Annotated in this window: 114 protein-coding genes and 1 riboswitch (2 of these 115 running past the window's edge); of the genes, 61 read left to right on the top strand and 53 right to left on the bottom strand. The window is 60.0% G+C overall.

All coding sequences use genetic code 11. The features are described from left to right. Positions 1–84: the 5' end (the start) of a sarcosine oxidase subunit delta gene (locus BM074_RS11820; protein WP_027231813.1), read on the bottom strand. Its footprint begins 192 nt before the window's first position; 84 of the gene's 276 nt are visible here — the first part of the coding sequence; the start codon lies at positions 82–84; its stop codon lies beyond the left edge, outside the window. Here BM074_RS11820 and BM074_RS22715 point away from each other — a divergent pair. The 5 genes from BM074_RS22715 (at position 77) to BM074_RS11800 (ending at position 6,977) form a co-directional block, all read left to right on the top strand. Further along, positions 77–409 (top strand): hypothetical protein, encoded by a 333-nt coding sequence (locus tag BM074_RS22715; RefSeq protein ID WP_139217655.1) that lies wholly within the window; start codon positions 77–79, stop codon positions 407–409. The two genes, BM074_RS11820 and BM074_RS22715, sit on opposite strands and share 8 nt — an antisense overlap. 44 nt (positions 410–453) lie before the next feature. Continuing rightward, entirely contained in the window at positions 454–2,856 is a 2,403-nt protein-coding gene (locus tag BM074_RS11815; protein WP_228019400.1) for a mechanosensitive ion channel family protein, read from the top strand. Positions 2,857–2,975: 119 nt separating this feature from the next. Then, entirely contained in the window at positions 2,976–3,239 is a 264-nt protein-coding gene (locus BM074_RS11810; protein ID WP_091922180.1) for a hypothetical protein, read from the top strand. A gap of 228 nt (positions 3,240–3,467) precedes the next feature. Continuing rightward, on the top strand, positions 3,468–5,984 hold the full coding sequence (locus BM074_RS11805; protein WP_091922178.1) for a GcvT family protein: 2,517 nt from the start codon (positions 3,468–3,470) through the stop codon (positions 5,982–5,984). Between the two features lie 141 nt (positions 5,985–6,125). Beyond that, on the top strand, positions 6,126–6,977 hold the full coding sequence (locus BM074_RS11800) for a DUF1194 domain-containing protein (RefSeq protein WP_091922176.1): 852 nt from the start codon (positions 6,126–6,128) through the stop codon (positions 6,975–6,977). Between the two features lies 1 nt (position 6,978). On the opposite strand, the gene BM074_RS11795 is transcribed toward BM074_RS11800, so the two are convergent. Together BM074_RS11795 and BM074_RS11790 are read right to left on the bottom strand one after the other, a co-directional pair. Continuing rightward, a complete protein-coding gene (locus BM074_RS11795) occupies positions 6,979–7,977 on the bottom strand; it encodes a GlxA family transcriptional regulator (RefSeq protein WP_027231808.1) in 999 nt (332 codons plus the stop codon). Between the two features lie 221 nt (positions 7,978–8,198). Further along, positions 8,199–8,456 (bottom strand): hypothetical protein, encoded by a 258-nt coding sequence (locus tag BM074_RS11790; protein WP_091922174.1) that lies wholly within the window; start codon positions 8,454–8,456, stop codon positions 8,199–8,201. A gap of 141 nt (positions 8,457–8,597) precedes the next feature. Here BM074_RS11790 and BM074_RS11785 point away from each other — a divergent pair, with 141 nt between their 5' ends. After that, positions 8,598–9,500, top strand: a complete 903-nt coding sequence (locus BM074_RS11785; RefSeq protein WP_091922172.1) for a LysR family transcriptional regulator — start codon at positions 8,598–8,600, stop codon at positions 9,498–9,500. A 10-nt stretch (positions 9,501–9,510) separates the two neighbouring features. Here BM074_RS11785 and BM074_RS11780 read toward each other — a convergent pair whose 3' ends face one another. The 9 genes from BM074_RS11780 to BM074_RS11740 all read right to left on the bottom strand — a co-directional run bounded on the left by BM074_RS11780 (position 9,511) and on the right by BM074_RS11740 (position 17,663). Beyond that, complete coding sequence (locus BM074_RS11780) at positions 9,511–10,233, bottom strand: copper homeostasis protein CutC (RefSeq protein ID WP_091922171.1); 723 nt, start codon at positions 10,231–10,233, stop codon at positions 9,511–9,513. After that, a complete protein-coding gene (locus BM074_RS11775; protein ID WP_091922169.1) occupies positions 10,230–11,144 on the bottom strand; it encodes an ROK family protein in 915 nt (304 codons plus the stop codon). The genes BM074_RS11780 and BM074_RS11775 overlap by 4 nt, the downstream gene beginning before the upstream one ends. A gap of 76 nt (positions 11,145–11,220) precedes the next feature. Beyond that, positions 11,221–13,248, bottom strand: a complete 2,028-nt coding sequence (locus BM074_RS11770) for an ASKHA domain-containing protein (RefSeq protein ID WP_091922448.1) — start codon at positions 13,246–13,248, stop codon at positions 11,221–11,223. Between the two features lie 144 nt (positions 13,249–13,392). Continuing rightward, positions 13,393–14,361, bottom strand: a complete 969-nt coding sequence (locus BM074_RS11765) for a methyltetrahydrofolate cobalamin methyltransferase (protein ID WP_091922168.1) — start codon at positions 14,359–14,361, stop codon at positions 13,393–13,395. A 10-nt stretch (positions 14,362–14,371) separates the two neighbouring features. Next, entirely contained in the window at positions 14,372–15,244 is an 873-nt protein-coding gene (locus tag BM074_RS11760; protein ID WP_091922167.1) for a methylenetetrahydrofolate reductase, read from the bottom strand. Positions 15,245–15,260: 16 nt separating this feature from the next. Next, entirely contained in the window at positions 15,261–15,563 is a 303-nt protein-coding gene (locus BM074_RS11755) for a virulence factor (protein ID WP_091922166.1), read from the bottom strand. A 118-nt stretch (positions 15,564–15,681) separates the two neighbouring features. Then, positions 15,682–16,350 carry an exopolysaccharide biosynthesis protein gene (locus BM074_RS11750; RefSeq protein WP_091922164.1) on the bottom strand — a complete coding sequence of 223 codons (669 nt, stop codon included), beginning with the start codon at positions 16,348–16,350 and terminating at the stop codon, positions 15,682–15,684. 70 nt (positions 16,351–16,420) lie between these two features. Next, positions 16,421–17,002: a DUF4893 domain-containing protein gene (locus tag BM074_RS11745; protein WP_091922162.1), complete on the bottom strand. Its 582-nt coding sequence runs from the start codon at positions 17,000–17,002 to the stop codon at positions 16,421–16,423. Between the two features lie 37 nt (positions 17,003–17,039). After that, complete coding sequence (locus BM074_RS11740; RefSeq protein ID WP_091922160.1) at positions 17,040–17,663, bottom strand: DUF1638 domain-containing protein; 624 nt, start codon at positions 17,661–17,663, stop codon at positions 17,040–17,042. 70 nt (positions 17,664–17,733) lie between these two features. On the opposite strand from BM074_RS11740, the gene BM074_RS11735 reads away from it, so the two are divergent. Then, entirely contained in the window at positions 17,734–17,889 is a 156-nt protein-coding gene (locus tag BM074_RS11735; protein WP_091922446.1) for an entericidin domain-containing protein, read from the top strand. Between the two features lie 93 nt (positions 17,890–17,982). Here the strand turns inward: BM074_RS11735 and BM074_RS11730 are convergent, their stop codons facing one another. Beyond that, complete coding sequence (locus BM074_RS11730) at positions 17,983–18,678, bottom strand: corrinoid protein (protein ID WP_027231796.1); 696 nt, start codon at positions 18,676–18,678, stop codon at positions 17,983–17,985. A 277-nt stretch (positions 18,679–18,955) separates the two neighbouring features. On the opposite strand from BM074_RS11730, the gene BM074_RS11725 reads away from it, so the two are divergent. From BM074_RS11725 to BM074_RS11715, 3 genes are all read left to right on the top strand, one after another. Next, positions 18,956–20,542 carry a trimethylamine methyltransferase family protein gene (locus BM074_RS11725; protein WP_091922158.1) on the top strand — a complete coding sequence of 529 codons (1,587 nt, stop codon included), beginning with the start codon at positions 18,956–18,958 and terminating at the stop codon, positions 20,540–20,542. Positions 20,543–20,665: 123 nt separating this feature from the next. Then, positions 20,666–21,334, top strand: a complete 669-nt coding sequence (locus tag BM074_RS11720) for a 4Fe-4S dicluster domain-containing protein (RefSeq protein ID WP_091922444.1) — start codon at positions 20,666–20,668, stop codon at positions 21,332–21,334. A 139-nt stretch (positions 21,335–21,473) separates the two neighbouring features. Continuing rightward, complete coding sequence (locus tag BM074_RS11715; RefSeq protein WP_244532820.1) at positions 21,474–22,079, top strand: PadR family transcriptional regulator; 606 nt, start codon at positions 21,474–21,476, stop codon at positions 22,077–22,079. A gap of 66 nt (positions 22,080–22,145) precedes the next feature. On the opposite strand, the gene bmt is transcribed toward BM074_RS11715, so the two are convergent. Further along, the gene (bmt, locus tag BM074_RS11710; protein ID WP_091922156.1) at positions 22,146–23,159 is read right to left on the bottom strand and encodes a betaine--homocysteine S-methyltransferase; all 1,014 of its coding nucleotides are present in this window, start codon (positions 23,157–23,159) and stop codon (positions 22,146–22,148) included. Between the two features lie 108 nt (positions 23,160–23,267). Next, positions 23,268–24,098, bottom strand: a complete 831-nt coding sequence (locus BM074_RS11705) for a helix-turn-helix domain-containing protein (RefSeq protein ID WP_091922154.1) — start codon at positions 24,096–24,098, stop codon at positions 23,268–23,270. A 115-nt stretch (positions 24,099–24,213) separates the two neighbouring features. Here BM074_RS11705 and BM074_RS11700 point away from each other — a divergent pair, with 115 nt between their 5' ends. Both BM074_RS11700 and BM074_RS11695 read left to right on the top strand, forming a co-directional pair. Next, positions 24,214–25,251, top strand: a complete 1,038-nt coding sequence (locus BM074_RS11700) for a fatty acid desaturase (protein WP_091922152.1) — start codon at positions 24,214–24,216, stop codon at positions 25,249–25,251. Between the two features lie 6 nt (positions 25,252–25,257). After that, positions 25,258–26,028, top strand: a complete 771-nt coding sequence (locus BM074_RS11695) for a PhnD/SsuA/transferrin family substrate-binding protein (RefSeq protein WP_091922150.1) — start codon at positions 25,258–25,260, stop codon at positions 26,026–26,028. On the opposite strand, the gene BM074_RS11690 is transcribed toward BM074_RS11695, so the two are convergent. From BM074_RS11690 to BM074_RS11670, 5 genes are all read right to left on the bottom strand, one after another. Next, a complete protein-coding gene (locus BM074_RS11690) occupies positions 26,005–28,581 on the bottom strand; it encodes a GcvT family protein (protein ID WP_091922148.1) in 2,577 nt (858 codons plus the stop codon). The two genes, BM074_RS11695 and BM074_RS11690, sit on opposite strands and share 24 nt — an antisense overlap. Positions 28,582–28,640: 59 nt before the next feature. Next, on the bottom strand, positions 28,641–30,221 hold the full coding sequence (locus BM074_RS11685; protein WP_091922146.1) for a trimethylamine methyltransferase family protein: 1,581 nt from the start codon (positions 30,219–30,221) through the stop codon (positions 28,641–28,643). 236 nt (positions 30,222–30,457) lie between these two features. Further along, the gene (locus BM074_RS11680; protein ID WP_091922145.1) at positions 30,458–31,531 is read right to left on the bottom strand and encodes a quaternary amine ABC transporter ATP-binding protein; all 1,074 of its coding nucleotides are present in this window, start codon (positions 31,529–31,531) and stop codon (positions 30,458–30,460) included. Beyond that, positions 31,524–32,411 (bottom strand): ABC transporter permease, encoded by an 888-nt coding sequence (locus tag BM074_RS11675; RefSeq protein WP_027231785.1) that lies wholly within the window; start codon positions 32,409–32,411, stop codon positions 31,524–31,526. Before BM074_RS11675 ends, BM074_RS11680 begins: the two co-directional genes overlap by 8 nt. 132 nt (positions 32,412–32,543) lie before the next feature. Continuing rightward, a complete protein-coding gene (locus BM074_RS11670; RefSeq protein ID WP_027231784.1) occupies positions 32,544–33,548 on the bottom strand; it encodes an ABC transporter substrate-binding protein in 1,005 nt (334 codons plus the stop codon). 383 nt (positions 33,549–33,931) lie between these two features. On the opposite strand from BM074_RS11670, the gene BM074_RS11665 reads away from it, so the two are divergent. Both BM074_RS11665 and BM074_RS23020 read left to right on the top strand, forming a co-directional pair. Next, a complete protein-coding gene (locus tag BM074_RS11665) occupies positions 33,932–34,279 on the top strand; it encodes a hypothetical protein (RefSeq protein ID WP_027231783.1) in 348 nt (115 codons plus the stop codon). Positions 34,280–34,497: 218 nt separating this feature from the next. After that, positions 34,498–34,635: a hypothetical protein gene (locus BM074_RS23020; RefSeq protein WP_155810881.1), complete on the top strand. Its 138-nt coding sequence runs from the start codon at positions 34,498–34,500 to the stop codon at positions 34,633–34,635. Positions 34,636–34,945: 310 nt separating this feature from the next. Here the strand turns inward: BM074_RS23020 and mmsB are convergent, their stop codons facing one another. Further along, positions 34,946–35,836, bottom strand: a complete 891-nt coding sequence (gene mmsB, locus BM074_RS11660; protein WP_091922143.1) for a 3-hydroxyisobutyrate dehydrogenase — start codon at positions 35,834–35,836, stop codon at positions 34,946–34,948. 25 nt (positions 35,837–35,861) lie between these two features. Then, positions 35,862–37,028, bottom strand: coding sequence for an isobutyryl-CoA dehydrogenase (locus BM074_RS11655; RefSeq protein ID WP_091922142.1), 1,167 nt, complete (start codon positions 37,026–37,028; stop codon positions 35,862–35,864). A gap of 109 nt (positions 37,029–37,137) precedes the next feature. On the opposite strand from BM074_RS11655, the gene BM074_RS11650 reads away from it, so the two are divergent. The 7 genes from BM074_RS11650 (at position 37,138) to cobO (ending at position 46,043) form a co-directional block, all read left to right on the top strand. Then, positions 37,138–38,586 carry a cobyric acid synthase gene (locus tag BM074_RS11650; RefSeq protein WP_091922140.1) on the top strand — a complete coding sequence of 483 codons (1,449 nt, stop codon included), beginning with the start codon at positions 37,138–37,140 and terminating at the stop codon, positions 38,584–38,586. Positions 38,587–38,734: 148 nt separating this feature from the next. Continuing rightward, positions 38,735–38,969: riboswitch (cobalamin riboswitch) on the top strand. 48 nt (positions 38,970–39,017) lie between these two features. Further along, on the top strand, positions 39,018–39,194 hold the full coding sequence (locus tag BM074_RS11645) for a CbtB domain-containing protein (protein ID WP_027231779.1): 177 nt from the start codon (positions 39,018–39,020) through the stop codon (positions 39,192–39,194). Positions 39,195–39,321: 127 nt separating this feature from the next. Next, positions 39,322–40,053: a CbtA family protein gene (locus BM074_RS11640; protein WP_091922138.1), complete on the top strand. Its 732-nt coding sequence runs from the start codon at positions 39,322–39,324 to the stop codon at positions 40,051–40,053. Further along, entirely contained in the window at positions 40,053–40,577 is a 525-nt protein-coding gene (gene cobU, locus BM074_RS11635) for a bifunctional adenosylcobinamide kinase/adenosylcobinamide-phosphate guanylyltransferase (RefSeq protein ID WP_091922136.1), read from the top strand. The genes BM074_RS11640 and cobU overlap by 1 nt, the downstream gene beginning before the upstream one ends. Positions 40,578–40,581: 4 nt before the next feature. Beyond that, positions 40,582–41,634 carry a cobalamin biosynthesis protein CobW gene (gene cobW, locus BM074_RS11630; RefSeq protein WP_091922135.1) on the top strand — a complete coding sequence of 351 codons (1,053 nt, stop codon included), beginning with the start codon at positions 40,582–40,584 and terminating at the stop codon, positions 41,632–41,634. 12 nt (positions 41,635–41,646) lie between these two features. Beyond that, positions 41,647–45,378: a cobaltochelatase subunit CobN gene (gene cobN, locus BM074_RS11625; protein WP_091922133.1), complete on the top strand. Its 3,732-nt coding sequence runs from the start codon at positions 41,647–41,649 to the stop codon at positions 45,376–45,378. Positions 45,379–45,404: 26 nt separating this feature from the next. Then, positions 45,405–46,043: a cob(I)yrinic acid a,c-diamide adenosyltransferase gene (gene cobO, locus BM074_RS11620; protein WP_027231774.1), complete on the top strand. Its 639-nt coding sequence runs from the start codon at positions 45,405–45,407 to the stop codon at positions 46,041–46,043. A 36-nt stretch (positions 46,044–46,079) separates the two neighbouring features. On the opposite strand, the gene BM074_RS11615 is transcribed toward cobO, so the two are convergent. Together BM074_RS11615 and BM074_RS11610 are read right to left on the bottom strand one after the other, a co-directional pair. After that, on the bottom strand, positions 46,080–46,724 hold the full coding sequence (locus BM074_RS11615; RefSeq protein ID WP_091922131.1) for a glutathione S-transferase family protein: 645 nt from the start codon (positions 46,722–46,724) through the stop codon (positions 46,080–46,082). 138 nt (positions 46,725–46,862) lie between these two features. Then, positions 46,863–47,651 (bottom strand): TSUP family transporter, encoded by a 789-nt coding sequence (locus BM074_RS11610; RefSeq protein ID WP_091922130.1) that lies wholly within the window; start codon positions 47,649–47,651, stop codon positions 46,863–46,865. A 170-nt stretch (positions 47,652–47,821) separates the two neighbouring features. On the opposite strand from BM074_RS11610, the gene BM074_RS11605 reads away from it, so the two are divergent. From BM074_RS11605 to cobM, 3 genes are read left to right on the top strand one after another with little or no spacing between them, the layout of a single operon-like run. Next, positions 47,822–48,253, top strand: a complete 432-nt coding sequence (locus BM074_RS11605) for a tellurite resistance TerB family protein (protein WP_027231771.1) — start codon at positions 47,822–47,824, stop codon at positions 48,251–48,253. Continuing rightward, positions 48,250–48,657 carry a cobalamin biosynthesis protein gene (locus tag BM074_RS11600; protein ID WP_091922128.1) on the top strand — a complete coding sequence of 136 codons (408 nt, stop codon included), beginning with the start codon at positions 48,250–48,252 and terminating at the stop codon, positions 48,655–48,657. Before BM074_RS11605 ends, BM074_RS11600 begins: the two co-directional genes overlap by 4 nt. Continuing rightward, positions 48,654–49,415: a precorrin-4 C(11)-methyltransferase gene (gene cobM, locus BM074_RS11595; protein ID WP_091922126.1), complete on the top strand. Its 762-nt coding sequence runs from the start codon at positions 48,654–48,656 to the stop codon at positions 49,413–49,415. Before BM074_RS11600 ends, cobM begins: the two co-directional genes overlap by 4 nt. Here the strand turns inward: cobM and BM074_RS11590 are convergent. Both BM074_RS11590 and BM074_RS11585 read right to left on the bottom strand, forming a co-directional pair. Further along, positions 49,407–50,156 carry a cobalt-precorrin-6A reductase gene (locus BM074_RS11590; RefSeq protein ID WP_091922124.1) on the bottom strand — a complete coding sequence of 250 codons (750 nt, stop codon included), beginning with the start codon at positions 50,154–50,156 and terminating at the stop codon, positions 49,407–49,409. The genes cobM and BM074_RS11590 overlap by 9 nt on opposite strands. Beyond that, positions 50,143–51,258, bottom strand: coding sequence for a cobalt-precorrin-5B (C(1))-methyltransferase (locus tag BM074_RS11585; RefSeq protein ID WP_091922122.1), 1,116 nt, complete (start codon positions 51,256–51,258; stop codon positions 50,143–50,145). The genes BM074_RS11590 and BM074_RS11585 overlap by 14 nt, the downstream gene beginning before the upstream one ends. Positions 51,259–51,361: 103 nt before the next feature. On the opposite strand from BM074_RS11585, the gene cobA reads away from it, so the two are divergent. From cobA to cbiB, 4 genes are read left to right on the top strand one after another with little or no spacing between them, the layout of a single operon-like run. Then, positions 51,362–52,201, top strand: coding sequence for a uroporphyrinogen-III C-methyltransferase (cobA, locus tag BM074_RS11580; RefSeq protein ID WP_091922120.1), 840 nt, complete (start codon positions 51,362–51,364; stop codon positions 52,199–52,201). Continuing rightward, positions 52,198–53,496: a cobyrinate a,c-diamide synthase gene (locus BM074_RS11575; RefSeq protein ID WP_091922119.1), complete on the top strand. Its 1,299-nt coding sequence runs from the start codon at positions 52,198–52,200 to the stop codon at positions 53,494–53,496. Before cobA ends, BM074_RS11575 begins: the two co-directional genes overlap by 4 nt. Positions 53,497–53,500: 4 nt before the next feature. Continuing rightward, positions 53,501–54,511, top strand: a complete 1,011-nt coding sequence (cobD, locus tag BM074_RS11570; RefSeq protein ID WP_091922117.1) for a threonine-phosphate decarboxylase CobD — start codon at positions 53,501–53,503, stop codon at positions 54,509–54,511. A 29-nt stretch (positions 54,512–54,540) separates the two neighbouring features. After that, entirely contained in the window at positions 54,541–55,521 is a 981-nt protein-coding gene (gene cbiB / locus BM074_RS11565; protein WP_091922115.1) for an adenosylcobinamide-phosphate synthase CbiB, read from the top strand. A 37-nt stretch (positions 55,522–55,558) separates the two neighbouring features. Here the strand turns inward: cbiB and BM074_RS11560 are convergent, their stop codons facing one another. From BM074_RS11560 to BM074_RS11540, 5 genes are read right to left on the bottom strand one after another with little or no spacing between them, the layout of a single operon-like run. Continuing rightward, positions 55,559–57,184, bottom strand: coding sequence for an ABC transporter ATP-binding protein (locus tag BM074_RS11560; RefSeq protein WP_091922113.1), 1,626 nt, complete (start codon positions 57,182–57,184; stop codon positions 55,559–55,561). After that, positions 57,184–58,035: an ABC transporter permease gene (locus BM074_RS11555; RefSeq protein ID WP_210186480.1), complete on the bottom strand. Its 852-nt coding sequence runs from the start codon at positions 58,033–58,035 to the stop codon at positions 57,184–57,186. The genes BM074_RS11560 and BM074_RS11555 overlap by 1 nt, the downstream gene beginning before the upstream one ends. Further along, entirely contained in the window at positions 58,032–58,979 is a 948-nt protein-coding gene (locus BM074_RS11550) for an ABC transporter permease (RefSeq protein ID WP_091922111.1), read from the bottom strand. The genes BM074_RS11555 and BM074_RS11550 overlap by 4 nt, the downstream gene beginning before the upstream one ends. 49 nt (positions 58,980–59,028) lie before the next feature. Next, positions 59,029–60,510 carry an ABC transporter substrate-binding protein gene (locus BM074_RS11545; RefSeq protein ID WP_091922108.1) on the bottom strand — a complete coding sequence of 494 codons (1,482 nt, stop codon included), beginning with the start codon at positions 60,508–60,510 and terminating at the stop codon, positions 59,029–59,031. Positions 60,511–60,528: 18 nt separating this feature from the next. Beyond that, positions 60,529–61,800: an acetylornithine deacetylase/succinyl-diaminopimelate desuccinylase family protein gene (locus tag BM074_RS11540; protein WP_091922106.1), complete on the bottom strand. Its 1,272-nt coding sequence runs from the start codon at positions 61,798–61,800 to the stop codon at positions 60,529–60,531. Between the two features lie 318 nt (positions 61,801–62,118). Between BM074_RS11540 and BM074_RS23015 the strand changes: the two genes are divergently transcribed. The 6 genes from BM074_RS23015 (at position 62,119) to BM074_RS11505 (ending at position 68,067) form a co-directional block, all read left to right on the top strand. Further along, positions 62,119–62,274 carry a hypothetical protein gene (locus tag BM074_RS23015; RefSeq protein WP_155810880.1) on the top strand — a complete coding sequence of 52 codons (156 nt, stop codon included), beginning with the start codon at positions 62,119–62,121 and terminating at the stop codon, positions 62,272–62,274. Then, complete coding sequence (locus BM074_RS11530) at positions 62,271–62,636, top strand: hypothetical protein (protein WP_091922104.1); 366 nt, start codon at positions 62,271–62,273, stop codon at positions 62,634–62,636. The genes BM074_RS23015 and BM074_RS11530 overlap by 4 nt, the downstream gene beginning before the upstream one ends. After that, entirely contained in the window at positions 62,633–62,812 is a 180-nt protein-coding gene (locus BM074_RS11525; protein WP_027231756.1) for a hypothetical protein, read from the top strand. The genes BM074_RS11530 and BM074_RS11525 overlap by 4 nt, the downstream gene beginning before the upstream one ends. Positions 62,813–63,031: 219 nt before the next feature. Next, positions 63,032–65,887, top strand: coding sequence for a molybdopterin oxidoreductase family protein (locus BM074_RS11520; RefSeq protein ID WP_091922102.1), 2,856 nt, complete (start codon positions 63,032–63,034; stop codon positions 65,885–65,887). Further along, on the top strand, positions 65,884–66,651 hold the full coding sequence (locus BM074_RS11515; RefSeq protein WP_091922100.1) for a 4Fe-4S dicluster domain-containing protein: 768 nt from the start codon (positions 65,884–65,886) through the stop codon (positions 66,649–66,651). The genes BM074_RS11520 and BM074_RS11515 overlap by 4 nt, the downstream gene beginning before the upstream one ends. A gap of 513 nt (positions 66,652–67,164) precedes the next feature. After that, positions 67,165–68,067: a dimethyl sulfoxide reductase anchor subunit family protein gene (locus BM074_RS11505; RefSeq protein ID WP_091922097.1), complete on the top strand. Its 903-nt coding sequence runs from the start codon at positions 67,165–67,167 to the stop codon at positions 68,065–68,067. A 4-nt stretch (positions 68,068–68,071) separates the two neighbouring features. On the opposite strand, the gene BM074_RS11500 is transcribed toward BM074_RS11505, so the two are convergent. The 6 genes from BM074_RS11500 to BM074_RS11475 all read right to left on the bottom strand — a co-directional run bounded on the left by BM074_RS11500 (position 68,072) and on the right by BM074_RS11475 (position 73,588). Beyond that, positions 68,072–69,001: a lipid A biosynthesis lauroyl acyltransferase gene (locus BM074_RS11500; protein WP_091922095.1), complete on the bottom strand. Its 930-nt coding sequence runs from the start codon at positions 68,999–69,001 to the stop codon at positions 68,072–68,074. Between the two features lie 6 nt (positions 69,002–69,007). After that, entirely contained in the window at positions 69,008–70,036 is a 1,029-nt protein-coding gene (locus tag BM074_RS11495) for a zinc-binding dehydrogenase (RefSeq protein WP_027231751.1), read from the bottom strand. 26 nt (positions 70,037–70,062) lie between these two features. Next, the gene (locus BM074_RS11490; protein WP_091922085.1) at positions 70,063–71,340 is read right to left on the bottom strand and encodes a beta-ketoacyl-ACP synthase; all 1,278 of its coding nucleotides are present in this window, start codon (positions 71,338–71,340) and stop codon (positions 70,063–70,065) included. An 11-nt stretch (positions 71,341–71,351) separates the two neighbouring features. Further along, positions 71,352–72,536: a beta-ketoacyl-ACP synthase gene (locus tag BM074_RS11485; RefSeq protein ID WP_027231749.1), complete on the bottom strand. Its 1,185-nt coding sequence runs from the start codon at positions 72,534–72,536 to the stop codon at positions 71,352–71,354. A gap of 73 nt (positions 72,537–72,609) precedes the next feature. After that, positions 72,610–72,891, bottom strand: coding sequence for an acyl carrier protein (locus tag BM074_RS11480; RefSeq protein WP_027231748.1), 282 nt, complete (start codon positions 72,889–72,891; stop codon positions 72,610–72,612). 106 nt (positions 72,892–72,997) lie between these two features. Then, on the bottom strand, positions 72,998–73,588 hold the full coding sequence (locus BM074_RS11475) for a histidine phosphatase family protein (RefSeq protein WP_091922083.1): 591 nt from the start codon (positions 73,586–73,588) through the stop codon (positions 72,998–73,000). 99 nt (positions 73,589–73,687) lie between these two features. Between BM074_RS11475 and BM074_RS11470 the strand changes: the two genes are divergently transcribed. From BM074_RS11470 to BM074_RS11460, 3 genes are all read left to right on the top strand, one after another. Beyond that, entirely contained in the window at positions 73,688–74,647 is a 960-nt protein-coding gene (locus tag BM074_RS11470; RefSeq protein ID WP_175498997.1) for an AEC family transporter, read from the top strand. Positions 74,648–74,789: 142 nt separating this feature from the next. After that, a complete protein-coding gene (locus tag BM074_RS11465; RefSeq protein ID WP_091922079.1) occupies positions 74,790–76,247 on the top strand; it encodes an NAD-dependent succinate-semialdehyde dehydrogenase in 1,458 nt (485 codons plus the stop codon). After that, positions 76,248–77,276, top strand: coding sequence for an aldose epimerase family protein (locus tag BM074_RS11460; protein WP_091922077.1), 1,029 nt, complete (start codon positions 76,248–76,250; stop codon positions 77,274–77,276). It begins immediately after the preceding gene. Here the strand turns inward: BM074_RS11460 and BM074_RS11455 are convergent. Then, complete coding sequence (locus BM074_RS11455; RefSeq protein ID WP_091922074.1) at positions 77,273–78,190, bottom strand: sugar kinase; 918 nt, start codon at positions 78,188–78,190, stop codon at positions 77,273–77,275. The genes BM074_RS11460 and BM074_RS11455 overlap by 4 nt on opposite strands. 139 nt (positions 78,191–78,329) lie before the next feature. Here BM074_RS11455 and BM074_RS11450 point away from each other — a divergent pair, with 139 nt between their 5' ends. Continuing rightward, positions 78,330–78,941: a pyridoxamine 5'-phosphate oxidase family protein gene (locus BM074_RS11450; RefSeq protein WP_091922072.1), complete on the top strand. Its 612-nt coding sequence runs from the start codon at positions 78,330–78,332 to the stop codon at positions 78,939–78,941. 1 nt (position 78,942) lies between these two features. On the opposite strand, the gene phnF is transcribed toward BM074_RS11450, so the two are convergent. Beyond that, positions 78,943–79,686, bottom strand: coding sequence for a phosphonate metabolism transcriptional regulator PhnF (phnF, locus tag BM074_RS11445; protein ID WP_091922070.1), 744 nt, complete (start codon positions 79,684–79,686; stop codon positions 78,943–78,945). Between the two features lie 90 nt (positions 79,687–79,776). Between phnF and phnG the strand changes: the two genes are divergently transcribed. From phnG to phnN, 14 genes are all read left to right on the top strand, one after another. After that, the gene (phnG, locus tag BM074_RS11440) at positions 79,777–80,250 is read left to right on the top strand and encodes a phosphonate C-P lyase system protein PhnG (protein ID WP_091922068.1); all 474 of its coding nucleotides are present in this window, start codon (positions 79,777–79,779) and stop codon (positions 80,248–80,250) included. Then, a complete protein-coding gene (phnH, locus tag BM074_RS11435) occupies positions 80,250–80,861 on the top strand; it encodes a phosphonate C-P lyase system protein PhnH (protein ID WP_091922066.1) in 612 nt (203 codons plus the stop codon). The genes phnG and phnH overlap by 1 nt, the downstream gene beginning before the upstream one ends. Positions 80,862–80,865: 4 nt before the next feature. Beyond that, entirely contained in the window at positions 80,866–81,960 is a 1,095-nt protein-coding gene (locus BM074_RS11430) for a carbon-phosphorus lyase complex subunit (RefSeq protein WP_091922064.1), read from the top strand. Beyond that, on the top strand, positions 81,957–82,838 hold the full coding sequence (locus BM074_RS11425; RefSeq protein ID WP_091922062.1) for an alpha-D-ribose 1-methylphosphonate 5-phosphate C-P-lyase PhnJ: 882 nt from the start codon (positions 81,957–81,959) through the stop codon (positions 82,836–82,838). Before BM074_RS11430 ends, BM074_RS11425 begins: the two co-directional genes overlap by 4 nt. Continuing rightward, positions 82,835–83,611, top strand: a complete 777-nt coding sequence (phnK, locus tag BM074_RS11420) for a phosphonate C-P lyase system protein PhnK (RefSeq protein WP_091922060.1) — start codon at positions 82,835–82,837, stop codon at positions 83,609–83,611. Before BM074_RS11425 ends, phnK begins: the two co-directional genes overlap by 4 nt. Positions 83,612–83,620: 9 nt before the next feature. After that, a complete protein-coding gene (phnL, locus tag BM074_RS11415) occupies positions 83,621–84,331 on the top strand; it encodes a phosphonate C-P lyase system protein PhnL (protein ID WP_091922058.1) in 711 nt (236 codons plus the stop codon). Beyond that, positions 84,328–84,942: a DapH/DapD/GlmU-related protein gene (locus BM074_RS11410; RefSeq protein ID WP_091922056.1), complete on the top strand. Its 615-nt coding sequence runs from the start codon at positions 84,328–84,330 to the stop codon at positions 84,940–84,942. Before phnL ends, BM074_RS11410 begins: the two co-directional genes overlap by 4 nt. Positions 84,943–85,061: 119 nt before the next feature. Beyond that, positions 85,062–85,895: a phosphonate ABC transporter ATP-binding protein gene (phnC, locus tag BM074_RS11405; protein ID WP_091922054.1), complete on the top strand. Its 834-nt coding sequence runs from the start codon at positions 85,062–85,064 to the stop codon at positions 85,893–85,895. An 84-nt stretch (positions 85,896–85,979) separates the two neighbouring features. After that, positions 85,980–86,897, top strand: a complete 918-nt coding sequence (gene phnD / locus BM074_RS11400) for a phosphonate ABC transporter substrate-binding protein (protein ID WP_027231732.1) — start codon at positions 85,980–85,982, stop codon at positions 86,895–86,897. 74 nt (positions 86,898–86,971) lie between these two features. Next, positions 86,972–87,940, top strand: a complete 969-nt coding sequence (gene phnE, locus BM074_RS11395; RefSeq protein ID WP_091922052.1) for a phosphonate ABC transporter, permease protein PhnE — start codon at positions 86,972–86,974, stop codon at positions 87,938–87,940. After that, positions 87,937–89,268, top strand: coding sequence for a phosphonate ABC transporter, permease protein PhnE (phnE, locus tag BM074_RS11390; protein ID WP_027231730.1), 1,332 nt, complete (start codon positions 87,937–87,939; stop codon positions 89,266–89,268). The genes phnE (BM074_RS11395) and phnE (BM074_RS11390) overlap by 4 nt, the downstream gene beginning before the upstream one ends. Positions 89,269–89,353: 85 nt before the next feature. Further along, on the top strand, positions 89,354–90,061 hold the full coding sequence (locus BM074_RS11385; protein ID WP_091922051.1) for a DUF1045 domain-containing protein: 708 nt from the start codon (positions 89,354–89,356) through the stop codon (positions 90,059–90,061). Between the two features lies 1 nt (position 90,062). Further along, positions 90,063–91,202, top strand: a complete 1,140-nt coding sequence (locus BM074_RS11380) for an alpha-D-ribose 1-methylphosphonate 5-triphosphate diphosphatase (RefSeq protein WP_091922049.1) — start codon at positions 90,063–90,065, stop codon at positions 91,200–91,202. An 11-nt stretch (positions 91,203–91,213) separates the two neighbouring features. Beyond that, complete coding sequence (phnN, locus tag BM074_RS11375) at positions 91,214–91,828, top strand: phosphonate metabolism protein/1,5-bisphosphokinase (PRPP-forming) PhnN (protein WP_348271658.1); 615 nt, start codon at positions 91,214–91,216, stop codon at positions 91,826–91,828. 61 nt (positions 91,829–91,889) lie between these two features. Here the strand turns inward: phnN and BM074_RS11370 are convergent, their stop codons facing one another. After that, on the bottom strand, positions 91,890–92,951 hold the full coding sequence (locus BM074_RS11370) for a porin (protein ID WP_027231726.1): 1,062 nt from the start codon (positions 92,949–92,951) through the stop codon (positions 91,890–91,892). Between the two features lie 355 nt (positions 92,952–93,306). On the opposite strand from BM074_RS11370, the gene BM074_RS11365 reads away from it, so the two are divergent. From BM074_RS11365 to BM074_RS11355, 3 genes are all read left to right on the top strand, one after another. Then, the gene (locus tag BM074_RS11365) at positions 93,307–94,197 is read left to right on the top strand and encodes a dihydrodipicolinate synthase family protein (protein WP_091922046.1); all 891 of its coding nucleotides are present in this window, start codon (positions 93,307–93,309) and stop codon (positions 94,195–94,197) included. Between the two features lie 129 nt (positions 94,198–94,326). Then, positions 94,327–95,325 carry a tRNA dihydrouridine(20/20a) synthase DusA gene (gene dusA / locus BM074_RS11360; RefSeq protein ID WP_244532819.1) on the top strand — a complete coding sequence of 333 codons (999 nt, stop codon included), beginning with the start codon at positions 94,327–94,329 and terminating at the stop codon, positions 95,323–95,325. A gap of 317 nt (positions 95,326–95,642) precedes the next feature. Beyond that, positions 95,643–96,467 carry a glycosyltransferase domain-containing protein gene (locus BM074_RS11355; protein WP_091922042.1) on the top strand — a complete coding sequence of 275 codons (825 nt, stop codon included), beginning with the start codon at positions 95,643–95,645 and terminating at the stop codon, positions 96,465–96,467. Between the two features lie 3 nt (positions 96,468–96,470). Here the strand turns inward: BM074_RS11355 and BM074_RS11350 are convergent, their stop codons facing one another. The 4 genes from BM074_RS11350 to BM074_RS11335 all read right to left on the bottom strand — a co-directional run bounded on the left by BM074_RS11350 (position 96,471) and on the right by BM074_RS11335 (position 99,248). Further along, positions 96,471–97,238: an FkbM family methyltransferase gene (locus tag BM074_RS11350; RefSeq protein WP_175498995.1), complete on the bottom strand. Its 768-nt coding sequence runs from the start codon at positions 97,236–97,238 to the stop codon at positions 96,471–96,473. Positions 97,239–97,517: 279 nt separating this feature from the next. Next, complete coding sequence (locus BM074_RS11345) at positions 97,518–98,222, bottom strand: TIGR02281 family clan AA aspartic protease (RefSeq protein WP_027231723.1); 705 nt, start codon at positions 98,220–98,222, stop codon at positions 97,518–97,520. A 5-nt stretch (positions 98,223–98,227) separates the two neighbouring features. Further along, positions 98,228–98,461, bottom strand: coding sequence for a DUF1289 domain-containing protein (locus tag BM074_RS11340; protein ID WP_091922038.1), 234 nt, complete (start codon positions 98,459–98,461; stop codon positions 98,228–98,230). A gap of 19 nt (positions 98,462–98,480) precedes the next feature. Next, positions 98,481–99,248, bottom strand: a complete 768-nt coding sequence (locus tag BM074_RS11335; RefSeq protein ID WP_091922036.1) for an adenosylcobinamide-GDP ribazoletransferase — start codon at positions 99,246–99,248, stop codon at positions 98,481–98,483. Between the two features lie 125 nt (positions 99,249–99,373). On the opposite strand from BM074_RS11335, the gene cobT reads away from it, so the two are divergent. Next, positions 99,374–100,393, top strand: coding sequence for a nicotinate-nucleotide--dimethylbenzimidazole phosphoribosyltransferase (gene cobT / locus BM074_RS11330; RefSeq protein WP_091922034.1), 1,020 nt, complete (start codon positions 99,374–99,376; stop codon positions 100,391–100,393). Between the two features lie 30 nt (positions 100,394–100,423). Here the strand turns inward: cobT and BM074_RS11325 are convergent, their stop codons facing one another. Then, positions 100,424–100,870: a DoxX family protein gene (locus tag BM074_RS11325; protein WP_027231719.1), complete on the bottom strand. Its 447-nt coding sequence runs from the start codon at positions 100,868–100,870 to the stop codon at positions 100,424–100,426. Between the two features lie 87 nt (positions 100,871–100,957). Then, entirely contained in the window at positions 100,958–102,478 is a 1,521-nt protein-coding gene (locus BM074_RS11320; protein WP_091922032.1) for a sensor histidine kinase, read from the bottom strand. A gap of 157 nt (positions 102,479–102,635) precedes the next feature. Between BM074_RS11320 and BM074_RS11315 the strand changes: the two genes are divergently transcribed. The 4 genes from BM074_RS11315 (at position 102,636) to BM074_RS11300 (ending at position 105,179) form a co-directional block, all read left to right on the top strand. Then, positions 102,636–103,277, top strand: coding sequence for a thermonuclease family protein (locus tag BM074_RS11315; protein WP_091922030.1), 642 nt, complete (start codon positions 102,636–102,638; stop codon positions 103,275–103,277). Next, positions 103,274–103,885, top strand: a complete 612-nt coding sequence (locus tag BM074_RS11310; protein WP_091922028.1) for a glutathione S-transferase — start codon at positions 103,274–103,276, stop codon at positions 103,883–103,885. Before BM074_RS11315 ends, BM074_RS11310 begins: the two co-directional genes overlap by 4 nt. Before the next feature lie 2 nt (positions 103,886–103,887). Next, positions 103,888–104,508: a uracil-DNA glycosylase family protein gene (locus BM074_RS11305; protein ID WP_091922026.1), complete on the top strand. Its 621-nt coding sequence runs from the start codon at positions 103,888–103,890 to the stop codon at positions 104,506–104,508. 191 nt (positions 104,509–104,699) lie between these two features. Then, on the top strand, positions 104,700–105,179 hold the full coding sequence (locus BM074_RS11300) for an Lrp/AsnC family transcriptional regulator (RefSeq protein ID WP_027231714.1): 480 nt from the start codon (positions 104,700–104,702) through the stop codon (positions 105,177–105,179). Positions 105,180–105,198: 19 nt separating this feature from the next. On the opposite strand, the gene BM074_RS11295 is transcribed toward BM074_RS11300, so the two are convergent. Beyond that, complete coding sequence (locus tag BM074_RS11295; protein WP_027231713.1) at positions 105,199–106,068, bottom strand: NAD(P)-dependent oxidoreductase; 870 nt, start codon at positions 106,066–106,068, stop codon at positions 105,199–105,201. A gap of 61 nt (positions 106,069–106,129) precedes the next feature. Here BM074_RS11295 and BM074_RS11290 point away from each other — a divergent pair, with 61 nt between their 5' ends. After that, the gene (locus BM074_RS11290; protein WP_091922024.1) at positions 106,130–108,589 is read left to right on the top strand and encodes a penicillin acylase family protein; all 2,460 of its coding nucleotides are present in this window, start codon (positions 106,130–106,132) and stop codon (positions 108,587–108,589) included. 7 nt (positions 108,590–108,596) lie between these two features. On the opposite strand, the gene BM074_RS11285 is transcribed toward BM074_RS11290, so the two are convergent. The 6 genes from BM074_RS11285 to mobA form a co-directional block, all read right to left on the bottom strand. Then, on the bottom strand, positions 108,597–109,217 hold the full coding sequence (locus BM074_RS11285) for a glutathione S-transferase family protein (RefSeq protein ID WP_027231712.1): 621 nt from the start codon (positions 109,215–109,217) through the stop codon (positions 108,597–108,599). 27 nt (positions 109,218–109,244) lie between these two features. After that, positions 109,245–110,042 (bottom strand): ABC transporter permease, encoded by a 798-nt coding sequence (locus BM074_RS11280; protein ID WP_091922440.1) that lies wholly within the window; start codon positions 110,040–110,042, stop codon positions 109,245–109,247. Positions 110,043–110,083: 41 nt separating this feature from the next. Further along, positions 110,084–110,797, bottom strand: coding sequence for an ABC transporter permease (locus tag BM074_RS11275; protein WP_027231710.1), 714 nt, complete (start codon positions 110,795–110,797; stop codon positions 110,084–110,086). 122 nt (positions 110,798–110,919) lie between these two features. Then, positions 110,920–111,711 carry a transporter substrate-binding domain-containing protein gene (locus BM074_RS11270; RefSeq protein WP_027231709.1) on the bottom strand — a complete coding sequence of 264 codons (792 nt, stop codon included), beginning with the start codon at positions 111,709–111,711 and terminating at the stop codon, positions 110,920–110,922. A 223-nt stretch (positions 111,712–111,934) separates the two neighbouring features. Further along, a complete protein-coding gene (gene mobB / locus BM074_RS11265) occupies positions 111,935–112,462 on the bottom strand; it encodes a molybdopterin-guanine dinucleotide biosynthesis protein B (RefSeq protein ID WP_091922022.1) in 528 nt (175 codons plus the stop codon). Then, positions 112,459–112,907 carry the 3' portion of a molybdenum cofactor guanylyltransferase MobA gene (gene mobA, locus BM074_RS11260; protein WP_244532818.1) on the bottom strand. 181 nt of this gene lie beyond the right edge of the window, so the window shows 449 of its 630 coding nt (coding positions 182–630); the start codon falls outside the window, past its right edge; it ends in the stop codon at positions 112,459–112,461. The genes mobB and mobA overlap by 4 nt, the downstream gene beginning before the upstream one ends.

Here is a 112,907-nt window from a genome sequence, read left to right as displayed (position 1 = left end):
CTCCGGGCGCTTTCGCGTCGCATCGCCCTGATAGGTAAATTCGATGACGTCGCGCGGTCCGCAATAGGGGCATTTGATGATCATGATCTCATTGTCTCGAAGGCGAATCGTTTGGACGTTGATGGCGGCGTTGGTATCGGGAAGCCCAATCCAGCAGAAACTCAAGGGACGGGTCAAGACGAGCCCGGTTGTATTCGGGCAAAATGCACGATCGAATTGTGCTCCGGCTCTTCATGGTATTCCCCAGATTATGCTACTGTCCGAAGCAAAGCTCGATCACCACGATTGCGGCGGGCACTGTCGCTGCGCCGACCATTCAGGCAATGAAATCAACAACAGCCTTGATTGTGCCGAGATCCGTATGCTTATGCGCAACGAAGACAGTTCACAGGTGGATATGAAATCGTGATTTTCCGCATGATCCGGCAGTTCGTATCGATGATTGTCGCGGTAATGCTTCTGGCAGCCGTGGTTCCATATGCAAGCGCGCAGCAGGCGCCGGATGCCGTACCGGACGTCGAGTCGGCAGTTGTCGCCGAACAGCGCCCTGCAATCGATGCCGTGAAGAAGCAAATCTCGAACTACGACCAGCAGAAGCTGAAGGCCGATACGGACGCCACGCTCGCCGACCTTCGCCTCAACCTTGAAGGCACATCGAAGAAACTCCTCGACATCGGCGTGTCGTTTCGCCCGCGTATCACCGAAATCAACGCTCGTCTCGATCAGCTCGGACCGCCTCCGCCACAGGGCCAGCCGCCGGAGGCCCAGATCGTCACCGACGAGCGCATACGGCTGACGACTGAGAAGGCGGAAATCAATGCGGTTCTTGGCGAGACCGAAGACCTGCTGATCCAGGTCAACCGGATGATCGATGCCATTGGCGAGGCGCGGCGCGAGCTCTTCACCAACACATTATCGCAGCGGGTCGATATCAACTATTCGCTCGGCAGCGAGATCGTCACCGCCTATGGCCAGGAACTGCAGACGATGAACAGGCTCGTCTCGTCCTGGTGGCGCTTTGTGGTCACGTTCAAATGGCAATCGATGCTGGCTGCCACCTTCTTTGCCGGTATTGCCGCATTGGTACTGCTGATCGGCGGCCGGCGTACGATCGGCCACCTCTACTTCCGCGATCCGGGCATCGAGGCGCCATCATATCTCAGCCGCCTCGCGGTGGCATTCTGGTCGACGCTGATGCGCTCGCTCACCGTGATCGTGTTCCTGGCGACGACTTACCTTTTCCTGGGCTATTTCAATGTGATGCGGCCGGACATTGCATCGCTGATCTACATGCTCTTCTGCGTGATCGGCATCGTCTTCTTCGTGCATGCCCTGGCGCAGGCGGTAATCTGTCCCGGGGCGCCAAACTGGCGGCTGGTGCGGGTCGCTCCGCGGCCGGGCCGTATTCTCATGGTGCTGATCACGGCGACGGCGACGATCACCGGACTTGATTACATTGCCGATACGATCAACCAGATCGCCGCATCGGCGCTGTCGCTGACTGTTGCCAAGAGCCTCTTCGCCACAGTCCTTGTCGGCCTGCTGATCATTGCAATGGCCTTCCTGAAGCCGCTCGAGGACGCCGAGAGCGGGGCGACCAAACCTTGGCCGCGCGCCATGCGGATATTCCTTTTTACGATTGGCCTCGTTCCTATCATCGCGGCGTTCTTCGGCTATATCGGGCTTGCCCGCTTCGTTTCGCAGCAGATCATCATCAACGGCGCCGTGCTTGTGACGATGTATCTCGGCTTCCTGACGGCGAGGGCGGTGTCGGACGAAAATGCGCTGGCCGGCACCAAGCTCGGCCAGGCAATACAGAAACGGTTCGGGCTTGACGAGACGACTATGGACCAGCTCGGTCTCGTTGCCAGCATCGTCATCAACGTCTTTGTCGTCATCCTCGGCATCCCGGTCATCCTGCTGCTATGGGGCTTCCAGTGGAGCGAGATGTCGGCATGGTTCCTGACGATCGCCACCGGCTTCCAGATTGGCTCTTTCAACATTTCCCTAATCGCGATCGCCACCGGCGTCCTTCTATTCGCGCTGTTCTATTTCTTCACGCGCTGGTTCCAGGGCTGGCTCGACACGCGCGTCATGGCGCGTGGCAAGCTAGATTCCGGCGTGCGCAACTCGATCAGGACCGCAGTCGGTTATCTCGGCCTGGGCGTTGCTGCCGTCATCGGCGTCTCCGCGGCGGGCATAAACCTCTCCAGCCTTGCGCTCGTTGCCGGTGGTCTCTCGCTCGGTATCGGTTTCGGCATGCAGGCAATCGTATCAAACTTCGTCTCTGGCCTCATTCTTCTTGCCGAGCGGCCGTTCAAGGTCGGCGACTGGATCGAGACCGGCGGCGTCGGCGGCATCGTCAAGAAGATCAGCGTGCGCGCAACGGAGGTCGAAACCTTCCAGCGCCAGTCGCTCATCATTCCGAACTCGTCGTTCATAAATGGCAGCGTCGGCAATTGGACGCATCGCAACAAGCTTGGGCGCGTTGATATTGCCATCGGCGTTTCTCACAAGGTCGATCCTCGTCGCGTTCATGACCTGTTGATGGAGATCGCCCGCAGCCATCCTCTGGTGCTCAAGAACCCCGAACCCTTCGTGGCGTTCTCGGCAATTCTCGATTCGACCATGCAATTCGAAATAAGGGTTCACCTTGCCGATCTGTCCAATTCCGGCTCGGTCCAGAACGATGTCCGATTTGCCATCATCGATCGCTTCTCAGAAGAAGGAATTGAAATTCCCTATCCGCAGCGCGACGTGAACCTGCATTTGGAGGATGCGGATTCGATCGTCGAACTCCTGACCAAACGCGTGCGCGACGAACTTGCGGCAGATGGCAAGAAGTTCAAACAATAGTCGCTTGCGCCCGGGGTCCAGTGTTCAGTTGCCGTTCACGTTGATGCCGTTATAAATGTGGGTGACAAAGGGCCTGGCGGGGCCCTGCAACAGGGGCGGTGGCTGCCACCGGGTATGGAATGAAGAAGTTTGTGATTGCCGTTGCGGCGAGTGCGATTTCGATCGGATCGGCTTATGCGGCGAGCGTAAAGAACAATGACACCAATGCGCAGACGCTTGTCGTGACCGAAGGTTCGACCAAGACCCAATTGCAGGTTGGCGCCGGTGAGACGGTGGAGTTCTGCAGCGGCGGTTGCTTCGTCACCTTTCCGAACGGCGACCGCGAGGCACTGACTGGTGGCGAGACCGTCGAAATGACCGGCGGCAAGATCTCGATCAAATAGCCTGACGAAAAGCTTGAAGGAACGGTGGCTGGCTGGATTGATTTCCAGCCGGCCATTGGTTTTTCAGGCACCGGATGGCCTAGCAAGTCCTTGACTGTTTGCCACGCGTCGCGGCGTGTTTTCGCCATGTCGCAAACAGGCCTTAGCGATGGACATGCTGGGCGGCATAGTGCAAAAAAACCGGCGCAAGCTTTTCGCCCATCGATCGATATCAAAGGATAAAGTGCAATGAAGACTGAGGCGCGTGTTGTCGTTATCGGCGGTGGTGTGGTGGGCGTCTCGACGCTCTATCACCTTGCCAAGAAAGGCTGGAGCGACGTTGTCCTGATCGAGCGCAAGGAACTCACCTCGGGCTCAACCTGGCATGCGGCCGGATTGCTGCCGCTGTTCAACATGAGCTACTCGGTCGGCCAGATCCATAAGTACTCGGTGAAGTTCTATCAAGAACTGCAGAAGGAAACCGGCATGAATGTCGGCTTCACCAACTGCTCCAATATTCGTCTCGCCCGCACCAAGGACCGCTGGGACGAGTACATGTATTACGCAGGCGTCGCCGAGACGATCGGCGTCCCGGTCAAGGTTCTGACACCCCAGCAGGTCAAGGAAATTTGGCCGCTCGCCGAAATCGACGGCATTCTCGGCGCGATCCAGCATCCGGACGATGGCTATATCCAGCCCGCGGACCTCACGCAGGCGCTCGCCAAGGGCGCGCGCGATCACGGCGCAACCATCTATCGCTACACGACCGTGCTCGGCATCGAGCAACTGCCCTCCGGCCAGTGGCTGGTGAAGACGGACAAGGGTGACGTCACCGCCGAACACGTCGTATCGGCAACCGGCAACTTCGCCCGCAAGACCGGCAAGATGGTCGGGCTCGATGTTCCGGTCATTCCGGTGGAACACCAGTACATCGTCACCGAGCCGCATCCGGCGATCCTGGAGCGCAAGGCCAAGGGCCTGCCGGAAATGGGCGTGCTGCGCGAGAGCGATTCGTCCTGGTATATGCGCGAGGAAAATGGCGGCCTGCTGCTCGGACCTTACGAGAAAGGCGCGCCGATCTGTTATGTCGATGGCCCGTCGGACGAGAGCGAGTACGAACTCTTCCAGGAGGATCTCGACCGGCTCGAACCGCACATCGAAACCGCGATTGCTCGCGTTCCTGCCTTTGCCGAGGTCGGCATCAAGAAGGTCTATAACGGCGCAATCGCCTATACGCCTGACGGCTCGCCGATCATTGGACCTGCGCCGCGCCTGAAGAATTTCTGGCTCAACGAAGGCCACTCCTTCGGCGTGACAGCCGCAGGCGGCGCCGGCTGGCAGTTGGCCGAATGGATCGTCGAGGGCGAACCCTCAATCGACATGATGGGCGTCGATCCGCGCCGCTTCGGTCCCTATGCGACCGAAGGCTATCTCAAGGAGAAGAACGAGGAAGCCTACGCCGAGGTCTTTTCGGTCCACTACCCGGACGAAGAACGCGGCGCAGCGCGGCCGCTCAAGCGTTCGCCGTCCTACGACCGCCAGAAGAAGCTCGGCGCCGTATTCGGAACCGTCTATGGCTGGGAACGGGCCAACTGGTTTGCGCCTGAAGGTTATGGGCTCGACGTCGCCAAGCTGGAAAAGCCCGATGTTCTCATGAACCAGAATCATCCCAAGCCGGATGCCGAAGGTAAGGTGAAGGAACTCTGGTCGTTCCGCCGCTCCAACTATTTCGAGCATATCGGCAACGAGATCAAGAATGTCACCAACAATGTCGGCCTGCTCGACATGTCGGCCTTCGCCAAGATGGAAGTTACCGGACCCGGTGCGCGCGCCTGGCTCGACTCAATCCTTGCCAATCGCATCCCCAAGAAGCAGGGCCGAATTGCCCTTTGCCATCTTCTGACAACGCGCGGCGGCGTGCGTTCGGAGTTCACCGTTTATGAATGGGCGCCCGGCAAGTTCTACCTTGTCTCGGCCGGCGCCTATGAAAACCACGACCACGATTATCTGCACAAGCTGCTGCCCGACGATGACTCGGTGACGCTGCGCCCGATTACCCAGATGTACGGGGTCCTCGTGCTTGCGGGTCCGAAGAGCCGGCAGGTTCTGGAAAAGCTCACCCGCGCCGATCTTTCCAACGAAGCTTTCCCCTGGCTTTCGGGCAAGGAGATCAGCGTCGGAACGGCAACAGCACATGCGCTGCGCGTCAACTTCGTTGGCGAGCTTGGCTGGGAACTGCACCATCCGATCGAGCAACAGAATACGCTCTACGATCTCCTGCTCGAGGCCGGCGCCGAATTCGGTATCAAGCCGTTCGGCATCCGTGCGATGACGGCTATGGCCGTCGAGAAGTCGTACCGTCTGATCCCGCGCGAATTGTCGATCGAATACAATGCCTTCGAAAGCGGTCTTGATCGTTTCGTGCACCCGAACAAGGGCGAGTTCATTGGCCGCGACGCGGTGGTGAAGGCTCGCGAAGTCGGCTTGAAATGGAATTTTGTCACGCTTGAAGTGCATGTGCCGGGCGTCTCTGACGTTGATGCCCGCGGCAGCGAACCGATCTATGTGAAAGGCGAACTCGTCGGCCGCGCCACCCATGGCGGCTATGGCTGGCGCCTCGGCAAGAGCATTGCGCTTGCCATGGTCAAGCCGGAATATTCGGCGCTTGGCACACAGCTCGAGATCAAGATCCTCGACAAGATGCACAAGGTCACCGTCATTCCAGAATCGCCGTTCGACACCGAGAACGAACGGCTAAAGGCGTAGCGTCTTCGCAATAGCCAAACTGAAATGCTGGACGGCGCCGTGGAGGCGCCGTTTCTGCGTTTGAACCTGTGGTTGTTCAACAGAATGTGAACGCACTGGAAGTTGCTTTGCGTTGCAACGTTTTGCGCTACACTTTGCTTCATGTCATCGCGAAGGAAAGCTCTCTGCAGTTTTCTGTCACTGGCGGCACTGATCGCCAGCTTTGAAACGCGCGCGCTTGCCGCCGATCTCGATGTGGACGTCGAACTTGTTCTTGCCGTCGATGCTTCGCGCTCAATGGAGCCTTTCGAGCAGAAGATTCAGCGCGAGGGCTATATCGCTGCGTTTCGGCGCAAGGAAGTTATTGATGCCATTCGCGAAGGGGTGAACGGACGCGTCGCGATCACCTATGTCGAATGGGCCGGCTCGACCGTCCAGCGGATCATCATTCCCTGGACACTGGTCGACAGTGCGGAAGCATCGCAGAAACTGGCGGATGCGCTGGATCAGCCGATACCTTCGACCCAAAGCCGCACATCGATTTCCGGCGCCATCGATTTCGGCAGTTCGCTGTTCGACAATAACGGCTTCAAGGGCATGCGCAAGGTCATCGATATTTCCGGCGACGGCGCCAACAATAATGGCCGTCCGGTAGCCGATGCACGCAATGAGGCGGTGGCCAAGGGCATCGTCGTCAATGGGTTGCCGCTGATGACGCGGGGCGATTTCTATTCAGACTGGGCCGTTGCCGATCTTGATATCTATTACAGCAACTGCGTGATCGGCGGTCCCGGCGCCTTCATGATCCCCGTCAATTCATGGGATCAGTTCCCGGAGGCGGTCCGCCGCAAGCTGGTGCTGGAACTCGCTGGCAAGACGCCGGCAGTTCAGAAGGCCGATTGGCGGGATGCGGGGAAACTGCCCGTCATACTCGCTGAGGACAAGCCCATGTATGATTGCCTTTCCGGCGAGCGCATATGGCAGCGCCGCATGCAGGACTGGGAATCCCGGTAACTTAAGCCGCCATCAATTGCTTGCGGTCCGCGCGCTCCTGTTGCGGCGAGCGGCCGTAGAGTTCGCGGTAGCATTTGGAGAAATGCGAAGCGGAGACGAAACCGCAGGCAACGGCGACCTCGACAATCGGCATTGACGACTGGATCAGCAGGTGGCGCGCGCGGTCGAGGCGGATTTCAAGATAGTAGCGGGCAGGGGATCGACCCATTTCCTGGCGGAAGAGGCGCTCGATCTGCCGGCGCGACAGGCCGACATGATCGGCGATCTCGATCAGCGACAGGGGTTCGGAGAGGCGCGCTTCCATGAGTTCAATAATCGTCAGAACTTTTGAGTTCTGAACGCCGAGACGCGCCCGCAGCGGCAGGCGCTGGCGGTCGTGCGGGCTGCGAACACGGTCGGTGAGGGCCTGCTCGCAGACGCGGTTGACGATATTGTCGCCGAAATCATCACCGATGAGCTTGAGCATCATGTCGAGCGCCGCGGTGCCGCCGGCGCAGGTATAGATGTTGCCGTCAACCTCAAAGAGATCGGCGTAGACATCTGCCTTGGGGAATGCTTCGGCAAAGCCCGGGAGGTTTTCCCAGTGGATGGCGCAGCGCTTGCCCGAAAGCAGACCGGCCGCCGCCAGGATGTGCGCGCCGGTGCAAAGGCCGCCTACGGCGACGCCGCGGTTGAACTCTTCGCGGAGCCACGCGAACACGGATTTGTTCTGGAATTTCTCGACGTGGACGCCCGAGCAGACAAAGACCATGGACGGTCGATCTCCGCCCGTGAGGTAGCGACGTTCGTCTTCCAGTGATGAGGATGCGGCGCATTCGACGCCGTTGGATGCCGTCACCGGCTTCCCATCCACGGAAGCAAGGCGCCAGCGATAGGCTTCGTATCCAAGCATTCTATTGGCAATGCGCAGCGGCTCGATCGCTGTCGCAAATGCGATCATCGAAAAGTTCGGTACGAGGAAAAATACGAAAGACCGCTTGGTCAGACCAACATGATCCATTTGATTCTGTGTTCCCGCTATTGGCTTCAAGGCCATGTCGCAACTGAAGCAGTGGCTTCAGATTACTGCTGTGGTCTTTTGAGCTTTTTTGCAGATAGAAACATAGAATTATTCTAAATGGAAGGGTCTTGCCCTGTGTCGCAAAAGCGCAGGCATCACATATGATAAAAGGGAGCGGATACGCCGTTATCCGCTCCCTTTACAAGGCTAGTCTCATGATCTTAGCGCCGGCTAGGCTTGATTTCGTTGTAGTCCCTGATCTGTCGTTCATAGAGGTCCGGCCAGCCAATGTCGCAACGGATGCTGTCCGGGAGCGAATCAAGCGCCAATTCCGTTTCGCGCAGCCGGCGACGGCGAGCAATGAGCTGGCGAGCATAGTTCATGCCTTCAGCCCAGCGGTGCAGCTGATCGGTTGCGAATGAGGCGAGACGCTCGGCCACGCTTGCATTGCGATGATAGAGTTCGTCACAGGTAGACATTGTCTTCTCCTCTCTAGGGATACGGTGGCAATTTCAACGCCGTCCGTTTCTATGATCTTGACTATCTGCCCAAGTTGATGTTCAATCAAACGAAATTACGGAACACTATGCTTAAGAAAAATTGATGGAGGATTTGGCGATATGTCAGCACCAATGCATCATCCCATCCCGATCCTGGATCTCGACGTCTTGCGCACGTTCGCGATGATTGCGGAGACGGGTAGTTTTTCGAGTGCGGCGAATGCGGTGTTCCGCACGCCCTCAGCCGTTTCGATGCAGATCAAGAAGCTTGAGGAAACGCTTGGTCACGTATTGCTCGAACGCGATGCGCGTTCAGTAAAATTGACGCCGAGCGGCGAGGTCCTGCTCGGCTATGCGCGGCGTATGCTGGCGCTCAATCGCGAGACGGTGGCAAAGTTCATTGCGCCCACCGTGTCGGGCGTGGTGCGCCTTGGCGCGCCAGACGATATCGGCGAGCGGGTTCTTCCCTTCGTGTTGAAGCGATTCGCCGAAACCCATCCCGATGTCACGGTGGATGTTGTCATCGATCAGAGCAACGGCCTGCGCAAGCGGCTCGATGAGCAGCGCCTCGACGTAACGTTGGTCAATGTCAACGAAACGCTGGCCAAGGTCGATGAGATCGAAATCCTCATGACCGAGGAGATCATCTGGGCCGGTGCCAAGTGCGGCACCGCGCATGAGCGTAATCCGTTGCCGCTTTCCATGTGGGAAGAGGGGTGCATATGGCGCGCCAATGCGATCAGCGCGCTCGAAAGCGCGGGCCGCGACTATCGTGTGGCCTATATGAGTGCGCACACGATGGGCCAGCGCGCCGCCATTCTCGCCGATCTCGCCGTTGCCCCGTTCTCGAAGTTCCTGTTGGACGATAATATGGTGCAACTCGGATCCGAGCATGGCCTGCCGCGGCTCGGCGAATCGAAGCTTGGAATGCTGGTCGCCAAGAATGCAGGCGCCCATGTGAAGGCGGTCGCCCAGCATCTCAGGGTTTATTTCGAAGGGTACGAGCGGACCGGCAGGCTCTGAGTCAAGGCTCTTACGCCCGCAGGCAGAATTCCTTCAAGGCGCGCACGCTCTCGACGCTCGTCATTTTCTGCGTCGGCGTCTCGAAACCGAGGCGCCGCGCGCCTTCGCTCAATGGCGGCGCATCGACAGACCCGGACGAGTGAATCTCAGTGAACGGTATACGCTTGAGCAACGTCTCGACATTGCCGATGTTGACACCCGAGCCGGGCATGACCTTGATCCGGCCGTCGGCGCGAGCAAACGTTCGTTCCAGATCGTCGATGCCCTCAATCCCGGTCAGGGCGCGGCCGGACGTCAATATGCGCTCGAAACCGAGTTCGACCGCTGTTTCCACCGCTTCATCGAGATCGGGGACAAGGTCGAAGGCGCGGTGCAAGGTGACGCCGAACCCATCGCATTGACGGATGAGGCGTTCGAGCGTCGCATGGTCCAGTGTCCCATCCGCATGGTTGGCGCCGAAGACGACGCCTGCCAGACCAGCGCTGCGCATGGCATCGATCTCGCGCAACATGGCGTCGATGTCGGCTTCCCCATAGACGAAGTGCCCGGGCCGCGGGCGGATCATCGCATAGATCGGTATCAGTGCCACCGCGGCCTGTCCGATCAACCCGGGGGTTGGCGTAAGGCCGCCGACTTCGAGCGCCGAACAAAGCTCGATACGGTCCGCGCCTCCGGCAATAGCCGCCGCAAGTCCCTCGGGGCTGTCGACGCAAATTTCGAGAAGAACACTCATTTGACAGCTTCCATCAATCCCAGGACCCCAGCACCAATAAGGCCGGGCTCAATTTTCAGTTCGCCAGGGATGACCAGCGGCTTGTCGGTCTTCCGCAGGATTCGAGCGCGCACCGCTTCATCGAGCCGGCGGATCAGGTTTACCGAATTGGCAAGTCCGCCGCCGACCGGGACGATCGAAGCGCCGACGACATTGAGGGTCATCGCCAGAGGACCGCTGACGATATCGATATAGCAATCGATTGTGCGCTCCGCTGCCGCGTCGCCCCTATCCCAGGCCGCGATGATATCGGTGCTCGGCAGGTTCACGCCATGAAGATGCGCATGGAGCTTTTCCATGCCGCGCGCCGCGCCGATGGCATCGACGCAGCCGATCTGGCCGCAGCCGCAGGGAAAACGCGGTATGGCGACCGGCGGATTGCCGGCAAGGGTCGCCGCGACGGGGCCATGGCCCCATTCCCCGGCAAAACCGCCCGCGCCCTCATGGATCTTGCCGTCGATGACGATGCCGCCGCCGACGCCGGTGCCGAGGATGATGCCGAAGACGACGCGGTGACCGCGCCCGGCGCCGACGACAGCCTCCGACAGCGCGAAACAGTCGGCATCATTGGCAATGAGCACGCGCCGCTGCAGTTTCTCGCTCAGGTCGGCTTCGAGCCTGCGCTGGTGAACGCAAGGAATATTGGCGCAGGTGATCCTGCCCGTATCCGCATCGACTACCCCGGCAATGGAAATGGCGATGAGGCTTTGCGGATCCGCGCCGCCATCCGCGGCAATCTTTTGGATTACGCCCGCAAACGCGTCGAAATCATGGAGCGGCGTCGCCACCTTGGGCACCGGTCTTATATCCTCGGGCGAATAGGCGATCGCACCCTTGATCGCAGATCCGCCAATATCGAAGCAGGCTATCATGGAAAATCGTATCCGGAATCAAACATCATTGATGCTTGATAGCGGAAAACCGCGACAAGGACAAAGCGGCCGAAGCCTATTCGCGGTTGCGCCTTGCCGCGCGATCCTCGCGCGAGCGGCGGCGCGGCGTGGCATCTCCGGCAACCCCGTCCTCGCTGACATTCTTGCGCGCGGGCAAGGTCACGGCGTGGGAGAGTTTCGGGAAGGGATCAATCTTGTTCGGCATCGCCATGGCGTGGACGAAATGCTCCTGGAACTTCGGCTCGAGGGCGGTCTCGATCTTTTCGATCCGAGTCACTGTATCCTCGATCTCGCGCCGATAATTGCGGTTGAGGAGCGCCATGCGCGCGCCGGTGCCTGCGGCATTGCCGACCGCCTTGACCTTGTCGAGATCGCAATCGGGGATAAGGCCGAGCACCATTGCATATTTCGGATCGATGAACGAGCCGAAGGCGCCGGCAAAGCTGATCTGGTCGACATGGTCGATGCCAAGCTTGTCCATCAGGAGCTTGACGCCGGCATAGAGCGCGGCCTTGGCAAGCTGGATGGCGCGCACATCGTTCTGCGTGATCGTAATCGTCGGCGAGCCTTCGTGCAGGAGATATGAGAATGTCCGGCCATTGGCCCTGACACGCGGCGAACGGGCGGCGAGGCTGCCGTCAACGACGCCATCCTCGGAAATGATGCCCGAGAGGTACATTTCGGCAATGACCTCAATGATTGCCGAGCCGCAAATTCCGGTAATGCCGCTTGTCTGCACCGCTTCGTCGAAGCCCGGTTCGTCGGACCATTGTTCGGTGCCGATGACGCGGAAGCGCGGCTCGAGTGTCAACGGATCGATGCGCACGCGTTCGATAGCGCCCGGGGCTGCACGCTGGCCACCGGAAATTTCCGCGCCTTCGAAGGCCGGCCCGGTGGGCGAAGAGGCCGCGACCGTGCGATGCTTGTTGCCGAGCACGATTTCGGCGTTGGTGCCGACATCGACGAGCAGCATCATTTCGTCCTGGCGGTGCGGACCTTCAGCAAGCGTTGCGGCCGCAGCGTCGGCGCCGACATGGCCGGCAATGCAAGGCAGCATATAGACGCGGGTTCCGGCATTCATCGGCAGGCCGATATCCGACGCCTTCAGATGCACGGCGCCGGATACAGCGAGCGCGAACGGCGCGCCGCCAAGTTCCGTCGGGTCGATCCCGAGAAAGAGGTGGTGCATGATCGGATTTCCGACGAACACCGCATCGAGAATATCCTCGCGCGCGACCTCGCCTTCGGCGCAAACCTTGTCGATCAGCCCGTTGATCGCCTCGCGCACGGCCGCTGTCATTGCTTCACGACCGTCGGGGTTCATCATGACGTAGGATACGCGGCTCATCAGATCTTCGCCGAATCTGATCTGCGGATTGGACGCGCCTGCCGAAGCAATGGTGCGCACCGAAAGCAGCGACGAAAGATGCATGGCGATCGTCGTCGAGCCTATATCGCAGGCGATACCGTAGGCCTCGTTCTTGAGACCCGGCCAGAGACCGACCATGGCGGGACGAGAGTTTTCCTCGTCGTGGTAGATGGCGGCGGTGACGCCCCAATTGCCCTTGCGCAGGATCTTCTGCACGTTCGGCAGGATGTGCGTATCAACCTCGAGGTTGCGAAGGCCCCATTCCTTTTCCAGCGCAGCCTTCAGGCGATCGAGATCGCCAAGCGGCTTGTGCATGTCCGGCTCTTCGACCTCGACATAGCACATGTGGATTGCAGGGTTGCGCTCGATGATGCGCGTATCGGCGGCCTTGCGCACGACCTGCGCATTGACCTGCACGTCCTGGGGAACATCGACGACGAGATCGCCGAGGATCGTGGCGGAGCAGGAAAGGCGGCGGCCTTCCTTGAGGTCGCGCTTTTCGGCATAGCGCTGCTCCTTGGGGCCGAATTCCGAGATGTGGTCATTGGATGACGTAATGCCATGCTTGGCGAAACGGCCTTCCTGAACCTCGACCTGGCAGCGTCCGCAAATGCCACGGCCGCCGCAGACGCTCTCGACATACACGCCGAGCGTGCGCGCCGCTTCGAGTATTGGCGTTCCAACGGCAAATCGTCCGCGCTTCCCCGACGGCATGAAGAGAACCAGCGCTTCCTTTGCCGATGTCTCAGGTGCTTTGACGGGTGCGTTCAAGATCGATGCTCCAAAACTTGCGGGGCGAGGGGCAGCATTTGCCACCCACCGCCTTGTTAGACCGGGCTGTCCGGCTGAGGCAAATGCTCAGCCTGCGGCGCCGCGCCGCGCCTCGCGGCCGCCACGGCGGCGACCGCCACCGGCGCCATCGGCTGGAACCGAGGGCGTGGCTGCGGGCGCAGCTCCAGCCGCTGCCGGCTGATGGTCGCGATACTTCTTGATCCAGTAGGTACAGTTCGGGTCGGTGCCGTTGAGAACGTTGGCGGCGTGCACTGCCTCCATTTCCTGCGGGCGGCATGGGTTCATGATCGCCGAGGTCATGCCTGCACCGATCACCATCGGGATAAAGCCCGCATTGATGCCATGGCGATGCGGCAGGCCGAAGGAAATGTTGGAAAGGCCGCAGGTCGTGTTGACCTTGAGTTCCTCGCGCAGGCGGCGCAGCAGCGCAAATACCTGGCGTCCCGCATCGCCCAGCGCACCAATCGGCATCACCAGCGGATCAACAACAATATCATGCGCCGGAATGCCGAAATCGGCAGCGCGTTCGACAATCTTCTTGGCGACGGCGAAGCGCACGTCCGGATCCATCGAAATGCCGGTCTCGTCGTTTGAGATGGCGACAACAGGCACGTTGTACTTCTTGATGAGGGGGAGGATCGCCTCAAGCTTTTCTTCTTCGCCTGTCACCGAATTGACGAGCGGACGCCCCTTGGCGACCTTCAGAGCCGCCTCGATGGCGGCGGTTACGGAGCTGTCGATGGAGAGCGGCACGTCGACGAGGCCCTGGACGATCTCCAGCGTCTGCACGAGCAAGCCAGGCTCCGTGGCGTTAGGATCGACGGCAGTTACGCCGGCATTGACGTCGAGCATCGTGGCGCCAGCCGCTACCTGCTCCAGTGCGTCCTTGATCACCGTGTCGAAGTTGCCTGCGACCATTTCGGCAGCGAGTTTCTTGCGGCCGGTCGGATTGATCCGCTCGCCGATCACGCAGAAAGGCTGGTCAAATCCGATGATGATTTCTTTGGTCGCCGAGGCAACGATCGTGCGGGTCATGCAGGGAACCTCAGTTTGCGGCTGCGTTTGCGGAAGAGTACTGCGCGTTGTTTACGTTCCAGGAGCCACGCTCGACAAGCCACTCGGAGGTCTTTTTCAGGCCGCCAAACGGGAAGAGGTGGATCTGCTTGATCGCCGACATCGGATTGGCAATGACATGCTGCTCGATCGGGCCGACAACGCCTTCCGGCGAATGGCTCGTGGCGAGAGCGGTCAAGGAGAGCGCGTTCTTCTTCAGGAAGCTGATCGAATTGCCGACGCCGCACATGGCCGCGTATTTAATGAGCGTGGTGATCTTGGCGGGACCGGCAACACCGAGATGGACCGGTAGGTCGATGCCATGCTCGCGCAGCGATTCGGCGTAGCGGATGAAGCGCTCGGCATCGAATCCGAACTGGGTGACGACGCGCAGCTTAGCACCGGTGCGCTCGCCGAAGTTTTTCTTGAGACGAAGCGCCTGGAGGGCGACCGCTTCGGAAAACTCAGGGCTGCCCTCAGGATGGCCGGCAACGCCCATTTCGTTGATGCCGTATCTGTCGAAGAAGCCGGTTTCGAGCACCTGCATGGTCGAGGAGAATTCGCCCGCCTGGCGCTCCAGCCCGCCGCCGATAACCAATATGTCGGTCACGCCTGCTTCTTCGGCAGCGCGGCGGATGCGCGTTTCAAGCGCAGCCTTCGTTGACAAGCGCCGCGAGGCGAAGTGCGGTACCGGCTTGTAGCCGAGATCATGAACGCGCTTGGCCGCGGCCGTCAGCGTATCGACGCTGTCGGTGCCCATGTCGGTAATGTAGACGCGGGTACCGGCTGGAAACAGACCAGGCAGGTCCTGCGATTCGATAGCCTGGCGTGCCGCCACTTCGATGGATGCTGCGATCTTTGTCATTGGCTTCGCTTTCAATTCATGAATTGTCATGTCCACCTGCCTTTACAAGCGCCACAAGGCGTTCCCGATCATATTCATTTTCAATGCGGGCAAGGGCTGCGTCAGCCTCGCCGTCAAGATCATCACTCACCGGCACCGGGGTGCCGCGACGCCACTCCGCGAGATAGGCGTCGGAATCCCTGGCGCCTATGCGCATCGCGCACATGTCGATAGCCTCGGTAAATCGAAGGGAAAGCTCGCGCTTGGCTGCCTGGCGGCCTTTCTTGACGGTCACTTGAGCGGGAATGTCCCGCCAATAAACGACAATAAGATCAGCCATGCAATTCAACCTCCGATAACGACCCTTTTGCCGGAATATCAGGGGTTAAGCTTGCTATCTCACGACGCGCGACCACTCAAATGCGACGTCATTCATTTGCGCTTTTGCGACAGGCAAATCAGAAGGGCCAGAACGTCGCGGCGTAGCTGACTGCGCTTGCCGCAGCAAAGGCGACGCCGAACACAATGCTCATCGAGATGAGGCCAAGGGCGAGGCCGGCAACCATCAGCCTGCCGTCGCGCTCACACAGCGCAATGCCGATGATGACGGTGGCCAGCGCCGGCAGCCAGTTCGACAACGGCATGGGAATAACGACCGACATGCCGAGAATGGTGGTGAATACGCCAAGCCAGCGATCGCCCTGACGACGGCCGAACGGCCAGTTGCGTGGCCGGATAAAGCGCTCCAGCCACTGCAGCCAGGGAACGACCTTGTCGGAAACAAGCCGGAAACGCTCGGGCGAAATGGTCTTGTCGCGCATGAATGAAGGTAGCCACACGGATTCGCGGCCCATGACCATCTGCACGGAAAGAAGAACCAGCGGGATACCAGTGATGACGCCGGTTCCAGGGGGCAGCGGCAGCAGGTTCAAGATGGCGAAGAAGGTGAGGAGCGCGGCGAAGCTGCGATCGGTGAAGGCGTCTTCCAGTTCGGCGAACGAAACCGGCTCCGTTGCCGACCGCGCCAGGTCCTCGAAGACCTGGGACAGGGAGCGGGGATCGTTATCGGCCGCATGCAAATCAGGCTTGTGCGGCTTTATTTCGTTGTTAGCGTCGATGGCTGCCATCTTATTGTCGTAGGTTCAAGTTTCGACGCATATGGCGCGGCAATGGTGACATTGCAATGACGAAAGTGTCTCAGCGCCTGAGTTCGATGATGTCCATGAGGGATTCGAGGGCGGGGGCTGGAAACTCGATTCGGAACTCGTTTTTGCCCGTGCGATAGGCGTAGCCGACCTGATCGGTATCGGGCCCGGCGCCATAGCGTTTTGGCTTTTCGCCTGCAACATAGCCGGCGCCGAGATAGGTCAGGCGCTTGTCGCTCTCTGTGTAGAAGCGGCCCTTGGTGCGCTGCGAACCGCTGGTTTTCTCGAGCATCCAGCCGGATCCGTCATCAGTAACGCGGCATTTGAACCAACCATAGATGGTCAGCGGCGGTTGCTTGCCAAGCTTGATGGTGCGGCATTGCCAATTGCCCACCATATCGAAGCCTTCATTGAAGGCGAGCGTCGGCTTGGCGAGAACCCCATCGAGCTGCGCCACATCGCCTGAAGTGCCGCCCTTCCTCGCCGCATCGACAGCGGCGGTTCGCGTCGCTTCATATTTATCGAGCCGCGCCTGGTCCGATTTGGTGATCAGCCGTGTGATCTCGCCATCTGCAAGCGCACTGGCAGGCAACAACAGGCAGAAGATTGCGGCGAGGGCGGCGCGGCAGGTCATGAGGGCTCCTTGGAGGCGTGGGGTTTGCGGTGCGTGTCTAAAGGGTTGCGGCTGCGGTCAGGGCCGGGATGAGATCGCCATAGCCGGTGAGGCGGCGCTCATAGTCAAGACCCAGAAAAGCTGCGGCGGCCTCGGCCTTGCGGCTGAGCGCCGGATCATCGGTTTGCGCCATGTAGATCATCTTGGTGTAATTGCTGAAATACATGTCGCGCAGTTCGGGGTGACGGTCGAGGCCGAGCGGCTTCACCATGAAGGCCTCGAAATGTCTTGCGAGGAAATCGGTCATGAAGAACGATGTCATGTCATCTTCCCACTGCGCTCCGAAGGCTGCATTGCCGGCGTAGAAGGAAAAACAGTGCGGACCTTCGATCCGCTCGACGCCATGCTTCTCACACACACGGTCGAGCAGGCCTCCGGTGCCGCAATCCGCATAGCCAACGAAAATACGGGAAATGCCCGCCGCCTTGGCCTTGACTATGGCGCGATCCACAGCAGGAGCAATCTTGTCCGGGTAATGGTGATAGATCGCCGGCAGGCATTTCAAGTCGATATGGTGGAGGCCGAATTGCTCCTGGATGGCAAGAATTTCACGCGCAATCATGCCGCAGGCGATGACGCGCACGGTCTGTGTTGATTTCGTTGACTTTTGTTGAAGAGTCATGGAACCGATGATGCTCTATCGCGTTATCCGACCGTTGAATTTCATTTTAGCAGAACGGGAGACACAATCCATGAAACTATCACATATCGTTCCGATTGCCGCTGTACTTGCAGTTGTTGCACTTGCAGGTTGCGCAAATACCATACGCGGCGTGGGCGCCGATGCGGCCAACACCGTTAATGCTACGCAGAACGCCGGCCATCGCGTCGCCAAGGCTGCCAACTAATCTGTTGATTCGGATTAATGTTATTACTTAGTAGTCTATTCTTTATAGATGTTCTGAAAACGGCCGCGTCTGACGCGGCCGTTTTCATATGCGTCAGGCCGAAAGCTGGTTGTGCTTGCGCTTCATGTAGGATTTGGCTGTTTCAACCGCGACGGCCGCATCGCGGCAATAGGCGTCAGCGCCGACAGCCTTGCCGAATTCCTCATTGAGCGGCGCGCCGCCGACGAGAACGACATAGTCGTCGCGAATACCCTTTTCCTTCATCGTGTCAATGACGACCTTCATATAGGGCATGGTGGTCGTCAGCAGCGCCGACATGCCGAGAATGTCTGGCTGATGCTCTTCGATGGCGGCGAGGTAGTTCTCGACAGGATTGTTGATCCCAAGGTCGATCACGTCAAAGCCGGCGCCTTCCATCATCATGCCGACGAGGTTCTTGCCGATGTCGTGAATGTCGCCCTTGACGGTACCGATGACGAGCTTGCCCTGTTTTGGCGCTCCGGTCGCTGCCAGGAGCGGGCGCAGAATGAACATGCCGGCTTTCATCGCATTGGCCGAGAGCAGGACTTCGGGGACGAACAGGATGCCGTCGCGGAAATCCTCACCGACGATGCGCATGCCTTCGACGAGCGCCTCGGTGAGGACCCTGTAAGGTGCCCAGCCGCGCTCGAGCAGAATATTCGTGCCTTCCTCGATCTCTTCCTTCAACCCGTCATACAGATCGTCATGCATTTGCTCGACGAGTTCATCGTCCGAAAGCTCCGAAAGAATGATTTCATCATCGGCCATGGGTCTGCTTCCTTTCAAGCGTTATGCACAGGTCCGTAGCACAGAGCGACACTGGATAATATGGGTGCTTTGTCGCCCGCTGGCATTCGTTTAACATATCGGGCAAGTTGCTGAAAACGCATTGCTTAAAAGCGACCTTGTAAATGACGAAAACGACCGGATGTTTGTCTCCGATGCGCCATCACGTGCCGCACACGGAAACGCCCCCGCAGGCATGACGGTTAGGATTTGGTCTGATTGATTGGAAGTCTGCGCTTCGTGCGCCTGGAGAAAGACAATGATTGAGGAAACACCCGTCGATGCACCCGCGGAAACCGACACCGGCGGCGGACGCCGCAGTCGTGGCGCCAGTGGTGGCGCCGCCGCCCGTCGTGCGGCACGTTCCGGCGGTGGTCCCGGCAAGTCGCTGACCTATATCACGCGCAAGATTCGCACCTACGAAGTGCTCGATGAAGAAGGACTGGCGCTGATCGAGGCCAATGCCGATACGGTGCTTGAAGAGACCGGCATCGAATTTCGCGACGACGCGGAAGCTCTGGCGCTGTGGAAGGAAGCTGGCGCCGACATCAAGGGCGAGCGCGTCCATTTTCCCAAAGGGCTGCCGCGGTCGCTTTTAAAGACTGCGCCCTCGATCTACACGCAGCACGCGCGCAATCCCGAGCGTTCGGTCCAGATCGGCGGCGACGCGACGGTATTTGCACCCGTCTACGGTCCGCCTTTCGTGCGCGACCTCGACGGCAATCGCCGCTATGCGACGATCGAGGATTTCAATAATTTCGTGAAACTCGCCTATATGGCGCCGTCGATCCATCATTCGGGCGGCACGGTGTGCGAACCGGTCGACGTGCCGGTCAACAAGCGCCATCTCGATATGATCTATGCCCATATCAAATATTCCGACAAGCCGTTCATGGGCTCGGTGACTGCGCCCGAGCGCGCCGAAGATACGATCGCCATGTGCAAGCTCGTATTCGGCGAGAACTATCTCGACGAAAACACGGTTCTGACCAGCCTGATCAATGCGAACTCGCCGATGGTGTTCGACGAGACGATGCTCGGTGCCCTGAAGGTCTATGCTCGCAACAACCAGGCGTGCATCGTTACGCCGTTCATTCTTGCCGGTGCGATGAGCCCGGTGACTGTTGCCGGCACGCTTACCCAGATCCTGGCCGAAGTGCTGGCCGGCGCGGCCCTGACGCAGCTCATCCGGCCGGGCGCGCCGGTCATTTTCGGCACGTTCGCTTCGTCGATTTCCATGCAGTCGGGCGCGCCGACCTTCGGCACTCCGGAGCCGTCGCTGGTCTCCTACGGCGCCGCACAGCTTGCACGCCGCCTTGGCCTGCCATTCCGTACAGGCGGCTCGCTTTGCGCTTCCAAGGTTTCGGACGCGCAGGCCGCCTATGAAAGCGCCAATACGCTGAATTCGACGTTGCTTGCCGGCACGAACTTCGTCCTCCACTCGGCCGGCTGGCTCGAAGGCGGTCTGGTATCGTCCTATGAGAAGTTCATGATGGATATCGACCAGCTGGGCATGGCGCAGAAGTTTGCGGCCGGCGTCGATCTTTCGGAGAACGGCCAGGCGATGGACGCCATCCGTCAGGTTGGACCCGGAAGCCACTATCTCGGCTGCGACCATACGCAGGCGAATTTCCAGACGGCCTTCTACCGCTCGAACATCGCCGACAACAACTCTTACGAGCAGTGGCTGGCCGAGGGCGAAAAGCGCGCCGATCAGCGCGCCAACGAACTCGCCCGGCGCTGGCTCGATACCTATGAGGCCCCGTATCTCGATCCGGCAATCGATGAATCGCTGAACGAGTACATCGCCAAGAAGAAGGCATCGATGCCCGACGCTTTCACTTGAAAGAAGCCCGAGGACGGCCGGGCTAAAGTGGCCAATCTGATCCATAAGGAAGTCTGGGCCTCCGCAATCAAGGGTTCTGGCGAGGGATGAGCTTTACATTTTTGGCAAGGGGCGGTGACGCCGATGCTTGACACGATCACCGCCGCGCTGGAACCTCACGGGCTTGTTCCACGCGGCGGCTTCGTATTCGGCGCAGCAGATGACATCCCGGTCCTGCCTGATGGCACGCGAGCCCGAAGCGTCGTTCTTATCGGTCATTTCGGCTCGTCGATCTGGCAAGCTTTCACCGCCTGGCGTCGGGACAATCCGGGGGTAGCCAATCCCCTCGATACGTGGTCAAAGCAGGTCCTCAACGCGATTGCCAGCGAATTTGGCGCGTACTCCGTCTTCCCCTCGGACCGACCTTATTTGCCGTTCCAGCAATGGGCGATGCGCGCGGAAGGGTTGCGGCCGTCACCGCTCGGCCTGTTGATCCACCCGCAATATGGTCTCTGGCAGGCATTTCGCGGTGCACTCCTGTTTCGGCAATCCATCGCTTTTGCGCCGCTCCAAGAAAACGGCCATCCATGCGACGTCTGTGCGTTAAAACCGTGTCTCAGCGCATGCCCTGTCGATGCCTTTGACGGCGAAACTTATGCCGTGGCGCGCTGCCGCGATTATCTCGCAACGGAGCCAGGCCAGACCTGCATGGAAGGCGGCTGTCTTGCCCGGCTCGCGTGCCCGGTCGGACTGCAATACGCCTACCTTGGCGATCAGCAGCGCTTCCATATGACCGCCTTCGCGCGTTCGTAAGCATTATCTGAAGCAGAAATTTCATCTTATTTTCAATATGTTGACTAAACTTACTGTAAAAAGATATATCTTTGGCTTGAATAAAGATATATCGTTTGTTAGATGTGACGTATTGAAGTACTAACTAGGAGAAATTCCCATGCATAATCATTGCAGACACAATCACGGCCATGACGGCGATCACTGGTCGCGGATGGATCGGATGGCAGGCTCGCACGAAGGCGGCGGACGTCTCGGCGGTCGTGGTCGCGGCGGGCCTTTCGGCCGGCATCGTGGCGGCCCCTTTGGCGGACGCGGTCCGCGCATGTTCGATCCGGGCGCACTGCGTCTCGTCGTTCTTGGCCTGATCGCAGAAGAGCCGCGTCACGGCTACGACGTCATCAAGGCGCTCGAGGCGCGGTTCCAGGGCGCTTATAGCCCAAGCCCGGGTGCGATCTATCCGATGCTGCAGATGATGGAGGAGGCGGATCTCGTTACCTCCAGCACCAACGGCAACAAGCGACTCTATACGATTACCGAGCAGGGCCTGGCTTATCTCGAAGAGAACCGCCCCGAACTCGACAAGATCAACGCGCAGCTCGACGACGCTTCCGGCGAAATACGCGGAGCGGCACTCGGCGAGGAGATGCACGCCTTGCGCTTTGCGCTCCATTCAAAGCTGCGCAGTGGTTCGCTTAACGCGGAAAAGGCCGAGCGGCTGCGCGAAATCCTCAAGAGGGTCCGTCGCGAGATCGAAGATCTCTGACACCTGTAAAAGCCAACAAAAAAACCGGCAGCGGAGGCTGCCGGTTTTTTCTTCAAAGTCCGTTGATTACCCGCGGCGCCCGCGACGTTCGCGCTTCGGCGTATCGTCCGCATGGGCAGCGAGCTTGTTGCGCATCGGTCCAATGGTCTCGATGATCGTCTCGACAGTCGGGCGCGGACCGCTGGTGTGGCTGTCGAGCGCCTTGCGCATGGCGGCGAGATGCTCGAACGAGGTTCCGCAGCAGCCGCCGACGATCTTGGCGCCGCCGTCAATTGCGAGGCGAGCATAGTTTGCCATCAGATCGGGCGTGCCCGAATAGAAGATTTCCGAGCCGCGGAATTCGGGGATGCCGCAATTGCCCTTGATGACGATCGTCGCTTCAGGATTTGCTTCGCTCATATCGAGAAGCGAGGCAAGGATATCGGATGCGCCGACGCCGCAATTGGCGCCAACCGCGACGGGCTTTGCTTCCAGGCCTTCGGCAACGCCGTGGATTTCCTTGGGCGGCAGGCCCATCATCGTCTTGCCGGCCGTATCGAACGAGCCGGTATAGACATAAGGCAATCCGACCTTGACCGCAGCTTCGGCAGCGGCGCGAATTTCGCCCGGCGCCGACATTGTTTCGATCCAGGCGACATCGACGCCGCCGGCCTTGAGGCCTTCCAGTTGCTCGGTAAAGGCTGCAACGGCATCTTCCTCGGTGAGCGCGCCAAGCGGGACGAGCAGTTCGCCGGTCGGACCGACCGAGCCCGCGACAATGACCTTGCGGCCGGCATTGTCTGCGACTTCGCGCGCGAGTTCGGCCGCCTTCTTGTTGAGTTCGAAGACGCGGTCCTGGGCATGATGCAGTTTCAGGCGATGCCGTGTCCCGCCGAAGGAATTGGTAAGGATGATATCGGCGCCTGCATCGACAAAGCCCTGGTGCAGGGCAGTGATCTTTTCAGGCTTGGCTTCGTTCCAGAGCTCCGGAGCCTCACCTGCTTCCAGGCCAGATGCAAACAGGTTCGTGCCTGTCGCGCCATCGGCAAGGAGAACACCCTTTTCGGCAATAAGGTCGGCAAGCGGATTGTGAATGGTCATGGGAACGTCCCTTAAAACAAGTTAGATAACCATATAAGGAAGTCTTTATATGTGGTCAATGCTTCTTTGCGACATCGGCGCTCGCGAGCGGTCGCAAACCGCAAAGCGCTAGGTGACCTTGAGCGATGAAATATAGGTCGCAACCTCGTGAGCGTTGACCTTGGCGACGCGGATCAGCCCGTCAAAGTGTCGCTGCATGGTGAGCACCGCCTCGGTCGTATAGAGCACGAGGTACATCTCGCCGACGAAGATGGCGGCGCGGTAGGGTCCGAATACCGTATAGGGCACCGAATAGCGCTCGCGCCCATCGTAGAGATAGAGGCGAAACGAGGGATAGAGTTCGTCCACCAGCGACGCCATATGTTCGAGCTGCTCGACGCGGACCTTGCGCGGCAAGTCACCCCAAAGGCTGCAGCCCGCGGCGAAATCGTGCAAGGTCTGGAACGGAATGCATACTTCCATGTCCGTACCGGGTTGGCGGTTATAGTCGAGGCGGAACGCCGTTTCGCTCATCTGTATGGCTGGATCGCGATGGACCATCAAGGTTTCATAGGCGATCACCGCTTGCGTGCGCAGAAGATCGGGGATACGGGCTGGCACATAACGTATCTTCGTGCCTGTGGCCTCCGCATGCCATTTGACCAGCAAGGTCTGGTTGTCGAACCCTTCTTCGATTTCAAGACTAGGACGCAGTTCGCCGGTAATACCCTCGTCCTGGCTGAGGCCAAGCAGCCAGTCAAGCGATACGGAATGCCGTTCGGCGATGTTGAGCAGCGTTTCCACGCGGGGCAGGCGGGTCGATTGCCCGGAGAGCAACTGGGAGAGCGCAGAGCGGTCTATACCAACGGAAGCCGCGAATGCGGATTGGTTTTCACCGCTGCGGGTGAGCAGGCTCTTGATCCGCTCCTGAAAAAGCCGTGCAAGGTCGCGCTTGTCCATGAAAACACCCGATTGTTTATTATATACAACAAGTGCGCCATTTGGTGACCAAAATCAACACTTTCTCACAATAATCGCATTGCTGACAGTTCCTGACAATGAGACCATGAAAATCATGGAATCAGAAAGACATACCGAAATACCCGCCTCCCGATCTCAACACCCGCGAAAACACCCCGGCATTGAGTGGCCAACCATTGCGCTTCTCACAGCATGCTATGGAATGTGGTTCGTAGGGGGATATTATCTCTATCCGGGCCTGCCGATCGTCGCGCTGGCCCTCATGGGGCTTGCTGTCGCGTTCCATTCATCTTTGCAGCATGAAGCCCTTCACGGTCATCCGACGCGCAGTGGCATGATCAACGAACTCCTCGTTTCGCTGCCGCTCGGCCTTGTCTTTCCCTATCGCCGCTACAAGCATCTGCATCTCAAGCACCATGCGGACGAGCGCTTGACCGATCCCTACGATGATCCCGAAAGCTATTACCGTGCGCTCGGTGACTGGGAAAAACTGCCGGGCTTTGTCAAAGCATTGCTCAACTTCAACAATTCGCTGGTCGGCCGCGTTGTCATCGGGCCGTTTCTCATGGTGGTCGGTTTCGTCATCACCGAGATCAAGCTCATAAGGGGCGGCGACAAGAAAACGCAAACGGCATGGGTGCTACATGGCCTTGGCCTCGTCCCGATGCTCGCGATCGTTTGGATTATCTTCGGAATTCCCGTTTGGCTCTACGCGTTGACGTCCGTCTATCTGGGCTTGGCGATCATCTCGATCCGCAGCTATTGCGAACACCAGTGGTCGGAACGCCCGGACGGGCGGACGGTTATCGTCGAAAAATCGCCCTTGGCGTTGATCTTCCTTAACAACAATCTTCACTTCGTCCATCATAAGCGTCCGACTGTACCGTGGTACGATCTGCCGGGGCTTTACAGCGAACAGCGTGATGAATGGCTAAGGATGAATGGCGGCTATGTCTTCCGCAATTACTTCGAGATTCTGCATGCCTATGCATTCAGACAGAAGCAGGATGTTGTTCACCCGGTGCTGCGCCGCGAACTGGCTCCCGGCCGCGCTTTCCGGCCTCGGGCACATGGCATCAGTCTGCAGGGCGGTTCGACCGTTCCCATTCCAGCCGAGCCTCCCAAAGAGTAGCTGCGCATGACGTTGATTGCGGCGTTGCCGATGTATGATTGGCCGGAAATGCAATCGGAGCTTCGTGCGCAATGGCAAAGAATGCGCGGCGTGCTGCTTGACAATGGCTATGACGCGCCGGAAAGGCTCGTTTCCCGCAATGGCGACCTTCCGGCGGTTCCAGGCGGCATCAGAGACCGGGCAGGCAATTTGATTGCGCCTGACCCAGCTACGCTGCCTCCCGACGAACTCGACCTGCCGACCTTGTGGCTCCATCCGGCATTGCTGATCACACAGACATGCTGGGGGCCGATGGAACTCGGCATTCAATCCCATGTTCATCTTGCAGGTCAGGATGACTATTCGGGCATTGAGGGTGGGGACGGCGCGCTTTACTCGAGTGCGCTCGTCATGCGGCGCGGCGAGGGGCGGGCGGCAGTCGCTGCGCCGGAAGACGGCAAGCCCGTACTGCCGCTGGAACTGCTTCGCGGCAAACGCTTGGCCTTCAACAGCCACGATTCGATGTCGGGCTACCTGGCGCTGCAACGCGACCTGGTGGCGTCCGGTGAATCACTTGCGATATTTGCCGGCGAACTCCAGACCGGCGGACACCGCGCCTCGGTGGCTGCTGTGGCGTCCGGCAAAGCGGACGTAGCCGCCATCGACTGCAAATCCTGGGCAAGAAGCCAGCGCTTCGACGCGGCAGCAGCGACACTTGCCGTTGTCGGCTGGACCGGCAGGCGCAAAGGCCTGCCGTTTATTTCCGCACTTCCGCTACCCGCGCATCTTTTCGCCTGAGGGATCGAACGGCGGCTCGAGATTGATGCGGGCGGGGCGCCGAACACCGAGAATCTCTACCTCGAACAGGCCATTGGATTCGTTTGATGCGAGTTCCGCCGGCACGTAACCCTGCGCCATCGAATGCTGCACAAAGTGGGCGTAGCCACCGGACGTGACCCAGCCGACAACGCGCCAGTCACCCTGCACGGCGCCCTTGTCACTGGCATCCGAGACGACAGCACCGGACGCGTCGAAGCGGGGAGCGCCGACGCCATGGCCTGCCTGGACCGTACCGTAGTCCTTGGAGACCTTGGCCCAGATCGGCTCGTCGCCCATCACGTCGGCGGCGCCTTCGCCGTGCGGAACATCAATGAGGAAGGAAACCCGGCGTAGCTTCGTGCTGGTGCCCGCGTCGAACTCAGCCTTTTCCCTGGCGGCATGTTCGCGGCCGATGAAATCGTTCTTCGACAGCTTGATGAAGCGATCCATCGATCCCTCATAGCCGCCATAGATGGGGCGAAGCTCGCGGAACCACGTGGGGAAGTTCTTTTCGAGCCGCATGGAGAGCAGGGCGCGCATGCCGAAATCGACAATGCCGAAGGCCGCGCCCTCGTCCTTGATCGCCTTGTAGACGAGGCGCTGATAGGCGGGTTGCATCCAGATCTCGTAGCCAAGGTCACCCGTATAGGAAATGCGGTTAACCTTGCACGGCGCGCCGCCAACGGCCACTTCGCGGAAATCCATGAACCGGAAGGCGGCATTCGACACGTCTTCGTCGACGAGCTGGGCAAGGAGGTCGCGCGACTTCGGCCCGGCAATCGCAAGACCGACCAGTGTCTGGTCGAAGCGATGGATATGCACTGAGCCATCCTTCGGCTGCTGCTTCTGGAACCAGCGCATGTGATAGCGCTGGGCGGCAGACGAACCCCAGATCAGGAAGCGGTCATCGGCCGCCTTGGCGATGGTGAAGTCGCCGATGAGCTTGCCCTCTTCGTTGAGCATGGGCGTCAGGACGAGCCGTCCAACTTTCGGCATCGTATTCGTCATCAGGCGCGACAAAAATGCTTCGGCGCCGCTGCCGGTTACTTCATACTTGGCGAAGTTGGCAATCTCGGTGACGCCGACGCCGGCGCGTGTCGCCCTTACCTCGTTACCGATATGCTCGAAATCGTTGGAACGATGATAGGAGACGATGTCGCGCGCTTCAGTGCCCTTCGGCGCGAACCAGAGCGGCGTCTCAAGGCCCCAGGAATCGCCCATGACGGCATTCTGCGCCAGCATCGTATCGTAGAGCGGCGTGGTTTGTTGCGGCCGCGCTGCGGGCAACTCCTCGTTGGGGAAGCGGATCGAGAAGCGCCGCGAATAGTTCTCGCGCACCTTGGCGTTGGTGTAGCGCAGCGTCGCCCATTCGCCGAAACGCGCCACGTCCATGCCCCAGACGTCGAAGCCGGGTTCGCCATGAACCATCCAGTTGGAGAGCGCGAGCCCGACGCCGCCGCCCTGGCTGAAACCGGCCATGACGGCGCACGCTGTCCAGTAATTGGTAAGGCCGGGTACTGGGCCGACCAGAGGATTGCCATCCGGCGCAAAGGTGAAGGGGCCGTTGATGATCTGCTTGATACCCGCCTTCTCGATGCCGGGGAAATGCTTGAAGCCGACTTCGAGGGAAGGGGCGATGCGGTCGAGATCGGGCGCCAGAAGCTCGTGGCCGAAATCCCATGGCGTGTTGACCGGAGACCAGGGCTTTGCGGCCTTCTCATAGGTGCCGAGCAGGATGCCGTTCCGCTCCTGGCGGGTATAGATCTCGCCCTTGAAATCCATGACGCCGATGAGTTCGCGGCCCGTGGACTTATTGAATTCCATAACCTCCGGAACATCCTCGGTGAGAAGGTACATGTGCTCCATCGCAAGGACCGGCAGTTCGAGCCCGACCATGCGCCCAACTTCGCGAGCCCAGAGACCGCCGCAGTTGACGACATGTTCGGCCTTCACGGTGCCCTGTTCGGTGACGACGTTCCATGTGCCGTCGCTATCCTGCGTAAGTTCGACGACGCGGTTACGCAGGGTAATTTCAGCACCGAGCTTGCGCGCGGCCTTGGCATAGGCATGGGTGGTCCCGGAAGGGTCGAGATGGCCCTCGACCGGGTCCCACATGGCGCCGACGAAATTCGTCTCGTCCATGAGCGGGAACATGGCCTTGGCCTCCGATGGCGTGATCAGCTCCGTATCCATGCCGAGATAGCGACCGCGCGCGTGGGCGAGCCGCAGGAAATCCATGCGCTCCGGCGAATCCGCCATCATGACGCCGCCCGTCAAATGCAGGCCGCAGGACTGTCCGGAAAGCTCCTCGATTTCCTTGTAAAGACTGACCGTATAGGCCTGGAGCTTGGCAACGTTGGGATCGCCGTTGAGCGTATGGAAACCGCCGGCGGCGTGCCAGGAAGAGCCGGACGTCAGTTCCGAGCGTTCGATCAGCATCACATCGGTCCAGCCGGCGCGCGCAAGGTGGTAAAGCACCGAACACCCAACGACGCCACCGCCGATGACAACTGCTTTAACGTGCGATTTCATACTCTTATGCCTCGTATGTGGAAAAGTGATTCAATGCGTTGAGACTTCGATTCAAGCGATCAGAAATCCGTGGGCGCGCCGCCTTCGGATTTGCGGCGGGCCACGAAGGCGTTGATGGCCTCTTCGACCGCGGGGTCGATTTCGGGTTTCTGGTAGGTTGCAAGGCGCTCCTTCCAGATGCGGTTGGCCTTCTCAATCGCAATCGGCGAGCCAGCCTCCTGCCAGGTTTCATAATTGCGCCAGTCGGAGATGATCGGTGCGTAGAAGGCGGTCTTGTAGCGCGACTGTGTATGAGCGGTGCCGAAGAAATGACCGCCGGGGCCGACGTCGCGCATGGCATCGATGCCGAGCGCGTCTTCGGAAAGATCGAGCGGGGTCAAGAACTCGGCCACCATCTGCAGGAGGTCGAAATCGAGGATCATCTTCTCATAGGAGCAGCAAAGGCCGCCTTCGAGCCAGCCGGCGGAATGCAGCATGAAGTTGCCACCGCCCTGGATGGCGCCCCAGAGTGAGAAGACCGATTCGTAGGCGGCTTGCGCGTCCACGGTGTTGGCGGCGCAGACATTGGAGGTGCGATAGGGAATTCCGTAGCGGCGGGCAAGCTGGCCGCCGACCAATTGCGCCTTCATGTATTCGGGCGTGCCGAAGGCCGGTGCACCCGACTTCATGTCGACATTGGACGTAAAGCCGCCATAGCCGACGGGCGCGCCTTTCCTGACCATCTGCGTGAACGAGATGCCGGCAAGCGCTTCCGCGTTCTGCTGCACGAGGGCGCCGGCAATCGTCACCGGAGCCATGGCGCCGGCGAGGGTAAAGGGCGTTACGATGACGATCTGGCCATTGCCCGACATCTGGATGATGCCTTCCATCATCGGTATGTCGAGCTTGAGCGGGGAATTGGTGTTGATGATCGTATAGCAGGACGGCTCCTGCTGAAGCTGTTCGTGGCTGACACCGCGCGCGAGGCGGGCAATCTCGATACCGTCCTGATTGCGCTCCTTGCCGAGCGAATAGATGTGGAACGCCTTGTCGCTGAGCGTCGTAAGGTCGCGGATGCATTCGAGATGCCGAACGGACGGGTGAATATCGATCGGTTCGACCGGATAACCGCCGGTCGTGTTGATGATATTGTGCATCTGGGCGAGCTTGATGAAATTGCGGAAGTCGGCCTGGTTGCCGGAGCGCCGGCCATTGTCGGTATCCGAGCAGTTCGGCGCCGAACCCATCTGCGCGAAGATGAGATTATTGCCGCCGAAGCGGACATTGTGGGCCGGGTTGCGGGCATGCAGCGTAAATTCGGATGGCGCATGGCCGACATATTCAAGAATCATGTCCTTGTCGAAGCGAACCCGCATCGAGCCGGGGCGAACGTCAGCGCCGGCGCTCTTCATGATTTCGCGCGCGCCGTCATGCAGAACCTCGACGCCGATTTCCTGCAGGACCCGCAGCGACGCGTCGTGGATCGATTCGAGTTCGTCGTCCGAGACGATCTTGGTCGGCGTGAACGGAATTTTCAGCTGGCGAAACGGCGGCTGGTCGAAGGCTCCGCTTTCGGTGCTGCGCGGCCGCGCTCGTCCACCCCGTCGTCCGTGATCCCGCGCTGACGTGTTGGTTTCGATCTCGATTGCCGGTTCGCTCATTGCCCATGCCCTTCGCTTGCACGTCTTGCGTGCGCTGTTGCCACTATCGCCAGAGCGGCATTGTGCGTGCGCGGCGTGAGCGACGCTGAGCGCAAAGGAAGCGACATGGTGTGGGGTGGGTCGCTGGGGCCAGAGTTGGGCCAATCAAGGGCGGTTCTTGGAGTTCGTCCACACCCCCTCTGTCCTGCCGGGCAAAGGGGGGTGAAACGACCCCACATATAGGAACTACAGTATGCCTACTCCGCAGCCGCCTTCGACGTCAGGTGGCTGATTGGCGTAACCATCGCCTGGATCAGGTTGTTCATGCTGATGACGCCGGTCGGCTTGCCATTGTCATCGATGATCGTTGCATATTGCTGGTTGGCGTCGGTCATCGTCTTGGCGGCTTCCTCGAGGATCGTGCCGGTGCGCACGGTGACGCCGCCGCTCGTGGCCGGAGCGCCCGCTGGCGTTGCGATCGTATCGACCATGATGACGCGGCCGCGGTTCACTTCCTTGACGAAGTTGGAAATGTATTCGTCGGCGGGCTGCAACACGATATCCTGGCCGGTTCCCTGCTGCACCACCTCGCCGTCGCGCAGGATGGCGATGCGATCGCCGAGGCGCAGCGCCTCGTCGAGATCGTGGGTGATGAAGACGATGGTCTTGCGGATTTCCTTCTGGAGGTCGAGAAGCACCGACTGCATGTCCATGCGAATGAGCGGATCGAGCGCCGAGAAGGCTTCGTCCATCAGGAGGATCGGTGCGTCGTTGGTCAGCGCACGGGCAAGACCCACACGCTGCTGCATGCCGCCCGACAACTGGTTGGGGTAGTGGCCCTCAAATCCCTTGAGGCCGACACGCTCGATCCAGCGACGCGCCTGTGCTTCCTGCTTGTCGCGGGGAAGTCCCTGGATTTCGAGGCCGTAGACCGTATTGTCGAGGACGGTGCGGTGGGGAAGCAGCGCAAACTTCTGGAACACCATCGCGGTCTTGTGGCGACGAAATTCGCGCAGATCGTTCTGGTTCATCTTGCAGACATCGGCGCCGTCGATGATCACCTCGCCGGAAGTCGGGTCGATAAGCCGGTTGATGTGGCGGATAAGGGTCGATTTACCCGACCCTGAAAGCCCCATGACAACCTGTATGCAGCCCGCCGGCATGTCGATGTTGATGTCCCTGAGGCCGAGCACGTGCCCATGCTGTTCGTTAAGCTCGGTCTTGGACATGCCCTTCTTGACGGCTTCGACGTAACTGACGGGTCTCTGTCCAAAAATCTTGTAGAGATTCTTGATCTTGATGCCTGCACCCTGGACCGAACGATCAGCCATGGACCACCTCCTGATGCTTCTGAAGACGCTTGCCATAGGCCTGACTAACGCGGTCGAAAATGATGGCGATGCCGACAATGGCAAGGCCGTTGAAAAGCCCGAGTGAGAAGAACTGCCCGTTGACGGAGCGCAGCACCGGCTGCCCAAGGCCCTGGACGCCGATCATCGAAGCAATAACCACCATTGCCAGAGCCATCATGATCGTCTGGTTGATACCGGCCATGATTGTCGGGAGGGCAAGGGGAATCTGCACGTTCTTGAGGCGTTGCCAACTCGATGAACCGAACGCATCCGCGGCTTCGAGGACGTCCTTGTCGACGAGCCGGATACCGAGATTGGTGAGGCGGATCATTGGCGGGATGGCGTAGATCACCACCGCTATGAGGCCCGGCACCTTGCCGATGCCGAGAAGCATGACCACGGGGATAAGGTAGACGAAGCTCGGCATCGTCTGCATCACGTCGAGAATGGGATTGACCACGCGCTGGAAACTGTCTGACCGGGCCATGATGATGCCGATCGGAATGCCGACGAAGATCGAAACGACGGTGCCGACGAAGATCATGGCGATGGTCTTCATCGCATCGCTCCACATGTCGAAATAGCCGATGAGGAGGAGCGTGATGATGGTGCCGGCAACGATCTTCCAGTTGCGGCTGGCGATCCAGGCGATGCCGCCGATCAACAGCAGCATGATCGGCCACGGCGTCGTCGTCATGAAGCGCTCGGCTTCGATGAGGAAATACTGCAGCGGCTGAAAGAACGATTCGATGATGTCGCCATATTCGCGGGTGAAGGCCTTGAAGCCTTCGTCCATGGCCTTCTTGAGGTTGCGCAGCGTGTCATCATTCATGTTCGGGAATGAATAGAACCAATCCATGTTGGTATCCCCTTCATTGGGCCATCGAGGCTCGTTCTCTCTAATGACCGAAGCGCTGGACGATTATACGTTCAGCCTGTTCCAGCGAGGTAATGGATTGCGGCAGGACCGGTGCCCTGCCGCAAAACATTATTATTGTACGGCAGCCTTGATCTTCTCGGCGGCTTCCGGAGAGACCCACTTGGACCAGGTCGCCTCGTTGTTTTTCAGATAGTACTTGGCGCCATCTTCGCCTGTCGCCTGGTTGTCGACCATCCATGCAAGAAGCTTGTTGGCTTCCTCGGTCGAGATCTGGCGCTTCTTCAGATATTCGAAGGCATCGCCGGCGCTGTCGGCAAACTTCTTGGTGACGATGGTGTAGATATCAGCCTTCGGCCAGCCATTCGGCTTTGGATCCGGGCAATCCGCGATGGCGTTGCAACGGTTCCATTCCTTTTCATCCCATGCCACGCCATTGTCGAGCTTGACCATCGGGTACTTGCCGAGAATGGCGGTCGGACCCCAATAATAGCCGAGCCAGGGTTCCTTGCGCTCATAGGCCTTGGCGATCGAGCCATCGAGGCCCGCAGCCGAACCCGTATCGACAAGGGTGAAGCCGTGCTTGTCGCCCTCAAAAGCCTTGTAGAAGTTCGTCGTCGTGATCTGGCAAGCCCAGCCTGACGGGCAATTGAAGACGGCGCCCTTCTTCGGATCTTCCGGAGCAGGGAACAGTTCCGGATGCTTCATGGCATCAGCAATGGTCTTGATATCGGGGTGGGCATCCGCGAAATATTTGGGGATCCACCAGCTTTCCGTGCCGCCTTCGGTGATCGCCGGTGCAGCGTAGACGAGTTTGTTTTCCTTGACTGCCTTTTCAAGCGGCTCGCGGACGGCGTTGAGCCAGCCCTCGGGGGCGATGTCCGGCTGCCCCTTTTCGATCATGGACGTGAAGGTTGGAACAGTATCGCCGGCTACGAGCTCGGCGTCGCATCCATAGCCTTCGCTCAGGATGATCTTATCGAGATTGGCAAGTGCCTCGGCCGATTGCCAGTTCATGTTGGCAATAGTAACGGTGCCGCATTCCGCAGCCGAAGCCGACGCGGAGTAGCCGAAAAACCCAGCGGCAATCAGAAAAGTTGAAGCAAGCAGCTTCTTCATGTTCTTTATCTCCCACTCTTTGACAGTTCACCCGGTAACGAATTCTAACTTGGTACTGCCTTACCTAGTCGTTCGCTTATGTGCCATTTGGCATTCTTATCCTGTCAGAATGCAATGGAATCATCGAATTAATGCGGTGTATCGCGACAAGCCCTGTCGATATAGCGACGCCGGGATAAAGGATGCGACACCAAACGGCACATGGCTCCATCAGGTATCGTAACAAGGGTTTAGACGAAAGATCAACGCTTTAGACGATCTGCCTGCACGATCTGCGGATTTGACTGCCCGGATCCGGCACCCACCGATATTTTCCGCACGGCATGAAACCATTTTGCCCGCCGAAGGTTCGCAATGGGCCTGCCAAAGAAAAGGAACTCCCCATGAAATCTGCGCTGAAGACCGGACGCCAAACCCGTGACCTGCAACTGGCATCCATGGTAATTGCCATGCGCGTGCCAATGATGATGTTGGAGGCGATGAGCGAGAAGGGTGGCGGCGCAGAAACGCACCGCGCCGTTTCAGAAAAAGTCGCAGCGTCCGTGGATGGTGTCGTTTCCGCGCAGATTTCGCTCATGAACTCCGCAGCGACGTTCTGGTTTGACGTCATGCGCGGCAGGTCGCCCGCAAGCCTCGTTTCCGAAGCCGCCAATAAGGCTGCCGCAGCGGCATTGCGGCCGGGCCGAAAGACGTTGCAGGCGAACTACAAACGACTTGTTCCGGGAAGCTAAACAGCTTTTCCGTTAGCGTCACGCTTAATTTTCGAGGGTGATTTTATAAAACTTACCTTTCTGTAAGGGCGAGGTATGCGCTTCCGGCATGGTGACCATGCAAAAATGCAAGGGTTCCTGCTGTAAATGCGACATGCCATGGCGAAATTTCGTGATCAAACTTTGAGCAAAAAGCGCATTTGAGCGGCAATAACTCATTTCCTTTCGAGGTCGCCAAAATGCTCTACATTTTCAATCGCAATAACCGCGTGCACATTTCGTGGAATGCAACCGAAAAGCGCAACGCTCCGTCCAGCAATGCAAAGAGCGGTATCGGCTCCGCATTGTCCTTCATCTGGACCCGTTCGGCCGGCTAATCGATCAACGAGACGGCATGTGAACCGCTGCCTTTGAGGTGGCGGTTTTTCTTTGCTCTGAATTTTCTAAGGATGCAAAAAAACCGCCCCGTTCACGAGGGAACAGCGCGGTTTTTGCCAAGTTACGCATGGCAGTTCTGCCGAACTCAACGCGGGCAGAAAATTACAGCTCCGGTACGCGGTACCTGATCCGGAGCGGGGAACAGGTTTGACCCTGCTCGCCCGTAAAGTTTTAGCCGGACATCGTTACCGCGAGGTTATCGAGAACTTAAGCAAATCTAAATTTGCGACTTTTCCGCCAGGATTGTGGTCAGCCTTCGCGCTTGGCGTCGCGCAGATAATTGATAATGCCGGAGAAATCCGATCCTTCATTGCCCGCTTCCCCAAACTCGGCATAAAGCGCCTCGGCATGGGCGCCGAGCGGCGTTGCTGCACCAACACTTGTCGCCGCCTCCTGCGACAATTTAAGGTCCTTGAGCATGAGCGCGGCAGCAAAGCCCGGCTTATAGCCATTGTTAGCCGGAGAGGTCGGCACCGGTCCCGGTACCGGGCAATAGGTCGTCAGCGACCAGCATTGGCCGGAAGATGTGGAGGCGACGTCGAACAGCGCCTTGTGTGATAGCCCAAGCTTCTCGGCCAGCGTGAAAGCTTCGCTGACACCGATCATCGAAATGCCGAGGATCATGTTGTTGCAGATCTTGGCCGCCTGGCCGTTGCCCGCTTCGCCGCAATGAACGATCCGTCCGGCCATCGGTTTTAGGATCGGTTCGGCTTTGACGAAGGCTTCATCGGAACCGCCCACCATGAAGGTGAGGGTGCCCGCCGCCGCGCCGCCAATGCCGCCTGAGACCGGTGCATCGACGGACAGCAGTCCGTTCTCCGCGGCGATTGCATGCGCCTTGCGGGCGGAGTCGACGTCGATCGTCGATGAATCGATGAACAGCGCGCCCCTTCGTGCTCCCTTGGCAACCGCCTCGTAGACCGAAAGCACGTGCTTGCCGGCCGGGAGCATCGTAATGACAACATCGGCCTCGGCGACGGCGGCCTCGGCATTGTCTGCAATCGTTACGCCGTTGCCCCGCGCGGTATCGAGGTTTTCGGGCACGAGATCGAACCCAAGTACCTTATGGCCCGCCTTGACGAGATTGGCGGCCATCGGATTGCCCATATGTCCAAGGCCGATAAAAGCGACAGTCGTCATCGCACTTCTCCCTCAATTTGAAATTTCAACGGCCCATCATGTGCCGCGCGATGATTACCCGCATGATTTCATTCGTGCCTTCCAGGATCTGGTGCACCCGCAAGTCACGTACCAGTTTCTCCACGCCATAGTCGTGCAGGTAGCCATAGCCGCCATGGATCTGCAGAGCGTCGTTGGCGATATCGAACCCCTTGTCGGTGACGAAGCGCTTGGCCATGGCGGACCATTTGGAAGCGTCGTGCGCTTTGCGGTCAAGCTTTGATGCCGCTGTGTAGAGCAGCATGCGGGCAGCTGAAAGCTCCGTCTCCATATCGGCAAGCTTGAACTGAAGCGCCTGGAACTGATTGATCGCCTTGCCGAACGCCTTGCGCTCACTGGCATAGACCAGCGCCTTGTCGAGGGCCGATTGCGCGCCGCCAAGCGAGCATGCCGCAATGTTGAGCCGCCCGCCGTCGAGCCCGCCCATGGCAATGCGGAAGCCGTCACCTTCCTCGCCGAGCCGGTTGGCAACTGGGATACGGCAGTTCTCGAAGATGACCTGGCGGGTGGATTGGGCGTTCCAGCCCATCTTGTATTCATTGGCGCCAAAAGAAAGGCCGGGCGCATCTTTCGGGACGACCAGCGCAGAGATGCCCTTCGGTCCATCCTCGCCGGTGCGCACCATCGTCACGTAAAGGTCGGAATCGCCGGCGCCCGAGATAAACTGCTTGGCGCCGTTGAGAATGTATTGATCGCCCTCACGCACCGCGCGGGTCTTCAGGGCGGCGGCATCGGAACCGGAGTTCGGCTCGGTCAGGCAATAGCTCGCAAGCCACTCCATCGATGTCAGGCGCGGCACAAAGCGTTGACGTTGCTCCTCGCTGCCGAACGTATCGATCATCCACGCGCCCATGTTGTGTATGGAGATGAATGCCGAGAACGCTGGACAGGCGGCGGCGAGCGCCTCGAAGATCAGCACGGCATCGAGCCGTTTCAGGCCTGAACCGCCGACATCCTCGCGCACATAGATGCCGCCCATGCCGAGCGGTCCAGTCTCGCGGATGACATCGGCGGGAAAGTGCTTGTCGCGATCCCACGCCAATGCGTTCGGCGCGACGCGGTCGGCGGCGAAGGCGCGCGCCATGTCCTGGATCGCCAGTTGATCCTCATCGAGTTCGAACTGGCCAGCGGTCGAATCAACGCTACTGTCCATGGCACCCTCCCTGCATTTCTTATTGCTTGCCACTCTATCCCAAGCTTCCCGGGGCGCAACGTCCAAGGCAGGACTAGGAAGAGAAAGACATATCCGCTACTCAAAGCCCATGACACGCGCAATCATGTTGCAGGGAACCGGTTCAGATGTTGGGAAATCCGTCCTGGTGGCGGGTCTGTGCCGGCTTGCACACAAGCGCGGGCTGGTTGTCCGGCCGTTCAAACCGCAGAACATGTCGAACAATGCGGCGGTCAGCGATGACGGCGGCGAGATAGGCCGGGCGCAATGGTTGCAGGCGCTGGCCTGCGGTGTGCCGTCCTCCATCCACATGAATCCCGTGCTCCTGAAGCCGCAGTCGGAAACCGGCAGCCAGATCATCGTGCAAGGCAAGGTCTGGGGCCAGGCGAAGGGCCGGGACTACCAGAAGCTCAAGGGGCAACTGCTCGATGCCGTGATGCAGTCCTTTGACATCGTTTGCGATGGTGCCGATCTCGTCATCGTCGAGGGCGCGGGCTCGCCTGCCGAAATCAATCTGCGGGCTGGCGATATCGCCAATATGGGCTTTGCAACCCGCGCCAATGTGCCGGTCGTTCTCGTCGGCGATATCGACCGCGGCGGCGTCATCGCATCGATTGTCGGCACCCATGCGATCCTGCCGCCGGAGGATCGCGCCGCGATCATCGGCTATATCATCAATAAGTTTCGCGGCGACGTCTCGCTCTTCGACGAGGGGTTGGAAGCAATCACCCGGTTCACCGGTTGGCCTTCATTTGGCGTCGTGCCATGGCTGAAGGATGCTACCCGGCTTCCCGCGGAAGATTCCGTCGTGCTGGAGCGATTGGTAAAGGGGAACGGCCGCGCGCTGAAAGTCGCGGTGCCAGTGCTTGACCGCATTGCCAATTTCGACGACCTCGATCCGCTGATGGCCGAGGCTGATGTCGATGTCGTGTTTGTCCGAAGCGGGGAGCAACTGCCCGTCGATGCCGGTCTCGTCATCATCCCCGGGTCGAAATCGACGATCGGTGATCTTATACGCTTCCGGGAAAACGGCTGGGACAAGGACCTCAACCTTCACCGGCGTCGCGGCGGCTCGATCATGGGCATATGCGGTGGATATCAGATGCTCGGGCGCACGGTGCGCGACCCTGAGGGCATCGAAGGTGCAGCGACGGAAAGCGAGGGCCTCGGGCATCTCGATATCGAAACGGTGATGGAGCCGGAAAAGACCGTTCGCAATGTTGCGGCTCATTCGCTGCAATACGACGTGCCGCTGAGCGGCTATGAAATCCATCTTGGCAAGACGACCGGCCCGGATTGCAGCCGCCCGACGGCGATGATCAACGGCGTCGAGGATGGCGCGATTTCTGCCGACGGTAAGGTCTTTGGGACCTATATGCACGGGCTGTTCGGCACCGATGCCTATCGCTCCGCCTTGCTGCGTTCGCTGGGAATCAATGCAAATGCCTTCGACTACAGGGCGGGCGTCGATGCCGCGCTCGATTCGATAGCCGACCAACTGGCTGAAGTCCTCGATCTCCATGCATTGATCGCACGTTGAGTATGTAGACCTGTGCGAAATATTATCGGTTGCCCATCCTGGCGACGGATGACGAATACAGGAACACCGATCTCGAAGTGGTCCCTTGACTTTAGTAAAGCGAAAAACGTCGCGCGGTTTCGTTTGACATTCTCGGTGCTTGGTGAATAACGTTCAACCCATGATTGGTTCCCGTTCGGCCAAAGGCCATGGGATCAAAAGGGAATGCGACGGCCGTACCCATCAGGGCGGCCCTACCGCAGCCGACCCCGCGACTGTAGAGCGGCGAGGATTCATGCCAAGGCCTGAGGCGCAAGCCGAGGGCAGCCACTGGGAAACCGGGAAGGCGGCATTGATCCTGCGACCCGCGAGCCAGGAGACCTGCCAGTCATAGGGCAATGGTGCCCAAGACCGAAGGGGAATGTCCCTTCTGGCCCTGCACGGAGGTTGTTATGGCTGCACGTACTTCGACTACGATATCTCTCCCGCTCGCATCGCGTCTGACGACGGCGGTGGTTTCAATGCTGCTCGGCGTGTTCATCGTTTATGGCGTGGGTCTTTCCCATTCCGAAACGCTGCACGATACGGCGCACGATACCCGCCATTCCTACGGATTCCCCTGCCACTGAGGTTGGAGCCCGGCTGGATGTAATGATTCGGCCGCCACCGCTTAAGCATTGAAAACTGAGGGTTTATCTGGTCCGGGTGTCGTTTCGACAGCCCGGTGTCTTGATATGGGAATTCGGAGAGATATCGATGTTGGTTAAATATCTTCTGGCTACGATCGTGGCCGGTCTGTTTGCTGGTATTCTGTTGACGCCAGCCATGTATGTGCGCAGCGTGCCACTTATCCTGCACGCGGAAGAATATGAGAACGCCGCAGGCGGCCACGAGCACGAGCATGCCGCAGCGCCTGCCGCCGCCGGCGAGACAGCACCTGCCGTGGCGCCGCACACTCACGAAGAGGAAGAGGTAAGCCCGGCCCTGCCGTTCGGCCGCTTTGGTAACACCTTGCTGATCAATCTTGTCGCCGGAGCGGGTTTCGCTCTGATCACGGGCGCGGCCGCCCTGTTTCTTGGACGTAAGATCACCGTGCAGAACGGCATTTATTGGGGCCTCGCCGGGTTCTTCATCTTCAACCTTGCGCCATCGTTCAGCCTTGCGCCGGAACTGCCGGCTATGCCCGCCGCCGATCTCGCGACACGGCAAGCCTGGTGGCTCATCACGGTGCTGCTGACGGCGGGCGGCGTTTACTTTATCGTTCTGCGTGAGGAAATCTGGGCGAGGGTACTCGGCCTCGTGCTGATTGTTGCGCCGCATATCTATGGCGCTCCGGAAGCGGACGATCTTACTTCCGCCGTGCCGCCGACATTGGCATCCGAGTTCGCGGTATCGACGCTCGCGACCAACCTCTTCTTCTGGGTGGTGCTCGGCACTGCGCTCGGCTTTGCCATCCAGAGCTACGCGGCTTCGGAGCTTGAAGCCTGATGGCCGTGCTGGAGCGCGGGGTCACGTTTGTGCTCGGTGGCGCGCGCTCCGGCAAATCCTCCTTTGCCGAGGGACTGATCGAGTCATCCGGCAACGAAGCAATCTATCTTGCGACGGGCAGGGCGTGGGACGATGAGATGTCCGCTCGCATCGACCAGCACAAGGCGCGGCGCGGCGTCTTATGGACGACGGTCGAAGAACCGCTCGATTTGGTTTCCGCGTTGGAAGTGCATGCGGCCGAGGGCACAGCGGTTCTTGTCGACTGCCTGACACTTTGGGTCACCAACCTCATGATGGCCGAGCGCGATGTCATGGCGGAAACGGCAAGGCTTGCCGCAGCGCTGCCGCATCTTAAAGGTGCGGTCGTTTGCGTCTCCAACGAGGTTGGCCTCGGCATCGTTCCGGAGAACCGCATGGCCCGCGACTTTCGCGATCATGCCGGACGTCTTCATCAGGCCGTGGCTGGCGCCGCGGAAACAGTCTATTTCGTAGCAGCAGGTCTGCCGCTCAAAATGAAGGGATAACAACATGCAGGGTCAGAAGATTCCAGCAACGGTCATCACCGGCTTCCTTGGTTCGGGCAAGACGACGATGATCCGCAATCTGCTCGAGAATGCCGATGGCAAGCGCATCGCGCTGATCATCAATGAATTCGGCGATCTCGGTGTCGATGGCGGGTTGCTCAAGGGCTGCGGTATTGAGGCTTGTCGCGACGAGGATGTGATCGAACTCAACAATGGCTGCATCTGCTGCACCGTGGCTGATGATTTCATCCCGACCATGACAAAACTGCTCGATCGGCCCGATCGTCCTGACCATATCGTCATCGAAACCTCTGGCCTTGCGCTGCCGCAGCCGCTGGTGGCGGCCTTCAACTGGCCGGAGATCAAGACGCAGGTGACTGTCGACGGCGTCGTGACCGTTATCGATGCCGCCGCAGTTTCGGAAGGTCGCTTCGCCGACGATCACGACAAGGTCGACGCGCAGCGGTCGCAGGACGAATCGCTCGACCATGAGAGCCCGCTCGAAGAACTCTTCGAGGACCAAATCCGCGCGGCGGACCTCATCATTCTCAACAAGACCGATCTCATCAGCGGCGATGAACTCGACGGGGTGAAGGGCGACGTACAAAGCCGTTCGGTGCGTGCCCTCAACATGATCCCCGCAAGCTTCGGCAGGATCAGCAACCAACTGCTGCTTGGCCTTGGCGTCGGTACCGAGCAGGATATTGCCAACCGCAAGTCGCATCACGAGATGGAGCATGAAGCCGGCGAGGAACACAGCCATGACGAATTCGAGAGCTTCGTCGTTGGCCTCGGGCCGGTTTCCGAGCCGAAGTCTTTTGTCGAGAAGCTGAAAGGCGTGATCGCCGATCATGACGTTCTGCGCCTCAAGGGCTTCGTCGATGTTCCGGGCAAGCCGATGCGCCTCGTTGTCCAGGCGGTAGGCTCGCGCATCGAGCATTATTTCGATCGCAGCTGGCATCCGGGCGAGGAGCGGCAGACACGGCTCGTCGTCATCGGCCTTCACGATATCGACGCGGTAGCCATCGAATCGGCGATGAACGCGGCGGCTGCCTGATAGGGAAGACTGATGCATCTCCTGCTTGCCCAGAAAGGCACGATAGCCGAAGGCACCGAGGCAATCGATCTCGGCCAGACGCCGGGAGACGTGCTTTTTCTTTCGGCGGCCGATACGGAGCTGGCCAGCCTTGCCTCGGCCCAGCGCCACAATGGCGAAGGGCTCTCCTTGCGCCTCGCCAACATGATGGCGCTGGCGCATCCGATGTCGGTCGATGCCTATGTCGAACGCACCGCGCGTCACGCCAAACTGATTGTCGTGCGCATCATCGGCGGCGAGAGCTACTGGCCTTATGGTCTCGAAGCGCTCCACGCCTGCGCGATCAATCACAAGGTGCAGCTGGCGGTTCTTCCGGGCGACGACAAACCCGATCCCGGCCTTGATCGCTTTTCGACGGTGCTGCGGCAAGATCGAGACGCGCTCTGGCACTATCTGCTTGAGGGCGGTGCGCAAAACGCGAGCCGTTTTCTCGACTATTGCGGCGCGATTGTCGATGGAGCCGAGAAACCGCAGGAGGCGGCGCCACTGCTGAAGGCAGGCCTGTGGTGGCCCGGCGAGCCGTCGCCATCGCTCGACCTGTTGCGGTCGCATTGGCAGGCGGACGCGTCGATCGTTGCCATCTGCTTCTACCGCGCACTGGTGCAGAGCGGACAGACCCAACCGGTCGAGGCGCTGGTCGATGCCTTGAGGCTCAAGGGTCTCAATCCCTTGCCCGTGTTTGTATCGAGCCTGAAAGACCCGGTTTCCGTGGCGACGCTTGAAAGCATATTCGGCGAGGCGGCACCCATCGTCGTCCTCAACGCCACGGGATTTGCGGTTTCGGCGCCCGGCGCTGCGCGCAAGCCCACCGTGCTCGAACATGATGGCGCGGTCGTTCTACAGGTAATTTTTTCAGGATCGAGCGCCGAGCAGTGGCGCGCTTCGGATCAAGGTTTGTCTGCCCGCGATCTCGCCATGAATGTCGCGTTGCCGGAAGTGGACGGGCGGGTTCTCACCCGCGCCGTCTCGTTCAAGTCGGCACGGACGTTCGATGAGGCTGTCGAAGCCAATATCGTCACGCACGAGCCCATGCCGGACCGCATCGGATTCGTGGCTGAACTTACGGCGAACTGGTCGGCGCTTAGGCGCGCGGCGGCGGGGGAGAGGCGTGTGGCGCTGGTGATGGCCAACTATCCCAATCGCGATGGACGGCTCGGCAATGGCGTCGGCCTCGATACGCCAGCCGGGACCTGGGGTGTACTTACCGAGATGATGAAGCAAGGCTATGCGGTCGCGGACATTCCGGCGGATGGCGATGCACTTATAAAACACCTGATGGCCGGGCCGACCAATGCGGCGAGCGACGGCCGCGAGATTCGCGAAACCATTTCTCTGAATCATTACAATCGTTTCCTGGCATCCCTTCCGATCCCGATTCAGCGAGCCGCTACCGAACGCTGGGGCAAGCCTGAAGCCGATCCGTTTTTCCTTGAGGGAAGACAAGCATTCGCGCTGCCGCTTGCCCGCTTTGGCGAAACCCTCGTCGGGATCCAGCCGGCGCGCGGCTACAATATCGATCCGAAGGATAGTTATCACTCTCCTGATCTCGTTCCGCCGCACGGCTATCTCGCTTTTTACGCCTATCTGCGCGAAGTCTATGGAGCGCATGCGATCGTCCATGTCGGCAAGCACGGCAACCTTGAATGGCTGCCCGGCAAATCGCTGGCACTTTCCGAAACCTGTTACCCGGAAGCGGTGCTTGGGCCGATCCCGCACATCTACCCGTTCATCGTCAACGACCCGGGCGAGGGCACGCAGGCGAAGCGCCGGTCCTCGGCCGTCATCATCGACCATCTGACGCCGCCGCTGACGCGCGCCGAGAGTTATGGGCCGCTCAAGGATCTAGAAGCGCTTGTCGATGAATATTATGAAGCGTCCGGCGTCGATCCGCGCCGGTTGGTGCGGCTCAAGGTGCAGATCCTCGATCTGGTGCGCGATATCGGGCTCGACCACGATGCCGGTATCCATGACCACGATGCCGACGACCTCGCGCTGCAGAAGCTCGATGCCTATCTCTGCGATCTCAAGGAAATGCAGATTCGCGACGGCCTCCATATATTCGGGCAATCGCCGCAGGGGCGGCTTTTGACGGATCTCGTAGTCGCGCTCGCCCGCGTGCCGCGCGGCTCCGGCATCGGCGCAGACCAAAGCCTGCAGCGCGCGATCGCCCGCGATCTCGGGCTCGACGGCTTTGACCCGCTGGATTGCGATATGGCTGCAGTCTGGAATGGACCGCGACCGGAATGTCTGGCGCTGCAATCGGACGCCAATTGGCGTATCGCCGGTGATACGGTGGAACGCATCGAGTTGCTCGCCGCACGGCTTGTTGCCGAGGAGGCGCCGTGTCCAGCCGATTGGGCTGCGACTAACGCCGTGCTTGAGGGCATACGGGCGACACTCGGGCCGGCCGTGGCGGACTGCGGCGAGGCCGAAATGGACGGCCTGTTCCGGGCACTTGATGGCCGGTTTGTCGCGCCGGGACCCTCCGGCGCGCCGACGCGGGGCCGGCCGGACGTATTGCCCACGGGCCGCAATTTCTTTTCGATCGACAGCCGCGCCGTGCCGACACCGGCCGCGTGGGAACTTGGGCAGAAGTCGGCCGATCTCCTTATCCGCCGTTATACGCAGGACCATGGCGAGTGGCCGACATCGTTTGGTCTGACGGCCTGGGGCACCTCCAACATGCGCACCGGCGGCGACGATATTGCGCAGGCCCTGGCCCTGATCGGCGTCAAGCCAGTTTGGGACATGGCATCGCGCCGGGTCACCGGCTACGAAATAGTGCCTGTTGCAACGCTCGGCCGCCCGCGCGTCGATGTCACCTTGCGCATTTCCGGTTTCTTCCGCGATGCGTTTCCCGATCAGATCGCGCTGTTCGACACCGCAGTGCGGGCGGTTGGCGGACTTGACGAGGACGCTGCGGACAATCCGATCGCGGCGCGCATGCGCAGCGAACGCGAACGGATGCTTGGCGAGGGAATCGATGACAAGACGGCCCGGCAGCGTGCCGGATTTCGCGTCTTCGGTTCGAAGCCCGGCGCCTACGGGGCGGGTTTGCAAACCCTGATCGACGAAAAGCACTGGGACAGGCGCGATGACCTCGCTGAGGCGTGGCTTGTCTGGGGCGGTTATGCCTATGGCGCGGGCGAGGAGGGACGCTCCGAACGCGGATTGCTCGAAGAGCGCTTGCGTTCGGTCGAGGCCGTGGTGCAAAATCAGGACAATCGCGAGCATGATCTTCTCGATTCTGACGACTATTACCAGTTCGAGGGCGGCATGTCGGCGGCGGTCGAGCGCCTTTCGGGCACTCAGCCCACGATCTACCACAACGATCATTCGCGCCCTGAAAAGCCCATCATCCGCACGCTGGACGAGGAGATCGCCCGGACAGTGCGCGGCCGTGTCACCAATCCGAAATGGATCAGCGGCGTAATGCGCCATGGCTACAAGGGCGCATTCGAGATGGCGGCGACGGTGGACTATCTTTTCGCTTTTGCCGCCACGACCGGCGCTGTGGGCAATCACCACTTCGAGGCGGTGTACCAGGCATTTGTGGTCGATGACAATGTGCGCGCCTTCCTCAATGAAAAGAACCCGCATGCCTTGCGCGAGATGGCCGAGAAACTCGAAGAAGCGGTCGAACGCGGTTTCTGGACGCCGCGTTCCAATTCGGCACGTTTTGAGCTCAGCCGGCTCGCGGCCTGATAAAAAGAATCTGAAGGAAACGCCAAATGTCTGAAAAATCACAGAAACTTCTGAACATGACCGAAGAGGAAATCAACGAGCGCCACGCGGACAAGATGCGCAAGAAGAAAGCGGTGCGCGACAAGATTCTCGCCACCAAGACGGACGAGAAGGGCCTCGTCATCGTCAATACGGGGAAGGGCAAGGGCAAATCGACCGCAGGGTTCGGCGTCGTCTTTCGCGCACTCGGTCATGGCATGAAGATCGGCGTCGTCCAGTTCGTTAAAGGCTCCTGGGATACGGGAGAGCGCTGGGTTCTGGAGAAATTTCCAGACCAGGTGACGATCTCGGCCATGGGCGAAGGCTTCACCTGGGAAACCCAGGATCGCGCCCGCGATATCGCCATGGCGCGCAATGCCTGGGAGCAGGCCAAGACAATGATCCTCGATGACGAGACCGAACTCGTCCTGTGCGACGAACTCAACATCGCGCTGCGGTACGACTATCTTCCCGTCGAGGAGATCATCGACGTCCTGAAGCAGAAGCCCCACATGAAACACGTGATCATCACCGGGCGGAACGCCAAGGACGAGCTTATCGAGTTCGCCGATCTCGTTACCGAGATGGAGATGATCAAGCATCCTTTCCGCTCCGGCATCAAGGCGCAGAAGGGCATCGAGTTCTAGGCCGTAGCTTCTGGCTCAATTCCATGAGTTGGTATGTCAGGCCGATGGTGCGTTGATCGCATATTGCGCGGCAAAAGCGCGTCTATAGGCGGGCCGGGCTTCCCCGCGAGCCACATAGGCGGCGAGGTTTTCATATTCGTCCAGAATGCCCGACATTCTCAGTCGCAGCAGAACTGAAACCATCAACAGATCACCCGCGCTGAACCTGTCATCAAGCCACTCGTCGGCGCCCAGGTGAGCGGAGAGCTTGTGCAGTGGAGCGCGGACACGGTCCTTTACCAATGGCAGGCGCTCGGCGCTCCAGGGTCTGTCACTTTCGAATATTCTTGCCGTCGTCAATTCGAGGATCGGCGGCTCGACGGTGTTAAGTGCGGCAAACATCCACGTGATGGCACGCGCGCGGGCATTCTTTTCCTTCGGTAGAAGGCTTTCATGCTGATCAGCAAGATGCAAGATGATCGAGCCCGTCTCGAACAGCGACAGTGGGCCTTCCTCATAGGTTGGGATCTGGCCGAAGGGATGGAGGGCCAGATGGGCGGGCTTCTTCATCTCGGCGAAGGAAACGAGACGAACCTCATAGGGCTGGCCGACTTCTTCGAGCGCCCAACGAACGCGCGTATCGCGCGCCAATCCCTTGCCGCCATCGGGCGATCGTTCAAATGCTGTGATAGTGATTGTCATCGCATTCGTTTCCTTGCCTGGGCGAATTCTTTCGCTTCCCTTCGTGACGAATGAGTTTGCCGGAAATCGACACCGGTCGTGAACTATTTTCATTCGTTGCAAGAAGGCCGCGAACTCCCGAGGAACGTCCGACCAATCTCAGCCGTTCGTGAGCCAGACGCGCAGCGGATTGTCAGCATCGAGCAAGAGTTTTGCGGCGAGCGCCAGGCACACGATGATAAGCAAGGGCTTGATGATCCTTGCGCCGATCTGCATGGCCAGGCCCGCGCCGACGCGGGCACCTGCAAACTGGGCAATGCCCATCAGCAACCCGACTTTCCAGTTGATCACCCCAAGGAAGGCGAAGGTGACGAAGCCGCCGAGATTGGAGGCGAAGTTGAGAAGCTTGGTATTGGCCGTCGCCTTCAAAATCCCGAAGCCGGCCAGAGAAACAAAGCTCAACATGAAAAACGATCCCGTTCCCGGACCGAACAGGCCGTCATAGAAGCCGATGAGCGGCACGACGGCTATGCCGAACATGAAAGGCGTGATGCGCTGGGCACGATCGACGTCGCCCATGTTCGGCTTTACGGCGAAATAGATGGCGATGGCGATCAGCAGGATAGGCAGGAAAGCGCGCAATACGTCGCCCGGCAGGAACCCGGCGAGAAGTGCACCCGCCACGCCGCCGATCGCCGACATCAATGCCGAGGGGAGTTGCTTGCTCGGATGCACAAAACCCTTCTGCGCATAGGCAATCGTTGCCGATGCCGATCCGAACAGCGATTGCAACTTGTTGGTGCCGAGCGATTCTACCGGCGAAAAGCCTGCAAGGAGCAGCGCAGGCACGGTGATCAACCCGCCGCCGCCGGCGATCGAGTCGATGAAGCCTGCGGCAAAGGCGGCAATGATCAGAAGGATGGGTATGTTTTCGAAGAAGGCGGACATCTGGATTCTCGCTGCGACGCGGCGGGACCATAGACGGATCTGCTTCGTTGGCGAGCAATTTTCACGCCGGGTCGCGCAACCGTGTTCGAATCGGCCGACAGTGTGTTGTTTCGGCACTTGAATTCGGCGCGCTGCACTGCAATCGTTTTGCGACAGAACGCGGGGATACGATGAGCGAAAGTATTTTTGACCGGATCAGTGAATTTTTTGGGGCGAAAAGCGCGGTACAGAAGGTCGCCGACGACCCGGTGCTGACCGCCGAACTGTTGCTGCTGTTGCACGTCGCGCTGGCCGACGGCAAGACCGACAAAACCGAATATGCGGCGATCCTCGGCATTGCCGAGACCGATTTCGGCATACCGCGCGATGAATTCGCCGAGGTCGCGGAATATCTCAAGGATTTTGGTTACGAAACGACGAGCAAGCAGGCGGTGCTGGCATTTTCGGACGTGCCATTCGAGCGCAAGGTGCAACTCTTGCGCCATCTTCTTACGATCGCCAACGCCGACAACGATCTTGACCCGAAGGAAGCAAACCTGATCCGCACGACGGCCGGGCTGCTTGGCGTTACCCCGGAAGAACTGCACAAGAACCGCGGATGACGTCGCGGGGCTACGCGCTTGGCCTCGGGTGCGAACGGGGCTGTGCATCCGAGGAAGTTTCGGCACTGGCGAGGAAGGTGCTGGAGCAGGCAGGGGTTGCCGCAAAGGATCTGAAGGGTGTCTACTCGATCGACCAGCGCGCAGGCGAGCCGGCCCTCGTCTTGGCGGCACACGGACTAGGTCTCCGGCTCGAATGTTTCGGTGCGCAATTGCTAGAGGAGCAGACGCCGCGCCTCCTCAACCCGTCCGAAAGGGTGTTTGCGCTCATGGGCTGTCATGGAGTGGCAGAGGCAGCGGCGCTTGTCGGCGCCGGTCCTGATAGCATATTGCTGGTCGGCAAGACCAAATCGGCGCATGCCACCGCGGCGCTTGCGGCGAAGAATTATGCGGCAGGTTCATCATGACAGTTCATTTCATCGGCGCCGGACCAGGGGCGCCAGACCTTATCACAGTTCGCGGGCTGAAACTCGTCCAGTCCTGCCCGGTCTGTCTTTATGCGGGATCGCTCGTGCCGCCGGAAATGGTGGCGGAGGCGCCATCCGGGGCGCGGGTGGTCGACACGTCTTCGCTCACGCTCGATGAGATCGTCGCCGAGTTCGAGAAAGCCCATGCGGATGGCAAGGATGTTGCGCGCGTCCACTCCGGCGATCCGTCGATTTACGGGGCGGTGGCCGAGCAGATGCGCCGGCTCGATGCGCTCGGCATCGATTATGATGTCACGCCGGGCGTGCCGGCATTTGCCGCAGCCGCCGCCGCGCTCAAGAAAGAGCTGACCGTACCGGAGGTTTGCCAGACGATCATCCTCACGCGCACGTCGATGAAATCTTCGGCCATGCCGGAGGGGGAGGATCTGCAGACGCTTGGCAAATCCGGCGCGACGCTCGTGATCCATCTGTCGATCCGCAACCTCCAGCGTATCGAGACCGAATTGACGCCGCTTTATGGCGCAGATTGCCCGGTCATTGTTGCTTATCGGGTGGGCTGGCCGGACGAGCAGTTCATTCACGGGAACCTTGACGATATCGGCGGCAAGATCGCTGCCTCCGGTCTCACCCGTTCCGCGATGATCTTTGTCGGTCGCGGCCTCGCGGCCGATGCATTTCGCGACTCAGCCCTCTACAACAAGGGCCACAGCCACAGCTTGCGCCAGCGCTCAGAATGAGAGATTTGCCTCGACGAACTCGATAACGCCGTCGATGTCCGGGACCGTATTGGCGCCCGGGCGATGCGGTCGCTCGATCATGATCACTGGCAAGCCGAGTTCGCGTGCGGCCCTTATCTTCGCGTAGGATGCCGTGCCGCCGGAATTGCGGCACACGATGTGCGACAACCGTTTTGCTTTAAGGATGGCTGTTTCCTCCTCAAGACTGCCGGGTTTGGACAACTCCAGTTCGTAGTCGATGAGGCCGAGGGGCACTTCCGGCGGATCGATCATCCTGACGACGAAATGCACGTCACCGCGGCGCGCAAACGGCGCGATGTGCTGCCGGCCGAGCGCAAGCAGCACGCGTGCCCGGGTTGGGATCGCCGCTACCGCCTCTTCGAGCGTCATGGCGGTCGTCCACGCGTCGCCCGGCCGTTGCAGCCAGGCCGGCCTCTCCAATCGCACGAAAGGCAGATCCGTCGCAGCGGCGGCTGCGATCGCGTTGTCCGAAATCTGCGTCGCAAAGGGATGCGTGGCGTCGATAAGGAGAGCTACATGCTGGCTGGCGATATAATCGCAAAGGCCCGCTACACCGCCAAAGCCGCCGATTCGCGCTTCGCCCTCGGGCCTCGCCGGGTCCTTCGTGCGTCCGGCGAGCGAAGATATGACGCGGTAGCTGCTCTCCATGAGGCGGGCTGCAAGTTTGGAGGCTTCAGCCGTTCCCCCAAGAATGAGGATCGGCCGATCAGACGCGGGCAAGGATTGCTCCCTTGCGGTCCGTCACGATGACTTCGACATCTACCGGGGCCCCCTTGAGGGCGGCGATGGCAGTTTCCCTGGCCTTCACCGCGATGGGGGCGGCGAGGTCGATACCAAGTTCTTGAGTCAGTTCAAGGACTTCCTGCGCGGTATTTGCATCGAGAATCCGCTGCCTCATGTCAGGATTCAAGCCGAGCCTGGTCGCCTCATCGGCGAGGAATTCCATGCTGACCTGACTGCGCGCGGAGTGAAGATCAAGCGCCCCTTGCGCAAGTTTCGTAAGCTTGGCAAAACCGCCGGCAATCGTCAGCCGGTCGATGGGGTGGACGCGCAGATATTTGAGCAAGCCGCCGGCAAAATCCCCCATGTCGAGCAGCGCGATTTCGGGCAGGTGGTAAATTGCCTGCGCCGCATCTTCGGAGGTGGAACCGGTTGCCGCGAGCACATGGGTAAGGCCAGCCGCACGCGAAACGTCGATGCCGCGATGGATCGAGTGGATCCATGACGAGCACGAGAAGGGGTGAACGACCCCCGTGGTGCCGAGGATCGAAATGCCGCCGACGATGCCGAGCCGAGGATTCCAGGTCTTCTTGGCGAGGTCCTCGCCCTCCGGCACCGAAATGGTAATCACGAGGTCTGTAGGCAATTCGTATTGGGCGCAAATCTCCTCGCAAATTTTCGTCATCATCTCGCGCGGAACCGGATTAATCGCGGCCTCGCCGGGCGGAATCGGAAGGCCGGGCAGGGTGACCGTGCCCACGCCTTCGCCGGCGACAAACTGGATGCCGCTTCCGGGCGGAGCCGGGAAGACGGTGGAGATTATCGTCGCACCATGCGTGACATCAGGATCATCCCCCGCGTCTTTGACAATGCCGGCCATGGCGTAGCCGTCGCCGATCGATTCGATCGCGAGCTGAAAGTGCGGCACCTCGCCCTTCGGAAGAATGATGGCGACTGGATCGGGGAACTCGCCAGTGATCAAGGCGATCAGAGCTGCCTTCGTGGCCGCCGTGGCGCAGGCGCCCGTGGTCCATCCGCGCCGCAATGGCCGTTCCTTGGTCTCGTCGGGTTTGCGCAGCCCGGCATCGGGTTCGTCGTTCATGGGCTCCTTATAGCGGGCTCCATCGCCCGTTGCATGATTTTTCCGATAAGTTCATGCTTGCTCTCGGAAAAATTGTGCTATGCGCAAAAGACTGGAGTAAGCGATGGGCACAATGAAATCTAGGCTGCCGAAATTCGAGGCCGGGCACGTGTGGCTCGTCGGAGCGGGGCCCGGCGATCCGGGCCTCTTGACCCTGCACGCGGTCAATGCGCTCGAGCAGGCAGACGTGATCGTCTATGACGCCCTCGTCAATGAAGACTGCCTTTCCTATGCCCATGCCGGCGCGACGCTCGAATTTGCCGGCAAGCGCGGCGGCAAGCCGTCACCTCAACAGCGCGATATTTCGCTCCGCCTCGTTGAACTCGCCAAAGCGGGCAAGAGGGTGTTGCGGCTGAAGGGGGGCGACCCTTTCGTCTTCGGGCGCGGCGGTGAAGAGGCGCTGACCCTCGTCGAACATGGGGTGCCCTTCCGCATTGTCCCCGGCATAACCGCGGGCATTGGCGGCCTTGCCTATGCGGGCATTCCGGTCACCCACCGGGAGACCAACCAGAGCGTCACATTCCTCACCGGTCATGACGCAACCGGACTCGTGCCAGATTCGATGGATTGGACCAGCATTTCAAAGGGTTCCTCTGTCATCGTCATGTACATGGCGATGAAACATATCGGTCTGATTGCGTCGCGACTGATAGCCGCCGGACGCAAGAAGAGCGAGCCGATCGCCTTCGTCTGCAACGCGACGACAGGCGAACAGCAAGTTCTGGAAACGACGCTCGAATATGCGCAGGCCGAAGTCGAACGCGCCGGCCTTCGTCCCCCGGCAATCGTCGTCGTGGGTGAAGTGGTGCGCCTTCGTGCGGCGCTCGACTGGCTCGGCGCCATCGAGGGCCGGGTGCTGACCCAGGATCCGCTTGGGACCCGCCGGGAAAAGGATGCGGGATGAAAGGCTTGCTTATTGCCGCGCCCGCGTCCGGGAGCGGCAAGACCACCGTTACGCTCGGTCTCCTGCGTGCACTTCGCGATCTCGCCGTCGAGATCGCTCCGGCAAAGGCCGGGCCGGACTATATCGATCCTGCCTATCATGCGGTGGCAAGCGGCGCACCTTGCCTCAATCTCGATCCCTGGGCCATGCGGCCCGACCTGATCAGCGCCTTGGCCGCGCGCCATACGGAAGGCGCCAAATTGCTTGTCGTCGAGGGCATGATGGGCCTATTCGACGGGGCGATCGACGGGCGCGGTTCTGCCGCCGACCTTGCAACGCATTTATCGCTGCCGGTCATCCTCGTTGTCGATTGCGCGCGGCAGTCACACTCGATTGCGGCGCTTGTCAGCGGCTTTCGTGATTTCCGCCGCAACGTGATGATAGCGGGGCTGATCCTCAACCGCGTGGGGAGTGCGCGTCACGAGGCGATGTTGCGGTCGGCGCTCGAACCGGTCGGCATTCCCGTAATCGGCGTCCTGCCGCGTGACCCGCGCCTGCAGCTTCCGGAAAGGCATCTCGGACTGGTGCAGGCGGGCGAACATGCTGACCTTGACGCCTTTGTCGACTATGCCGCTGCGCTCATCGGTAAAAGCGTCGATCTTAAGCGCCTCGAGCAGATCGCCGGCAGCTATGGTCCGAGCGCTTCCATGGCCAATGTCGCGCGCGTTCCGCCACTTGGCCAGCGCGTCGCGGTCGCCTACGACAACGCCTTTGCTTTCTCCTACCTGCATCTGCTCGATGGCTGGCGACGTCGCGGCGCCGAAATCCACTTGTTTTCGCCACTTGCCGACGAAGCGCCGCCAACTGGGTGTGATGCGGTCTATCTGCCCGGCGGCTATCCCGAGCTGCACGCCGGCAAGCTTGCTTCGGCGTCCGCTTTCACCGCCGGAATGCGCGAGGCGGCGTTGAGCGGGATGCCGATCTATGGCGAGTGCGGCGGCTACATGGTGCTTGGGACCAGCATAGAGGACGCCGAGGGCGTCGCCCACAGGATGCTTGGCCTTTTGCCGGTCGAGACGAGCTTCGCCAGGCGCAAGCTCCACCTCGGTTATCGCCGCCTGACGCCTCTGGCGGCATCGCCTTTTGCTGCGTCCTTGACTGCGCATGAATTCCACTATGCGAGCATCGTGCACGAAGGCGATGCGCCGCGGCTTTTCCGCGTCAGCGATGCGCTAGGCGAAGACCTTGGCGAAGCTGGCTTGCGCGTTGGTTCGGTAAGCGGTTCTTATATGCATATCATTGATTTGGCAGGGTAGGTCGATGCGGATCGAACATGGGGGCGCACTCGACCGCGCCATCGAGCGTTTTGGCGGCGTGCGTGAAGACTGGATCGACCTGTCCACCGGGATCAATCCAGAGATATTCCCGTTGCCTGCCATTGCGCCTGAGATCTGGAACAGGCTTCCCGACGAGAAGCTGTTCGCGGCCACGCTTGCCGCAGCAAGGGATCATTACGGCGCGGGAACGGCAGCGCACGTCGTCGCGGCGCCAGGCACGCAAGCGCTTATACAGTTGCTTCCTGATATTGCCGGTAAAGGCGAGGTTGCGATTCTTGGCCCGACCTATCAGGAACATCAGGTTTCGTTTCTCGATGCAGGCTGGATGATTTCGGATTGCCGCAATGTCGAGGATGTTCCGCAATCGGCAAGTGTCGCCGTGATCGTCAACCCCAACAATCCTGACGGCCGGGTGATCGCCGCCGATGTCCTCCTCGAACTCGCACGTCGCCTGGCGGCAAAAGGCGGGTTTTTGATCGTGGACGAAGCCTTTGCCGATCCGCATCCCGAAACGAGCGTTGCCCGGTATGCCGGCATGGCCGGTTTGGTCGTGCTCAAATCCTTCGGCAAGTTTTTCGGCCTCGGTGGCTTGCGGCTTGGGTTTGCGCTGACCGATGGTGACGCCGCCCGCGCATTGACGCGCCGCCTGGGTCCCTGGGCGGCATCGGGGCCGGCGCTTGCGATAGCAACGCACGCCTTTTCAAATCGCCAGTTGCTCAATGCCTTTACGGATCGGCTGCGCCTGCGCCGGCGGTTGCTTTCCGACGTGCTTGGCGATGCTGGCCTTGCGGAATTTGGTGGAACGATGTTGTTCTCGCTGGTCGAGTTCAGACAGGCGCAGCGGCTGCACGAAGCGATGTGCCATGAACATGTCCTCACAAGAAAATTTGCCTATGCGCCACAATGGTTGCGTTTTGGTCTGCCATTGGATGACAAAGCGGCGTACAAGCTGCGGCAGCGTCTTGATGCGGCGCTCGCGCGAGTCGGCGGCTGACATTTTGATTCAACAGGATCGATTCACTTATGGAAATCAATCTTTTGATCTTGTTTCTTGCACTCCTTGCCGACCGCTATTTCGGCGATCCGGAATGGCTCTGGGAGCGCGTGCCGCACCCGATCGTGCTCTTCGGCAAGGCCATCGAATTTGCCGACAAGCGATTCAACACGTCTTCGAAATCCGATGAGGAGCGCCGGCGCGACGGTTTTGTCGTCACGCTCGTTCTGCTTGTAATTGCCGCTGTCGCGGGTCTGGTGATCCACATTGCACTGCGTACAATCCCGCCCTTCGGCGAACTGATCGAAGCACTGATCGTCGCCGTGTTCCTTGCCCAGAAGAGCCTTGCAGATCATGTGAGCCGCGTTGCCGTTGCGCTGCGTGAGGAAGGCATCGTCGGCGCCCGGCGCGCCGTTTCCATGATCGTCGGCCGCGATCCTGAAACGCTTGACGATGCCGCCGTCAGCCGCGCGGCGATCGAAAGTCTCGCCGAGAATACGTCGGATGGCATCGTCGCGCCGGCTTTCTGGTTCGCTCTGCTCGGGCTCCCCGGCCTGCTGGCTTACAAAATGCTCAATACCGCCGATTCCATGATCGGCCATCTCAATGACCGCCATCGCGATTTCGGGCGGTTTGCCGCAAAGCTCGACGATGTTGCCAACTGGATTCCGGCAAGGCTGACGGGTCTCCTGATTTCGGGGGCAGCCTGGATCGTCCATGGTTACGACGCGGCACTGCGCTCCTTCAACGTCATGATGCGGGACGCGCGCCTCCACCGCTCGCCCAATGCCGGCTGGCCCGAGGCGGCGATGGCCGGGGCGATCGAGGTCGCACTGGCGGGGCCGCGGGTCTATGGCGGCGAAGTCGCCAATGAGCCCATGCTCAATGGTGCCGGCCGCCGCGATGCCGGCGCCGACAATATCGAGGACGCGCTGGATATTTTCGGCGTTGCGACCGCGGCGTTGACCGGCGTCGTCCTGGTGCTTTTCCTGTTCGGTTTGCTGCTTTAGCGGCTCCATGGCGAAACGTCGATGAGGCCTGCCAACGTTACCCCTGTTCGCCAATGCGGCGGGCGAGCGACCTGTGCAAGTCCGGCGAGGCTTGAACCAATGCGCGCCCGGCATCGGACTGCGGATGGCGCAGCACCTCGTCCGTCCGACCTCGTTCGACGACCCTGCCATCAGCCATCACCATGACACTATCCGTTATCGCGCGTGCCACGGCGAGATCATGGGTAATGAACAGATAGGCGATGCCGAGGCGGCCATTCAAATCGGCGAAAAGATCGAGTATCTGGGCGCGGATTGAAACATCGAGGGCCGATACCGGTTCGTCCGCCACCACCAGCTTCGGCTCGGTGATGATGGCGCGGGCGATGGCGAGGCGTTGCCGCTGGCCGCCGGAGAATTCATGTGGGTACTTGTCGCGATCTTTCGGCGCGATCCCGACGCGTTCGAGCGCGGTGTCGATCCGTTCACGTGTCTCGCCCTGCGAGAGTGGTGTATCGAAGAGAAAGAGGGGTTCGGCCACCAGACGCCCGGCTTTGTGACGGGGGTTAAACGACCCGTAAGGATCCTGAAACACGACCTGCATGTGCCGCCGCGCCGGGCGCAGCGCTGCTTCGCCGAGATTGTCGATCCGCCGTCCGGACAGGGCGATATCGCCGTGCGTCGGCTTGTCCAGGGCCAGGATCATGCGTGCCAGCGTGGACTTCCCGCAACCGGAGCGCCCGACAAGGGCCATGGATTGGCCGGGCTCGAGTTCGAAGCTCACATCGTCGACCGCAATCGTCGGCTCGCTTCTTGCGAGCAACCCCGTGCGCGTGCCGGGGTAGATGCGCGCGACATTGCGGACTGAAAGGAGCGGCCCGTCGTCTTGCGCGGTGTGGGGACGCGACCGATCCGGCACGTGCATCGAGGCTTGCGCCAGCTGGCGCGTATAGGGATGGGCCTGTTCCGTCAGGATTTGCGTGGTCTCGCCGCGATCCATGACTTCGCCGTGCCGGAGAATGGTGACGCTATCGGCGACATCGGCGACGACCGCCAGATCGTGGCTGATGAGAAGCAGCCCCATTTTCTCGTCCCGGACGAGGTCCTGCAACAGCTCCAGAATCTGTGCCTGCAGCACGACGTCCAGTGCAGTTGTCGGTTCGTCGGCGATCAGCAGCTTCGGCTTCAGCGCGCAGGCGATGGCAATGACCACGCGTTGGCGCTGGCCGCCAGAAAGCTCGTGCGGATAACGGCCGAGCGGAAATTTCGCAACCGGCAGGCCGACGCGGTCAAGGATGGCGCGCGTTCGCTCTTCCGCCACGGCACGGCTCGCGCCTGTATGCAATCTGATGCCTTCGGTGACCTGCTCTCCGATCGTCTTCATCGGGTTGAGCGCCGTCATCGGTTCCTGGAAAACCATGCCGATGTCGTCCCCGCGCAGGCGGCACATTTCGGCCTCGCTCGCTGCGAGAATGTCGGTGCCGTTGAAGCGGATTTGGCCCCCGGCGCGGGCGCCATTGGGCAGAAGCTTCATGACGCTAAGCGCAGTCATCGACTTGCCGGAGCCCGATTCGCCGACCAGCGCGCGGATTTCTCCAGGTTCGATGGCAAGGTCGATGCCGTTCAGCACAGGGACGCCACCAATCGTCAGGCGCAAGTCCTTGATGTCAAGGAGGAGTGCCATCAGCGCTCCCGCCGCAATCGCGGATCGAGTACATCGCGCAGTCCGTCGCCAAGGAGGTTGATCCCAAGCACCGTAATGACGATGGCAAGACCCGGAAACAGCGCCATGTGCGGCGCAAGACCGATCATGGTCTGGGCCTCGAACAGCATGCGACCCCAGCTTGGCATCGGCGGCTGCGAACCGAGGCCAACATAGGAGAGCCCGGCCTCCGCGAGAATGCCCAGCGAGAACTGTATCGTCGCCTGGACCACAAGGAGATTGGCGATGTTGGGCAGGACATGCTCGATCGTAATGCGCGCCGCGCCCTTGCCGGAGGCGCGCGCGCCGAGAATAAATTCGCGCGGCCAAAGCGACAGCGCCGCGCCGCGGGCGACGCGGGCGAAGACCGGGATGTTGAATATGCCGATCGCGATAATGGCGTTGATCGCGCCGGGTCCGAAGACCGCGGTTATCATCACCGCTGAAAGCAGTGCGGGAAAAGCAAACACCAAGTCGTTGAGGCGCATGAGCAGTTCGTCGATCCAGCCGCCTCGCGCTGCGGCCCAAAGCCCGAGCGGCACGCCGATCGCGAGGCCGATCGCAACCGAGACGAAGGCGACCGCAATCGAGTTGCGGCTGCCGACCATGATCATAGACAGGATGTCGCGGCCATAATGGTCGGTGCCGAGCCAGTGGCTCCAGGAGGGGGGCTTCAACTTGCCGGCAATGTCGAGCGTGCCCACAGCGTAGGGAGTCCAGACGAAGGAGAGGGCGGCCATGATGGCGACGATGCCGGTGATCGTCAGACCGACGAGAAACGACCGGTTGCCAATTGCCTTGGCCATCCCTTCCTGCCATGCCGGCGCGGTCATGGGCGGCTCCGCAGACGCGGATCGACGATGGCATAGGAAAGATCGACGACGAGGTTGATGAGGATGACCGTCGCGACCAGCAACATCACAACGCCTTCAACGACGATGAGGTCGCGCTGGGTAATGGCCTGAAACACCAGCCGCCCTAATCCGGGAAGGTAGAAGACGTTCTCGATGATGATTGTTCCGGCGAGCAGAAAGGCGAATTGCAGCCCGATAATGGTCAGGATCGGGATGAGTGCATTGCGCAGGGCATGGCGGTAAAGAACGCCGCGCCTAGTGAGCCCCTTGGCTCGCGCGGTGCGGATATAGTCTTCGCCAAGCACGTCGAGGAGGGCGGAGCGGGCAACACGCGCGAGAATTGCTGCCTGCGGCAATGCGAGTGCGATCGATGGCAATATGAGCGCCTTCAACGCCGGCCAGATGCCGGCACGCCAGCCGGGAAAACCGCCCGCGGGCAGAAGCCGCAGTGTCACGGCAAAAACATAAACGAGGAGGAGGGCAAACCAGAAGTTCGGGATGGCGACGCCAATCTGGGCGACGCCCATGCTTGCGGCATCGGCAACTGTCCCGCGCCGCGAAGCGGAATAAAGAGCGACGGGCAATGCGATTGCCGTCGAGAGCACGAGCGATATGAGGGCGAGCGGCAGGGATACTGCGACGCGCTCGACAATTAGATCGACCACCGGAACCGAATAGGTATAGGACCGGCCGAGGTCGCCTGTCAGGAGGCCGCCCAGCCAATGGAAGTAGCGCGCTAGAAGCGGCTGGTTGAGACCCATCTGCTCTTGCAGGGCGTGAACCGCATCTTCTGTCGCATTCATGCCGAGCATGAGCCGCGCGGGGTCGCCCGGAACGATTTCCAGCATGGCGAAGACGACGATCGACGCGGCGAGAACTGTCGCTAGGCCAATCAGAATGCGCTTTACGGCGTAGTTCAGCATAAGGAGCGCGGGTGGCGATCGATCACACCCCCCTCCGTCAGGTGCAAACTCAATCCGCCCATTTCACAGCGGTCAGGTCGTTGGCCTGGATCGGGCCGTTTTCCCAAAGGCCCTCGATCTTGGCATCCCAGACGCCGGTCTTGGGCAGCTGAAAAAGAAAAGCCGCGGGAACATCGGTCGCGAGTATCTTCTGCGCCTCTTGGTAAAGCTCCGTTCGCTTGGCGTCGTCGGACGTCGCCTCGATCTGCTTGATGAGATCCTTGAAAGCCGGATTGTCGTAGTTGAAGTAATAGTCGTCGCGGGCAAAAATATTCAGATCGTTCGGCTCGGTGTGCGACACGATGGTCATGTCGTAATCCTTGTTCTTGAACACCTGATCGAGCCATTGCGCCCATTCGAGCGGCACGATTTCAGCCTGGATTCCGACGTCGCGCAGTTCAGCCGCGATAATCTCGCCGCCGCGCCGCGCATAGGTCGGCGGTGGCAGCTTCAGCGTGGTTTTGAACCCATCGGGGTGACCGGCCTCCGCAAGAAGCTTCTTCGACAATTCAGGGTCGAAAGCGGTTTGCGATGTCAGGTCGATATAGGCAGGGTGGTGCGGCGGAAAGAACGAACCGATGGGGGTTCCGAGCCCGAACATCGCACCGTCGATGAGCGCCTTGCGGTCGATCGCATGGGCGATGGCCTGACGCACTTTCAAATTGTCGAAAGGCGGCTTCTTGTTGTTCATGCCGAGGATGGTTTCGCCCTCGGTGGTGCCGATGACGACCTTGAAACGCGGATCGGCCTCGAACTGCGCGATGGTTTCATAGCTCGGGAACACCGGAAAGGCCTGGACATCGCCCGCAAGCAGCGCCGCGGTCGCGGCGGCAGGATCGGGGATGATGCGGAATGTCGCCTTGTCGAGCAGGGCTGGCTTGCCCCAATAGGCCGCATTCTTCGATATAACAATCTGCGATCCCTTGGCCCAACTATCGAATTTGAATGGCCCGGTGCCGATCGGCTTTTCCTTGTTGGTTTGGGCGCTTTCCGGCGCGACGATGACGGCGTCACCCCAGCCCATATTATAGAGGAAATCGCCGCTCGGCTGCTTCAGCGTGACCTTGACCGTCAACGGATCGACAACCTCGACTGTATCGATTGCTGCAAACAGGCCTTTTTGCGCATTGGTGGAGTCGCCGCCGCGTGCCCTGTCCAGCGAGAATTTCACGTCTTCCGCGTCGAAGCTGGTGCCGTCGTGGAATTTCACGTCCTTGTGCAGCTTGAACGTATATGTCTTGCCGTCGTCGGAAAGCGTCCAGCTTTCCGCCAGCGCCGGCAACACTTCGCCCTTCGGCCCGATACGGGTCAACCCTTCGAAGATATTGGCGTAGACGATTTCGTCGATGGCAGCAGCCGCGCCTGCTGTCGGATCGAGATGCGGCGGCTCGAGGACGATGCCGAGCACGAGATCGGCGCGCGCAGCAAAGGCTGCGCTCGAGGTGAGCAGCGCCAGGGCCGCGACCAGTGCCGATTTTGCGAAATTGTTCATTCAACCGCTCCCAACAAATCAAACCGATCCGGACAAGAGAATCTTGAGCCCAAGCGCCATGACATTAGCGGATTCGAGCATGTCGTCGATGCCCACATATTCGTCCGGCCGGTGTGCAAGATCGAGAATGCCGGGCCCATAGGCGATGCAATCGTGCAGGAGCCCGATGCGGGCTATATGCTTCTGGTCATAGGTGCCGGGCGAAATCACATAGGCGGGCTCGCGTCCGAATACGGTCCGGATGCCCTCCGCCACCGCTGTCACCACCGGCGCGTCGCGCTCGGTCATGGTGGGCTGCACCTCCATGATGTCCCGAATCTCGTAGTGAAATTTCGGCCGTTCCCATTGCAACCGGTCGAGGATCGAGGTGACCTCGCGTTTCACTTCGGCAATATCTTCCTCAAGCAGGAAGCGGCGGTCGATCGTCAGCCGGCAGGAATCTGGCACGTTGGGCGAGGGCAGGCCGGAATAGTCGTCGGTTTGGCCGCCATGGATGGCGTTGATGTTCATGGTCGAGCGTCGCGCGCCTTCCGGTACGACCGGCATCCTGGTCTGCTTCCTGTCGAGCGCCGGGAACAACTCATTCTCGAAGGCGTCGAGCACCGCGCTCATATGCCGGATCGCGCAGTCGCCGAGGAACGGCATCGAACCGTGGGCGATTTCGCCCTTGGTCTCGATTTCGGCCCACCACACCCCGCGATGTCCGAGACAGATACGGTCCTTGTTCAGCGGTTCGGGAATGATGACGTGGTCGACACGCGGCTTCGAGAAAAAGCCTTTGCTCGCAAGAAAAGCGACGCCGCCAAATCCGCCCGACTCTTCGTCGACGGTGCCGGAAATCTCGATTGCGCCGGCGAAATCCGGATAGACCTCGAGAAAGGCTTCGGCGGCAATGACCGATGCCGCCAGTCCGCCTTTCATGTCGCAGGCGCCACGACCATAAATCTTGCCGTCCTTGACCACGGCCTCGAACGGGTCGACCGTCCAGCCCTCACCGGTGTCGACCACGTCGATATGCGAGTTGAAATGCACGGTCTGGCCGTGGGTGCGGCCGTCGAAGCGGGCGATAACATTGGTGCGCGGATAGCGGTCAGTATCCCCCGGTGTGCCGACGCCTCGAATCAGTTGCGTTTCGAATCCGGATTTTTGCAGGCGCTTCGCCAGATATTCGGCGCAGGGCGTGTAGGCTTCGCCGGGCGGATTGATCGTCGGAAAGCGGATGAGATCACGCGTCAGCGCGACCAGGTCGTCACGGCGTCTATCAATGGCCCGGCGCAGCTTTTCGTCCATGCGCGCATCAAATCAGGGGACCCGCTGATTTGGCAAGAGGCAAGTGCTGCGCCAAGGCGCCATTGCAACAGGTTCACGAATGCATTGCACTACTTTGCAATTTCTTTGATGGATGCCCGGCGAACGTAAGTAAGCGTTACAAAGTGGCCCTTCGCAGCAAGTAAATTGCGCATTTGTACAGTTTTGTCGCACCCGATTGAACTTGAACTCGACAAGGGCCATCTGGTCAATCGCCGCAATGTAACGGCAACTTTTTCACCAAACAGGACCACGACGATGCTCCGCGAAGAACGAGTAGCAGAGACTGAATATGCACGCATGGAACAAGAGCACGAAGGCAGCTCCGACGAGCGCCGCGGCTCCTGTGCTATTGGTGTCCTCTGCGTTATTGGCCTTATCCTTGCGCTGGCGCTGCTTGCGCCATCCCATGCTGACGTGCCGATGCCCCATTCGGCTGTAGAACTCGTAAAATGACACGCTGGACTCTGGCGGAATATCGCCGCCAACGACGTATTGACGAGGCTTTCGACCCCGAAGCCGCAGGTTATGACCCTTGTGCCGTCATGTTTGAAGGTGTCGTGATGACCAAGCACGAAAAGGCTGAACTGATGCGCGAGCGCCGGCTCAAGGCAGACCGCGACGCCGTCGTCGAAACCTGGTTTCGCCGCCTCATCCCGGTTCTCGTCATCCTTATAGCCGTCGGTATCTCGATGGTCTGGAACGTAGGCGCCGGCCTCTTGATCGCGGCGCTGGCAGCAGTGCTTTTCCTCAAGGCGAGGCGCCGCATGGTTCGCCAGGGCGCCTGGACCGCCGACACGATGGGCCTTTGGGAATGACGCCGCTTTTCGATCGGCGCGAACGGCTCATCGATTTGATATGCGTGGAGCGGCCCAAGGCTGGGTCGCTCGCGGACATTGTGCCGCTGGCCAGGATCGTTGATCCCCAGATGCCGTTGCGGGAGATCCGCGACGCCTGGACCATGTACAAGCGGCGGCGTGCCGATCGGTCCTGATTCGCGCCCCGGTTGCGATTTGTCTGCACAAATAAAGCCATGTGCCGCTTTCCCTACAATACCCCGCTGCAAAACCGCTAAGATGCCTCCGAGTCGGGCAGGCTCTCGCAGTCGAGGCTGAAACGCTTCGCCAAACTGCAACTGATCGACTGTTACAGGATTGTTTTCACTACGCATTGTGAAACAATCGGGTATGCAAACAGCGGGGCGACTCAAGAGATGAATTCAGAACCAGACCTTGCCCTGTCGGAGCCGGTTGGTGATGAAGTTCGCAAGACCACCTGCTACATGTGCGCATGTCGCTGCGGCATCGATGTCCATCTGAAGGATGGCAAGGTCCGCTATATCGAGGGCAATCGCGATCATCCCATCAACAAGGGTGTGCTCTGCGCCAAGGGCTCTGCCGGCATCATGCAGCACTATTCGCCCGCGCGCCTGCGGGCGCCGCTCCTGCGCACCGGGCCGCGCGGCTCCGGCGAATTCAGGGAAATCAGCTGGGACGAGGCGCTGTCGCTCGCTGTGGATTGGCTGCAACCGGTACGAGAAACCGCGCCGCAAAAGCTGGCTTTCTTTACCGGGCGCGACCAGTCGCAGGCCTTGACCAGCTACTGGGCGCAGAATTTCGGCACGCCGAATTATGCGGCCCATGGCGGCTTCTGCTCGGTCAACATGGCGGCCGCCGGCATCTATACGATAGGCGGTGCGTTCTGGGAGTTCGGTGCACCGGATTGGGACAAGACCAAGCTTTTCGTTCTCTTCGGCGTTGCCGAGGATCACGATTCCAACCCGATCAAGATCGGCATTTCCAAGCTGAAAAAGCGGGGCGCGCGCTTTGTTTCGGTCAATCCCGTCCGCACCGGCTATTCCGCCATCGCCGACAACTGGATCGGCGTCCGGCCTGGCACCGATGGCCTGCTGATCCTGTCCATTATCCACGAACTCTTTCGCACCGGCCGCCTCGATCTCGACTATCTGCGCCGGTACACCAACGCCCCCTGGCTCGTGATCGACGATCCGGGTCATGAGGATCATGGGCTCTTTCTGCGCGATGATCTCGGCAAGGCGCTGCTGCGCGACCGCGCGACCGGAGCACTCGTTCGATTTGACGAGCCCGGGCATCTCGCGGATCTCAACGCGGATTTCATGACTGCCGACAATCGCAAGGTGCGCAGCGTCCTTCGCCTGATGGCCGAAAAATATCTCGATCCGAAATATGCGCCGGAGGCAGCGGCGGCCGAAACCGGGATCGACGCAAAAACCATTCGCGGCCTTGCCTCCGAGATCGCGCGGGTCGCCTTCGAGGAAGAGATCGTCATTGCGCAGCCGTGGACGGACATGAAGGGCGAGCAGCACGAGGTGATGATCGGGCGCCCGGTCAGCTTTCACGCCATGCGCGGAATTTCCGCCCATTCCAACGGGTTCCAGTCTGCCCGTGCTTTGCACGTCCTGCAGACCATCATCGGCTCGATCGACTGCCCCGGCGGTTATCGCTACAAGCCGCCATATCCGAAACCCGCCACGGCTCATCCTCGCCCGCACGGTAAACCTGAGCATGTGAGGCCGGGCCAACCGCTGGCAGGACCCCATCTCGGCTATCCGCTGGGGCCGGAGGACCTACTGGTCGACGCAGACGGCAAGCCGCAACGGATCGACAAGGCCTTTTCATGGGAGGCGCCGCTTTCGGCCCATGGCATGATGCATATGGTGATCGCCAATGCCTCGGCCGGCGATCCTTATCCAGTCGACGTGCTCTTTCTCTACATGGCCAACATGGCCTGGAACTCTTCGATGAACACGCGCGGCACGATCAGGATGCTCGAGGAGCGCGATCCTGCGACAGGCGAGTACAGGATACCCAAGATCATCTATTCCGACGCCTATTCGTCGGAAATGGTGGCCTATGCCGATCTTGTCCTGCCGGATACGACCTATCTCGAACGCCATGACTGCATTTCGCTGCTCGATCGTCCGATCTCGGAGCCGGAAGCGGCTTGCGACGCCATCAGGTGGCCGGTGCTGAAACCCGACCGTGACGTGCGCGGTTTCCAGTCGGTGCTGATCGATCTTGGTGCGCGCCTGAAATTGCCCGGCTTCGTCGATGCGGATGGCAAAGCTCTCTACAAGGATTACGCCGATTACATCGTCAATCACCAGCGCAAGCCCGGCATCGGACCGCTTTCCGGCTTTCGCGGCGAGGCCGGCGAGGATGAGGGCAGGGGCGCGCCAAACAAGGACCAGCTCAAGCAATATATCGAACACGGCGCCTTCTGGGTGAAACACATTCCGGAGGAAGCGCTCTACTTCAAGCATCATAACGCGGCCTACCAGCAATTTGCCATCGACATGGGCTTCTTCGACGCCCCGCAGCCGGTCACGATCCAGCTTTATGTCGAGACGCTGCAGAAATTCCGCCTGTCCGCCGAGGGCGTGCGCCAGCCGGTTGCGCCGCAAGCGTACAGGCAACGCCTCATCGATTGCTTCGATCCGCTGCCGGACTGGTACCGGCCGTTCGAGGAACAGGGGATTGACACGCACGCCTTTCCCTATCACGCGCTGACGCAGCGTCCGATGGCGATGTACCATTCCTGGGGGTCGCAAAATGCCTGGCTCCGGCAAATCCATACGCGCAACCCGCTCTATGTTCCCGGTGGGATCTGCGACGAGCTTGGGCTCAAGGACGGCGATTGGGCGTGGGTTATCTCGCATCATGGTCGCATCAAGTGCGAGATTGCGCGGACAGAGGCGGTAAACGGGCGCACCATGTGGACATGGAACGCCATCGGCAAGCGCAAGGGGGCCTGGGCACTCGCGCCCGATGCGCCGGAGGCGACGAAGGGCTTCCTGCTCAACCACCTTATCCATGAACTCCTGCCGCCCAAGGCCGACGGCATGCGCTGGTCGAATTCCGACCCGATCACCGGACAGGCGGCCTGGTATGATTTGCGCGTCCGCATCGAAAAGGCCGAGGAAGGCGATGCGATGAGCGAGCCGCAATTTGGTGCGATTGAACGGCCCGGCAGCCAGGAGCCTGGCGCAGATGAGATTCGCTACGGTCAGGAGTGGGCGCGCAAATGACCAGCCTGCCGCAAAACCGCACCTCCACGAAGCTCGGCCTTGTCATCGATCTCGATGTCTGCGTCGGCTGCCATGCCTGTGTCATCAGCTGCAAGGAATGGAACACGGGCGGCTACGGCAATGCACTCTCGGACCAGCATCCTTACGGCGACGACGTGTCGGGCACGTTTCTCAACCGCATTCACAGTTTGGAAGTGGTGCCGGAGGGTGGTGAAGTCATCGGGGAAGCAGGCGATGCGCGCATCGTTCATTTTCCGAAATCCTGCCTGCATTGCGAGGATGCGCCCTGCGTCACGGTCTGCCCGACCGGCGCTTCCTACAAGCGCGCTGAAGATGGGATTGTGCTTGTCGACGAGGACAAATGCATCGGCTGCGGGCTCTGCGCCTGGGCCTGCGCCTATGGCGCACGCGAGATGGATCTCGCCGCCGGCGTCATGAAGAAATGCACTCTGTGCGTCGATCGCATCTACAACGAGACGTTGCAGCAGGAGGACCGGATACCATCCTGCGTTCGCACATGTCCCGCCAACGCGCGCCACTTCGGCGATCTAGGCGATCCGACATCCGAGGTGTCGATCATGGTGGCGGAGCGCGGTGGTTTCGATCTGATGCCGGAGCAGGGGACGCGGCCGACCAACAAATATTTGCCGCCACGCCCGCGAAAGGCTCTGAGCGAGAGTGCGCCATTGGTACCGCTTGCCGAGAACAGCGAAGGTGCGACCGGTTTCTTTGCCTGGCTCGACAGAGCGCTCGATCGGATGTGAGTTAGCATGTCAGGGTTGCATTCCTACGATACCCCCCTCTGTCCTGTCGGACATCTCCCCCACAAGGGGGGAGATCGATCGGCAGCGGACCGTCTCCCAAATCAACAAAGCCTTGGGCTCGGCGGATTCCGTGCTTCCCTCCCCCTTGTGGGGAGGGTCGGACCGAAAGTCCGGGGCGGGGTCCTTGCGACGGCAAAGCGATTTGTTTCCTATCAAGAAGGCCCCTCCCGGCTGCTGCGCAGCCACCCTCCCCGCAAGGGGGTGGGAAAGGCGGCGCCCTGCATTCGAAAGAAATTGACCGATGATCCACTCACCTCCCTCTGTCCTGCCGGGCATCTCCCCCACAAGGGGGGAGATCAGCCTGCTTCACGGGTTTGCCTAACTACCGCCGTACCAATTGGAACACAGGCTTGCGGCCATCCGATCTCCCCCCTTGTGGGGGAGATATCCGGCAGGACAGAGGGGGGTGAAGCTTATCACCTCCGCGTCCCCGCAATGTCGAGGCCGCAATAAATGCATCCAGCCTATTCGATCATCGTCTTCACGACCCTGTCCGGCCTTGGCTACGGTCTTGCCGTCGTCCTCGGGCTTGGCTTTCTCGATCCCGCCTCGCTCTCGACGAAGATCGCGTATGTCGTTTCGATTGGGCTGATCGGCATCGGGCTGTCATCGTCGCTTCTCCATCTCGGCAATCCGCAGCGCGCGTGGAGGGCGCTCAGCCAATGGCGATCGAGCTGGCTGTCGCGCGAAGGGGTGATGGCGATCGCAACCTTCGTGCCGCTGACCTTGAGCGCCGCACTGGCTGTCTTCCATGATCGCCACGATGTGATGCTTGGCCTGATCACCGTCGCCGGCGCGCTGATCACCGTCTATTGCACATCGATGATCTACGCGTCGCTCAAGACCGTCGGCAACTGGAATACCCCGCTGACGCCGCTTTGCTTCCTGCTGTTTTCGCTGGCCGGCGGGTTTCTGCTTGCGGCGAGTTTTACCGGAGGCGCGCTCGGTCTCGAGCTTCTGGCGCTGTTATTCATTCTGCTTGCCCTTGTCGCCAAGATGATCTGGCGCAAGCGGGCAATGACGCTCGTACCCCTGTCGACGCCGGAGACGGCAACCGGGCTCGGACATATCGGCAAGGTGCGGTTGTTCGAGCGTCCGCACGCGCTGGAGAATTACTTGACACGCGAAATGGGCTTTCGCGTTGCCCGCAAGCATGCGGCCAAGCTCTGGATGATAGCGTTTCTAAGCGGCATCGTGCTGCCGGTCGTTGCCTTGCTTGCTGCCATGGCGATTGGCGGCGGCCTCTTGGCACAATTCGTCCTTGCCGCGGGCGTCCTCACGCACCTTCTCGGCCTTTTTACCGAGCGATGGCTCTTCTTCGCCGAGGCCCGGCATGCGGTGATGAACTATTACTAGGTGATCAGTTCCAGCGCTTGTGGAACCACATCCACTGGCCGGGATATTCGCGCACCCAGCTTTCAACCTTGTCATTCAAAGCTTGCACGGTGGCGGAAAGGTCTACCGCACCCTTTTCATCGCGCGGCAGTTCCATCTTTTCCTCGAGCTCGAGGCGGAAGCGGCCGCCGGGCAGGCGGATGCAACGGGCCGGATAGACATCGCAATCATATTGACGCGCGAGCTTGGCCAGAAGCGGGTTGGTCTTGCAGGGGCGGTTGAAGAAGGTCGAGGGGATGCCGCGGCGGAATTTCTGGTCGACCAGCATGCCGACATTGCCGTTGGCATTAAGAACAGTCGCGAGCGACCATGCCGCCCCGGCCTTCGATGGAACGAGGTGCCCCATATTGGTGCGGCGGGCGCCCAGGATGCGCTTGGCGACATAGGGATTGTTCGGCGGGCGAAACAGCGCTGTGACATTCAAGTCGAATGTCGCGGCGCAGATCGGCAAGAGTTCGAAATTGCCCGTATGCCCGGTGAAGAATATGTGTGGCCGGTCATTTTCCCCGAGCAGGCGCTCGAAGATTTCCCGGCCATGCACTTCAATGATCCCGGTCTTGTCGCTGTGCGGATCGTAGTCAAAGATGGCGTCGAGGAAGACATATTCGGCTGTGAGGCGCGCCATGTTGCCCCACATGTCGCGCGCGATATCCTGCAGTTCTTGCTCGGACTTTTCCGGATAGGCCTTGCGCAGGTTGTTCATGGCGACGCGATGGCGTCCCATCAGCGGACCGATCTTACGCGCCGCGGCGTCCATGAAATCCATTGCTGCCTGTGCGGGCAGGCGGCGCAACAGCCACAAAATGCCGAAGACGACATTCGCCGTCAGCCAGTAGTTGAACGACTTGAGCCTCTGGCTCCACCGGAACAGAGCAAGTTTCGTATTGAGCTTCATCGGAAATCAGTTGATGCGCAGGATGATCTTGCCGAAAACGTCCCGGCCTTCCATCCGTTTCAGCGCCGTGTCGATTTCATCGAAACCGACTTGCGTATCGATGACTGGATGAACGAGGCCGCGCGCCATCTTCTGCATCGCATCCGCCATGTTCTCCATGCGGCAGCCGAAGGAGCCAAGCAGCTTCAACTGCTGCTGGAACAGCATCATCAGGTTCATGTTCGTCGATACGCCGGATGTCGAGCCGCACGTGACAAGACGCCCGCCGCGCCGCAGCGACAGCATGGAGCCCGCCCAGGTGTCCGCGCCGACATGTTCAAAGACAACGTCCACGCCCTTCTTCTTCGTCAGCTTGCGCACGACACCTTCGAAGCGATCTTCGCGGTAGTTGATGACATGGTCGGCGCCAAGCGCCTTCGCCTTCTCGATCTTGTTGTCGGAACCGACAGTCGTGATGACCGTGCAGCCGATCTTCTTGGCAAGCTGGATCGCGGCCGAGCCAATGCCCGACCCTCCGGCGTGCACGAGGATCGTCTCGCCGGGCTCGAGCTTGGCGTTGTCAAAAAGCATGTGCTCGACCGTACCGAAGGTAACGGGCGCCACCGCAGCGCCGATCTCGTCGACGCCGGGAGGCGCCGGGACAAGGAGGCGCGCCGGCAGGTTGACTTTTTCCTGGGCAAAGCCGTCAAGGTGAAACCCATGGACCCCGGATACGTGTTCGCAGAGATTGTCGCGGCCTTCGCGGCAGGGCCGGCAAAGGCCGCAGGTCTGCGCACCGTAAATCGAGACAAGCTGGCCGGGCAGCACCGAACTGACGCCGGGGCCGATCGCATCGACAACGCCGGATGCTTCCGCGCCTATCGTCAGCGGCATCTTGCGCTTGGCGAAGGCCATGCCGCGCCAGCCCCAGACGTCAATGTGATTGAGCGCAACGGCCCTGATATTCACCGTGACCTCGCCGACTCCAGGCGGGGGCGGAGGGGCAATATCGACCAATTCGAGCTTGCGGTCGTCGATCAGCTGTAGTGCGCGCATATCCGTTTCCTTGTTCAGGCCACGGATTAGTTCGGTTCTGCGGTCATGACAAGACAGGTATTTTGTCCACCGAACCCGAATGAGCTGGAAAGCACCGATGAAACGTTCGCCTCACGCTTCACATTGGGCACCACGTCGAGATCGATGGCCGGATCGGGATTGTCGTAGTTGATCGTCGGCGGGATAGTGCCGGTCTGGATCGTCAGCATCGAGAATACCGCCTCGATGGCACCGGCCGCCGTCAATGTGTGGCCGATCATCGACTTGTTGGACGACGTCGGCAGCTTCGAGATGCGCTCCCCGAACACGGTCGACAGGGCGAGATATTCCATCTTGTCATTCTCCGGCGTGGAGGTGCCGTGGGCGTTGATATAGTCGATCGCATCCTCTGCGATGCCGGCATCGTCGAGCGCTGCACGGACCGCTCCGATGGCGGGCGATCCATCCGGCTTCGAACGGGTGCGGTGGAAGTCGTCGGCTTTTTCGCCGCAGCCGCGCATGATCCCGAGAATGTTGGCGCCGCGGGCGACGGCTGCTTCCAGCGATTCCATCACCATCGCCCCGGAACCCTCGGCCATGACGAAGCCATCGCGATCCTTGGAGAATGGTTTTGCAGCCTTGTGAGCGGGCTCGTTCTGGGTGGAGAGGGCAGAGAGCAGCGAGAAGCGGATCAGTGCTTCAGCGGAAACCGAACCATCGGTGCCGATTGACAGCACCTTGTCGCTTTCGCCGCGGCGGATCGCCTCGACGCCGAGCTGGATCGCTGTCGCGCCAGACGCGCAGGCCGTCGACAGCGTCACCGGCAGGCCGCGCGTTCCGAACTTCTCGGCGAGCTGTTCGGCGATGTAGCCGAACTCAACAGTATTGAACATGTCGACCTGCGGCGCGCGGCGGCAGGCCGCGAGAAGGAGATCGTAGCCCGGCTCGCCTTCATTGCGGACCAGCGCATCGAGCGCGAAGCGGTTGCGCCAGTCGAGTTCGACCGGTGGCGCTGCCAGAAACAGTGGACCGCCGAAATCATCGACGGAGAGGCCGGCCTGTTTGATCGCTTCCTCGCCGGCGAGAGAACCGAGCTTCTGCGACAGCGCGACAGCGCCCTTGTTGCTTTCTTCGAGGAAATCAACGGTGCCGGCGATCTGCGTGCGCAGTCCATCGACGGGAAAACGGGTGATCCTGTGGATGCCGGACGTACCGGATGTCAGCGCTGCCCAGTTTTCCTCCTTGCCCTGACCGAGCGAGGAAACAACGCCGAGGCCGGTAATCGCAACAAGCGGGCGGCCCTGATGATCAGTATATTTGGACATGCGGCATATCCTTAAACTTTGACGAGACGGGCAACGCCTTCGCCGCGCGAGCCGCCGATCGAGGTAGCCAGCGCCGTGTCGACACGCTCGGGGCCGGCCTTTTCATTGTCGGGATCGATGGGGGGAAAAGCGGTGCCGTGATAGATGCTGAGCGCGGCAAGGCCAACGACCAGGGGGAACTGCGCCTCGCGGAAATGACCGAGCTTGCCGGCGATACCGCGTATGGACGAACTCGAGAATGCGTCGAGTGCCGCCTTCTCGGCAGCGGTGATGCGCTTGGCGCCGGATGCCCCGGAAATGATGACGTCAGCCGGCGAGTCGGCCGTTGCCGCGCCGAGAAGCTTGGCGATCGTTTCTTTCAGGTCGTCGCGGCTGCGGCGGATCTGCGTGCTGTAAACGCCGTCGATCGCCGCATATGCGCGGGCGCCGCGCTTCTTCGCGTGTTCCTCGCTTTCGAGGACCAGGAATGCGCCGCCCGAACCGGTGACGATGCCGCCGCCGGCCGCGTCTTCACGTTGCCACAGCGGCGCCCAGCCATTCTGCAGCAGCATGTTGTTCAGTTCATAACCGAGCAGCATGTCCGGGTGTTCAGCGTTATATGCGCCGCCGACGAGAGCGTGGGTGCTCTGGCCCGAGCGGATGCGCGCAACTGTTGTATCGATCGCAGAAATGCCGGAGCCCTCTTCACCCATGAAAGTGCGCGAGGAACCGGTGACCTTGTGGACGATCGAAATATTGCCGGCAAGGAGATTGGAAAGCTGGGCGAGGAACAGCGTCGGGCGCAGTTCCGTCGATAGTTTTTCGTTGAGCATCGTGCCGAGGTCATTGCGCACGCGCGCTTCGGCAAGGATCTGCAGATCAACCGCAACATCGCGTTCGCCGCCGCCGGCACCAACGACCATATCCATGGTGGCGCAAAGTGCCTCGTCATCCTTGATGCCCGCATCCTGCAGCGCAAGGCCGGCGGTATAGGTGCCGATGCGCTGCCAGGTTTCCATCTGCCGCTGGTCGCCGCGCTTCGGTATCTGATTGTTCCAGTCAACCTCGCCGAGCGGATGGACCGTATATGGCTGGAAGGTTTCACTGTCGGTGCGCGGTTCAGCCTTGCCGCTGAACGCCTGCCAATGGGCATCGGCGCCTTCGCCCAGCGATGAGATCAGTCCAATCCCAGTGATGACGACGGTGTTGTTCTGCATTGTCTCGCAACACCGTCCACGCGGTGCACCCCGTTAGGTGGAAGTTGACCAGGTCCGAATCGTTGCTCGGAAATCAGGCCTTTTTGGCGGCGACGAGTTCGTCGATCTTGGCGCACAGGTTCTTCAACACGAAGTATTCTTCGGTCGGGACCTTGCCGTCATTGACTTCCTGCGTCCACTGTTCGAGCGGGATCTTGATACCGAAGGCCTTGTCGATTGCAAAAACAATATCAAGGAAATCAAGGCTATCGATGCCGAGATCGTCAATCGTATGGCTTTCCGGCGTAATGGAGTCGCGATCGATCTCACTGGTTTCGGCAATGATATCGGCAACCTTGTCGAATGTTTCGGACAATTGATTTTCCTTTTTTCTTCCGGTGCCCCTCGAAGGCACTGATGTCTGATGAGCCGGTATCTAACGTTTTTCAAGGTCTATGGAAAGACCCAAGGTTGTGCGCCGTCTAGTCGAATATAATTCGTCCAGCCACATGAACAGCTTCACCCTCTTCATTGGCGATAACCACTACGGCTTCCGTGGGCCGCGGAGTTACGCCCGTCAGAGCCGTTATATTGGCGCGATCGGTCAGCATTACCAGATTTCCGGACCCCTTGAAGCCTGTGATCAGAACGCGGATCTTTTCGAGTTCAGCGGCCTTGGCGGCGTCATCGGCGGGGAGCGGATCGAGCGGCTTGAAAATCTCGGCGGGAATGGAGCCGAACGACAGGCGCGCCGTCTCACGCGCATTGCAGGTGGAACTGGTCAGGATGCGATCGATACGCACGCCGCGCGCCGCAAACCGCGCGCCCAATTTCTGCGCAAGCTGGCGGCCGCGATCAGAAAGCGTCTGCGTCGCCGAGCAGTCGACGGAGTGATCGACGGTTGGACTTAGCGTTCCCGAAACATCGGCGCCCTGCATGAGGATCGTATATCCACCCCGCTGGACGCGCGCCCATGCCGCATCCGTCGCTTCGGCGGTAGAAAGAAATGCGAGCGCGCTCAACGCAAACGCGAGCATATGGACACGCAAGGGATGGATAAGCAGCCTCGACATCTGGCCTCCTTATCAGGCGAAATGGTGATTTGGCGAAGAAAAATAAAGTGAAGTCCTGGAACTGCTTGCGCGGCATGGCCCGCCCGCCTATTGCGGAATGTGATGGGTCTCGTTGAAACAATCCTTGTCGTCTTCGGTGTGATTGCCATCGCCTACGCTGCAGCCCAGTTCAAGCTGCTTGATGAGCGGGTGGGCGACGGATTGTCGGACTTCGTCTTTGTCGTCGCTGCGCCGCTTCTCTTGTTCCGGACCATGGTGACGGCCGATTTCCACGGGGCTGCCCCTTGGCAATTGTGGATCAGCTACTTCATTGGTGTGGTCGTTGCCTGGATTGCATCCGATCTGGCAATCAAGGTGCTGTTTGGCCGCGACAATCGCGCCGGCGTCGTCGCCGGGGTTTCGGGTGCCTTTTCCAATCTCGTATTCCTGGGCATGCCACTGATGCTCGGTGTCTTTGGGCAGGAGGGGTTCGCCATCCTGTCGCTGATTGTCGCCGTTCACATGCCGATCATGATGGCCGCGTCCATAACGCTGCACGAGTTTGCCTTGCGCCGCGACGGGGTGTTCGATGGCGAGAGTCATTTATCCGCGGTGGTTGCCTCATTCTTCAAAAGCCTGCTGCGCAATCCCTTTGTCATCGGTATCCTCGCCGGCTGGCTATGGCGCCAGACTGGCTTGCGCATGCCCGTCGTCGCCGATTCGCTTATTCAGACGTTGGCAAGCGTCGCTGGTCCGGTCGCGCTTTTCGCAATGGGCATGGGGCTCAAGAAATTCGGTGTGTCCGGCCACATCGCCGCTTCGCTTGTCATGTCGGCAATCAAGCTCCTCTTGATGCCGGCTGTTGTCCTTGCAGCGGCTTTGCTGATCGGCCTGCCGCCCTTTACCGCCAAGATTGCCGTCACCGCTGCCGCACTCCCTGCCGGCGTCAACTCCTATCTGATTGCGACGCGCTTCGGCACCGGGCAGGCGCTCGCCTCGAATTCCATGGTCATGGCAACGGCGCTGTCGGCCCTCACGCTCGCGTTCTGGGTTTCCGTCGTCACGCATATTTTCGGCTAGGCAAGGCAGTTGCAGCTTTTGGCAAAAAGGAGCAGGGTAGCCGCATCGTCTTCACGAGACGCACATTGCCAAAGGCGATGCAGGGTTATCCTTCACGGAACTCACGGACAACAATAACCCTTCGAACACAGGGAGAAATATGATGTTGCAGAAATCCAGCCCGTTCATGAAGCAGGCAAACCTGATCAATGGTGAGTGGGTGGGCGCCGATTCCGGCAAGACGATCGACGTCATCAACCCTGCAACCGGCCTGAAGATTGGCACGGTTCCGAATTCCGGCAAGGCCGAAACGCGGCGCGCCATCGACGCTGCCGCCGAGGCCTTCAAGACTTGGCGCAAGACATCGGTGCTCGAGCGCGCCAAGATGATGCGCAAGCTGCACGACGCCATCCTCGACAACCAGGACGCCCTGGCCGAACTCCTCACATTGGAGCAGGGGAAGTCGCTGTTCGAGTCCAGGGGCGAGGTCGGCATGTCGGCGGCCTATATTCTCTGGTACGCCGAAGAGGCGCGGCGGACCTATGGCGATATCGTTCCATCGCCCTGGGCCGATCGCCGCATCCTCGTGACGAAGGAGCCAGTTGGCGTCATCGGCGCCATCACGCCGTGGAATTTCCCGTCCTCGATGCTAGCACGCAAGATCGGTCCGGCGCTCGCTGCAGGCTGCACGGCGGTCGTCAAGCCAGCCACGCAGACACCCTATTCCGGGCTTGTATGGGGTGCGCTTTGCGAGGAGGCCGGCATTCCGAAGGGCGTCGTCAACATCCTCACCGGTTCTGCCTCTGAGATCGGCGGCGAAATCACCAGCAATCCCCTCGTGCGCAAGATCACTTTCACCGGCTCGACCGAGATCGGCAAGATCCTGATCAAGCAGGCGGCGGACACCGTAAAGAAGGTGTCCATGGAGCTTGGCGGCAATGCCCCCTTCATCGTGTTCGACGATGCGGATGTCGATCGCGCCGTCCAGGGTGCGATGATCGCGAAATTCCGCAATTCCGGCCAGACCTGCGTGTGTACAAACCGCTTCCTGGTTCAATCGGGTATCTACGACACGTTCATTGAGAAGTTCGCTGCGGCGACCCAGAAACTCAAGGTCGGCGACGGTCTCGAAACCGGTACAGAACAGGGTCCGCTGATCGACGAGAAGGCAGTCGCCAAGGTTGAGGAATTCGTCGCCGATGCCAAGCAGAAGGGCGGCAAGGTCGTGACCGGCGGCAAGCGCCATGCGCTCGGCGGCAGCTTCTACGAGCCGACGATCATAAGCGACGCCAAGGAAGACATGCTTTTCACCAAGGAAGAGATTTTCGGCCCCGTGGCGCCGGTCTACAAATTCGAGACCGAGCAGGAAGCGATCGACCTTGCGAACAACACCGAGTTCGGCCTTGCGAGCTATTTCTATACGCGGGACCTTGGCCGCGTGTTCCGCGTTTCCGAGGGGCTCAAATACGGCATGGTGGGCGTCAACGAAGGCATGATCACCACGGTCGAGGCACCCTTTGGCGGCGTCAAGGAATCGGGGCTCGGCAAGGAGGGCGGACATCAGGGCATTGAAGACTATCTCGATACGAAATATGTCTGCGTCGGAGGTCTCGGCCTCTAAATGAACACTGAGTTATTCGGCCACACGCCTGAGGGCGAAGCAGTCCACCGCATCACGATCTCCGGCGGGGGGCTGACCGCCAAGGTTCTGACCTGGGGCGCAGTCATCCAGGACCTGCGCCTCAAGGGCCACGAACCGCCGCTGGTCCTGGGCTACCAGGACTTCGCCGACTATCCGGCACACTCGCCCTATCTCGGCGCGACGGTCGGCCGTTCGATCAACCGCATTCGTGGCGGCGAACTCACGATCGACGGCGAGACCTATGCGCTGGAGCGGAATTTTCACGATCGGCACAATATTCACGGTGGAAGCCGGGGTGCCGGCAAGCGTAACTGGGACGTCGTCGCCGTCGGCTCGGATTATGTGACGCTGACCATCCAGCTTGGTGATGGCGAAATGGGATTTCCCGGCAATCTCAACATCACCTGCACCTATATGCTGGAATCAAAGGGCACACTCGCAATCCGAATGGATGCCGTGACCGACAAACCCACCATCTGCAATCTTGCCCATCACAGCTACTTCAATCTCGATGATGGCGGTGCAACCGATGCGCTTGACCATCAAGTGCGCATCGATGCGGCGGCCTATCTGCCGGTCGATGCCGATCTCATTCCCGACGGGCGGGTTCTCCCGGTGGCGGGCACGACGCATGATTTTCGGGATTACCGGTCGATCCGCCGCGAAGAACGTGGCGCCCAGGTGGTCTATGACAACAATTTCTGCCTGTCGAGCCAGCGCCAGCCCCTGCGGCGGGTCGCATCGGCCAAGGGCGCGAAGTCGGGCGTCGAGATGAACGTTCTGACCACGGAACCCGGCGTGCAGTTCTATGCCGGCAATACGCTGGGCGGGCGTCCACCGATCGGGCTGACAGGAAACACCTACGATAATTATGCGGGCATCTGTTTTGAGGCGCAGGTCTGGCCGGACTCAACCCATTTCCCGTATTTCCCGCAGGCAATCCTTCGGCCGCAGGAGACCTACAGCCAGATGACCAAGTACAGCTTCAACAAGGCAAAGCAGGCTTAAGCATCAAAGGCCTTGCGCGCTTCGCCCATCGGGGCAAGCGCGCCGTGAAATTCGACGACGCGCGCCGCCACCTTATGCGCCCGTTTTGCGGCCGCAACCGGATCGAGGTCGGCGAGGCGGGCAGCAATATAGCCGCCATTGAAGCTGTCGCCAGCGCCGGTCGTGTCGATGGCATTGGCTTTGGCGGCCTGTACGTTGGTGCTGACTCCTCCCGAAACGACCAGCGCCGGTTCCGTTCCATCCTTGACGACGATTTCCTTGACGCCATAGCTCGCAAGGCGGGCAGCCGTATCGGCCGGCGTGACGTCGCCGAAGAGCGCGTTTTCATCCGGGAATGTCGGCAAGGCGATATCGCTGACATGGAACGCGTTGCTCAATACCTGCTTCGCCGTCTCGGCATTTTCCCACAGACGCGGACGATAGTTGGCATCGAATACGATGAGCGAACCGTGACGCCGCGCATTGCTGACGGCGTTGAGCACAGTCTGGCGGCTCTTTGGGCTCAAAATGCCCATGGTGATGCCGGAGAAATAGATGATACGGCGGCCTTCAAGACTCCTGGCGAGCGCATCAGCGTCATCGGCCAACTGCCGCGCAGCGGCGTCATTACGCCAATAGGTGAAGGACCGCTCGGCACCGGTCAGGGTAATTGCGTAAAGCCCGGGCCGGGCGCCGACAATCGTCGGGCTGTGGGCCGTGTTTATCCCATTGTCGCGCAAGAATGCCTTTTGCTTGACGGAAAAGGGATCGTCGCCAAAGGCAGTCACGTAGTCGACGGCGAGGTCTGGATCGGCGAGGGCCCGAACATACCAGGTGGTGTTCAGCGTATCGCCGGCAAAGCCCATGCGCCACTGGTCGCCATTGGCGCCCGAGAGTTCGATCATGCACTCGCCGATAGCCGCAAATCCGTTCATGAATTCCTCCGCAATTCCGGTCGGTTGCGACTGATATACGAGTGGACGGCCGCTGTCATGGGAAAGTTCCGGGGCCAGGGGCTGTCATATTTGCTTAATAATGCAATGGTAGCCGCGCCATATTTGCACGGAGAATCGAATGTCGCGCATCACGTCGATCGAACAACTCGAGGCGATTTACAGCGGTGTTGCCGAGGCATCGACGGCCAAGGTCACCGACCGAATCACGCCGGAATATCGTCGCCTGATCGAAGGCTCGCCGTTCGTGGCCCTGGCGACATCCGGCCCGGAGGGGCTCGATTGCTCGCCGCGCGGCGATCTGGCGGGATTTGTCCGCATCCATGACCATCGCACCTTGATGATCCCCGACCGCCGCGGTAACAACCGGGTCGACTCGCTGCGCAATATCGTCCGCGACCCGCGCGTCGCGCTGCTCTTCCTGATCCCGGGCGTCAACACGACGTTCCGCGTCAATGGCCGCGCCTTCCTCGATACGGACAGGGCATTGCTCGACAGTTTCGCCGTCGAAGAAAAAACGCCGCGATCGGTGATGGTCGTCGAGGTGGAGGAGGCCTATTTCCAGTGCGCCCGCGCCTTGATCCGCTCCGAACTTTGGAATCCGAATAATCATCGCTCGCCGAAGGAGTTTCCGACGCCCGGCCAGGTTCTCGCTGCCCTCAGCGAAGACCGTGTCGGCGGCGAGGCCTATGACCACGAATGGCCGCAGCGTGCAGCCAAGACCATGTGGTAGATCAAAGCGCCTTGTTGTCGATCGCAATTTCCATGCGGTCGGCGGCGAAGCGGGTCTTGGCATATTCGACCGGACGGCCATCCATATCGACATTGATCGCAGTGGCAACGAGCACGATCGCCCCTGGCGACAGTTGGAGGTGGCGCAGGTCGTCGGCATCGGCATGTCTTGCTGCGATAATCGTGGACTTGCGCAGATAATCGTCTATTCCCGCGGCCTTGAGCGCGAATGTTATAGAACCAGATGAACGATAATCCTCGGCGGCGTTGGGCACGCGCGCCGCATCGAACCAGGCCGTCGAGCAGGTGACAGGGTTGCCATCCGCCGTGTGCAGCGTGTCGATGCGGATTACGTCTCCTGCCGGCATACCAAGCGCCGCGGCAATTTCGGGCGTCGCCGCTTCGGTGCGGTAGGAGAGCAATACGCCCTTGGTCTCGCGCACCTGCGTTGCGAGTATTTGCGAGAACCGCGTGCGCTCGCCGATGCGGTAGATCAGCTTGCGGCTGTTGGCGACAAATGTGCCTCGCCCTTGCTCGGCGCGCAGTACGCCTTCCTTCGTAAGCGCGGCAATTGCGCTTCGGATGGTGTGGCGATTGACGGAAAATCGCGCGGCCAGTTCGATTTCGGGCGGCATGCGTGCGCCACTCGCCATTCTCCCCGCCGTGATGTCGCCGCGGATCTGGTCGGCAATCTGCCGCCAGATGGCGACACCGCTGTTTCGCGTAATGAATCGCGCTGAAGTCACGCTTTGTCATGCTCCTGTCATTGACCATCCCTATAGATGGACTTATTGTCTAGTTGTATAGATGAATAGACAAGTTTGAGCGAGGTGTCAATGACCAAAGATTTTCAGGAAATGCCGGCGACCGTCGATGCCGGGCGCAAGGCCGCCATGGCATTGCTCGCCCAGGCGACCGCCGATGAGATGACCCGCTTCTGGTCTGTCTGGACCGACAAGCCGGCAGTCGAAACCTTGCGCGGGCCCGAAACGGGCCTCGTCATGGTTCGCGGACGCATCGGGGGGTCGGGAGCACCGTTCAATCTCGGGGAAGCGACTGTGACCCGCGCGACCGTGCGGCTCGGCAGCGGCGCCGTCGGTCACGCTTATGCGCTCGGTCGCCAGGGCGAAAAGGTTCGCCTTGCCGCCGTCTTTGATGCGCTTTGGCAGGACGATGCCAATCGCGACGTGGTCGAAACAACCGTCCTTGCGCCAATCGCGCAGCGGCTCGACGAGGAACTGAGGACCAAGCGCGCCGAGACGGCAGCAACCAAGGTCGATTTCTTCACAATGGTGCGAGGGGAAGACTGATGAGCACGAACACTCAGGTTTTTGAGGGCGGCTTCACCAATCCGGTCATGGGATCGCAGCAGATTTTCCGGGCTCTGATGGATGCCCTGGCCAATCCCGGCCGCGTCTTTGACGTGCCGGAACTCGTCGTAGCGCCGGCCCCGTTGACGCCAGTGATGGCGGCGATCGCCGCCACGCTGTTCGATCACGATGCCACGGTCTGGTGCGACAAGTCGATCAGCGTCTCGAAAGAAGCCATCGGCTGGCTGAAATTTCATACCGGCCTCGAACTCGTCTCCGATCCGGCGGCTGCGCAATTCGCCCTGGTGAAAGACGTCGCCGCAATGCCGTCCTTCGAAGCCTTTGCCAAGGGAACGTCGGAATATCCCGACCGCTCGACGACGGTCATCTTGCAGCTCGATGGATTTGAGGGCGAGAACGTCCTCACCCTCCGTGGACCCGGTATCAAGGATACGCAGGACTTCGCGCCGAGCCAGCTGCCGAAAATGTTCATCGATCAATGGACGGGCAATCGCGCCGCCTTTCCGCGCGGCATCGATCTGATCTTTGCCGGACGGGAAGCGCTCGCCGCCCTGCCGCGCACGACACGCGTTGCGAAGAAGGAGGCGTAAGTCCATGTATGTTGCAGTCAAAGGCGGCGAAACCGCCATCCGCAATGCCCACAAGCTTCTTGCCGACAAGCGCAGGGGTGATCGCTCCGTGCCGTCGATCCGGCTCGACCAGATCGTCGAACAACTGGCACTCGGCGTCGACCGCGTCATGGCCGAGGGATCTCTTTACGATCTCGAGCTTGCGGCCCTCGCCATCAAGCAGGCGCGGGGCGACATGATCGAGGCGATCTTCCTTGTCCGCGCCTATCGCACGACGCTGCCGCGTTTTGGCTATACGCTCCCCGTCGAAACCGCGGCAATGGCGATAGAACGGCGCATTTCCGCAACGTTCAAGGATCTGCCGGGTGGACAGTTGCTCGGGCCGACATTCGATTATACGCACCGCCTGCTCGATCCTGAACTCGCCGCCGATGCCGCGGTGGAAGCGCCGGACGAGCGGGTGGAGGAAACGCACGAGCCTGCGCCGCGCGTCACCGATATTCTCGGCCATCATGGCATGATCGAGACGGATGGCGAGTTGCCGGAAGGGGCAGCGCCTGGCGATCTGACCCGCGAGCCGCTCGCCTTTCCGCTTGAGCGCGATCTGCGTCTACAAGCGCTTGCCCGCGGCGACGAGGGTTTTCTCCTCGGTCTCGCCTATTCCACACAGCGGGGCTATGCCCGCAGCCATCCCTTCGTTGGCGAGATCCGCATCGGGGAAGTCGAGGTTGAACTTGAAGTCGCGGAACTCGATTTCCCGCTGACGCTCGGGCGCATCCGCCTGACCGAGTGCCAGATGGTCAACCAGTTCAAGGGTTCGGCGAAGCAGCCGCCGCAGTTTACCCGCGGCTATGGCCTGGTGTTCGGCCAGAGCGAGCGCAAGGCGATGTCGATGTCGCTCTGCGATCGCGCATTGCGGGCGAGGGAGCTCGGCGAGGATATTACCGCCGCCGCCCAGGACGAGGAATTCGTCATTTCCCACAGCGATAATGTCCAGTCGACCGGCTTTGTCGAGCATTTGAAGCTGCCGCATTACGTGGATTTCCAGGCCGAACTCGACCTGGTGCGCCGTATGCGGGCCGAACACGAACGCCGCGACGTCCAGGAGGCAGCAGAATGACCGAACTCGCAACATACAACTTTGCCTATCTCGACGAGCAAACGAAGCGGATGATCCGCCGCGCCATCCTGAAAGCCATTGCCATTCCGGGCTACCAGGTGCCTTTCGCCTCGCGCGAAATGCCGATGCCCTATGGCTGGGGCACGGGCGGCGTGCAGGTGACGGCGGCGCTCATCGGACCGGATGACAGGCTGAAGGTTATCGACCAGGGCGCCGACGACACCACCAACGCCGTATCGATCCGCGCCTTTTTCCAGAAGACCGCAAATGTCCGTGTCACCACCAGCACAACGGAAGCAACGATCATCCAGACGCGGCACCGCATCCCGGAAACACCGCTCACCGCCGGCCAAATCCTCGTCTATCAAGTGCCGATTCCTGAGCCCCTGCGCTTCCTCGAGCCGCGCGAGACGGAAACCCGGAAAATGCATGCGCTCGAAGAATACGGCCTGATGCATGTGAAGCTCTACGAGGACATCGCCCGCCACGGCCACATCGCGACGACCTATGCCTACCCGGTAAAGGTCGAAGGGCGCTATGTCATGGACCCGTCGCCGACGCCGAAGTTCGACAATCCAAAGATGCATCGCTCGCCGGCGCTGCAGCTATTCGGTGCGGGACGCGAAAAGCGCATCTATGCGGTTCCGCCGTACACGGAAGTCGTCAGCCTCGACTTTGAAGATCATCCATTTGAAATCCAGAGCTTTTCCGAGCCCTGCGCGCTGTGCGGCGCCAGGGGTACCTACCTCGACGAGGTTATCCTCGACGACAAGGGCGGCAGCATGTTCGTGTGCTCGGATACGGATTTTTGTGAAGACCGGCAGGCGCATGGCCATCGCGGCCATCTTTCGACCAATCCGGCGGAGGCAGCAGAATGAGCGATACACCACTTCTCAAAGTCAATGCAGTCTCGAAATTCTATGGAAGCCGGATCGGTTGCCAGAACGTCTCGTTCGAACTGTGGGCGGGCGAAGTGCTGGCCATCGTCGGCGAATCCGGTTCAGGCAAGACCACGCTTCTGAACTGTCTGGCGACCCGGCTTGCGCCTTCGGCAGGTTCCGTCGAATACCGCATGCGGGACGGCCAGTTTCGCGATCTCTATCGCCTCAGCGAAGCCGAGCGGCGGTTGTTGATGCGCACCGACTGGGGCTTCGTGCACCAGAACCCGGCCGATGGCTTGCGCATGACCGTCTCGGCCGGCGCCAATGTCGGTGAGCGGCTGATGGCGGTCGGCGACCGGCACTATGGCCGCATCCGCTCCACGGCGACCGATTGGCTCGGGCGGGTGGAAATCGCCGCCGACCGCATCGATGACGAGCCGCGCGCCTTCTCCGGCGGTATGCGCCAGCGCCTGCAGATCGCGCGCAACCTCGTAACCAACCCGCGCCTGATCTTCATGGACGAGCCGACCGGTGGGCTGGACGTGTCGGTGCAGGCGAGATTGCTCGACCTTTTGCGGGGCCTCGTCAGCGACCTTGGCCTTGCGGCTATCGTCGTCACCCATGATCTTGCCGTCGCGCGGCTGCTTTCGCACCGCATGATGGTGATGAAGGACGGCCATATCGTCGAAACCGGCCTTACCGACCGGGTCCTCGACGATCCGCAGGCGCCTTACACCCAGCTTCTCGTTTCATCCATCCTGCAGGTCTAGGAGAAGATTATGCCAACGCCTCTCGTTGTCTCCGATGTCGCCAAGAGCTTCACCATGCACCTGCGTGACGGCATCCGCTTGCCGGTGGTCACCAACGTGTCATTCTCGATCAAGACCGGCGAGTGCGCCGTTCTTGGCGGCCCTTCCGGCGCCGGGAAGAGTTCGATCCTGAAAATGATCTACGGCAATTATGCCGTGGATCAGGGCCAGATCATCGTTCCCTACCGCGACCGCCTTGTTGACATTGCCTCGGCCGATCCGCGAACCATGCTCGGTATCCGCCGCGAAATGGTCGGCTATGTCAGCCAGTTCCTGCGTACCGTGCCACGCGTTTCGGCGCTTGACGTTGTCGCCGAGCCGCTCGTTGCCCGCGGCGTCGATCGGGGCGAAGCCCGCGACAAGGCGGTGGTGCTGCTCTCAGGTCTCAACCTTCCCGAACGGCTGTGGGCGCTGCCGCCCGCCACCTTCTCCGGCGGCGAGCAGCAACGCGTCAACATTGCGCGGGGCTTTATTACCGATCACCCGGTCCTGCTGCTCGACGAGCCGACAGCATCGCTCGACGCCAGGAACCGCAGCGTCGTTGTGTCTATGATCGAGGCCAAGAAGGCCGCGGGCGTCGCGATGCTCGGCATCTTTCACGACGAGGACGTGCGCGAAGCCGTTGCCGACCGGATCATCGACGTCACGGCGTTTTCGACCGCAGGCGGAGTTGCGGCATGACGAAACTCTCGGAAACGCCACTGATCCATCCGACGGCGAGCGTCGAAGCCTGCGCGTTCGGCCGTTATACGGAAGTTGCCGAGCGCTGCCGCCTCAGTGAATCGAGCTTCGGCGACTATTCCTACATCATGCAGGATGGATCTGCCTGGTGCGCCAAGGTCGGCAAATTCGCCAATATAGCTTCCAGCGTTCGCCTTAACGCTCCCAACCATCCGACGTGGCGGCCGACGCTGCACCATTTCACCTATCGTTCGGGCGACTATTGGGACGATGGCACGGTTGACGAGCAATTTTTCGACTGGCGGCGCACCAATACGGTCACGATCGGCCATGATGTCTGGATCGGCCATGGCGCGACCGTGCTGCCGGGCGTCACCGTTGGCGACGGCGCGGTAATCGGGGCAGGGGCGGTGGTCACGAAGGACGTCGACCCCTACACGATCGTTGGCGGCGTTCCTACACACAAAATTCGTGATCGTTTCGACCGAAAAACGGCTGAACAACTGCAGGTCGTTGCCTGGTGGGATTGGGACCACGCTAAGTTGCGCTCTGCGCTCGATGATTTTCGCTCGCTCTCCATCGAGGCGTTCCTTGAGAAACACGCGGTCTGAATCGAACGAGCGATAGGGTTAACGGACTGACATCAAGTTGTCATTCGGCTGCAACAAAAACGACATCGCACGTTCACATCCGTGTCCTAGGACAGTGCAGCGCCAATAGGGACCTGCTTATGCTGAAGATTGAAAACGTGACGCGCCGCTTTGGCAAGTTTACTGCCATCGACGGTGTCAGCCTGGAGATTCCCCAGGGTCAGATGGTAGGCATCATCGGGCGTTCCGGCGCCGGCAAGTCGACGTTGCTTCGCATGATCAACCGTCTCGTTGATCCCTCGGAAGGCGCGATCCTCTTTGAAGGCACCAATGTGGCGCAGTTGAAGGGCGCCGCCTTGCGTAATTGGCAGCGCGATTGCGCCATGATCTTCCAGCAGTTCAATCTGGTGCCGCGTCTCGACGTTCTGACCAATGTTCTGCTCGGTCGCCTCAATCATCGCTCGACGATCAAGAGCCTGCTCGGCATGTTTTCGCGCGAGGAGCGTGCGATGGCGATTGCGGCGCTGGAGCGCCTCGACATCGCGAAGACCGCGTTACAGCGGGCCGGAACGCTCTCCGGGGGCCAGCAGCAGCGCGTCGCGATAGCCCGTGCTCTAATGCAGAATCCCAAAGTTGTTCTTGCCGACGAGCCGATCGCCTCGCTCGACCCGCGCAATGCTCAGGTGGTGATGGAGTCGTTGCGCGACATCAATGAGCGCGAGGGCCTGACGGTCATCACCAATTTGCACACGCTCGATACGGCCCGCCATTTCTGCCAGCGTATCATCGGCATGCAGGGAGGCAAGGTTGTCTTTGACGGCGGACCCGACGATCTCACCGAACTTGCCGCGCGCCGCATCTATGGCGCGGACGGCATGAAGGATGCTTTTTCGGAGGCAATCACTTCCACAAGTATCAGCCGCGGCACACCCAAGCCGATTTCAGAGCTGGAGGCCGTTCTGGCCGCGCGTTGAGCGCACCGAGATCGGCTCGCCCACGATACGGGCCACTAATGAAACTGATCGCAAACTCATATCGACGTTTGACAGGAGAGAACTATGTTCAAGAAAGCCCTTCTTAGTGCAATCGCAATCGGCGCCATGCTGGCCGGTTCGATGGCACGTGCCGAAAACCTCGAAACATTCCGCATCGGTCTGATCGGCGGCGAAAACGAAGCAGACCGCCTGCGCAACTACCAGTGCGTGGTCGACCAGTTGCCCAAGGTCCTCGGTGTCAAGGAAGTCAAGCTCTTCCCGGCAACCGACTATGATGGCGTCATCCAGGGTCTCCTCGGCGGCACGCTCGATGCTGCAGAACTCGGTGCATCCGGATATGCCAAGATCTATCTGACCAATCCGAAGGCAGTCGAACCGATCCTGACCGACGTCCAGACCGACGGTTCGACCGGCTATTATTCGATCATGATTGCCCGCAAGGACAGTGGCATCAAGACTCTTGCCGACATGAAAGGCAAGAAGCTCGGCTTTGCCGATCCGGATTCCACTTCTGGCTACCTCATCCCCGTTACCTCCCTGCCGAAGGACATCAACGCCTCGGTCAAGGATTACTTCGGTGAAACCGGCTTCGGCGGCGGTCATGAAAACCTCGTTCTCGCTGTCAAGGACGGCAAGTTCGACGCCGGCACGACCTTTGGCTCGGGCGTCGGCAAGTTCGAAGAGGGATATTCTTCCGGCAATCTGCGCAAGATGGTCGACAAGGGCCTGATCGACATGAAGGATTTTGTCGAACTGTGGAAGTCGCCGCTTATTCCGAACGGTCCGACCGTTGTTCGTTCATCAATGAACAAGGACACGATCGCCAAGTACAAGGAATATCTGATGAACCTTCCGAAGACCGATCCGGCCTGCTTCGCCGCGGCTTCTTCGACCGGTGGCGACCGCAAGGGCTACACGGAAGTTAACGCGCAGTTCTACCAGCCGATCATCGACGCCCGCAAGGCGCAGATCGGCGGCTGATAGCCATCCAACGATCACGGCCAGTTCCCTCAAGGTTCTGGCCGTGAATTTTTGTGCTCACTAAGGATCGGTTGATGAGCCAGGCTACGACCACCACCCTGTCGCCCGACGGTATCGAGATAGAACGCCACTGGCTGGAGCTTGCGACGCGCCGGCGTGCCTATTCATGGCTGATCGGCATTGGTCTGCTCGTGGCGGTCGCCGGGTCCCTGTGGTTCGCCAACGACTCAAACGCCGGCAAGTTCTTCGACCGTCTGCCGCACTTCTTCGAGTTTGCGGGCGATCTCGTTCCGCGCGACGGCTGGGAAGTGTGGCGGGCCTTGTTCGATCTGCCGTCACCATATTACGACGGCAGCCTTAAATACGATTATCCGGAAGGCCGGGTCTATCTGTTCGGCGGGTTCTACTTCCCGGAATATTTCTACAAGATGCTGCAGACCCTCAATATCGCGATCCTTTCGACGCTTGTCGGCTTCATCTTCGGCTTCCTGCTCTGCTTCCTTGCCGCCAAGAACCTCGTCAAGAACCGGCTCATCCGCGGCGTCGTGCGCCGGACGATGGAGATCCTGCGCGCGTTCCCAGAGATCGTTATCGCCGGCTTCTTCGCCGCAATCCTCTCGCTCGGCGCCATACCCGCCATGTTCGCCGTGGCCATCCATACGATCGGCGCGCTCGGCAAGCTTTTCTTCGAAGTCGTCGAGAATGCCGACATGAAACCGGATGAGGGTTTGCGCGCCGCCGGCGCCAACTGGTTCGAACGGGTCGGTTTCGGCATCGTGCCGCAAGTGATGCCCAATTTCATGTCCTATGCGCTGCTTCGCCTTGAAATCAATGTGCGTGCCTCGACGATCATCGGCGCGGTCGGCGGCGGCGGCATCGGCGAGGAACTGCGCCTGTCGATCGGCCGCGGCCACCAGGCAAAGACGCTTGCCATCGTCCTTCTGCTGCTGGTGACGATCATCGCCGTCGATCAGTTTTCCGCCTGGCTGCGCCGCCGTCTCGTCGGCAAGCAGGCCTTCGCCTTTGGAGGCAAACAGTCATGACCGCCCTGTCCGCTGCCGCCATTGCCGATTACGAAAGCCGTCACCCGGAGGTCTTCAACCCGCCCGTGTGGAAGCGCTTCCTGCCGCTGTTCATCGCTTCCGGCATCGTTCTTTACGTCGTCTACTGCTGGTGGTTCTTTTCGATCGGCACCGTGCTCGCGAGCGGGCAGTGGCAGCGCGCCGAAATTTATGCGCGCGACTGGGTCTCCTACGCGGTCAGGGCGACCGTCAAGATGAGCCCGGAGGCGACAACAGTTTCCTATCCGCGTTTTTCCGAGCTTGGCAACAATCCCAATCCGGATTGGGTGATCAAGAACGGCAATGACGTGTCGATCCGCTTCGGCTCCAGCAAGTCGCTCGATATCAACGCCCAGCGTGTGATTGCGACGCGGGGAAGCGAAAGCCTGACGATCCTGCTCGAACCGAACGGCGCCAAGCCGCAAGGGACCTTGCCGAAATGGGCACAGCTGAAGGAGGACCAGGTTACGGTGAATTTCGGCTTTGCCGGGCAGGCGGATATCATTCCCGAGCGTGTCGTGGTGAGCCGGCGCTTCCTCGGATGGGCCAATTTCGTCTTCGATACCGCCTCGCCATTCTGGGGCAAGTCGTTCGGCGAAGTGATGTCGATGATCACCAGCGGCGAGCGCATCAAGCCTGAGATGTCGAATGCAGCGCTTGCCTTCGATAACATCTGGTACAATTCATCGTGGCAGCATGGCGACGTTTGGACCAAGCTCCTGCAGACAATCGTCATGGCCTTCATCGGCACCTTGCTTGCAACGATCATCGCGTTTCCGCTCGCGTTTGTTGCGGCTCGCAACATCATGCCGAATTTCTTCGCCAACCAGATTACCAAGCGCTTCTTCGATTTCCTGCGCTCGGTGGACATGCTGATCTGGGCACTTTTCTTCACCCGCGCCTTCGGTCCGGGGCCGCTTGCCGGTATCGCCGCGATCTTCTTCACCGATACGGGCACGCTCGGCAAGGTCTATTCGGAGACGCTGGAAAACATCGATGACAAGCAGCGCGAGGGTGTCAAATCCGTGGGTGCATCGCCGGTGAACGTGCAACGCTATGGCGTCGTGCCGCAGGTCCTGCCGGTATTCGCCAGCCAGGCGCTCTACTTCTGGGAATCGAACACGCGCTCGGCGACGATCATCGGCGCCGTCGGTGCGGGCGGCATCGGCCTCAAGCTGTGGGAGGCGATGCGCACCAACACCAACTGGCATAATGTCGCCTATATGGTCGTGCTCATTCTCATCGTCATCTTCATCTTCGACAATATTTCCAACGCACTGCGCTCGCGCCTGACTGGAAAGCAGCACTAGATTGTCGATCCGCAGATCCCAAGTGATACAAAGCTTGTCATAATTGGAGTGTAACGCGAGACTGTTTTTAGGGAATCACACTGACATGCGCTATGCGATCTACTTCACGCCGCCGGCCAGCGACCCGCTTCTCAAAGTCGCGGCGAATTGGCTCGGCCGCAATGCCTTCAGCGGGCAAGCGGTGAAGGTCCCGCATATTCGCGGGCTCGATCCGGCGGACTTCGCGCAGCTTACCGACTCGCCACGCCGCTACGGTTTCCATGCGACGCTGAAAGCGCCTTTCCGTCTGGCGGAGGGGCTTGAAGAGCGCGAACTGCTTTCCGCCATGATGCATTTTGCCTCCTCGGTCGATCCGGTCGAAATTCCAAAACTTGAAATTCGCTGCCTTGGCGGTTTCTTCGCGCTTGTTCCGAGCGAGCCGCTTGACCGCCTCAACCAGTTGGCAAACGATATTGTCGTCGCCTTCGATCGCTTCCGCGCCGCTCCAAGCGAGCAGGAGATCAAGCGGCGCAATCCCGATGCGCTTTCGGTATCAGAGCAACGCAATCTCGAACAGTGGGGCTATCCCTACGTGTTCGAGGATTTCCGTTTTCACATGACCCTGACCGGTCCTGTACCGGAGGCCGACCAGCCAAGGATTGAACGCATCCTCAGTGAATTCCTTGAGCCGGTTCTCGAAGAGCCGGTCGAGATCAACAATCTTGCTCTATTTACCGAGGCCCATCCTGGATCTCCCTTTGAAATCAACTCACTGCACCCGCTTGCTGGAACGAACCGTAGAAAGTCTGCCTGAAATGTCCGCCGAACTGATCTTGAACAATGCGAAAATCGTCCTCGAAAACGAAGTCATCACCGGTTCCGTCCTGGTGCGTGACGGCAAGATAGCCGACATTGCGGAAGGAACGGCATCCGGCAGCGAGGATTTCGGCGGCGACTATCTCATACCCGGCCTCGTGGAACTCCATACCGATCACCTCGAGGGGCATTATCTCCCGCGCCCGCGGGTACGCTGGAACCCGATCGCGGCTGTCCTTGCCCACGATGCGCAGATCGCCACCTCCGGCATTACGACTGTTCTCGATGCGCTGCGCGTCGGCATGGATGAGGATGCGGACCTTTCGGCGCCGGAAATGCGCAAGCTCGGCGACGCAATAGAGAACAGCGTTCATGAGGGCCGGTTGAGAGCCGATCACTATCTGCATCTGCGCTGTGAAGTCTCGGCGCCGGATTGCCTTGAGAGCTTTCAACTGTTCGAGAATGACAGCCGTGTGCGGCTCGCATCGTTGATGGACCATGCGCCGGGACAGCGCCAGTTCGTCGATCTCGAAACCTACGCCTACTATTACCAGCGCAAGCTGAAGCTCAGCGACCGCGATTTCCAATTGTATTGCGAGAAACGCATGGGCGAGTCCGCGCAGTATTCGGGCCCGCAGCGCGAGGCGCTGGCGGAAAAATGCCGCGCGCGTGGCATCGTTCTCGCTAGCCACGACGATGCGACGCAAGCGCACGTGGACGAGGCCATAGAGCAGGGCATCCACGTTGCCGAGTTTCCAACGACGCTCCAGGCGGCGGCTGCGTCCAAACGCGCCGGCCTTGCCGTCCTGATGGGTGCGCCCAATGTCGTGCGCGGCGGCTCGCATTCCGGCAACGTCTCGGCGCGCGAACTCGTGGAGCACGGTTATCTCGACATTCTGTCGTCCGACTACATTCCGTTCAGCCTGATCCAGTCGACCTTCATGCTGAGCGAGACCGCGGACAGCATATCGCTGCCGGATTCGGTGCGCCTCGTCACCAAGAACCCGGCTGAGGCGGTTGGTTTCGACGACCGCGGCGTCATCGAGATCGGCAAGCGCGCCGACCTCGTACGCGTTCGCGTCGATGAGCACATTCCCGTGGTCCGCACTGTCTGGCGCGAAGGCCGCCGGGTCGTATGATGGCCGCCGCAATGATCGAACGCGCACTCGAGTTGGGGTCCGCGCCGTTGCGCAACGGCGCCTTCGTTGCGGTTGTCGGGCCGAGCGGGGCCGGCAAGGATACGATTATCGACTATGCCCGCGCTGCGCTCGCCAATGAGCCGGGATTCCATTTCGTCCGCCGCGTGGTCACCCGGCCTTCGGCGGTCGATGCGGAGGACCACGATACACTGAGCGAGGACGCGTTTTTGACGGCCAAGCGCGAAGGAGCGTTCTGCCACGACTGGTTCGCCCATGGGCTTTACTACGGCTTGCCGAAATCAGTCGATCACGAGATCGAACGGGGCGGGGTCGCGATCGCCAATGTATCGCGCGGCATTCTCCCCGATCTGAAATCGGCCTACGCCAATTTCCTGGTGGTCCATATTACGGCTTCGCCTGAGGTTCTGGCGCATCGCCTTGCGGCGCGCGGGCGCGAAAGCGCCGAGGAGATCGAGCGTCGCCTGATGCGGGCCGCGCCCAATCCATGCGATCCGGAAAATGCCGTTATGATCGACAATTCAGGTCCGGTCGCCGACGCGGGCGATGAACTCGTGGCGCTTTTGCGAAAATCGGCAGCAGTCGCTGCGGTTTCGGACCAGATTTGATTGCAGCTTTGTCGTAGAGGTATCCGGAGGCGTTTGCCTCCGGATTTTTTGTGTCAGGCGATCAGAAATTCCGCTGGAAGCGGACGATGCCACCGAGGGCATCGTCGTTGACGAGTGTGCCGTCGCCCTGACGGAAGTCCTCGAACTTGGTGTAGTTGATTTCCGGCGTGATCGTGAAACCAGGTACAAGTTCGTAGGCAACATTGAGGGCAAAGGCGTAGGTCCCCTCAGATGCGTACGCACCCTGACCGTTGACCGTCGCCTTGTCGGAAAGCTTTGCAGCAAAACCGGCCCAGGCGGCCCAGTCGCCCTGCCACGGCGTCAGGAAGTTGCGTTCCTCGCGCGTGGAGTCGTAGTCGGACTGGTAGGCCCCCATGCCCCAGACCTTGAACGTATCGGTGATGTTAACATCGAGGCGCGCCTTGGCGGCAAAGGCCTCGACGTTGGAATCGTAGCCGACGATACCGGACAGCGTTCCCCAACCCTGCTCGTACTTGGCGCCGGCCATGACATGCGGCATGTAGTTGTCGATGACGTAGTCGGGATAATCGTCGTGCACCGAGCCCTGTTCAGCGGCGACGATGGCCGAGAAACCGTCTGCCCCTGTGAACGTGTAGCTCACCTGGTTGCTCTGCCAGCTGTTGTAGTTGATCACGTCGTCATTGATGATATCGCCGGCATAGCCGTTCCAGGCGCCGAAGATTTCATCGGCAACGCCGACACGGAAGCCACCGAGCTCGATGAACGCCTGCGGGAGGCTGGCGCCGTCATCCGAACCATCGGTAAAGTCGAAGCGCGACTGGATGTAGGAACGCAAAGTGCCGAGTTCGGTCTCGGAACGGGCGTCGAAGCGAACCTCGGCGCGCGTGTGCTTGGCCCAAGTGTCGAGCGGGCCGCCATTATAGACGTCGTCACCCCCCTGTGCGTCGTAGCGGACATAGCCGCTTACCTTGAGGCAGGTTTCCGTTCCCGGAATATAGAAGAAGCCCGTGCCATAAGCATCGCAAACCCGCACATATTCGACGGGTTCAGGTTCCGCCACGACAACCGCGTCGGCGGCGCGTGCTCCTGAAACTGCAACCAGCGCTGCAGCGGAACCAAGGAGGAAGCTCTTTATTCGCATTATCGGTTCTCCGATCAAGTTGATACCAAAGCTCGTGTCCCCGCAGCAGGGATATTCCTGTTCGTTTGATCACGCAAAATCGATATGCAATCGAACCGCCGGTTCGGAAATCGCTGTTGCGGTTTTGACACGCGGGGTAATGACTTGGTTTCGTCGGGGCGCAATTGCCCAAACAATAGGGCTTTGCGTAACACGATAAAGAATTAGGCAAAATTAGACTTTAGTCTCTGAATTGGATGTCCCGGAGTGCATTAACGGCTAAATCCGCCTGGTTTTCATACATGTTCATTGTATATCGATGTATTAAGACGATCAGTCTTAACGAATTCAGGCTGATTCAACCGAGGGAAAAACTTTGCTGTTTCATGGTCTATCCGCATTTCCGATTACGCCTGCAGATGAGAGCGGGCACGTTAACGTCGAATCGCTCTGCCGGCTGCTGGAGCGGCTGGAGCGCGCCGGCGTCGATTCGGTCGGCCTTCTCGGCAGCACCGGTTCCTACATGTATCTTTCGCGTGCTGAAAGACGCCGGACGATCGAGGCGGCGAGGGAATGTCTCGGCGGGCGGGTGCCCATCATCGTCAGCGCCGGCGCCTTGAGGACGGGCGACGCCGAGGATCTCGCGCGCGACGCCAAGCGTGCGGGTGCAGACGGCCTTCTTCTCGCCCCGGTCTCCTATACCCCGCTAACCGATGACGAAGTGCTTCAGCATTATAGTGGCGTCGCCGGCGCCACCGATCTTCCCCTGTGCGTCTACAACAATCCGGGCACCACGCATTTTACGATCAGCAATGCGCTGCTCGCACGCATGGCCGCGGTACCGAATATCGTGGCAGTGAAAAATCCCGCGCAGCCTTTACCGGAGATGCGAGCGGTGCACCAAGCGCTTGAGGCCCAACTCCCTGCCGGGTTTGCCATTGGCTATAGCGGCGACTGGAATGCGCCGGGGGCGCTGCTTGCCGGCGGGGCCGCGTGGTACAGCGTGGTTGCCGGGCTGCTGCCGGTACCATCGCTGAAAGTGGCGCGTGCCGCAAAGGTCGGTAATGTCGCCGAGGTCGAGCGCATCGATGGCCTATTCGCGCCCCTCTTTGCCTTGTTCAAGGAGCTTTCGAGCTATCGGGTGGTTCATGCCGCGGCAAATGCCATGGGGCTTGCGACCACAAAGCCGCCGTTGCCCATCTTGCCGCTTTCCACCGCCGATCAGGACCGCATCATGACGGCAATCAGCGCATTGGATGCGGTTTGAGCCTTGTCCAGCGCTGATCCTGCGCTAAATAGCCGGTGATGGACCTTGCGCTGCAGGGCGTGGTAAAGAGCCGCGAAGGCGCAAGGCCCTAAAAGGCGTGCGCTGAGCTTAACGACCTGGATGAATTTGATGGCAAACCTCTATGCCAACGGAGAAAATATCTTCGCCGTGGCCCCGATGATCGACTGGACCGATCGGCATTGCAGAATGCTGCATCGCCAGTTCACGCGCCGCGCGCTGCTCTATACCGAAATGGTCGTCGCTGATGCTGCCATCCACGGCAAGCGCGAAAAAATTCTTGGTTTTGATCCTGAAGAGCATCCTGTTGCGCTGCAGCTTGGCGGATCGGATCCGTCGAAGCTGGCGCAGGCGTCAGCGATCGGCGAGGCCATGGGATACAAGGAAATCAACCTCAATGTCGGTTGCCCGTCGGACCGCGTGCAGTCGGGTGCGTTCGGCGCCTGCCTGATGCAAACGCCCGATATCGTCGCGGCTTGCATCGACGCGATGAAACAGGCCGTTGCAATACCAGTAACCGTCAAGTGCCGGATCGGCGTCGATGACCAGGACACGCAAGCCGCCCTCGACGATCTGACGGGCCGTGTCTTTGCGGCAGGGGCGGATGCCTTGTGGGTGCATGCGCGCAAAGCCTGGCTCAAGGGCCTTTCGCCAAAGGAAAATCGCGAAATTCCGCCGCTCGACTACGACCGCGTCTATCGCCTGAAGCAGGACAATCCTTCGAAATTCATTGGCATTAATGGCGGTATCCAGTCGCTCGCAGAAGCTGAACGGCACTTGCGGAACGTCGATGGCGTGATGGTGGGGCGCGCGGCCTATCAGGATCCGCTGCTTCTTCTCGATGTCGACCGCAGGATCTATGGCGAGCCAGTGGTTTCGCCGACGATCGAGGGCATCATCGACCACATGTGCGCCTATTCCGATGCGCATATTGCCCGTGGTGGACGGCTCTCGCACGTCACACGGCACATGGTCGGCATGTTCCATGGCGCTCCCGGCGCGCGCCGGTGGCGTCAAATGCTTTCCACGGAGGCCAATCGCGTTGATGCCGACAGCTCGGTGATCCGCCGCGCCTATGCGGGCATCGGGGCCGCCGCCGAGGCGGCGTGACCGGAGGATTGGCAATTCTTACAGAAGGCGTGAACTGGGCAATCTCTCGGTCGTGAGCAAGCCGTCGAACGACCTTATCTCGGCTCAATCATGCGCCGAGCAAATCCATCTATGCAGTCTATTTCGGTTCACTGCTGTAGCCGGGAATCTGTCGGCGAGACAATGAGGAAGCCCCAGCCTACCCTTGAAAAACTCGCCGCCTATGTCGAAAAGAGAGAATAATTCGGAAGCGACAGCCGGTCACCGCGCGTCAAAACGGCTCGTCCATCTACAATTCAAGGTTGAATAAATGGGGTGAGCGGTGGTATCTAAACCCTATGTCATTCATAGAAAAAGTTGCGCGGTACGTTCGTCGCACTCAGAAACGACGCGTCGTCTATACCTGTATGTTTGGTTTCTCGGAACGGTTCAACGATTTCAAGTATGACCGCGACAAGAACATCGATTTCGTCTGCTTTACCGACGATCCGTCGCTGACGTCGGACTTCTGGCAAATTGTTCAGGCAACTCCGTCGACACTCGACCCCCATCGCAGATCAAAGAGCCTGAAGCATAGACCGCACGCACTTTTTCCGGATTACTCAGAGAGCCTTTACGTTGACAATACGATTCGACTGAAGCGATCTCCCTCCGCGATCTTCGATGAGTTTTCCCATAAAGAGAGCCTCCTCGTGGCTTTTCAGCACCCGTGGCGTGATTGCCTTTATGAGGAAGCGGAAATTGTCGCGGCCCTGGGCTATGACGATCACGATTTGATCGAGAAGCAGATGTGCTTTTACCGCGCGAAAGGCTATCCCAAGCACAATGGGCTGAACGCGACGGGCGTATTGCTCCGGCGCCATAATGATCCGCAGGTTATAAAGGCGATGGAGGCATGGGACGCCGAAATGATGCGGTTTTCCAGGCGGGACCAATTGTCGTTCAACTATGCGGTTCGCCAACATGGATTGCGAATTGCGGCATTCTCAGGCTCGCTCCTCGATAATGAAACCATCGAATGGATAACTGATCTGCGACGTTTGCCGAGAGATTTTGATGACGATACATACCTTGAGCTTCATGAGGATGTAGCTCGGGCGAAGCTTAATCCGCGATATCATTATTTGCATCATGGGATGGATGAAGGCCGTAACTACAAGTAGCAATCAGCCCGCTTTCGCAGAAAGAATCATATCATTGCGATAGTAAGTGGGATGGCTGGCGGTCGAGAGTATCATTTCTTCTACGACGGACTTTTGTACGGTGACGAATGTGTCCGTAGACAGGTCGTACACCTGCACCGAGAAATTGTCGAAAATCCACGTCAGATCATCTGGCGTAAGGAATAGAATCTCCATCAGAATCTCGAAGCAGTCCATTTGGTTCAAGGTAGGTAGCGCCGATTTCAAGACAGGCAGTTCATAGCCCTCAATATCGATCTTAATCGCCGCGCGCACGTGGCGGAGATCGTTGATATTAAGCAGACTGTCGAAGGTGATTGTGGGGACCCGCAAGGAATCGTAACGATCCGAAGGTTCGCCGCGTTGAAGACTGGCGAACCGGGTTGTGCCCGACCATTGACGATCCACCAACAGAATTGCCGTGCCGATGGTATCGGATATAGCCTTTCGAACGATCCGGACATTCTGGCCCGCCTCGCGCAGCGTACGGTCAAGATAAATCGCTATTTGAGGATTTGCCTCGACAGCAGTTATCCTGACATGCGGCGATAATCGTAATCCGACCAGCATTTCACCGTAATTCGCTCCGATGTCAATGACATCAGTCCAGTCAGTGCGCGCGACCAACTGCTGCCACATCGTCAAGGTTGGCGGGTTCAGACTGCCATTTTTTTCAATCATCTGCCTGCCGCGTTCATCTTGGGGATTGACGTAGATGGCGTGGCCATTTTGGTTCGCAACGGCGATCGGCAAATTATGCCGCCATTGTTGATAGGCTTGCGGGAGACGTCTGTGAGCTTGAAATGTGAAGATCCACCATGACAATCGGAGGCACCGCCAAGCAAGTCGCCCAAAGTATGGATATCGATCGGAGTAGCTGCGCAAACGCGAAGCAGCCTTATCATAGTAACTCGTCAATCGATTCTCACTCGTTTGATAGGGGTTCCGCACACTACCCAATGCGGACATGAGCAGCAATCGTGCAATTGGTTCTCTATCGCCGTAACTGTGGAGGCAGTTGAAAAATTGACATTAATCCGAAAGTACCAGCCGGTCGCCGCGCATCGAAAAGCCGCTGAGTGAGTTGAGAAAGTTCATCCCGAGCAGGCTGCCGTCCATGCGGCCGTCCTGAATCACCATGGCGCGGACGTTGCGCCGCTCGATAGCGCCGATCTTGACCTCGTCCAGGGTGACGTTGGCGGCCTTGGCCATGCCGTTCGCGGTCAGCACGGACGTGGCATAGGCAAGCTTGTCGGGATCGAGCCCGGCCCGGCGTGCATCGCCGGCCGAAAGGACGATGGAGGAAGCGCCGGTATCGACCATGAACGGCACCGTCGCGCCGTTGACCTCGCCGCGCACCTCGAAATGTCCGCTTTCCGATTTCGCCAGCGTCACCGTGATCAAACCATCGGCATCACGGTTGGAGATCGGGCTGCCGGGAATAAGGCCGGCGGTAATGCGGTGGCCGACATCCTGCAATTCATAGCGATATTGATAACCGGCAACGAGGGCGAGGATGATGACGATCCAGATTGCCATGCTGCGCAGGAAATGGCCGAGCCGGATGCCTGAGCCGAGAAGCGCAGAGGCGAGCACGATGCCCCAGATGCCCATATAGGCAAAGCGGGCAAAATCGTCATTGGCCATGCCGAAGGTCGAGCCGGCGTCACTGTTGGCCATCAGAAGGAGCAAGGCTGCGCCGACCAGTGCAATGATAATCCAGAATAGCCGGCCCATGCTGGTCAGGCCTCCTCTTCGCGCTCGCGCGCCATGCGGCTGCGGCGGGTTTCGCGGCGGGGACGCCGCTCGACTGTTTCGAGGCGGGACGGGAGGACCGCCATGATCGCGCGCCGGGCTTCAGGCGAAAAGTTCGACCATGTCCCGATTTCCTCGCGCGTGCGACCGCAACCGAAGCAGTACCCGGTCTTCATGTCGATGGCGCAAACGAGGATGCACGGTGACTCGATGATGCTCATGTTTCAACAATTGGTATGATCAGAGGACAATGACAAGCCCAAGCAGCAGCGAAATAGAGACGAACTGCTGCAGGGCTCCCAGCGTATCGCCCGTCTGCCCGCCGATCTTTGCGCGGCAGAGCGCGGCAAAGCCGAAAAACGCAAGGGTGGCCAGGGCGACGGCGGCGATGACTGCGAGGATGCCGGCGGCAAAGCCATAGCCTACCGCAAGCACGACGCCACCTATGGCGAGGGCAGAATTGGCGGCATTTGTGGTCGGAACGCCGGCCTGGTCGGCAACGCCGCCAGGACGGGCCGAGGGCAGGATTTGCCAGAACTTTGCAAGTGCAGCGCGGCTCGCGGCCTCGGTTCCAATAAGAACGGCGAGCGCCTGCAAAGAACCGACTTCGCCGATGACCGTTGCAAGCAATGCAGTACGCAGGAGCACACTGAAGATAAGGGCGAGGGTGCCATAGGAGCCGATTGCCGAATCCTTCATGATTTCCAGCCGGCGCTGCGGCGAGCTTCCGCCATAAAAGCCGTCGGCCACGTCGGCGAGGCCGTCTTCATGCAAAGCGCCTGTCGTCACGACCAAGACACCGGTGACGAGCAGCGCGCTTGCAACGGCCGACAGCGACCATGTCACCAACAACACAAGCGCCGCGGGCAGGGCGATAATCATCCCGGCGAGGGGAAAGCCGCGCACCGAACTTGCCAGCGCGCCGTCATAATCGCGGAACCAGCGCGACGAAACCGGCAGTCGCGAGAGGAAAGCGAGCGCCCGCATCGTCTCGTTGAGCAAATCCATGCCGCACACCTCTCAATATGGAAGCCGCGACACTCTGTGGCGCGTGTTGACCTTTGCCTTTTTCGATCCAGCGCTTATAGGACGTGGACTTCTAATTTGCCATGAAGACTTGACCGCAAGGGACCATCATGACCACTGGCCTGCCGTTTGACGATTTTCGCACGCTTATCGAGACATTGCCCGGACCCGACGAAGCCGCCGTCGCGGCTGTGCGCAAGCGCGATGCGACGCTGACGAAACCGCCGGGCGCGCTGGGCCGCATGGAACAGATCGTGGAGTGGCTCGCAGCATGGACCGGCCGTTCGCGCCCGCAGGTCACGCGTCCGCTGGTCGCGGTTTTTGCCGGCAATCATGGCGTCACCGCCAAGGGGGTTTCGCCATATCCGTCGTCGGTCACCGCACAGATGGTCGAGAATTTTGCCGCGGGCGGCGCTGCAATCAACCAGATTTGCATCGCCTACGATCTCGGCCTGAAGGTCTTCGACCTCGCACTCGAATATCCGACCGCGGACATCACCGAGGAAGCGGCAATGGATGAGAAGACCTGCGCGGCGACGATGGCGTTCGGCATGGAGTCGATTGCCGGCGGCACCGATCTTCTTTGCATCGGTGAGATGGGCATTGGCAATACGACCATTGCCGCCGCGATCTTCCACGGCCTCTATGGCGGCACGGCTGAAGAATGGGTCGGCCCGGGCACGGGCGCCGATGGTGAGGGCCTGCGTCGCAAGATCGAAGCTGTCCGCACGGCAGTTGCCTTGCATGCCTCACATCTCAAGGATCCGCTCGAACTCCTGCGCCGGCTCGGCGGGCGCGAGATTGCTGCCATGGTCGGCGCCATCCTCGCAGCGCGCGTCGAGAAAATCCCCGTTATCATCGACGGCTATGTTGCGACTGCCGCCGCTGCGATCCTCCACCGCGCCAATCCGCAGGCGATCGATCATTGCCTTTTCGGGCATGTCTCGGCGGAGCCGGGCCATCGCAAGGTTCTCGAACAACTCGGCAAGAAGCCGCTGCTCGACCTCGGGATGCGGCTCGGCGAAGGCACCGGCGCGGCGCTTGCCGCCGGCATCGTCAAGGCCGCAGCGCTTTGCCACTCCGGCATGGCGACCTTCGACCAGGCGGGCGTCAGCAACCGCGAATGACATAGGCTCGCGCAAGCGGGCCTTCGTTTTTTAGAATTCCTTGCCAATCCTCGCGTCGAGCGAGTGACGGCTTGCGCCCCGGATGACGAAGAAAAACAGGATAGCCGTCCAGAGGATCGACTTTTCCGAACCGCCCCAACCCTGTCCCTGCACGATCCAGTGGTAGTAGATGGTGACGAGAAGTACGATCGTCGTTGCGAAGGCGGCGGGGCGCGTCAGTAGCCCGAGCACGAGCAGAATGCCCCCGAAGAACTCTGTGGCAGCCAGGAGAGGCGACCAGAAGACGCCGGGGTAGAAGCCGAGCCCCTCGACCATGCCGACTGCGCCGAGGGGATTGGCGATCTTGCCCGATCCATGGACAATGAGTGCCGCACCGGCGACGACACGCAGGATCGTCTCGGAAAGGTCACCGAGCGACTGGTAGATGCGGCCGAGCGCCGGGATGATGAGAGGGCGGTCATTGCCGTTGGCGTTCATTGGTTACCCGTTGATTTCGTTGCGTTAACGCCAGCAATGCAGACGCGCCACGCGAGGGCAAATGACAATAAATTGAAGTGGAGTGTTTTAAGCAGCTTTTCGGTGCAGGGCACCCCGGCGCCTGGCCTCGTCAGCAATGACACGGCTGCGCGGGAATGTTGCAAGCGCCTCAGTGCCCTCCCGCAGTTTCGAAAACAGGTGGAACTGGCCGTCATGCAGGTTGACGAGGGCCTGCACGATCGGAAGGCCGAGGCCGGTTCCCTGTTCGGCATTCTTGATGGCGATCGAGCCCTGACCGAACGTCGAGAGGACGACGGGAATTTCCTCCGGCGGAATGCCCGGACCATTGTCGCGGATCGTCAGATATTGACCGCCGCCCGCTGTCCAGCCAACCTTGATGTGGACGCGCCCGCCGGTCGGGGTGAACTTGATCGCATTGGCCATGAGATTGAGCACGATCTGGCGGATCGAACGTTCGTCGGCCTTGATGCGCAGCATGCCTTTCTCGAACTGCGGAACGATAGTGATATCCTTGTTGCGCGCCTTGAGCTTCATCATGTGGATGCATTCATTGGCGATATCGGCGAGAAGCAAAGGCTCCTCGTTGATCGTGTACCGGCCAGCCTCGATGCGGCTCAGATCGAGAATCTCGTTGATCAAATTGAGGAGATGCTCACCGGATGCATGAATGTCGCTTGCATATTCGCGGTAGGTGCCGTTCTCGATCGGCCCAAGCACTTCCTTGGCCATCACTTCGGAAAAACCGAGAATGGCATTGAGCGGCGTGCGCAGTTCGTGGCTCATCGAGGCGAGGAAGCGTGATTTCGCAAGGTTGGCTTCTTCGGCGCGCCTGCGCCCTTCGTCGGACATGGCATTGGCTGTTTCAAGTTCAGCGATCAGCGCGTCCTTTTCCGCCTGGAGAGCCAGCGTTATGGCGACGGACTGGTTAAGCCGGAGCGCTACAAGGTAGAAGAAGATGAGGCCGGCAAACAGCATGACCACCATGATGGCCGAAAGCGGACTGCCGAGTTGCTTGGCCGCAAGCAGCGTATAGGCGACGACAGGCAGTGTGAAAGCGGCAAGGATCGAGGCGCGCAAGGCGGAGGTGACGATGGCCGTAATCGCCATTGCGAGGATGATCACCACGGCCTTGACGACAGGGTAGTAGCTGATGCCGCATGGCGCGCAATCGAGTACGGCGAAATAGGCCCAGCCAATGCTGGTCATGAAGTGACCGCCGAGAAAAATCATCTGCCATTTGTGGACGTGGCGATTGGCGATGCCGCGCTTTGCCAGCCTGCGCGCCAGCAAGCCGAGAAGCATGTAAAGGCCCATGGTGACCAGGGCCCAGACGATGATGCTGCCACCAAAACCCGAGAAGACGCCGACACCGGCGATCATGACGATCAGGAGCGGGAAGGTTGCCGTGTTCACGATCAGGGCGCGCGTGTGCATGAAGAGCAATTCGCGCTCGAGATGGTTGCCGCCGGCGCGTTCCATCAACTGGTCACGGGCGCCGCGCATGACGGCCGACAGGTCCTTGTTGCGCGGCAGCTTGCGCCGGTCAACAATGTTCTTGTCTGCTGAGATTGCGTCGAGCGATGCCATATGCCTCGTTCCAGATGGCCCAAATCTGCACTTGTCGGCAGCATTGCATCGCAACCCTATTCAGAAATGATTAATAGAGAATCAAACCCATTGCTGCGATTCGAATGATTGAAGCCAGGCACGAGCGCCAGATGCCGAAAACTCTTACGGTTCGCCAATGAGCAGCTATCGCAGGTATCGCCGCCGATGGCCGCGGCCTGCTGAGGCGCAGCGCCCGCCTTTGCGCCGTGCGTTCGATTTTGCGCTGATGATTGTCTTCTTTGCGCTTGTGGCACTGCTTGCTGCGCGGCTGAACGTGCGTCCGCCGCCGGAATTGTTAGCCGGGCGGGCCTATGTCATCGATGGTGACACGGTCTCGATTTCCGGCAATCGAATCCGTCTCAAGGGGATCGACGCGCCGGAGCTTGCGCAGGATTGCGGGAATCGGCAGGCTGCGACGGGCTGCGGGCATGCTTCGCGTCAGGCGCTGATAGGCTTCGTCGGTGGACGGGATGTCCGCTGTGAGGCATCCGGGAAAGATAAATACGACCGGGCGCTCGCCACCTGTTATTCAGGTGACATCAATCTCAATCGCGCTATGGTCGAGGCTGGACAGGCAGTCGCCTATGGCGATTATCATGACGTTGAAGCGAAAGCGGTGCGGGCGAAGCGGGGTCTTTGGGCCATTGAATTCGAGACTCCGCAGGATTGGCGCAGGGAACATGAGGCGGCTGCCAACGAACAAGCGCCGAAATCCTTGCCAGGTCCCGTCGATCAGCTTTTTGCCTGGCTCGGCCGGCTATTGGGAGGACTGTGGTGAAACTCTATGATGGAGGGCGAGCGCCCAACCCGCGCCGATTGCGGATTTTCCTTGCCGAGAAGGGCATCGAGGTGCCGCTGGTTCCAATCGATATGGGAGCGATGGAGCACAAGTCCGCCAGGATCACAGCGCTCAATCCGCTGCAGCGCCTGCCGATCCTCGAACTCGATGACGGCACGATCCTGACCGAGTCAGTGGCGATTTCCCGCTATTTCGAGGAGATGCACCCGGAGCCTCCGCTCTTCGGCGTCGGGGCACTTGGCAAGGCCATGGTGGAAATGTGGAACCGGCGTGTCGAGCTCTATCTCATGGCGGCGATCACCGCCGCCTTCCGCCATACCCACCCCGCCATGATCGAATGGGAGGTGCCACAGGTTCCCGCGTGGGGCGAAGCAAACCGGCCCAAGGCCTTGCAATATATGAAGATCATGGATGACCAACTGGGACGGAACGAGTTCATTGCCGGGAGCCGATTCTCCATTGCCGACATCACCTTGCTCGTTGCAACAGACTTCCTGAAGCCGGCCAAGTTGCAGATACCAGAGGAGTTGGAGCATTTGCGCCGTTGGCATGTTGCGGTATCCGGCCGGCCAAGCGCCAAGGCGTGACAATGTCCGCCGTAGACCTTGGCGCGCTTTCGGCCGAGATCAAGACGTGCCGGATTTGCCGGGATGCTCCGCGCTACGGCCCGGCGCTGCCGCATGAGCCAAACCCGGTCTGCATTCTTTCATCCACGGCGCGCATTGCCATTTGCGGGCAGGCGCCCGGCATTCGCGTGCACAATTCTGGAATCCCGTTCAATGACCCTTCGGGTGACCGGCTGCGCGAGTGGCTGGGTGTCGACCGGACGACTTTCTATGATCCCGGCAAATTCGCCATCGTGCCGATGGGCTTTTGCTTTCCCGGCTATGATGCGCATGGCAGCGACCTGCCGCCAAGGCGCGAGTGCAGGGAAACCTGGCACGAGCGCGTTTTCCGCTCGATGCCGCAACTCGAACTGATCTTGACGATCGGCCAATATGCTCAGGCCTATCACCTTCGTGACCGGCGCCGGCGCGGCATGACGGCGACGGTTCTGAACTGGCAGGATTACTTCGTCGCAAGCACCAGTCCGGCAATTTTGCCGCTGCCGCATCCATCCTGGCGCAATAGCGGGTGGCTGAAGAAAAACCCATGGTTCGCAGATAACGTTCTTCCGGCGCTGCGGGAGAAGGTCAGGATTCTAACTTAGTGAATATATGCACGAAATTTTTTTGAGAATTGCAAAGATTGGAATAATTTTCTTGTACGCTGGATGATTATCAGACCATAAAGTATCTCATTCCAGAGCATGAGCCAAAACCGAACGGTTTGTGCGCAAATTCAAACAATACTGCGTTGTTTGTGCGGCCAGCGGGCAGCGCGCAGTAAGGGGAACACGCAATGGACAGACTCGACCGGAAGATCCTTCGCCTTTTGCAGGAAGACGCAACGCTCGCGGTGGCGGATGTCGCCAAGAAGGTGGGGCTTTCGACGACGCCGTGCTGGCGGCGCATCCAGAAGCTCGAGGAAGACGGCGTGATCCAGCGCCGCGTCGCCATCCTCGATCCCGTGCGCGTCAATACGCGGGTGACTGTTTTCGTCTCGATTCGGACCGGCTCGCACTCGAACGAGTGGCTGAAACGCTTTTCGGAGGTGGTGCAGGACTTCCCCGAAGTCGTTGAATTTTATCGCATGAGCGGCGACGTCGATTATCTCCTGCGCGTGGTCGTGCCGGATATTGCCGCCTATGACGCCGTTTATAAGCGCCTGATCACCAAGATCGACATTCGCGACGTTTCCTCGGCTTTCGCCATGGAGCAGATCAAATACACGACGGAATTGCCGCTCGACTATATGAGCATCGAGAAGGAGCCGGCCTGAGTTCAGGCCGGGTTCTCGCCTATTTCTCGAGCCGCGCCAGGAGCGATGACGTATCCCAGCGGCTGCCTCCGATTTCCTGCACGTCCTTGTAGAACTGGTCGACCAGCGCAGTAACCGGCAGCTTGGCCTTGTTGCGTTCGGCTTCCGCCAGGCAGATGCCAAGATCCTTGCGCATCCAGTCCACGGCGAAGCCGAAATCATACGTGCCGGCATTCATGGTCTTGTGGCGGTTTTCCATCTGCCAGGATCCGGCCGCGCCCTTGGAAATGACCTCGATCACCTTTTCGATGTCGAGACCGGCCTTCTTGCCGAAGTGAATTCCCTCGGCGAGGCCCTGGACGAGGCCGGCGATGCAGATTTGGTTGATCATCTTGGTGAGTTGCCCCGCACCGGCAGAACCCATGAGGCCGACCATCTTTGCAAATGATTCAATGACCGGCTTTGCCTGCTCGAAGGCGTCCGCTTCGCCGCCGACCATCACCGTCAGAGCACCGTTTTCCGCGCCTGCCTGTCCGCCCGAAACCGGCGCATCGAGAAAGTGGAAGCCTCGCTTGCGCGCTTCCGCATCGAGTTCACGGGCGACTTCAGCTGAGGCCGTCGTATTGTCGATAAAGATTGCGCCCTGCTTCATCCCATGAAAGGCGCCGTTTTCGCCGATTGTCACGGAGCGCAAATCGTCATCATTACCGACGCAGGAGAAGACGAAATCCTTGCCTTCTGCGGCTGCCGCAGGCGTCGGCGCGTGACTGCCGCCAAATGCGTCGGCCCATTTCTCCGCCTTCGCATTGTTGCGGTTGAAGACAGTAACATCATGGCCGCCGCGTGATTTCAGGTGACCGGCCATCGGGTAGCCCATGACGCCGAGGCCAATAAAAGCGACTGTTGCCATTGCGTAAATTCCTCTGTCAGATAGGTCGTTGTGTAAGTGTGCTTCGGGGGACGTTAGGACAATGCGGCGTATCATCAAAGGCCTATTGTGGATTGTCTTCTCGCTCATCCCCATAGCATTGCTTGCTTCAGTCCTCGCCTATGTCTGGTTTGCCCGCTCGGTTACGCCGGCCGCAGGCGAAGCGACACTTGCGGGCCTGTCAGCGCCCGTCAGCGTTACCCGCGACAGGAATGCCGTTCCGCACATAAGCGGCAGCTCGGTCGAGGATGTGCTGATGGCGCTCGGTTTCGTCCATGCCCAGGAGCGCATGTGGCAGATGGAAATGAACCGCATGGCGGGGCAGGGCCGGCTTTCCGAGACATTCGGCGACAAGACCATTTTCACTGATCGCTTCATCCGGTCGATTGGTCTTTACGAATCGGCTAAAAGCTCGGTCGCATCTCTGGACGCGGCGGATCGTGGCAAGATCGACGCCTATGTGCACGGAATCAATGCGTTTATCGATAGCGCGCCGCCGACGTTCGGCTCCAAATACTCACCGGAATTCGTAATCCTTGGTCACAAGCCGGAGAAATGGACGGCTGCGGACGTCATCGTAATCCTGAAGCTGATGTCGGTGTCGCTCGGCGCCAATATCGATGACGAAGTCCTGCGCCTGAAATTCGCCCGGCTCGGGATGAGCGATGCGGAGATCACCGATCTCGAGCCGCCGGTCGAGGGCGATACGCCGCCGCCGCTCCCGGATCTGCGGCAGATACTCGGCCTTCAAACCGGAACGTTGAAAGCCGGAGCATCGGAAGCCGAACGCCGCTACGCCGCGCTCAACGACGTCGTCTCCACTGGAGCATCGAACAACTGGGTCGTCGGCGGTGCACGCACCGAAACCGGCAAGCCGATTCTCGCCAATGATCCGCATCTTGGCTTGAGCGCGCCCGCCATCTGGTATCTCGCTCATCTGCAGGTGAAAGCGGGCGACGGCACGGTAAAGAACCTCGTCGGCGTTACATTGCCCGGCGCGCCGCTTGTCCTGCTTGGGCGCAATGACAAGCTGGCATGGGGTTTCACCAATGCCGGCGCCGACGTACAGGACCTCTTCGTTGAAAAGATCAATCCAGCCAATCCGGACGAGTATCAGACACCGCAGGGTTTTCAGGCCTTCGACAAGAAAAGGGTCGACATCAAGGTGAAGGGCGGAGAGAGCGTCAGCTTCGACCGTCTCGCGACGCGCCACGGCCCCGTCCTCCCCGCCGATTATCGCGGCCTCGACCATTACATGCCGGAAGGCACGGTCGCGGCCCTGTCATGGACCGCGCTATCGGGCGACGACAAGACGATCGCGGCGGGCTTCAAGCTGTGGGATTTTGCAACGGTCAGCGACTTCCAGAATGGCATGCAGGATTTCATCACACCGATGCAATCGATCGTTATCGCCGATGTCGACGGCAATATCGGGATGATTGCGCCCGGAAGGGTGCCGGTGCGCGATCCCGCCAACCAGATCATGGGGCGAACTCCATCGCCGGGCTGGGATGCTACCTACGATTGGAAGGGCTTCATTCCCTATGGCGAACTGCCACGCATCGACAGTCCAGCCGATAATGTGCTCGCCACCGCCAACACCAAGATCGTCGATTCGAGCTATCCGCATTTCCTCACCTTCGACTGGGATGAGCCCTGGCGGCTCAATCGCATCAAGACCCTGGTGTATGGCGCAGACGGACAAACGCTGGAGAGCAATCGCAAGGTGCAGGGCGACGCCCGCAGCGATGGCTTTGCAGTGCTCCTGCCGGTGATGCTAAAGGCCCTGGAAGGCCGCAGCGACGTTGATCAGGATGCTTTGGCAAGGCTCAAGGGTTGGGACTTCGTCGAGGATCGCGCCAAAATAGAACCGTTGCTCTTCAATGTCTGGCTGCGCATTGCGATCAAGCGCATTCTCGAGGACGATCTCGGCGATGCGCTGCCCTCCTATTGGCAGGCCCATGTCACCGCCATGCTGCGCTGGCTTGGACCAGGGGCGGCACGCGACTGGTGCGATGACCGGCGGACCCCGGAGAAGGAAAGCTGCGGCGACATTCTGGCGCTGTCGCTCAAGGATGCGCTCAAGGATCTCGAAACGCGGCTCGGATCGGATCGCAAGGCGTGGACCTATGGCGCGCTGCATTATGCCTATGGGGCGCATCGGCCGTTTTCGCAGGTCAGCCCGCTCGACCGGATATTCAATGTGACCGTCCCCGTATCCGGCGGGGCCTTCACGCTCGACCGCGGCAAGTTTGCCTACACCGACGAGAGCAATCCCTACCGGGTGACCCACGGCACGAGTTACCGTGGATTGTTCGATCTAGCCGATCTTGACCGCTCGACCTACATCCAGACGACAGGTCAGTCGGGTAACGTGTTCTCGTCAAACTATCGCGACTTTGCCGAGACATGGGCAAACACCGGAGCAATCACCATCCCGACCGACGAGACCGCCTATCAGGATGGTTTGCTGGGCGTGTGGAGGCTGAAGCCGGGGAAGTGAGAACGGTTCAAGTCAGAGGCGTCATCACGGACTTCTGATAGGCCGGGCGCTGTTTCAGCCGTTCATACCAGGCGGCAAGGTTGGGATGGTCGGGCCTTTCGATCGGCATTTCGAACCAGGCATAGGCAACGCAACCGAGCGGAATATCGCCGACGCCGAGCGTCTCGCCTGACAGGTAGGGGCTGCGCGCCAGCGCTGCGTCGACAATGGCGAAGAGCCGTGAGCACTCTTCAACGCCCTTGGCTTTTGCCGCGTGATCCTGTTCCTCGGGCCGCAGGCGAACCGTGTTCCAGAAAACGGGCCGGAATGGTCCGGCCAGCGTCGATATCTGCCAGTCCATCCAGCGCTCGGCAAGCGCCCTTGCCGCTGGATCGGCCGTTAAGAGCGACGATTGACCGTACTTGGCGGCAAGATAGCGCACGATGCTATTGCTTTCCCAAAGCACGAGGTCGTCATCCTCAAGCGTCGGCACGAGGCTGTTGGGGTTCTTGGCCCGATACTCGGGATCGGCGACGATTCCATAGGCGCCGCCGGCGGGGATGTTCTCATAGGCGACGCCGACTTCTTCGGCGGCCCATAGCGCTTTCTTGACATTGGTCGAATTGATGCGACCCCAAATCTTCAACATGGCCGGAAATCACTTCTGCACGGGAGTTTATCGGATGAGATGGCGCGTGATGCGTCGCTCCATCCAATCCCATACGTGGCGCAGGATTTCCACCAAAATAAGATAGATGATGGCTGCCCAGAGATAGGCCTGAAAGTCGAAGGTGCGGGAATAGGCAAGGCGGGTATAGCCCATCAGGTCGTAGACCGTGATCAGCGCGACGATAGCCGAGCCCTTGATCATCAGGATCACTTCATTGCCATAGGGACGCAAGGCGACGATCAGTGCTTGCGGCAGGATCACCTTGCGGAAGGTGACGAACTTCGAGACGCCGAGTGATGCGGCACCTTCCCATTGGCCAAGTGGGACGCTTCTGATGGCGCCGCGCAGGATTTCCGCCTGGTAGGCTGCAGTGTTCAGCGAGAAGGCGAGCAAAGCGCAGTACCAGGCCTCACGCAGGAAGACCCAGAGGCCGATCGCCTCCAGAAACGGCTTGAATGAACCGAGGCCGTAATAGATCAAAAACACCTGCGCTATCAGCGGCGTGCCACGGAAGAAATAAACATAGCCATAGGCAATCGACGCGATAATGCGGTTTTTGCTCAACCGGCCTAGGACAACCGGTACCGACAGAATCGCGCCAAGGATGATCGACGCCGTGACAAGGCCGATCGTTGTTTTCAGACCGGCCCAGTAGCTCGGCGCATATTTCCCGATGACCTCCGGATCCCAGGCGGTATAAAGGTAAAATACAAGGCCGAGGATCAGAGCGGCCCACAGCGCCACCAGCGCGTTACCGATGATGCGTGGTTTCGTCCAGCGCCGGGGTGGGGCAGGCGGGCGCATCGTTGTCGTTGTCGGCGCCGGCGCGTTGATAAAGGTCTGGGTCATCGCTTCACCCCGCTCTTGGCAGCCCAGCGCTCAATGCCGTCAATGAAGAAGGAAGAGACGACAGCGAGGACAAGATAGATCATGCAGGCTGTGCCGAAGAACAGGAAAGCATGCTTGGTTACCCGGGCCGCAACGCCAGTCTGGCGCAATATGTCGGCAAGGCCGATGGCGGAAACGAGCGCTGTATCCTTGAGAAGGATCATCCAGAGGTTGGCAAGGCCAGGCAGCGCGATACGGATCAACTGCGGCAGGATGACCTTGCGCATCGTCTGGCCGTTTGAAAGGCCGATGGCATAGCCGCCCTCATATTGGCCTTTCGGGATTGCCCGAAACGACGAGAGGAACACCTCACTGGCATAGGAAGAAAACACCACGCCAAGCGCGAACATGCCGGCGATAAACGAATTGATTTCAACGGTACCGGTATAGCCGACAAGCACCGCGAGTTTCTGGATACCGATCTGCGCACCGAAATAGACGACGAACAGCGTGAGCAGTTCGGGCAGGCCGCGGAATATTGTCGTGTACATGTTGGAGGCAAGCCTGACCGACGGTTCGGGCGATTGCTTACCAAGGGCAACAAAGAAACCGATCACCAGCCCCACGGGCAGTGTCGCCAGCGCCAAACTTACCGTCACGAGGACACCGCTGGCAATGCTCGGGCCCCATCCGCCCTCGCCAAAACCGAGTAATGCTATTGAGCCTTCCATAGGCGACTTTCTTTTTCGCGGGCAATTCCCCAAGGCCCTTTAGTCCGGCCTGCCCGTCATTCTTGGAAGATCGGTGAATGGCGGCTGACCGCCATTCACCTTTTTATGTCAGGTCAAACGGCTCAGTTCTCGCCGCCGTAAACGTCGATCTTGAAGTACTTGTCGTTGATTTCCTTGTACTTGCCATTCGCGCGAATGGCTGCGATCGCGGCAGTGAACTTGTCGGCGAGGGCGGTGTTGCCCTTCTTGACGGTTACGCCGGCACCTGGGCCGTGGATCGCCGGGTCAGGCGTGACCGTGCCAAGGAGCTTGCAGCATGCGCCCGCATCGCTATCGAGCCACTGGCCGAGAACGACCACGTCATCCATGACCGCATCGACGCGGCCGTTGGAAATGTCGAGCTTGTACTCATCGGCAGTCGGATACATCTTCACCTCCGAACCGGCATATTTGGACTGCGCATAGTTTGAATGGCTGGTCGAAGCCTGAACGCCGAGGGTCTTGCCCTTCAGTGCTTCCGGAGTGATGTCCTTGACGTCGGAATCCTTCGGAACTGCAATGCCGGGGGGCGTATTGTAGTACTTCTTGGAGAAATCTACCTTCTGGAGGCGTTCGGGCGTGATCGACATGGACGCGATGATCGCATCGAACTTGCCGGCCTGCAGAGCCGGGATCATGCCGTCCCAGTCCTGTGATACCCAGGTGCACTGCGCCTTCATTTCTTCGCACAGCGCATTGCCGATATCGATGTCGAAGCCTACGAGCTTGCCATCTGGGGTGAGGTTGTTGAAGGGCGGATAAGCGCCTTCGGAAGCAATCGTCAGTTTCAGGGCGTCCTCTGCGTGGGCCGCACCCATTGTGAAAGCAATGGCTGCAGCGGAAAACGCAAGTGCCAGACGCTTGGTGATACGCATATATTTGAACCTCTCTATTATGGCCCGGCTGTTCCCCTGTTTCTTTTTGAACAGCCTTCCGGGCAAGTCGCAGCTGTTACTGCTCCTGGCGCGATATTCCCACTAGTTTTTGAAGAATTGCAACCGGGAATCGTTCGCTGGCGCGCAAATCCGGCGAGCCCAATCGCATTAAAATTGGCATCTGATACTTTTGTTGCGCGCGTTTCGGTTGAAACGGCATTTTCTAACTCGGATCGCGCGAAAGTTGCATTTCACGTTCGATCATATCGGCAAGGCCGGCAATGTCATCGAGATCAAAAACGGGGATCGTCTCGCCGCTGATCGCATGATCGCTGGCAATTGCGACGATGGTCGGGTCGTCGGTCGACAAGGGATCCGTCGATCGGGCATCCAGCCTTCTCGCTTCGATTTTCTTGTGGTGCTCACGCTTGTACCCTTCAACAAGGACGAGATCGCAGGGGGCGAAGCGGGCGATGATTTCAGCGAGGGTGGGTTCCGCTTCTTCCGACAATTCATGCATCAGCGCCCAGCGCCGGTCGGAAACGATGGCGACCTCTCCGGCGCCCGCTTTCCGGTGGCGCCATGAGTCGGTGCCCTCCTTGTCGATATCGAAATCATGGTGAGCATGTTTTACCGTCGACACTTTCCAGCCGCGCCTGACAAGTTCGCTGACGAGCTTGACCGCCAACGTCGTCTTGCCGGAATTCTTCCAGCCGGTAATGCCGAAAATGCGGTGATCGCTAGGGTTCATTCCGCTGTCTTCCAATGCTGTCGCGCAGCCGCGATATCTGCTGGCGTATTGATATTGAAGAACGGGTCGAATGGATCGCCTGTCCGCGCCCTGACGAGCGGAAATTCCACAACCCGGTGCGGATGCCGTTGCAGCCAAGCGGTAACCCTGCGATTGGCAGGATCGTCGAGCCAGTGCTTCAGATCGGATCGCAGCGACACCGGCCAAAGGCCAAAGGTAGGGTGAACCCGGCCGCCCGAGGCTGCAATGCCTATGTGGCGGTCTGCATCAAGGATCGTCTGACTGATCCTGGCCAAAAGCTCATCGGGGAAGAAGGGCGTATCGGTGGCGACGGAAAGAATGTGCGAGAACGGGAGCGGCTGTGCTGCCGCCCATTCCATGCCCGCATGGATGCCGGCGAGAGGGCCGGCGAACCCGTGAATGTCGTCGGCAATCACCGGAACAT

This window comes from Phyllobacterium sp. CL33Tsu (genome assembly GCF_900113985.1).
GTDB lineage: Bacteria > Pseudomonadota > Alphaproteobacteria > Rhizobiales > Rhizobiaceae > Phyllobacterium > Phyllobacterium pellucidum.
The sequence above is the reverse complement of the archived record's forward strand: the minus strand, read 5'-3'. Positions and strand labels throughout refer to the sequence as shown.

Bases quoted from the DNA above. Each gene is read 5' to 3' on its own strand.
- BM074_RS22715 (WP_139217655.1), top strand. From the start codon at position 77: ATGATCATGATCTCATTGTCTCGAAGGCGAATCGTTTGGACGTTGATG.
- BM074_RS11815 (WP_228019400.1), top strand. From the start codon at position 454: ATGCTTCTGGCAGCCGTGGTTCCATATGCAAGCGCGCAGCAGGCGCCG.
- BM074_RS11810 (WP_091922180.1), top strand. From the start codon at position 2,976: ATGAAGAAGTTTGTGATTGCCGTTGCGGCGAGTGCGATTTCGATCGGA.
- BM074_RS11805 (WP_091922178.1), top strand. From the start codon at position 3,468: ATGAAGACTGAGGCGCGTGTTGTCGTTATCGGCGGTGGTGTGGTGGGC.
- BM074_RS11800 (WP_091922176.1), top strand. From the start codon at position 6,126: ATGTCATCGCGAAGGAAAGCTCTCTGCAGTTTTCTGTCACTGGCGGCA.
- BM074_RS11795 (WP_027231808.1), bottom strand. From the start codon at position 7,977: ATGGATCATGTTGGTCTGACCAAGCGGTCTTTCGTATTTTTCCTCGTA.
- BM074_RS11790 (WP_091922174.1), bottom strand. From the start codon at position 8,456: ATGTCTACCTGTGACGAACTCTATCATCGCAATGCAAGCGTGGCCGAG.
- BM074_RS11785 (WP_091922172.1), top strand. From the start codon at position 8,598: ATGTCAGCACCAATGCATCATCCCATCCCGATCCTGGATCTCGACGTC.
- BM074_RS11780 (WP_091922171.1), bottom strand. From the start codon at position 10,233: ATGAGTGTTCTTCTCGAAATTTGCGTCGACAGCCCCGAGGGACTTGCG.
- BM074_RS11775 (WP_091922169.1), bottom strand. From the start codon at position 11,144: ATGATAGCCTGCTTCGATATTGGCGGATCTGCGATCAAGGGTGCGATC.
- BM074_RS11770 (WP_091922448.1), bottom strand. From the start codon at position 13,248: ATGCCGTCGGGGAAGCGCGGACGATTTGCCGTTGGAACGCCAATACTC.
- BM074_RS11765 (WP_091922168.1), bottom strand. From the start codon at position 14,361: ATGACCCGCACGATCGTTGCCTCGGCGACCAAAGAAATCATCATCGGA.
- BM074_RS11760 (WP_091922167.1), bottom strand. From the start codon at position 15,244: ATGACAAAGATCGCAGCATCCATCGAAGTGGCGGCACGCCAGGCTATC.
- BM074_RS11755 (WP_091922166.1), bottom strand. From the start codon at position 15,563: ATGGCTGATCTTATTGTCGTTTATTGGCGGGACATTCCCGCTCAAGTG.
- BM074_RS11750 (WP_091922164.1), bottom strand. From the start codon at position 16,350: ATGGCAGCCATCGACGCTAACAACGAAATAAAGCCGCACAAGCCTGAT.
- BM074_RS11745 (WP_091922162.1), bottom strand. From the start codon at position 17,002: ATGACCTGCCGCGCCGCCCTCGCCGCAATCTTCTGCCTGTTGTTGCCT.
- BM074_RS11740 (WP_091922160.1), bottom strand. From the start codon at position 17,663: ATGACTCTTCAACAAAAGTCAACGAAATCAACACAGACCGTGCGCGTC.
- BM074_RS11735 (WP_091922446.1), top strand. From the start codon at position 17,734: ATGAAACTATCACATATCGTTCCGATTGCCGCTGTACTTGCAGTTGTT.
- BM074_RS11730 (WP_027231796.1), bottom strand. From the start codon at position 18,678: ATGGCCGATGATGAAATCATTCTTTCGGAGCTTTCGGACGATGAACTC.
- BM074_RS11725 (WP_091922158.1), top strand. From the start codon at position 18,956: ATGATTGAGGAAACACCCGTCGATGCACCCGCGGAAACCGACACCGGC.
- BM074_RS11720 (WP_091922444.1), top strand. From the start codon at position 20,666: ATGCTTGACACGATCACCGCCGCGCTGGAACCTCACGGGCTTGTTCCA.
- BM074_RS11715 (WP_244532820.1), top strand. From the start codon at position 21,474: ATGCATAATCATTGCAGACACAATCACGGCCATGACGGCGATCACTGG.
- bmt (WP_091922156.1), bottom strand. From the start codon at position 23,159: ATGACCATTCACAATCCGCTTGCCGACCTTATTGCCGAAAAGGGTGTT.
- BM074_RS11705 (WP_091922154.1), bottom strand. From the start codon at position 24,098: ATGGACAAGCGCGACCTTGCACGGCTTTTTCAGGAGCGGATCAAGAGC.
- BM074_RS11700 (WP_091922152.1), top strand. From the start codon at position 24,214: ATGGAATCAGAAAGACATACCGAAATACCCGCCTCCCGATCTCAACAC.
- BM074_RS11695 (WP_091922150.1), top strand. From the start codon at position 25,258: ATGACGTTGATTGCGGCGTTGCCGATGTATGATTGGCCGGAAATGCAA.
- BM074_RS11690 (WP_091922148.1), bottom strand. From the start codon at position 28,581: ATGAAATCGCACGTTAAAGCAGTTGTCATCGGCGGTGGCGTCGTTGGG.
- BM074_RS11685 (WP_091922146.1), bottom strand. From the start codon at position 30,221: ATGAGCGAACCGGCAATCGAGATCGAAACCAACACGTCAGCGCGGGAT.
- BM074_RS11680 (WP_091922145.1), bottom strand. From the start codon at position 31,531: ATGGCTGATCGTTCGGTCCAGGGTGCAGGCATCAAGATCAAGAATCTC.
- BM074_RS11675 (WP_027231785.1), bottom strand. From the start codon at position 32,411: ATGGATTGGTTCTATTCATTCCCGAACATGAATGATGACACGCTGCGC.
- BM074_RS11670 (WP_027231784.1), bottom strand. From the start codon at position 33,548: ATGAAGAAGCTGCTTGCTTCAACTTTTCTGATTGCCGCTGGGTTTTTC.
- BM074_RS11665 (WP_027231783.1), top strand. From the start codon at position 33,932: ATGAAATCTGCGCTGAAGACCGGACGCCAAACCCGTGACCTGCAACTG.
- BM074_RS23020 (WP_155810881.1), top strand. From the start codon at position 34,498: ATGCTCTACATTTTCAATCGCAATAACCGCGTGCACATTTCGTGGAAT.
- mmsB (WP_091922143.1), bottom strand. From the start codon at position 35,836: ATGACGACTGTCGCTTTTATCGGCCTTGGACATATGGGCAATCCGATG.
- BM074_RS11655 (WP_091922142.1), bottom strand. From the start codon at position 37,028: ATGGACAGTAGCGTTGATTCGACCGCTGGCCAGTTCGAACTCGATGAG.
- BM074_RS11650 (WP_091922140.1), top strand. From the start codon at position 37,138: ATGACACGCGCAATCATGTTGCAGGGAACCGGTTCAGATGTTGGGAAA.
- BM074_RS11645 (WP_027231779.1), top strand. From the start codon at position 39,018: ATGGCTGCACGTACTTCGACTACGATATCTCTCCCGCTCGCATCGCGT.
- BM074_RS11640 (WP_091922138.1), top strand. From the start codon at position 39,322: ATGTTGGTTAAATATCTTCTGGCTACGATCGTGGCCGGTCTGTTTGCT.
- cobU (WP_091922136.1), top strand. From the start codon at position 40,053: ATGGCCGTGCTGGAGCGCGGGGTCACGTTTGTGCTCGGTGGCGCGCGC.
- cobW (WP_091922135.1), top strand. From the start codon at position 40,582: ATGCAGGGTCAGAAGATTCCAGCAACGGTCATCACCGGCTTCCTTGGT.
- cobN (WP_091922133.1), top strand. From the start codon at position 41,647: ATGCATCTCCTGCTTGCCCAGAAAGGCACGATAGCCGAAGGCACCGAG.
- cobO (WP_027231774.1), top strand. From the start codon at position 45,405: ATGTCTGAAAAATCACAGAAACTTCTGAACATGACCGAAGAGGAAATC.
- BM074_RS11615 (WP_091922131.1), bottom strand. From the start codon at position 46,724: ATGACAATCACTATCACAGCATTTGAACGATCGCCCGATGGCGGCAAG.
- BM074_RS11610 (WP_091922130.1), bottom strand. From the start codon at position 47,651: ATGTCCGCCTTCTTCGAAAACATACCCATCCTTCTGATCATTGCCGCC.
- BM074_RS11605 (WP_027231771.1), top strand. From the start codon at position 47,822: ATGAGCGAAAGTATTTTTGACCGGATCAGTGAATTTTTTGGGGCGAAA.
- BM074_RS11600 (WP_091922128.1), top strand. From the start codon at position 48,250: ATGACGTCGCGGGGCTACGCGCTTGGCCTCGGGTGCGAACGGGGCTGT.
- cobM (WP_091922126.1), top strand. From the start codon at position 48,654: ATGACAGTTCATTTCATCGGCGCCGGACCAGGGGCGCCAGACCTTATC.
- BM074_RS11585 (WP_091922122.1), bottom strand. From the start codon at position 51,258: ATGAACGACGAACCCGATGCCGGGCTGCGCAAACCCGACGAGACCAAG.
- cobA (WP_091922120.1), top strand. From the start codon at position 51,362: ATGGGCACAATGAAATCTAGGCTGCCGAAATTCGAGGCCGGGCACGTG.
- BM074_RS11575 (WP_091922119.1), top strand. From the start codon at position 52,198: ATGAAAGGCTTGCTTATTGCCGCGCCCGCGTCCGGGAGCGGCAAGACC.
- cobD (WP_091922117.1), top strand. From the start codon at position 53,501: ATGCGGATCGAACATGGGGGCGCACTCGACCGCGCCATCGAGCGTTTT.
- cbiB (WP_091922115.1), top strand. From the start codon at position 54,541: ATGGAAATCAATCTTTTGATCTTGTTTCTTGCACTCCTTGCCGACCGC.
- BM074_RS11560 (WP_091922113.1), bottom strand. From the start codon at position 57,184: ATGGCACTCCTCCTTGACATCAAGGACTTGCGCCTGACGATTGGTGGC.
- BM074_RS11555 (WP_210186480.1), bottom strand. From the start codon at position 58,035: ATGACCGCGCCGGCATGGCAGGAAGGGATGGCCAAGGCAATTGGCAAC.
- BM074_RS11550 (WP_091922111.1), bottom strand. From the start codon at position 58,979: ATGCTGAACTACGCCGTAAAGCGCATTCTGATTGGCCTAGCGACAGTT.
- BM074_RS11545 (WP_091922108.1), bottom strand. From the start codon at position 60,510: ATGAACAATTTCGCAAAATCGGCACTGGTCGCGGCCCTGGCGCTGCTC.
- BM074_RS11540 (WP_091922106.1), bottom strand. From the start codon at position 61,800: ATGGACGAAAAGCTGCGCCGGGCCATTGATAGACGCCGTGACGACCTG.
- BM074_RS23015 (WP_155810880.1), top strand. From the start codon at position 62,119: ATGGAACAAGAGCACGAAGGCAGCTCCGACGAGCGCCGCGGCTCCTGT.
- BM074_RS11530 (WP_091922104.1), top strand. From the start codon at position 62,271: ATGACACGCTGGACTCTGGCGGAATATCGCCGCCAACGACGTATTGAC.
- BM074_RS11525 (WP_027231756.1), top strand. From the start codon at position 62,633: ATGACGCCGCTTTTCGATCGGCGCGAACGGCTCATCGATTTGATATGC.
- BM074_RS11520 (WP_091922102.1), top strand. From the start codon at position 63,032: ATGAATTCAGAACCAGACCTTGCCCTGTCGGAGCCGGTTGGTGATGAA.
- BM074_RS11515 (WP_091922100.1), top strand. From the start codon at position 65,884: ATGACCAGCCTGCCGCAAAACCGCACCTCCACGAAGCTCGGCCTTGTC.
- BM074_RS11505 (WP_091922097.1), top strand. From the start codon at position 67,165: ATGCATCCAGCCTATTCGATCATCGTCTTCACGACCCTGTCCGGCCTT.
- BM074_RS11500 (WP_091922095.1), bottom strand. From the start codon at position 69,001: ATGAAGCTCAATACGAAACTTGCTCTGTTCCGGTGGAGCCAGAGGCTC.
- BM074_RS11495 (WP_027231751.1), bottom strand. From the start codon at position 70,036: ATGCGCGCACTACAGCTGATCGACGACCGCAAGCTCGAATTGGTCGAT.
- BM074_RS11490 (WP_091922085.1), bottom strand. From the start codon at position 71,340: ATGTCCAAATATACTGATCATCAGGGCCGCCCGCTTGTTGCGATTACC.
- BM074_RS11485 (WP_027231749.1), bottom strand. From the start codon at position 72,536: ATGCAGAACAACACCGTCGTCATCACTGGGATTGGACTGATCTCATCG.
- BM074_RS11475 (WP_091922083.1), bottom strand. From the start codon at position 73,588: ATGTCGAGGCTGCTTATCCATCCCTTGCGTGTCCATATGCTCGCGTTT.
- BM074_RS11465 (WP_091922079.1), top strand. From the start codon at position 74,790: ATGTTGCAGAAATCCAGCCCGTTCATGAAGCAGGCAAACCTGATCAAT.
- BM074_RS11460 (WP_091922077.1), top strand. From the start codon at position 76,248: ATGAACACTGAGTTATTCGGCCACACGCCTGAGGGCGAAGCAGTCCAC.
- BM074_RS11455 (WP_091922074.1), bottom strand. From the start codon at position 78,190: ATGAACGGATTTGCGGCTATCGGCGAGTGCATGATCGAACTCTCGGGC.
- BM074_RS11450 (WP_091922072.1), top strand. From the start codon at position 78,330: ATGTCGCGCATCACGTCGATCGAACAACTCGAGGCGATTTACAGCGGT.
- phnG (WP_091922068.1), top strand. From the start codon at position 79,777: ATGACCAAAGATTTTCAGGAAATGCCGGCGACCGTCGATGCCGGGCGC.
- phnH (WP_091922066.1), top strand. From the start codon at position 80,250: ATGAGCACGAACACTCAGGTTTTTGAGGGCGGCTTCACCAATCCGGTC.
- BM074_RS11430 (WP_091922064.1), top strand. From the start codon at position 80,866: ATGTATGTTGCAGTCAAAGGCGGCGAAACCGCCATCCGCAATGCCCAC.
- BM074_RS11425 (WP_091922062.1), top strand. From the start codon at position 81,957: ATGACCGAACTCGCAACATACAACTTTGCCTATCTCGACGAGCAAACG.
- phnK (WP_091922060.1), top strand. From the start codon at position 82,835: ATGAGCGATACACCACTTCTCAAAGTCAATGCAGTCTCGAAATTCTAT.
- phnL (WP_091922058.1), top strand. From the start codon at position 83,621: ATGCCAACGCCTCTCGTTGTCTCCGATGTCGCCAAGAGCTTCACCATG.
- BM074_RS11410 (WP_091922056.1), top strand. From the start codon at position 84,328: ATGACGAAACTCTCGGAAACGCCACTGATCCATCCGACGGCGAGCGTC.
- phnC (WP_091922054.1), top strand. From the start codon at position 85,062: ATGCTGAAGATTGAAAACGTGACGCGCCGCTTTGGCAAGTTTACTGCC.
- phnD (WP_027231732.1), top strand. From the start codon at position 85,980: ATGTTCAAGAAAGCCCTTCTTAGTGCAATCGCAATCGGCGCCATGCTG.
- phnE (WP_091922052.1), top strand. From the start codon at position 86,972: ATGAGCCAGGCTACGACCACCACCCTGTCGCCCGACGGTATCGAGATA.
- phnE (WP_027231730.1), top strand. From the start codon at position 87,937: ATGACCGCCCTGTCCGCTGCCGCCATTGCCGATTACGAAAGCCGTCAC.
- BM074_RS11385 (WP_091922051.1), top strand. From the start codon at position 89,354: ATGCGCTATGCGATCTACTTCACGCCGCCGGCCAGCGACCCGCTTCTC.
- BM074_RS11380 (WP_091922049.1), top strand. From the start codon at position 90,063: ATGTCCGCCGAACTGATCTTGAACAATGCGAAAATCGTCCTCGAAAAC.
- phnN (WP_348271658.1), top strand. From the start codon at position 91,214: ATGATCGAACGCGCACTCGAGTTGGGGTCCGCGCCGTTGCGCAACGGC.
- BM074_RS11370 (WP_027231726.1), bottom strand. From the start codon at position 92,951: ATGCGAATAAAGAGCTTCCTCCTTGGTTCCGCTGCAGCGCTGGTTGCA.
- dusA (WP_244532819.1), top strand. From the start codon at position 94,327: ATGGCAAACCTCTATGCCAACGGAGAAAATATCTTCGCCGTGGCCCCG.
- BM074_RS11355 (WP_091922042.1), top strand. From the start codon at position 95,643: ATGTCATTCATAGAAAAAGTTGCGCGGTACGTTCGTCGCACTCAGAAA.
- BM074_RS11345 (WP_027231723.1), bottom strand. From the start codon at position 98,222: ATGGGCCGGCTATTCTGGATTATCATTGCACTGGTCGGCGCAGCCTTG.
- BM074_RS11340 (WP_091922038.1), bottom strand. From the start codon at position 98,461: ATGAGCATCATCGAGTCACCGTGCATCCTCGTTTGCGCCATCGACATG.
- BM074_RS11335 (WP_091922036.1), bottom strand. From the start codon at position 99,248: ATGGATTTGCTCAACGAGACGATGCGGGCGCTCGCTTTCCTCTCGCGA.
- BM074_RS11325 (WP_027231719.1), bottom strand. From the start codon at position 100,870: ATGAACGCCAACGGCAATGACCGCCCTCTCATCATCCCGGCGCTCGGC.
- BM074_RS11320 (WP_091922032.1), bottom strand. From the start codon at position 102,478: ATGGCATCGCTCGACGCAATCTCAGCAGACAAGAACATTGTTGACCGG.
- BM074_RS11315 (WP_091922030.1), top strand. From the start codon at position 102,636: ATGAGCAGCTATCGCAGGTATCGCCGCCGATGGCCGCGGCCTGCTGAG.
- BM074_RS11305 (WP_091922026.1), top strand. From the start codon at position 103,888: ATGTCCGCCGTAGACCTTGGCGCGCTTTCGGCCGAGATCAAGACGTGC.
- BM074_RS11300 (WP_027231714.1), top strand. From the start codon at position 104,700: ATGGACAGACTCGACCGGAAGATCCTTCGCCTTTTGCAGGAAGACGCA.
- BM074_RS11295 (WP_027231713.1), bottom strand. From the start codon at position 106,068: ATGGCAACAGTCGCTTTTATTGGCCTCGGCGTCATGGGCTACCCGATG.
- BM074_RS11290 (WP_091922024.1), top strand. From the start codon at position 106,130: ATGCGGCGTATCATCAAAGGCCTATTGTGGATTGTCTTCTCGCTCATC.
- BM074_RS11285 (WP_027231712.1), bottom strand. From the start codon at position 109,217: ATGTTGAAGATTTGGGGTCGCATCAATTCGACCAATGTCAAGAAAGCG.
- BM074_RS11280 (WP_091922440.1), bottom strand. From the start codon at position 110,042: ATGCGCCCGCCTGCCCCACCCCGGCGCTGGACGAAACCACGCATCATC.
- BM074_RS11275 (WP_027231710.1), bottom strand. From the start codon at position 110,797: ATGGAAGGCTCAATAGCATTACTCGGTTTTGGCGAGGGCGGATGGGGC.
- BM074_RS11270 (WP_027231709.1), bottom strand. From the start codon at position 111,711: ATGCGTATCACCAAGCGTCTGGCACTTGCGTTTTCCGCTGCAGCCATT.
- mobB (WP_091922022.1), bottom strand. From the start codon at position 112,462: ATGAACCCTAGCGATCACCGCATTTTCGGCATTACCGGCTGGAAGAAT.